This window comes from Stenotrophomonas sp. ESTM1D_MKCIP4_1, from assembly GCF_003086895.1.
GTDB lineage: Bacteria > Pseudomonadota > Gammaproteobacteria > Xanthomonadales > Xanthomonadaceae > Stenotrophomonas.
In genome coordinates this window covers 1-115,343 of record NZ_CP026004.1, presented here as the reverse complement: position 1 = coordinate 115,343, position 115,343 = coordinate 1, and the positions used below count along the sequence as shown (strand labels likewise).

At 67.2% G+C, this 115,343-nt stretch carries 89 protein-coding genes (1 of these 89 running past the window's edge); 26 read left to right on the top strand and 63 right to left on the bottom strand.

What is annotated here, in order from left to right:
- On the top strand, nt 1-3,276 hold the 3' portion of the coding sequence (gltB, locus tag C1924_RS00450) for a glutamate synthase large subunit (protein ID WP_108763583.1). Its footprint begins 1,179 nt before the window's first position; the window shows 3,276 of its 4,455 coding nt (coding positions 1,180-4,455); its start codon lies off the left edge, out of view; it ends in the stop codon at nt 3,274-3,276.
- Nucleotides 3,277-3,362: 86 nt separating this feature from the next.
- Entirely contained in the window at nt 3,363-4,808 is a 1,446-nt protein-coding gene (locus tag C1924_RS00445) for an FAD-dependent oxidoreductase (RefSeq protein WP_108763582.1), read from the top strand.
- Here the strand turns inward: C1924_RS00445 and C1924_RS00440 are convergent.
- On the bottom strand, nt 4,794-6,878 hold the full coding sequence (locus C1924_RS00440) for an ATP-binding protein (RefSeq protein WP_254051185.1): 2,085 nt from the start codon (nt 6,876-6,878) through the stop codon (nt 4,794-4,796). The genes C1924_RS00445 and C1924_RS00440 overlap by 15 nt on opposite strands.
- 164 nt (nt 6,879-7,042) lie before the next feature.
- Between C1924_RS00440 and C1924_RS00435 the strand changes: the two genes are divergently transcribed.
- On the top strand, nt 7,043-7,915 hold the full coding sequence (locus C1924_RS00435) for a methylglyoxal synthase (RefSeq protein ID WP_108763581.1): 873 nt from the start codon (nt 7,043-7,045) through the stop codon (nt 7,913-7,915).
- Nucleotides 7,916-8,017: 102 nt separating this feature from the next.
- Here the strand turns inward: C1924_RS00435 and C1924_RS00430 are convergent, their stop codons facing one another.
- From C1924_RS00430 to ttcA, 3 genes are read right to left on the bottom strand one after another with little or no spacing between them, the layout of a single operon-like run.
- A complete protein-coding gene (locus C1924_RS00430) occupies nt 8,018-8,797 on the bottom strand; it encodes a SprT family zinc-dependent metalloprotease (protein ID WP_108763580.1) in 780 nt (259 codons plus the stop codon).
- 59 nt (nt 8,798-8,856) lie between these two features.
- Entirely contained in the window at nt 8,857-9,762 is a 906-nt protein-coding gene (locus C1924_RS00425) for a recombination-associated protein RdgC (protein ID WP_005411825.1), read from the bottom strand.
- A 36-nt stretch (nt 9,763-9,798) separates the two neighbouring features.
- Nucleotides 9,799-10,719, bottom strand: coding sequence for a tRNA 2-thiocytidine(32) synthetase TtcA (gene ttcA / locus C1924_RS00420; protein ID WP_108763579.1), 921 nt, complete (start codon nt 10,717-10,719; stop codon nt 9,799-9,801).
- Nucleotides 10,720-10,813: 94 nt separating this feature from the next.
- Between ttcA and C1924_RS00415 the strand changes: the two genes are divergently transcribed.
- On the top strand, nt 10,814-11,017 hold the full coding sequence (locus C1924_RS00415; RefSeq protein ID WP_108763578.1) for a YdcH family protein: 204 nt from the start codon (nt 10,814-10,816) through the stop codon (nt 11,015-11,017).
- A gap of 242 nt (nt 11,018-11,259) precedes the next feature.
- Here the strand turns inward: C1924_RS00415 and plsB are convergent, their stop codons facing one another.
- The 5 genes from plsB to C1924_RS00390 all read right to left on the bottom strand — a co-directional run bounded on the left by plsB (nt 11,260) and on the right by C1924_RS00390 (nt 17,829).
- Complete coding sequence (gene plsB, locus C1924_RS00410; protein WP_108763577.1) at nt 11,260-13,896, bottom strand: glycerol-3-phosphate 1-O-acyltransferase PlsB; 2,637 nt, start codon at nt 13,894-13,896, stop codon at nt 11,260-11,262.
- Complete coding sequence (locus tag C1924_RS00405) at nt 13,896-14,849, bottom strand: hypothetical protein (RefSeq protein WP_108763576.1); 954 nt, start codon at nt 14,847-14,849, stop codon at nt 13,896-13,898. Before C1924_RS00405 ends, plsB begins: the two co-directional genes overlap by 1 nt.
- A gap of 293 nt (nt 14,850-15,142) precedes the next feature.
- Complete coding sequence (locus C1924_RS00400; RefSeq protein WP_108763575.1) at nt 15,143-15,964, bottom strand: serine protease; 822 nt, start codon at nt 15,962-15,964, stop codon at nt 15,143-15,145.
- 219 nt (nt 15,965-16,183) lie between these two features.
- On the bottom strand, nt 16,184-16,909 hold the full coding sequence (gene pyrF, locus C1924_RS00395) for an orotidine-5'-phosphate decarboxylase (RefSeq protein ID WP_071228639.1): 726 nt from the start codon (nt 16,907-16,909) through the stop codon (nt 16,184-16,186).
- Nucleotides 16,906-17,829: a 5'-nucleotidase, lipoprotein e(P4) family gene (locus C1924_RS00390; RefSeq protein WP_108763574.1), complete on the bottom strand. Its 924-nt coding sequence runs from the start codon at nt 17,827-17,829 to the stop codon at nt 16,906-16,908. Before C1924_RS00390 ends, pyrF begins: the two co-directional genes overlap by 4 nt.
- A gap of 102 nt (nt 17,830-17,931) precedes the next feature.
- On the opposite strand from C1924_RS00390, the gene C1924_RS00385 reads away from it, so the two are divergent.
- Nucleotides 17,932-18,585, top strand: coding sequence for a DUF480 domain-containing protein (locus tag C1924_RS00385; RefSeq protein WP_108763573.1), 654 nt, complete (start codon nt 17,932-17,934; stop codon nt 18,583-18,585).
- Between the two features lie 46 nt (nt 18,586-18,631).
- Here C1924_RS00385 and C1924_RS00380 read toward each other — a convergent pair whose 3' ends face one another.
- The 5 genes from C1924_RS00380 to C1924_RS00360 all read right to left on the bottom strand — a co-directional run bounded on the left by C1924_RS00380 (nt 18,632) and on the right by C1924_RS00360 (nt 23,645).
- Entirely contained in the window at nt 18,632-19,639 is a 1,008-nt protein-coding gene (locus tag C1924_RS00380; RefSeq protein ID WP_108763572.1) for a DUF4272 domain-containing protein, read from the bottom strand.
- A gap of 46 nt (nt 19,640-19,685) precedes the next feature.
- A complete protein-coding gene (locus C1924_RS00375) occupies nt 19,686-20,222 on the bottom strand; it encodes a GNAT family N-acetyltransferase (protein WP_108763571.1) in 537 nt (178 codons plus the stop codon).
- 91 nt (nt 20,223-20,313) lie between these two features.
- Complete coding sequence (locus tag C1924_RS00370) at nt 20,314-20,799, bottom strand: DUF3592 domain-containing protein (protein ID WP_108763570.1); 486 nt, start codon at nt 20,797-20,799, stop codon at nt 20,314-20,316.
- A 21-nt stretch (nt 20,800-20,820) separates the two neighbouring features.
- Nucleotides 20,821-21,585, bottom strand: coding sequence for a DUF3592 domain-containing protein (locus C1924_RS00365; RefSeq protein ID WP_159094726.1), 765 nt, complete (start codon nt 21,583-21,585; stop codon nt 20,821-20,823).
- Nucleotides 21,586-21,668: 83 nt separating this feature from the next.
- Nucleotides 21,669-23,645, bottom strand: coding sequence for a UvrD-helicase domain-containing protein (locus C1924_RS00360; protein ID WP_108763568.1), 1,977 nt, complete (start codon nt 23,643-23,645; stop codon nt 21,669-21,671).
- 101 nt (nt 23,646-23,746) lie between these two features.
- Here C1924_RS00360 and C1924_RS00355 point away from each other — a divergent pair, with 101 nt between their 5' ends.
- Nucleotides 23,747-24,367, top strand: a complete 621-nt coding sequence (locus C1924_RS00355) for a thymidine kinase (protein WP_108763567.1) — start codon at nt 23,747-23,749, stop codon at nt 24,365-24,367.
- Between the two features lie 158 nt (nt 24,368-24,525).
- On the opposite strand, the gene C1924_RS00350 is transcribed toward C1924_RS00355, so the two are convergent.
- From C1924_RS00350 to C1924_RS00320, 7 genes are all read right to left on the bottom strand, one after another.
- A protein-coding gene (locus C1924_RS00350) for an IS3 family transposase (RefSeq protein WP_108763566.1) occupies nt 24,526-25,877 on the bottom strand; the annotation gives its coding sequence in 2 pieces (ribosomal slippage) (nt 24,526-25,430 and nt 25,430-25,877; 1,353 coding nt in all).
- Nucleotides 25,878-26,047: 170 nt separating this feature from the next.
- Nucleotides 26,048-27,652, bottom strand: a complete 1,605-nt coding sequence (locus C1924_RS00345) for a glucan biosynthesis protein D (protein ID WP_108763565.1) — start codon at nt 27,650-27,652, stop codon at nt 26,048-26,050.
- Between the two features lie 48 nt (nt 27,653-27,700).
- On the bottom strand, nt 27,701-30,166 hold the full coding sequence (locus tag C1924_RS00340; protein WP_108763564.1) for a serine/threonine-protein kinase: 2,466 nt from the start codon (nt 30,164-30,166) through the stop codon (nt 27,701-27,703).
- A 16-nt stretch (nt 30,167-30,182) separates the two neighbouring features.
- Nucleotides 30,183-30,749 carry an ECF-type sigma factor gene (locus C1924_RS00335; RefSeq protein WP_108763563.1) on the bottom strand — a complete coding sequence of 189 codons (567 nt, stop codon included), beginning with the start codon at nt 30,747-30,749 and terminating at the stop codon, nt 30,183-30,185.
- Nucleotides 30,750-30,817: 68 nt separating this feature from the next.
- The gene (mutM, locus tag C1924_RS00330) at nt 30,818-31,630 is read right to left on the bottom strand and encodes a bifunctional DNA-formamidopyrimidine glycosylase/DNA-(apurinic or apyrimidinic site) lyase (protein WP_108763562.1); all 813 of its coding nucleotides are present in this window, start codon (nt 31,628-31,630) and stop codon (nt 30,818-30,820) included.
- A 59-nt stretch (nt 31,631-31,689) separates the two neighbouring features.
- Entirely contained in the window at nt 31,690-32,019 is a 330-nt protein-coding gene (locus C1924_RS00325) for a hypothetical protein (protein WP_108763561.1), read from the bottom strand.
- Nucleotides 32,016-33,218, bottom strand: coding sequence for a fatty acid desaturase (locus C1924_RS00320; protein ID WP_108763560.1), 1,203 nt, complete (start codon nt 33,216-33,218; stop codon nt 32,016-32,018). Before C1924_RS00320 ends, C1924_RS00325 begins: the two co-directional genes overlap by 4 nt.
- A gap of 189 nt (nt 33,219-33,407) precedes the next feature.
- Here C1924_RS00320 and C1924_RS00315 point away from each other — a divergent pair, with 189 nt between their 5' ends.
- The gene (locus C1924_RS00315; RefSeq protein WP_108766919.1) at nt 33,408-34,193 is read left to right on the top strand and encodes an ATP-binding cassette domain-containing protein; all 786 of its coding nucleotides are present in this window, start codon (nt 33,408-33,410) and stop codon (nt 34,191-34,193) included.
- Between the two features lie 164 nt (nt 34,194-34,357).
- Here C1924_RS00315 and C1924_RS00310 read toward each other — a convergent pair whose 3' ends face one another.
- Entirely contained in the window at nt 34,358-35,569 is a 1,212-nt protein-coding gene (locus C1924_RS00310; RefSeq protein ID WP_108766918.1) for a DUF4785 domain-containing protein, read from the bottom strand.
- Between the two features lie 11 nt (nt 35,570-35,580).
- Nucleotides 35,581-36,459 carry a hypothetical protein gene (locus tag C1924_RS00305; protein ID WP_108763559.1) on the bottom strand — a complete coding sequence of 293 codons (879 nt, stop codon included), beginning with the start codon at nt 36,457-36,459 and terminating at the stop codon, nt 35,581-35,583.
- A gap of 244 nt (nt 36,460-36,703) precedes the next feature.
- Between C1924_RS00305 and C1924_RS00300 the strand changes: the two genes are divergently transcribed.
- A complete protein-coding gene (locus tag C1924_RS00300) occupies nt 36,704-37,543 on the top strand; it encodes a phosphatase PAP2 family protein (RefSeq protein WP_108763558.1) in 840 nt (279 codons plus the stop codon).
- A 112-nt stretch (nt 37,544-37,655) separates the two neighbouring features.
- Here C1924_RS00300 and C1924_RS00295 read toward each other — a convergent pair whose 3' ends face one another.
- Nucleotides 37,656-39,923: a TonB-dependent receptor gene (locus C1924_RS00295; protein ID WP_108763557.1), complete on the bottom strand. Its 2,268-nt coding sequence runs from the start codon at nt 39,921-39,923 to the stop codon at nt 37,656-37,658.
- A 389-nt stretch (nt 39,924-40,312) separates the two neighbouring features.
- Here C1924_RS00295 and C1924_RS00290 point away from each other — a divergent pair, with 389 nt between their 5' ends.
- Nucleotides 40,313-41,308 (top strand): patatin-like phospholipase family protein, encoded by a 996-nt coding sequence (locus tag C1924_RS00290; RefSeq protein ID WP_108763556.1) that lies wholly within the window; start codon nt 40,313-40,315, stop codon nt 41,306-41,308.
- 35 nt (nt 41,309-41,343) lie between these two features.
- Here C1924_RS00290 and C1924_RS00285 read toward each other — a convergent pair whose 3' ends face one another.
- A complete protein-coding gene (locus C1924_RS00285; protein ID WP_108763555.1) occupies nt 41,344-43,341 on the bottom strand; it encodes a hypothetical protein in 1,998 nt (665 codons plus the stop codon).
- A gap of 87 nt (nt 43,342-43,428) precedes the next feature.
- Entirely contained in the window at nt 43,429-43,911 is a 483-nt protein-coding gene (locus C1924_RS00280) for an Lrp/AsnC family transcriptional regulator (RefSeq protein ID WP_108763554.1), read from the bottom strand.
- A gap of 125 nt (nt 43,912-44,036) precedes the next feature.
- On the opposite strand from C1924_RS00280, the gene phhA reads away from it, so the two are divergent.
- Nucleotides 44,037-44,930: a phenylalanine 4-monooxygenase gene (phhA, locus tag C1924_RS00275; RefSeq protein WP_108763553.1), complete on the top strand. Its 894-nt coding sequence runs from the start codon at nt 44,037-44,039 to the stop codon at nt 44,928-44,930.
- Nucleotides 44,931-44,998: 68 nt separating this feature from the next.
- Here phhA and C1924_RS00270 read toward each other — a convergent pair whose 3' ends face one another.
- The gene (locus C1924_RS00270; RefSeq protein WP_159094725.1) at nt 44,999-46,174 is read right to left on the bottom strand and encodes a Fic/DOC family N-terminal domain-containing protein; all 1,176 of its coding nucleotides are present in this window, start codon (nt 46,172-46,174) and stop codon (nt 44,999-45,001) included.
- A gap of 160 nt (nt 46,175-46,334) precedes the next feature.
- On the opposite strand from C1924_RS00270, the gene C1924_RS00265 reads away from it, so the two are divergent.
- The gene (locus tag C1924_RS00265) at nt 46,335-46,994 is read left to right on the top strand and encodes a DUF4375 domain-containing protein (protein ID WP_108763551.1); all 660 of its coding nucleotides are present in this window, start codon (nt 46,335-46,337) and stop codon (nt 46,992-46,994) included.
- 73 nt (nt 46,995-47,067) lie between these two features.
- Here C1924_RS00265 and C1924_RS00260 read toward each other — a convergent pair whose 3' ends face one another.
- From C1924_RS00260 to C1924_RS00215, 10 genes are all read right to left on the bottom strand, one after another.
- Complete coding sequence (locus C1924_RS00260; RefSeq protein ID WP_108763550.1) at nt 47,068-48,165, bottom strand: GDSL-type esterase/lipase family protein; 1,098 nt, start codon at nt 48,163-48,165, stop codon at nt 47,068-47,070.
- Nucleotides 48,166-48,267: 102 nt separating this feature from the next.
- A complete protein-coding gene (kduD, locus tag C1924_RS00255; protein WP_108763549.1) occupies nt 48,268-49,023 on the bottom strand; it encodes a 2-dehydro-3-deoxy-D-gluconate 5-dehydrogenase KduD in 756 nt (251 codons plus the stop codon).
- A gap of 80 nt (nt 49,024-49,103) precedes the next feature.
- On the bottom strand, nt 49,104-49,952 hold the full coding sequence (gene kduI / locus C1924_RS00250; protein WP_108760816.1) for a 5-dehydro-4-deoxy-D-glucuronate isomerase: 849 nt from the start codon (nt 49,950-49,952) through the stop codon (nt 49,104-49,106).
- A 173-nt stretch (nt 49,953-50,125) separates the two neighbouring features.
- On the bottom strand, nt 50,126-51,184 hold the full coding sequence (locus C1924_RS00245) for a LacI family DNA-binding transcriptional regulator (RefSeq protein WP_108763548.1): 1,059 nt from the start codon (nt 51,182-51,184) through the stop codon (nt 50,126-50,128).
- Nucleotides 51,185-51,222: 38 nt separating this feature from the next.
- Nucleotides 51,223-52,815 carry a family 43 glycosylhydrolase gene (locus C1924_RS00240; RefSeq protein ID WP_108763547.1) on the bottom strand — a complete coding sequence of 531 codons (1,593 nt, stop codon included), beginning with the start codon at nt 52,813-52,815 and terminating at the stop codon, nt 51,223-51,225.
- Nucleotides 52,816-52,843: 28 nt separating this feature from the next.
- Nucleotides 52,844-53,995, bottom strand: a complete 1,152-nt coding sequence (gene pelA, locus C1924_RS00235; RefSeq protein ID WP_254051184.1) for a pectate lyase — start codon at nt 53,993-53,995, stop codon at nt 52,844-52,846.
- Complete coding sequence (locus tag C1924_RS00230) at nt 53,995-55,278, bottom strand: TRAP transporter large permease (RefSeq protein WP_108763545.1); 1,284 nt, start codon at nt 55,276-55,278, stop codon at nt 53,995-53,997. The genes pelA and C1924_RS00230 overlap by 1 nt, the downstream gene beginning before the upstream one ends.
- Before the next feature lie 3 nt (nt 55,279-55,281).
- A complete protein-coding gene (locus C1924_RS00225; RefSeq protein ID WP_108763544.1) occupies nt 55,282-55,812 on the bottom strand; it encodes a TRAP transporter small permease in 531 nt (176 codons plus the stop codon).
- Between the two features lie 10 nt (nt 55,813-55,822).
- Entirely contained in the window at nt 55,823-56,824 is a 1,002-nt protein-coding gene (locus C1924_RS00220) for a TRAP transporter substrate-binding protein (protein WP_108763543.1), read from the bottom strand.
- A gap of 40 nt (nt 56,825-56,864) precedes the next feature.
- Complete coding sequence (locus tag C1924_RS00215) at nt 56,865-57,692, bottom strand: 2-keto-4-pentenoate hydratase (protein WP_108763542.1); 828 nt, start codon at nt 57,690-57,692, stop codon at nt 56,865-56,867.
- Nucleotides 57,693-57,848: 156 nt separating this feature from the next.
- On the opposite strand from C1924_RS00215, the gene C1924_RS00210 reads away from it, so the two are divergent.
- The 4 genes from C1924_RS00210 (at nt 57,849) to C1924_RS00195 (ending at nt 62,077) form a co-directional block, all read left to right on the top strand.
- Nucleotides 57,849-58,889: an alpha/beta hydrolase gene (locus C1924_RS00210; RefSeq protein ID WP_108763541.1), complete on the top strand. Its 1,041-nt coding sequence runs from the start codon at nt 57,849-57,851 to the stop codon at nt 58,887-58,889.
- Nucleotides 58,886-60,511 carry a carboxylesterase family protein gene (locus C1924_RS00205; protein WP_108763540.1) on the top strand — a complete coding sequence of 542 codons (1,626 nt, stop codon included), beginning with the start codon at nt 58,886-58,888 and terminating at the stop codon, nt 60,509-60,511. The genes C1924_RS00210 and C1924_RS00205 overlap by 4 nt, the downstream gene beginning before the upstream one ends.
- 1 nt (nt 60,512) lies before the next feature.
- Nucleotides 60,513-61,370, top strand: coding sequence for a rhamnogalacturonan acetylesterase (locus C1924_RS00200; protein ID WP_108763539.1), 858 nt, complete (start codon nt 60,513-60,515; stop codon nt 61,368-61,370).
- Nucleotides 61,371-61,489: 119 nt separating this feature from the next.
- Entirely contained in the window at nt 61,490-62,077 is a 588-nt protein-coding gene (locus C1924_RS00195; protein WP_108763538.1) for a cysteine dioxygenase family protein, read from the top strand.
- Between the two features lie 180 nt (nt 62,078-62,257).
- Here the strand turns inward: C1924_RS00195 and C1924_RS00190 are convergent, their stop codons facing one another.
- From C1924_RS00190 to C1924_RS00180, 3 genes are all read right to left on the bottom strand, one after another.
- A complete protein-coding gene (locus tag C1924_RS00190; protein ID WP_108763537.1) occupies nt 62,258-66,076 on the bottom strand; it encodes a LamG-like jellyroll fold domain-containing protein in 3,819 nt (1,272 codons plus the stop codon).
- A gap of 75 nt (nt 66,077-66,151) precedes the next feature.
- Nucleotides 66,152-69,334: a TonB-dependent receptor gene (locus C1924_RS00185; RefSeq protein ID WP_108763536.1), complete on the bottom strand. Its 3,183-nt coding sequence runs from the start codon at nt 69,332-69,334 to the stop codon at nt 66,152-66,154.
- A 225-nt stretch (nt 69,335-69,559) separates the two neighbouring features.
- Nucleotides 69,560-72,322: a TonB-dependent receptor gene (locus C1924_RS00180; protein ID WP_108763535.1), complete on the bottom strand. Its 2,763-nt coding sequence runs from the start codon at nt 72,320-72,322 to the stop codon at nt 69,560-69,562.
- A 285-nt stretch (nt 72,323-72,607) separates the two neighbouring features.
- Here C1924_RS00180 and C1924_RS00175 point away from each other — a divergent pair, with 285 nt between their 5' ends.
- Both C1924_RS00175 and eda read left to right on the top strand, forming a co-directional pair.
- Nucleotides 72,608-73,627, top strand: a complete 1,020-nt coding sequence (locus tag C1924_RS00175; protein ID WP_108763534.1) for a sugar kinase — start codon at nt 72,608-72,610, stop codon at nt 73,625-73,627.
- Nucleotides 73,614-74,252, top strand: coding sequence for a bifunctional 4-hydroxy-2-oxoglutarate aldolase/2-dehydro-3-deoxy-phosphogluconate aldolase (eda, locus tag C1924_RS00170; RefSeq protein ID WP_108763533.1), 639 nt, complete (start codon nt 73,614-73,616; stop codon nt 74,250-74,252). Before C1924_RS00175 ends, eda begins: the two co-directional genes overlap by 14 nt.
- Nucleotides 74,253-74,473: 221 nt before the next feature.
- Here eda and C1924_RS00165 read toward each other — a convergent pair whose 3' ends face one another.
- A complete protein-coding gene (locus tag C1924_RS00165; protein ID WP_254051183.1) occupies nt 74,474-76,360 on the bottom strand; it encodes a sigma-54-dependent Fis family transcriptional regulator in 1,887 nt (628 codons plus the stop codon).
- A 238-nt stretch (nt 76,361-76,598) separates the two neighbouring features.
- Here C1924_RS00165 and adh point away from each other — a divergent pair, with 238 nt between their 5' ends.
- From adh to C1924_RS00140, 5 genes are all read left to right on the top strand, one after another.
- Nucleotides 76,599-78,137, top strand: coding sequence for an aldehyde dehydrogenase (gene adh, locus C1924_RS00160; RefSeq protein WP_108763531.1), 1,539 nt, complete (start codon nt 76,599-76,601; stop codon nt 78,135-78,137).
- A 75-nt stretch (nt 78,138-78,212) separates the two neighbouring features.
- Nucleotides 78,213-79,241 carry an alcohol dehydrogenase AdhP gene (gene adhP, locus C1924_RS00155; RefSeq protein ID WP_108763530.1) on the top strand — a complete coding sequence of 343 codons (1,029 nt, stop codon included), beginning with the start codon at nt 78,213-78,215 and terminating at the stop codon, nt 79,239-79,241.
- 115 nt (nt 79,242-79,356) lie between these two features.
- Nucleotides 79,357-79,734 carry a DUF779 domain-containing protein gene (locus C1924_RS00150; RefSeq protein ID WP_108763529.1) on the top strand — a complete coding sequence of 126 codons (378 nt, stop codon included), beginning with the start codon at nt 79,357-79,359 and terminating at the stop codon, nt 79,732-79,734.
- A 96-nt stretch (nt 79,735-79,830) separates the two neighbouring features.
- Nucleotides 79,831-80,226, top strand: a complete 396-nt coding sequence (locus C1924_RS00145) for a hypothetical protein (protein ID WP_108763528.1) — start codon at nt 79,831-79,833, stop codon at nt 80,224-80,226.
- A gap of 118 nt (nt 80,227-80,344) precedes the next feature.
- Entirely contained in the window at nt 80,345-83,146 is a 2,802-nt protein-coding gene (locus C1924_RS00140; protein WP_108763527.1) for a TonB-dependent receptor, read from the top strand.
- A 104-nt stretch (nt 83,147-83,250) separates the two neighbouring features.
- On the opposite strand, the gene ligD is transcribed toward C1924_RS00140, so the two are convergent.
- The 3 genes from ligD to C1924_RS00125 form a co-directional block, all read right to left on the bottom strand.
- On the bottom strand, nt 83,251-85,713 hold the full coding sequence (ligD, locus tag C1924_RS00135; protein WP_108763526.1) for a DNA ligase D: 2,463 nt from the start codon (nt 85,711-85,713) through the stop codon (nt 83,251-83,253).
- A 3-nt stretch (nt 85,714-85,716) separates the two neighbouring features.
- Entirely contained in the window at nt 85,717-86,646 is a 930-nt protein-coding gene (locus C1924_RS00130; RefSeq protein WP_108763525.1) for a Ku protein, read from the bottom strand.
- A gap of 99 nt (nt 86,647-86,745) precedes the next feature.
- Nucleotides 86,746-87,144 (bottom strand): hypothetical protein, encoded by a 399-nt coding sequence (locus C1924_RS00125; protein ID WP_108763524.1) that lies wholly within the window; start codon nt 87,142-87,144, stop codon nt 86,746-86,748.
- Between the two features lie 148 nt (nt 87,145-87,292).
- On the opposite strand from C1924_RS00125, the gene C1924_RS00120 reads away from it, so the two are divergent.
- Nucleotides 87,293-87,616 carry a hypothetical protein gene (locus C1924_RS00120; protein WP_108763523.1) on the top strand — a complete coding sequence of 108 codons (324 nt, stop codon included), beginning with the start codon at nt 87,293-87,295 and terminating at the stop codon, nt 87,614-87,616.
- An 82-nt stretch (nt 87,617-87,698) separates the two neighbouring features.
- Here C1924_RS00120 and C1924_RS00115 read toward each other — a convergent pair whose 3' ends face one another.
- The 4 genes from C1924_RS00115 to C1924_RS00100 form a co-directional block, all read right to left on the bottom strand.
- A complete protein-coding gene (locus C1924_RS00115) occupies nt 87,699-89,093 on the bottom strand; it encodes an ATP-binding protein (protein ID WP_108763522.1) in 1,395 nt (464 codons plus the stop codon).
- Nucleotides 89,086-89,817, bottom strand: coding sequence for a response regulator transcription factor (locus C1924_RS00110; protein ID WP_108763521.1), 732 nt, complete (start codon nt 89,815-89,817; stop codon nt 89,086-89,088). The genes C1924_RS00115 and C1924_RS00110 overlap by 8 nt, the downstream gene beginning before the upstream one ends.
- Nucleotides 89,818-89,881: 64 nt before the next feature.
- Nucleotides 89,882-92,170 carry a TonB-dependent siderophore receptor gene (locus tag C1924_RS00105; RefSeq protein ID WP_254051182.1) on the bottom strand — a complete coding sequence of 763 codons (2,289 nt, stop codon included), beginning with the start codon at nt 92,168-92,170 and terminating at the stop codon, nt 89,882-89,884.
- Between the two features lie 122 nt (nt 92,171-92,292).
- Complete coding sequence (locus C1924_RS00100; protein ID WP_108763520.1) at nt 92,293-94,413, bottom strand: TonB-dependent receptor; 2,121 nt, start codon at nt 94,411-94,413, stop codon at nt 92,293-92,295.
- A gap of 168 nt (nt 94,414-94,581) precedes the next feature.
- Here C1924_RS00100 and C1924_RS00095 point away from each other — a divergent pair, with 168 nt between their 5' ends.
- The 3 genes from C1924_RS00095 to C1924_RS00085 all read left to right on the top strand — a co-directional run bounded on the left by C1924_RS00095 (nt 94,582) and on the right by C1924_RS00085 (nt 97,956).
- Nucleotides 94,582-95,784: an amino acid aminotransferase gene (locus C1924_RS00095; protein WP_108763519.1), complete on the top strand. Its 1,203-nt coding sequence runs from the start codon at nt 94,582-94,584 to the stop codon at nt 95,782-95,784.
- 339 nt (nt 95,785-96,123) lie between these two features.
- Nucleotides 96,124-97,140, top strand: coding sequence for a class 1 fructose-bisphosphatase (locus tag C1924_RS00090; RefSeq protein WP_108763518.1), 1,017 nt, complete (start codon nt 96,124-96,126; stop codon nt 97,138-97,140).
- Nucleotides 97,141-97,248: 108 nt separating this feature from the next.
- Complete coding sequence (locus C1924_RS00085; RefSeq protein ID WP_108763517.1) at nt 97,249-97,956, top strand: 2OG-Fe(II) oxygenase; 708 nt, start codon at nt 97,249-97,251, stop codon at nt 97,954-97,956.
- 374 nt (nt 97,957-98,330) lie between these two features.
- Here C1924_RS00085 and C1924_RS00075 read toward each other — a convergent pair whose 3' ends face one another.
- The 15 genes from C1924_RS00075 to dnaA form a co-directional block, all read right to left on the bottom strand.
- Entirely contained in the window at nt 98,331-99,443 is a 1,113-nt protein-coding gene (locus tag C1924_RS00075; protein ID WP_108763516.1) for a PA0069 family radical SAM protein, read from the bottom strand.
- Nucleotides 99,444-99,686: 243 nt separating this feature from the next.
- A complete protein-coding gene (locus tag C1924_RS00070; RefSeq protein ID WP_108763515.1) occupies nt 99,687-100,430 on the bottom strand; it encodes a pyridoxine 5'-phosphate synthase in 744 nt (247 codons plus the stop codon).
- Between the two features lie 9 nt (nt 100,431-100,439).
- Complete coding sequence (locus C1924_RS00065; protein WP_108763514.1) at nt 100,440-100,700, bottom strand: hypothetical protein; 261 nt, start codon at nt 100,698-100,700, stop codon at nt 100,440-100,442.
- A gap of 41 nt (nt 100,701-100,741) precedes the next feature.
- Complete coding sequence (cls, locus tag C1924_RS00060; protein WP_108763513.1) at nt 100,742-102,202, bottom strand: cardiolipin synthase; 1,461 nt, start codon at nt 102,200-102,202, stop codon at nt 100,742-100,744.
- A 198-nt stretch (nt 102,203-102,400) separates the two neighbouring features.
- Complete coding sequence (locus tag C1924_RS00055; protein WP_108763512.1) at nt 102,401-102,814, bottom strand: biopolymer transporter ExbD; 414 nt, start codon at nt 102,812-102,814, stop codon at nt 102,401-102,403.
- A gap of 3 nt (nt 102,815-102,817) precedes the next feature.
- Entirely contained in the window at nt 102,818-103,243 is a 426-nt protein-coding gene (locus C1924_RS00050; RefSeq protein WP_108763511.1) for a biopolymer transporter ExbD, read from the bottom strand.
- Between the two features lie 60 nt (nt 103,244-103,303).
- On the bottom strand, nt 103,304-104,065 hold the full coding sequence (exbB, locus tag C1924_RS00045; protein ID WP_108763510.1) for a TonB-system energizer ExbB: 762 nt from the start codon (nt 104,063-104,065) through the stop codon (nt 103,304-103,306).
- A gap of 92 nt (nt 104,066-104,157) precedes the next feature.
- A complete protein-coding gene (locus tag C1924_RS00040) occupies nt 104,158-104,715 on the bottom strand; it encodes an energy transducer TonB (protein WP_174208978.1) in 558 nt (185 codons plus the stop codon).
- 254 nt (nt 104,716-104,969) lie between these two features.
- Entirely contained in the window at nt 104,970-106,160 is a 1,191-nt protein-coding gene (locus C1924_RS00035; RefSeq protein WP_108763508.1) for a tetratricopeptide repeat protein, read from the bottom strand.
- Nucleotides 106,161-106,291: 131 nt separating this feature from the next.
- Nucleotides 106,292-107,098, bottom strand: a complete 807-nt coding sequence (locus tag C1924_RS00030) for a M48 family metallopeptidase (RefSeq protein WP_108763507.1) — start codon at nt 107,096-107,098, stop codon at nt 106,292-106,294.
- Between the two features lie 69 nt (nt 107,099-107,167).
- On the bottom strand, nt 107,168-108,013 hold the full coding sequence (locus C1924_RS00025; RefSeq protein WP_108763506.1) for a CPBP family intramembrane glutamic endopeptidase: 846 nt from the start codon (nt 108,011-108,013) through the stop codon (nt 107,168-107,170).
- A gap of 67 nt (nt 108,014-108,080) precedes the next feature.
- Complete coding sequence (gene gyrB / locus C1924_RS00020) at nt 108,081-110,540, bottom strand: DNA topoisomerase (ATP-hydrolyzing) subunit B (protein WP_108763505.1); 2,460 nt, start codon at nt 110,538-110,540, stop codon at nt 108,081-108,083.
- Between the two features lie 111 nt (nt 110,541-110,651).
- The gene (gene recF, locus C1924_RS00015) at nt 110,652-111,746 is read right to left on the bottom strand and encodes a DNA replication/repair protein RecF (RefSeq protein ID WP_108763504.1); all 1,095 of its coding nucleotides are present in this window, start codon (nt 111,744-111,746) and stop codon (nt 110,652-110,654) included.
- 889 nt (nt 111,747-112,635) lie between these two features.
- Nucleotides 112,636-113,736, bottom strand: coding sequence for a DNA polymerase III subunit beta (dnaN, locus tag C1924_RS00010; RefSeq protein ID WP_005411731.1), 1,101 nt, complete (start codon nt 113,734-113,736; stop codon nt 112,636-112,638).
- Nucleotides 113,737-114,011: 275 nt separating this feature from the next.
- Nucleotides 114,012-115,343, bottom strand: coding sequence for a chromosomal replication initiator protein DnaA (gene dnaA / locus C1924_RS00005; protein ID WP_108763503.1), 1,332 nt, complete (start codon nt 115,341-115,343; stop codon nt 114,012-114,014).

Here is a 115,343-nt window from a genome sequence, read left to right as displayed (position 1 = left end):
AAGGGCAAGCTCGGCCCGGGCGAGATGATCGCCATCGACCTCAAGCGCGGTGACCTGCTCGATTCGGAGGCCATCGACCGCATCAACCGTGGCCGCGCGCCTTACAAGCAGTGGCTGCAGCAGGGGGTCACCTACCTGCAGACCGAACTGATCGACCCCTCGCTGGTGGAAGAACCCTTCGACGAAGGCACCCTGCGCAGTTACCACAAGCTGTACCAGCTCAGCAGCGAGGAAGTGGAGCAGGTGCTGCGGCCGCTGGCCGAGACCGAGCAGGAAGCCACCGGCTCGATGGGCGATGACACGCCGATGGCCGTGCTCAGCCAGCGCAGCCGCCCGCTGTACGACTATTTCCGCCAGGCGTTCGCGCAGGTCACAAACCCGCCCATCGACCCGCTGCGCGAAGACTGCGCGATGTCCCTGTCCACCCAGCTCGGCAAGGAGACCAACATCTTCCATGCCGGCCCGGAGACGGTGAACCACGTCATCCTCAATTCGCCGGTGCTGAGCCAGCGCAAGCTGCGCCAGCTGCTGAAGATGGACCAGTACGTGCAGGCCAACCGCCTGCTCGACCTGTCCTACAGCGAGGACGAAGGCCTGCGTGCCGGCATCGAGCGTATCTGCAGCGAAGCCGAACAGGCCGCCCGCGACGGCATGGTCATGCTGCTGCTGTCCGACCGTTACCCGGTGGCCGGACGGCCGATGGTGCACGCCCTGCTGGCCACCAGCGCCATCCACCACCATCTCTCGCGCCTGGGCCTGCGCTGCGACGTCAATCTCATCGTCGAAACCGGCACCGCGCGCGACCCGCACCACATGGCCTGCCTGCTTGGCTTCGGTGCCACCGCCGTTTACCCGTACCTGGCCTACCAGACCCTGTTCGACCTGGGCCGTCGCGGCATCCTCAAGCTCAGCAAGGGCGGCGAACAGTCGCAGATCGGCCGCCGCTACCGCAAGGGCGTCTACAAGGGCCTGTCGAAGATCATCTCGAAGATGGGCATCTGTACCGTGGCCAGCTACCGCGGCGCGCAGCTGTTCGAGATCATCGGCCTGGAACCGGAGGTGGTCGATCTGTGCTTCCCCGATACCGCCTCGCGCATCGGGGGCGCCGGTTTCGCCCGCCTGGATGCCGATGCACGCGAACTGTGCGCACAGGCCTGGGATGCCCAGCAGGGCGTCGATGTCGGTGGCCTGCTGAAGTATGTGCATGGCGGCGAGTACCACATGTACAACCCGGACGTGGTGACCACGCTGCAGCGCGCCGCGCGCAGTGGTGACCCGCGTGCGTGGCAGCAGTATTGCGATGCCGTGCATGCGCGGCCGCCGTCGGCGCTGCGCGACCTGCTGGAACTGGTGCCTGCGGCCTCGCCGGTACCGCTGGATGAGGTCGCCCCGGCCAGCGAACTGTTCCCGCGTTTCGACACCGCCGCCATCAGCCTCGGCGCGCTGTCGCCGGAAGCGCATGAAGCGCTGGCCATCGCCATGAACCGCCTCGGCGGCCGCAGCAACTCCGGCGAAGGTGGCGAAGACCCGGCGCGCTACGGCACGCAGCGCCGCAGCAAGATCAAGCAGGTGGCCTCCGGCCGCTTCGGCGTCACCGCCGAATACCTGGTCAATGCCGAGGTGCTGCAGATCAAGGTCGCCCAGGGCGCCAAGCCCGGCGAAGGCGGCCAGCTGCCCGGCCACAAGGTCAATGAACTGATCGCCCGCCTGCGTTACGCCAAGCCCGGCATCGGCCTGATCTCGCCGCCGCCGCACCACGACATCTATTCCATCGAAGACCTGGCCCAGCTGATCTACGACCTCAAGCAGGTCAACCCGACCGCGCTGGTGTCGGTGAAGCTGGTCAGCCATGCCGGCGTGGGCACGATTGCCGCGGGCGTGGTCAAGGCCGGTGCGGACCTGATCACCATTTCCGGCCATGACGGCGGTACCGGCGCTTCGCCGGTCAGCTCCATCCGCTATGCCGGCGTGCCGTGGGAACTGGGCGTGGCCGAAGCGCACCAGGCGCTGCTGGCCAACGACCTGCGCGGGCGCACCCTGCTGCAGACCGACGGCGGCCTGAAGACCGGCCTGGACGTGGTCAAGGCCGCGCTGCTGGGCGCGGACAGCTTCGGCTTCGGCACCGCGCCGATGATCGTGCTGGGCTGCAAGTACCTGCGCATCTGCCACCTCAACAACTGCGCCACCGGCGTGGCCACCCAGGATGACCGCCTGCGCGAGAACCACTTCACCGGCCAGCCCGAGCGCGTGGAGAATTTCTTCCGCCTGCTGGCCGAGGAAGTGCGTGGCTGGCTGTCCTACCTGGGTGCGCGTTCGCTGGAAGAGATCGTCGGCCGCACCGACCTGCTGCGGCAGATCGAGGCCGCGCCGCGTGACGGCGTGCGCGTGGACCTGTCGCGCCTGCTGGCCGACGCCCGTTACGAAGGCAGCCACTGCGCCGCGCAGCGCCTGTACGAATCGCCGGACAGCCTGGCCACGCAGATGGACGGCCTGCTGGCACCGGCCATCGAGCACAAGCGCGGCGGCGAACACCGCTTCCTGATCCACAACACCGACCGCAGCATCGGCACCCGCCTGGCCGGCGCGGTGGCCCGCGCGCACGGCAACCAGGGCATGGCCGAGGCACCGCTGGAACTGCGCTTCCGTGGCAGTGCCGGGCAGAGCTTCGGCGCCTTCAACGTCGGTGGCCTGCACCTGGAAGTGGAAGGCGAAGCCAACGATTACGTGGGCAAGGGCATGGCCGGCGGCCGCCTGGTGGTGCGCCCGCCGCGTGGCGCCCGCTTTGAAGCCCGCAGCACGGCCATCATCGGCAACACCTGCCTGTACGGCGCCACCGGGGGCGAGCTGTTTGCCGCCGGGCGTGCCGGCGAGCGCTTCGCGGTGCGCAATTCCGGCGCGCTGGCGGTGGTGGAAGGTGCCGGTGACCACTGCTGCGAATACATGACCGACGGCGTGGTGCTGGTGCTGGGCAAGGTCGGCCTGAACTTCGGTGCTGGTTTCACCGGTGGCCTGGCCTACGTGCTGGATGTGGACCGCGATTTCGTCGACCGCTACAACCACGAACTGATCGACATCCACCGGGTGTCGGCCGAGGGCTTCGAGAACTACCGCCAGCACCTGCACCGCCTGATCGGCCGCCACCGCGAGCTGACCGGCAGTATCTGGGCGCAGCAGATCCTCGATGAGTTCCGCGATTACATCGGCAAGTTCTGGCTGGTCAAACCCAAGGCCGCCAGCATCGAGTCGCTGACCGAAACCCTGCGACGCGCCGCGTAACGGTAGTGCCGGCCGCTGGCCGGCACCCCAGGATCACGTAGTGCCGGCCGCTGGCCGGCAACCGCAAAAAAACCATAGAGCCAGCCATGAGCCGCAAGCACGCATTCCAGTTCCTCGATCTGCCCCGGACCATGCCGCAACGCATCCCGGTCGAACTGCGCACCTCCGGCGACTGGGGTGAGCTGTACGGCAAGTTCGGCAAGGAAGATGCCCAGTACCAGGCTGGCCGCTGCCTGGACTGCGGCAACCCGTACTGCAGCTGGAAGTGTCCGGTGCACAACGCCATTCCGCAGTGGCTGCAGCTGGTGCAGGAAAACCGCATCCACGAAGCGGCCACGCTGTGCCACAGCACCAACCCGTTGCCGGAAGTGTGCGGCCGCGTGTGCCCGCAGGACCGCCTGTGCGAAGGCAGCTGCACGCTGGAGGAATTCGGCGCGGTGACCATCGGTGCGGTGGAGAAATACATCGTCGATACCGCGCTGGCCACGGGCTGGCGCCCGGATCTGGACGCGGTGCAGCCCACCGGCCAGAGCGTGGCGGTGATCGGTGCCGGCCCGGCCGGCCTGGCCTGCGCCGACCGGCTGGCGCGTGCCGGCATCACCGCCGTGGTCTATGACCGCTACGAACAGATTGGTGGCCTGCTGCAGTTCGGCATTCCCAGCTTCAAGCTCGACAAGGATGTGATCCACCGCCGTCGCGAAGTGCTGGAGGGCATGGGCGTGCAGTTCCGCCTGGGCGTGGAGATCGGCCGCGATGTCAGCGTGCAGCAGCTGCTGGACAGCCACGACGCCGTGTTCGTCGGTACCGGCGCCTACCGTTACACCGATGGCGGCCTGGACGGCCAGGATCTGAAGGGCGTGCTGCCGGCGCTGCCGTTCCTGGTGCAGAACAGCCGCATCGTCAGCGGTGATGATCCGAAGGGCCGGCCGATCGCCGGCTGGGAAGACACCATCGCCCTGCCCGACCTCAACGGCAAGCGCGTGGTCGTGCTGGGCGGCGGTGACACCGGCATGGACTGTGTGCGCAGCGCCGTGCGCCTGGGCGCAGCCAAGGTCACCTGCGCCTACCGCCGCGACGAGGCCAACATGCCCGGCAGCGCGCGCGAGGTGGCCAATGCACGCGAAGAAGGCGTGCGTTTCCTGTTCAACCGCCAGCCGCTGTCCATCGAGGCCGGTGCCGATGACGAAGTGATCGGCGTGACCGTGGTCGAGACCCGCCTGGGCGAACCCGATGCCAATGGCCGCCAGAACGCGGTGCCGATCGAAGGCAGCGAATCGCTGCTGGAAGCAGACGTGGTGATCATCGCGTTCGGCTTCTCGCCGACCCTGCCGGCGTGGCTGTCCGAGCACGGCGTGGAAGGCCAGTCCAACGGCCGCATCGTCGCTGGCGGCAAGGACCGCCTGCCCTACCAGACCGCCCACCCGCGCCTGTTTGCCGGTGGCGATGCGGTGCGCGGCGCGGATCTGGTGGTGACTGCGGTGGCCGAAGGCCGCGACGCCGCGGCCAGCATTGTGCGCCTATTGGCCCACTGAACCGGCCTCCACCGGCGGCGATACCGCCTGCGCCGCCGACGCGGGAGGGGCGTCGCACGCTGGCAGGTACAGCGCCAGGCTGACGGTGGTGCCTTTGCCGGGAATGCTGTGCAGCTGCAGGTCGCCGCCCAGTGCGGCGGCCAGTTCGCGGCAGATGGCCAGGCCCAGGCCGCTGCCACCGAAACGGCGGGTGATGGAGGCTTCGGCCTGGGTATAGGGCGCGAACACCGCCCGCTGCCGCGCCGGGCTGATACCCACCCCCGTGTCGGCCACCTGCAGCCGCACGTGCTGGCCGGCGGCGTCCTGGCGCTGCACCTGCAGGCGCAGTTCCACCCCGCCGTGCGAGGTGAACTTGAGCGCATTGCCGGCCAGGTTGAACAGGATCTGCCGCAGGCGCAGGCCGTCGACCAGCGTACCCGCCTGCAGCGCGGGGTCCAGCACACACTGCAGATGCAGGCCCTTGCTGGCCGCCAGCGGCGCCAGCAGGCGCTGCACGCCGCGCAGCAGGGCAGGCAGGTCGGTCGGCGCCGCCTGGCAGGGCGGCTCACCCGCCTGCTGCCGTTCGCTGTCCAGCACGTCGTCGAGGATCTGCCGCAGCATGATGGCCGCCTCCTCGAGGGTGGCCAGCAGCTGCCGCTGGCGCGGGTCCAGCGCGGTTCCGGCCAGGTCATTCAGCATGCCCACCACGGTGTTCATCGGTGCACCGATCTGTTCACTCATGCTGGCCAGGAAATGCGCCTTGGCCACGACTGCCTGTTCGGCCTCGCGCCGCGAAGCGTTCAAGGCGCTCGCGCGCATCTGCGCCTCGGTCACGTCCATCCAGTAGCCGCTCCACTCGACGCCACTGCCATCGCCATCACTGCAGGCCACCGGCCGCCCGTGCGAGCGCACCCAGCGCCAGCCCATCCGCCCGCGACTGCGGAAGGTGACATCGATCGGTCCGCGCACCAGTGCCGCCGCATCGACATGGGCCATCACCGGCCCGCGGTCGTCCGGATGCACCGCGGCCAGCAACCGGCGATGGTCGACGCGTGCGGCGTCCACGCTCATGCCGAACAGCGCATGCACATCGCCGGCGATATACGGCACGCTGTATTCGCCACGGCAGCTGCGCCGTGCCCGATAGACCACCGCCGGCAGGCCAGCGCTGACCTCCTGCAGGCGCTGCTGCAGGCCGCGGCGGCGCTGTGTCTCGCGGTGCAGCCGCCAGTACCCGAGGGCATGCACCAGGCCCAGCCCGAGCAGGGCCAGCACCGCGGCAGCCAACCAGCGCAGCCACGGCGGAGCGGGTACGGCCGCCTGCACTGGCGCCGCGTCTTCCCGCGCAGCCAGCGCTGTGGCGCGCACGCTGGGTGCAGCGGCCAGATGCGAGTTGATGATGGCCAGCCAGCGCGAGCAGGCCGGCGTCGTGGCCAGCACCAGGGTGTCGTCGAAACCGGCCGGCGCGGCCACCTGCAGCGACGGCTCATGGCCCTGGCGCAGCAGATGGTCGACGTCGACCAGGTTGGCCACCACGGCATCCACCTGCGCGGCCACCAGCAGGCGCAAGGCCGTCTCCAGCGGCGTCGGTGGCAGCAGCAGCGCGCCGGGCGCCTGGCGTGCGAGCAGCGGCGCCAGCGTCGCCGGATCGGGACTGGCCACGCTCTGCCCGCGCAGCCCGCCCAGATCGAGGATCGGAGGGTCGTCGCGGCGCCGCACGATCACCTGCGGTATATCCAGGTAGGTGGTACTGATCGGCCACTGCGGCGGCAGCTGCTGGCGTGACCAGCCCAGCACGGCCTCGGTGCCCGGCGGAAGATGTCCCTCGGCCAGCCGGTCGGCGGGTACCGCCTGCACCTGCAGCGGTACCTCCTGGGCATGCAGCGCGGCCAGCACGGCGGCAACGCCCGCGTGCACCGGCCCCGGCGGGCCGCGGGTTGCCGGTGAGGGGTCGGCGGCATGCACCAGCCGCAGCGGACCGCCGCAGTCATCGGCGCGCACGGGCAGTGCCGCCAGCAAGGCCAGCAGGACGCCGCCGGAACGCCAGTGGCGGCGCGCAGCGGCGGCATCAGGACAACCAGCGACACTCACAAAGCACTCCTCAGGCCGCAGGCCGGACACACGGCTGCACGGATCAGCGGCCACCTGCCACGCTAGCGACGCGGCCGGTGACGACAATGAGGAAAATTGCAAAATGCTCCGGTGATGCCGATAGCGACATACACTGCCGCTTCTGACAGTTCAGGGAGCCTGTGATGCGTATCGGCCTGGCCGCCAACCGCCTGCACCACCATGATGCGCGTGCTGCGTTGTTCCGCTGGCTGCGCGCCAGCGAGCCGGGCCTGCGCGAGCTGGGCGTGTCGCTGCATGCGGTCGGGCGTACCCACGACGCGATCGAGCGGCACGGCTTCCTGGCCAGCTACGCGGGCCTGCAGCGCTATCCTTACGGACGCCAGGGCGGCCTGATGAAGCTGGTGGCCGAAGTCGTCGGCATGGGTCCGGATCGCACCCTGGATGGCGCGATCTACCTGATCGATCCGGTCGACCCCTCGTCGGTGTTTCCGGAGGCAACGGCGCTCAAGCGGCAGTGCGTGATCCACGGCAAGCCGTTCATTTCGACGGTGGCCACCGCCCGAGACTGGATCGAGATCGAACGTGTGCACGCCGGGCTGGCGGCCGATGCCGGCGCCGACGATCTGCATGCCTTCGAGAGCCAGACCCTGGCCTTGATCGCCCACGATGCGATGAAGCCGGCGATGCTGGCCTTCGCCGACGAACACTTCGATGTGCTGGCCCGGTTCGGCGAGCGCGTGGCCACCGGTACTACCGGCCAGCGCTTGAACGAGCTGGCATGGAGCCGTGGCTGGCCCAGCGATACCCCCTGGGTGACGCGCTACCAGAGCGGCCCGATGGGCGGCGATGCGCAGATTGCCGACCGCGTGCTGGAGGGGCAGTGCCAGCGCGCGATCTTCTTCGAGGATCCGCACGTGGCACGCCAGCATGAGGCGGACATCCAGCTGCTGGAGCGTGCCGTAACGACGGTGACCGACCAGGCCGTGTGCATTACCGCACCGCGGGTAGCCGCACGCTGGGCGACGGCGGCGGCGCTGCGCGCACGCTCTCGGTAGAGCCGAGCCCATGCTCGGCTGCGGGGCGCGCGCTCTTCCGTAGCGTCGAGCTTGCTCGACTGCTGTTCGTCGTGATGAATGAAAAATCCGCGATGCGCGCGGTTACAGCAGCTGGCGCAGCATGGCCTTCAGGCGCCGCCCTTCGAGCTGGAAATAATCGCGCTGCTCGCGCCACGCCGGGAAGCGTTGTTCCACTTCGTACCAGAACGCGGGTGAGTGGTTCGGCTGGATCAGGTGGCAGAGTTCGTGCACCAGCACGTACTCGAATGCTTCAGGGCGGCCCAGCACCAGAGCCAGGTCCAGTGCCATGCTGCCGTCAGGAGCCAGCGAGCCCCATTGCGAGGACATCACCTTCAAGCGCACCCGGCTGGGCGCGCGTGGCAGTCCGGGCAGGTACTTCGGCAGCCAGCGACCGACATCGGCGCGGGTCTGTGCTTCATAGAACTCGCGCAGCAGGCGGCGCAGGGTCGCATCGCCGGCACGGCTGGGCCACTGCACGCAGGCACCGTTGTCGTCGATCTCCAGGCGTGCAAAGCGGCCTTCCTGCCAACGCACCGGCAGCAGTTCGCCGCGCAGGGGCAGACTGCCGTCTTCGCCCGGCTGCAGCGGCGGTGGCAGCCCGGTTCCCTGGTAGGCACGCAGCTGCAGCGCCAGCCAGTCACGGTGCTGCTCGAGGAAGCGCTCGCCCATCACCAGGCTCGCGCGCGGCGGCAGGGTCAGGCGCGCCCCCCGCTCATCCACGCTCAGCTTGATGCGTCGCGCGCGCGGGTCGCGCACGCGCAGCACCTCGATCTCGGCATCGTCCAGGCGCAGGCGGACGGTGTCGCGCTGCACGGTGGCGGGCGGGGTCGGGCTGATCAGGCGACGCAGCAGACGGCTCATGTGCCCAGCATAGCGCTGCCCGAGGCCGCTGGATGACCGGCGGCCCGGGCAGTGCCTGTTCAGTCAGCCTTGCTGAGCTTGAAGGCTTCTTCCAGCAGCAGGAACAGCCGACGGATCTCGGCGCTCTGCAGGGCGAAGCGGGCGTCGAACTCGGCGCGGCGGCCGTCTTCGTCGGCATGTTCCAGCTGGTCCAGCGCGCCGTCGAGGAACTTCAGCTTGCGCACGATCAGGTCATCACCGATGACGAAGGACAGATTGTCCTCGAAGATCAGCGCCAGCTTGGTCACCTGCTTGCCGGCATCCAGGTGCTTGTCGATCTCATCGCAGCGCAGTTCCTGGTGCTGGCACTTGACCACCGCGCCCCCTTCCACCGGGTCCTTCATCTCGCACTCTTCGCCCAGGCTCAGGCCGGTCGGCAGCGGTTCACCGGCGATCCAGCCGGTCAGGATCGAGCGCGGCGCGACTTCCGCGTTCAGCGGCATCGCCGGGAAGCTGCCGAGCAGGCCACGGATGTCGGACATGAAGTACTCGCCCGTCTTGCGGCTGGAGGTGTCCACCGCGACGTAGCCGTGCTGCAGGTCAATGAAAGCGTCGTTGCGCGAAGACTTCACGAAGGCGCGCGGCAGCAGTTCATGCAGCAGGTCGTCCTTCATGCGCTTGCGCTCGCGGCCACCGGGGCGGCGGCCTTCCTTTTCCTCGATCTCTTCCAGCTTGCGCTCAAGCAGGTCGTTGACCACGGCCGCCGGCAGGATCTTGTCCTCGCCGCCCACGGTCAGCCAGAGGTGTTCGGCGATGCGGTGCGACAGCAGTTCCTTCTCCTCGCGGCCGAAGGGCGAGATGAAGCCGCGCGAATTCATTTCCAGAGCGCCGACCGGCTTGAGCAGGGCGTGCGGCAGCAGGGTGTCCACTTCGGAGAAATCGGTGGTGGTCGGGAAACGGAAGAACGTCAGGTTGCGAAAGAACATGGAATTCCGGATGGCGAAGAGGAAGGGCGTCCCACCTTAGGGGGCGGGCGTCTCGGGAGCCGCGTCGGCGTCGGCCGGAAAACCGGCCTGCCAGGCATCGGCGTCGGGCGGTGCCGCATCATCGCGACGGCCCAGCGCCATGAAATCGAACAGGCTGGGGTCAGCCAGCTGCGAGGGGTGGACCTGGCCCATGGCCCGGGCGATCTGGTCGATGCGGCCGGGATGGTCCTGGTCCCATTGCTGAAGCATCCGTCCCACCTGGCGGCGCTGCAGGTTTTCCTGGCTGCCACACAGGTTGCACGGGATGATCGGGAACGCACGTGCCTGGGCGTACGCGACGATGTCGCGCTCGCGCACGTAGGCCAGGGGACGGATGACCACGTGGCGGCCGTCGTCGCTGCGCAGTTTCGGCGGCATGCCCGACAGCTTGGCGTGGTGGAACAGATTCATGAAGAAGGTCGCCACCATGTCGTCGCGGTGATGGCCGAGCGCGATCTTGGTGAAGCCGTGCTTTTCGGCATGGTTGTACAGCGCGCCACGGCGCAGGCGCGAGCACAGTGAACACATCGTGCGGCCTTCGGGGATGACCCGGCTGACCACCGAATAGGTGTCCTGTTCGATGATCTGGTACGCCACGCCAAGGCTGGCCAGGTACTGCGGCAGCACATGTCCGGGGAAGCCGGGCTGCTTCTGGTCCAGGTTCACCGCCACCAGCTCGAACGGCACCGGCGCCTTCTTCTGCAGCTGCAGCAGCACGTCCAGCAGGGTGTAGCTGTCCTTGCCACCGGACAGGCAGACCATCACCTTGTCGCCGGCCTCGATCATGCCGAAGTCGGCAATGGCCTGGCCGACCTGGCGGCGCAGCTGCTTGCCCAGCCGCTGCACTGCGCGCAGGCCCGGACGCGGTGCGACAGGCGCACGCGGCACGGGATCAGGCAGGGCAATGACGGCGCTCATGGCCGACCATTCTACCGGCTCGGGACCGGCGCCGGCCCAGGCCCTGGGACCGCCCTCTCCCAGTGGTCATCGGTGCTGTGTATGCTCGGAGGCTGTGGATACCTACAGCCCCGCCGAGATCGTCGAACGCCTCGTCGCCCTGCGCGCCGAACACCGCGTGCTGGATGAACAGATCACCCGCATGGCTGCCAATGGCGAGGACGAGCTGGAAGCGAAACGGCTGAAGCGGCGCAAGCTGCAGCTGAAGGACTGCATCGCCAAGCTGGAGAGCCTGCAGATTCCGGACGAGCCTGCGTAGCCGGGGCCCCATCCACGCATGGCGTGGATCTACCGCCGGGCATGGCCCGGCGTTACCTTGGGGTGGCCCATCCACGCATGGCGTGGATCTACTGCCGGGCATGGCCCGGCGTTACCTTGGGGTGGCCCGTCCACGCATGGCGTGGATCTAGTGCCGGGCCCGGCGTTACCTTGGGATGGCCTGTCCACGCATGGCGTGGATCTACCGGCAGGCCATTCGCCGGGCGGGGCCCGGCGCGGCCGTCATGCCTGCGGCGTCGGCTCTTCCGGGCGTGCCGCTTCCGGGCTGACGCGCTCGATGGTGTGGCGCAGCTCGCGACCGAGGATGAACTTTGCGTCCTTGGCCCAACTGTCCAGGCGGTCGTCGAACAGCAGCTTGCTGTTTTCGTCCGGCCACACCAGGCGCAGCTCGCGCAGCTTCTGGATGAAACCGCGGAACAGCGACTTGTCGAAGAACTCCGGCGCGGCCGGTGCGTACAGCAGGCTGAGGCGCTGCGCGGCCTGCTGGCACAGGCTTTCCAGCTCGGCAGCGCCGAGCGTGCCGGGGCCGTTCTTCACCAGTACCGAGATGGCGATGTAGTAGCGCTCGAAGGCCTGCTGCAGCGAATGGCCGATGGCCCGCAGGCGGAACACTTCGTCGGTCTGCCCGGTGTTGCGGGTCAGCATGCCGCCGTCATCGTCGTTGACCTGCTGCAGCAGGCCCTCGCGGATGAACACGTCGATGGTCTGTTCGATGCGCTGGGCGAACTCGTCCTCGCTCCACGGCAGGAACAGCTCGGCCTGCAGGAACGGGTACACGGTGCGACCCAGGCGGACCAGGCCGGTGCGGCTCATGCGGCGGTTGTTCTGGAAGCAGCAGGCCACCCACGACGAGGCGGTGAACAGGTGCACCACGTTGTTGCGGAAGTAGCTGAGCAGCACCGCGGTATCGCCACTGACGCTGAGCACGTCGCCCAGCGGGTGCTTGATGCGGGTGAGGACGTTGATTTCCTCGGCGTGGGCGATGATGCGCTCCGGCGAATGCGGGGTCACCGTCACCCGGCCCGAATACGGCATCTCTTCCAGCAGGGTCTTGCACAGCTCGATCTGCGCGATCAGGTCGGCTTCGCCCATCGCGTGCTTGGGCGTGGACAGCAGCGCCAGCGCCAGCAGGTTGATCGGGTTGACGTCGGCGGCGCCGTTGATGCGCACCTGGATGCGGTCGGCCAGGGTGTCCACGGTGGTCGACAGCCATGCCGGCTTTTCGTCTTCCGGCACCGCCTCGCCCTTCCACTCCGGCGCCTTCTCGGCCAGCACGTCGTTCAGCGCGATCGGTTCGCCGAAGTTCACCACCACCTGGCCGTAGTTCTGCTTGAGCACCTTGGGAATGCCCCACAGCAGCGACCAGATCGATTCCTTCTCCTTGGGCCGCCCGGACAGTTCGTCCAGGTAGCTGCCGCCTTCCATCAGCTTTTCATAGCCAATGTAGATGGGCTGGAACAGCACCGGCTTGCGCGGCTGGCGCAGGAATGCGCGCAGGGTCATCGAGATCATGCCGCCCTTGGGCTGCAGCAGGCGCCCGGTGCGCGAACGGCCACCTTCGACGAAATACTCGATGGAATAGCCACCGGCCACCAGCTGCGCGACGTATTCGCTGAGCACGGCCGAGTACAGCGCGTTGCCGCGGATCGAGCGGCGGATGAAGAACGCACCGCCCTTGCGCAGCAGGGTGCCGACCACCGGCAGGTTCAGGTTGATGCCGGCCACGATGTGCGGCGGCACGATGCCACGGTCGTACAGCAGGTAGGACAGCAGCAGGTAATCCATGTGGCTGCGGTGGCTGGGCACGTACACCACTTCGTGGCCCGGCGCGGCGGCCTTGAACTTGTCCAGGTGGTGCACCAGCACGCCGGCGTAGATGCGGTTCCACACGTGGCTGAGCATGAAGCTGGCCGAACGCACCACCGGGCTGGAATAGTCGGCGGCGATTTCCCAGGCGTAGGCGTGCGCCTTCTTCCAGGCATCGGCCGGCTTGGAGTTGTCGCGCTTGGCCTGGGCGGCGATCGCCTCGCGCACCGGTTCGGCGGCCAGCACCTGGTCCACCAGCAGGCGGCGGGTGGACAGGTCGGGGCCGATGACCGATTCACGGATGCGGCGGAAATGGGTACGCAGCACGCGCTGCAGCTTGCGCACGGTGCGCTCGGGCTCCAGGCCCTCGTCCACGGTGCTGCGCAGCGAGATCGGGGGGGCGAAGCGCACGATGGTGCTGCGGCCGTTCAGCAGCAGGCCCAGCAGGCGGCGGAAGCGGCCGACCAGCGCCCAGTTTTCCGAGAACAGCACGGCGAACCAGCCGCTCTGCTTGTCCGGCGCGCGGCCGACGAAGATCGACACCGGCACCAGGTGCACGTCCAGGTCGTCGCGCACACGGTGCGCCTGCAGGACCTTGGCCAGCGAATCGGAGTGGGTCTTGGCGCCGCGCTGCTCGGGGATGAGCGAGTTGCTGGAACTGCGCCGCGACAGGGCCAGGTAGGCGCGCTTGCGGCCGGTCGGGTCGCCGGCCAGCGGCACCAGCGGCGAGGGCAGGCCGGCCTGGCGGCAGGCCTTGTCCAGGATCAGCGCGTTGGACAGGCCGTAGTCTTCCAGCACGTAGACCACCGGGCGGCCATCGTTGTACTGGCCCGGGTCTTCCGGCTCGATCTTCAGGGCCAGCCACGGCTCGACCAGGCGGCCAAGCAGGCGCGCCCAAAGGGGGCGGCGGCCAGCGGGACGGGCGTGCGCGGGCGGCGGCACCGGGTTGGGGCCGGTGCCGGTCGAGGGAGACGCCGCGGCCGGATCGGCGGGCGTCTGCTGGGGTTCTTCGCCGGGGAACGGCAGCGGGTTCTGTTTCGACATCGGCGCCATTATGGCTTAGGCGGCGTGGTTGCCGCTTCCCCGCCGGCGGCGGGGGGCTGCGCAGGCGCCGGCGCGGCCGCCGCGCGGGCCGCATCGGCCTTGCGCAGCAGGGCATCGGTGTCGGCCAGAGTGCGGGTCAGGTACCAGTGGCCTTCACGCCGGCTCAGCGGCAGCTGCAGCTGCAGGGTGCGCCCGGCCAGCTCGTACTCCATGCGCACCAAGGCGTTGTCGCCTTCCACCGAAAGCAGTTCCCCGCGCAGGCTGCGCAGGGCGTCGTCCACGCCCAGCCCGTAGCTGGCCAGGACCGCCTTGACCGTGTGCAGGAACGGCGCCAGCTGCTGCAGGCTGCCTTCCATGCCGGCCGCACGCAGGCCGTCTTCATCGTCGAAGCCCACCTTGGCGGCGGCCTCGACCAGAGCGGCGATGCTGCTGCGGGCGCGGGCCCGATCGCTGATCGGCGCGCCCTGCGCCCAGCCGGCCAGGGTTTCCACCAGGGCGATATAGTGCGTCTGCTGGCTGGGGGTGTAGCCCTTCTGGTGGCGCAGGTACTGCACGCCGAAGTTGCCCATCGACTGGGCCGCCTGGCGCACCGCGCTGGCCTGGCCGGCCAGCTGGCGGTCGAAGCTGCGCTGCAGTTGGGTGGCGGCCTGCGGCTCGCGCAGGGCGGCCAGCATCGGCAGCATCTGGTCGCCCAGAGGCAGCTCGCCCAGCGGCCACTGGCTGTGGCCGTCGGTCCAGGCCTGCTGCAGGCGCTGGTACTGGCCCGGCGGCACCGACAGGCGCGCGTACCCGACCAGATCATCCTCGACCAGGCGCTGGGCCATGGCCTGCACCGCCGCCACCGGCTCGGCCGCCGGCTTGGCCGGGTCGCTGCCGGATTGGCGGCACGCGGCCATCGCCAGCAGCACCATGGCTGCCAGCCCCCATCCACGCGCAGACCTTCGTCGCACTGCCACGCTCATGCCATCGGACTCCCCGTACCGGTCCGCATCTTGCGGCCTGCACGGTGACAGCGGCAACCCTTGCCGCCCGTGAGGGGGTCAGATCCCTTCTGCCTGTAGCAGAAGGGATCTGACCCCGTGCACAAAAAAAGAGCCCGGATCACGGGGATCACAGGCTCTTCAAACCGGCACGGGGCCGGTGGACAGTTGTGGCACATCTCCGGCCCAGGGACCGGATGGCGGCGATCCTACGCCGCTGCCGAAGTTAAGGCAATACGTGATGTAACATCACTTAAATAATTGATTTTATTGAATCAATCACGCTGCCAGACCGCTTCAATGAAATCTACGGCATGTTTTTCGGCGATTCGGGCATAAACACCGGGATAGCCGGCCAGCGCACAGCCTTCGCCCCAGCTGACAATGCCGAACTGGGTCCAGCCTTCGCGCAGGCGCAGCAGCAGCGGCCCGCCGGAGTCGCCCTGGCAGCTGTCCACACCTTCACGGCCGGCGCAGATCACCTTGCCGCGGGACAGCTCGCCGCCGTACGCCTGCTTGCAGTCTGCGAAGGGCACGAACGGCACCTGCACGGACTGCAGCTGGGTGGGGAAGAACCGGTCCCCGCTGACATCGGTATCGCCCCAGCCGATCACGGTGAAGTCGCGCCCCGCCTTGAGATAGCTGGCGTCCGGCCGCAGGCGCAGGGCGACCGGCTGCGCCTCTGCCAGGGGCGCGTCGAGCTGGATCAGGGCCATATCATGTTCCAGCGAATTGCCGCTGTTGAAGGCCGGGTGCACGTGGATGGCCTTGACGTTGGAGGCCCGCGGCGAGGCGGCGGTGGACAGCGCGGTGAGATTGCCGATGATGGCCAGGCCGGCAGGCGAATTGCCCTGCACGCAGTGCGCGGCGGTCAGTACCCACGACGGTGAGATGAGCGTGCCGCCGCAGAAGTGGCGGTCATGATCGGAGTCGCCGAAGGCCAGCCCCTGCAGGCTGACCATGAACGGGTACTGCCCCGGCTGGGCGTCCTCGCCGCCGATGATGCGCGGCGTTTCGCGGGGTGGCGGTGCGGCGAAGGCGGGTGCTGCTAACGCCAGCAACAGGCCGGCAACAACTGCAGAGGTGCTGCGATACATATCCTTGTACTCCCTCTTGGATGATTGGAACCGGCGCAGCCGTGAGCGGCGCCGGTGCATCGATTGGGAGGGAGGGACATCCGGATCCAGTGCGACCGCGCGCACGGTTCTTCGCTCCGGGGTCGACTGCGACAGCGCGGGACCCACAAATGCGAACGCCATCCCGCACGGGGCGGGATGGCGTTCGGTATTGCGGTGTGACCGGCAGCGCCGGCAGGCTCAGCGTGCAGCCAGAGCCGACGCGATTTCCTGCTGGATGGCCCGCGCGGCCGCCTGCGGATCGGCGGCCAGGCGGATCGGACGGCCGACCACGATGGCATCGGCGCCATCGGCGAAGGCCTGGGCCACGCCGACGGTGCGCTTCTGGTCATCGCCGACCGGGCCACCCGGACGGATGCCCGGGCAGACGATCGAGAACCCGGCGCCGGTGGCGGCACGGATCGGGCCGGCTTCCTGGCCGGAGGCGATCACGCCATCGATGCCAGCGGCCTGGGCGGCCAGCGCGCGCTCGACCACCACGTCCACCGGCTCGCGGTCGATGCCCATCTGGGCCAGGTCCGGGCGCCCCATCGAGGTCAGCACGGTCACCGCCAGCAGGCGCATGTCGCTGCTGTTGGCGGCCGCGCAGGCCTCCATCATCGCCGGGTGCCAGCCATGGATGGTGGCGTAGCTGACCGGCCACTGCGACAGGCGCTTGATCACCGCCGCAGCGGTGGCCGGGATGTCGAAGAACTTCAGGTCGACAAACACGCGCTTGTCGCGGCGGGCCAGCTCGTCCAGCACCTGGAAATACTCGCCAGAGGCGAGCAGTTCCATGCCGATCTTGTAGAACGCCACGCTGTCGCCCAGGCGATCGACCCACTCCAACGCCTGCACGCGGTCAGGCACGTCCAGGGCGAAGATCAGCCGTTCGTCATCGCGCAGCGGCAGCGGTGCGCGGCTCACGGTGCGTAATCCAGCGCAGCGCGCTTGGCGTCATGGCGAACCTGGCGCGATTGGGTGTAGTCGTTGTTGAACTGGGCCGGCTCGAAACCGCCGTAGGTCGGGTTCGGCAGCATCCACCAGCGCTCGCCGAACCAGTCGTGGTACTGCTGCAGCAGCGCATCGCGGCCTTCATTGGTGTTGGCGGTCACTTCCACGAAGTCACCCATCTGGTCGCCGAACTGCATCAGCACGCGGTACTGCTGGCCGGCCAGGCGGCGGCGGCAGTTCTTCTCGCTGCCAGCCTGCTCGCAGCCTTCGACCACAGTGCCCAGGCCGAGGAACACGCTGTCGTCGGCCACCGGCAGGCCCTGCTCGCGCAGGTTGGCCAGGGTTGCGTCCTTCAGGTGCACGGCGCGGTTGGAGATGTACAGCAGGGTCACGCCCTTGGCGTTGGCCGCCTTGGCGAAATCAACCACGCCGGGGATGGCCTTGGCCTTCTTCTCGGCCACCCACTGGTCCCAGGTCAGCTCGTCGTATTCCTTGCCGTCGCGCACCAGGCGCGCCTGGTAGGGCGAGTTGTCCAGCACGGTCTCATCCACGTCCAGCACCACGGCCGGCTTCAGGCCCTTGGCCGCGTTACCGCGTTCTTCCGGCACCAGCGCGTCCCAGTGGGCTTCCTTCAGCGCGGCGTCCAGGTGGTCGGCGGCGGCGCGGTAGGTCTGTTCGGTGATCGCCTTGTACTCCTGCGCGCGCTGCATCCACAGCACGGCATTGAGGTTGTCGTTGGCGGTCGCATCACGCGCACCGTCGGCCTTGGCGGCAGCGGCCGGGGCCTCGGGGGCGGGAGCCTCGGCGGCAGGCGCGTCCACGCGCTTGCAGGCGGACAGGCCGATCGCCGCAGTGGCGAGCAGGGTCAGGGACAGGGAAACGGGACGACGCATCAGGATTCACCGGCAATCAGATATACCCCGTCATTTTACCGGCAAAGATGACCGTGGCACGGCTATGCTTCGGGGTTGACCCGTTGCCTTGCGGAGGCCGCCATGACCGATCCCGTCCAGACCCCGGACGTCCCCCTGCTCGATGCCGTCCAGGCCCGCCTGCTGGGCTGCCTGGTGGAAAAGGAGGCGACCACCCCGGACACCTACCCGCTGACGGTCAATGCCGCGCAGTCGGCGGCCAACCAGAAGACCGCCCGCGAGCCGGTGATGAACGTCGATGCCGGCAGCGTGCAGCACGCCCTGCGCCAGCTGGAGACGCTGGGCCTGGCGCGCCAGCACTTCTCCTCGCGTGCCGACCGCTACGAGCACCGCCTGCAGGGCGCGCTGGACCTGACCCGGCAGCAGACCGTGCTGCTGGCGATGCTGCTGCTGCGCGGGCCGCAGACCCTGGGCGAGCTGGTCACCCGCAGCGAGCGCCTGTACCGCTTCGCCGATGTGGACGAAGCCCGCCACGCCATCGAGCGCCTGCAGCAGCGCGCCCTGCTGGTGGTGCTGCCGCGTGCCAGCGGCCAGCGCGAGGACCGCTACATGCACCTGCTGTGCGGTGAGGTGGACGGTGCGGCGCTGGCCGCGAAGTACGCCAGCAGCGGCGGTGGCAGCAGCGAAGCGGCCGACCCCGGCCTGGCCGAGCGCGTGGCCCAGCTGGAAGCCGCGGTGGCCGAGCTGCAGGCCCAGCTGGCGGAACTGCACGGCTGAGGCTTCCGGTAGTGCCGGCCGCTGGCCGGCACGATGCCATGTGAACTCAGGTCGGCGTATCGACGTCGTCCCAGTCGGCCTGTTCAAAGCAGAACAACCAGTTCAGCGCGTAATGGCGCTCGTAGATCACGCCGCCCACCAGCGCACCCGGCAGCGGCGCACCCTGGCGCTGCGCCTCACGGGCTACCCAGTGCAGGCGGTAGTGCAGATCCAGCGCATCCAGCAGCTCGGCGGTATCGCGCAGGGTCGCGGGGACGCTGCCACTGTCAGCCGCCTGCAGCAGAGCGCCGACCACATCCGGCACCGCACAGGTCGCCTGCGGCCACGGCAGCACCTCGGACAGCCCCAGCACCCACAGCAGCACGGCCAGGCTCTCGTAGCGCCAGCCGAATGGCAGGGCAGCCTCGGCGTCGCCGTGCTCGATGAAAGCGGCCTCGGCGGGGCTCAGCGCCTCCGGCAGCGCCGGCAGACGCTCGGCCAGTTCGGCCAGGCTCAACGGTGGTTCACCGGACTGCAGGGCCTCGGCGCGCAGCGCGCAGGCCAGCAGCGCCTGAGCCCTGGCCCAGACCTGGGCAGGCTCGCGCAGCTGTGCCTCGGCCGCACCCAGCACAGGTGGCAATGACGGCGGGACACGCAGCTCGTGGGCCTGCAGCTGCTGTTGGCTGCGCGCACGGCGCTGCCCGGCATCGGCGGGATACGGCACTTGCGCCTGCGGATCGGGCGCTTCACCCAACAGCACCCTGCCGGCCGGATCGCGGACGCTGCCATCTTCCAGGAAGCACACCGCATTGGCCTGCAGCAGCCAGGGCTTCAGCGCCTCAAGATCAGCCTCGGCCAGCTCGAACAGATAGTGCTGGCGCACACGCTGCACGTGCCGCATCAGGTGATAGCGTGCGGCGGTCATCTGCCCGTCGCCATGGCCCAGCACGTAGTTGACGAAGCCGCCCAGGTGCGGGGCCAGTGCGGGGTCATCAAGACCACGGACGGAGGCACTCCCGGCCTGTGGTGGCGGTGCCAGCACCGGGCCGAGGGTGGAATACGCGTTGATCAGCATCGAAGCATCCGTGCAGGAAAACAGGCCTGCACCATACCCCACCGGCTCATGCTGGCGGTTGAACCGCCGCCGCCCCCGGCGTGGCGTACAACCGGCTCGCGCTGTCGACGTTCGGCAGCTGGATCACGCCGCGCTCGCGCATGCCCAGGCCCAGCAGGATCCGCCCGGAGGCCACGTTGTCCAGGTCGGTGATGCCGTACAGATCCTCGATGTCCAGCTGCGAGCGCGCATGCGTGAACACCGCCCGCGCCGCCTCGCTGGCATAGCCCTGCCCCGCGAATTCGGACAGCACCGCATAGCCGATGTCCGGCCCCGGCAGGCCATCGCGCCGCACCAGGCCGGCGTTGCCCAGCCACGCGCCATCGGCCAGGCGCTCGATCGCGTACATGCCGAAGCCGTTGAGCGCATAGCTGTGCAGCACCCGCAGCGCGATGTACTCGCGCGCCTGCTCCTCGCTGCGCACGTTGCGGTCACCGATGAAGCGCATGAAGCCGGGATCATTGAGCAGCGCCAGCATCGGCAGCGCATCCCGATCCGGCTCGATGCGGCGCAACCGCAGGCGTTCGCTTTCGATGGGATGCATGGGTGGGCTCCGGAAGGAATACCTCGATTTTGCAACGCCAGCGCCCGCCGTGCAGCACGCTCAGGCCAAGTGGGCCACTACGATGCTCAGCCTAGCCACATGCCCCGTCACGCGGGCCGAACAGGATCGGCCAGTAGCGCACGCACAGGCGATGGACGCATGCGGCGATAAGGCAGAACCCCATGCCCATCAGCGCCAACGGCAGCGGTGCGCCCCAGCGCAATCCCGGGTGCTGGATACGAGCCTTGGAAGGCATGCCGCCGGGATATAGCACCTGTACCTGTTCGCCGACCACGTACAGTGGTGCCCCGGTAGCAAAGGACGCGGTGAACTGAATCATCTGCCCCTGTGCGGTCTGGAACCTCACCACCGGGCGATGCAGGGTGATGTCACGTGCGGGCATCCCCTCCATTTCCGACCGGGCATCCTCTGCCTGGACGGCCACCACCGTTCCGGTTACGGAAACGGCCTTGCGCGCGAAACGCTGGACGTCCACGAACAGCCAGGCGGCGGCCAGAAGGATCAGCAGGCCCACGGCAAAGAAAAACAGCAAAAAACATCTGAGGAGGGTGGGCATGGTGCTGGCCGGGTTGATCGATCAGCGTGCAGGTGCCGGCGCTGATCGAATGAAGGAGGTATCGACATGGTAGTAGCGCGGATTGCCCGGCATGACATGGACATCCAGTTCACGCCCACTCACCTGTGCACGGGGATCGGCCCAGAGATACGCACTGTGGAAGACATGCCATCGAGTGGTTTCAGGATCGCGCCAGGCGCAGACGATGACGAACGGATGCCTTCCCCCCGAAAATACTCCGCGATCGCGCTTGATCGCCCGGACCTTGGCTTGCACCCGTGTCCCGTGGCGAAGGAGCTGCCTGCGCCGCCATGCCCTCGCCGCCTGCGGCAGGCGCAGAAGTCCTGCCGCCAGCAGGAATGGGCCGCTGTTCAATCCCAGTATGACGCTCAGGCCCCAGGGTGATGAGAGCGAACGCACCAGGGCCTTGTCCGGGCGGTCCGGCAGGTACAGCACATCTACATGATCGCCCGTCATGTAGGCACGATGGCGGGTACGACCTGCGATGAACCGCATCACTTGCCCGCTGCTGGTAGTGAAGTCCACCGAGTACACGAACTTCACCACTGAAGTGCGCGAACCACCGCGATCAACACGGATGGCACCCACATGAGTGATCCTGCCATCGGCAATGACCGCCCCATCGAGGAAGCGCCTGGCACCAACGTAGGCCAGAAGCGCTGAAACAAGCAGGACCAGGCCCAGCCCGAGGAAGGTATGAGTGAGAACAGCAGGGATGTCGTTGGACACTATGAAGGACACGGCGCGCACTTCGGGTGCGCTCACACTAGGCCTTGACCCGATGCAGGCTCAAGGCCAGAAGCGTCAATCGGACGGATTGGAATACCACTTTAGTGGCTTTTCGATCCTCAATCGAACAGCGCCTCGATCGCCGCCAACCCCGCCGTTGCGCGCTCCTTCTTCCGCGCCGCATCGGCCACCGGGTCCGCACCATCGCGCTGGATCTCCTCGGCCGGAATTTCCTCGAAGAACCGGCTCGGCTTCAGCCGTACATGTTCGCCGAACTTGCGCGTCAGCTTGCTGTAGCTCATCCACAGCTGGATCTTCGCGCGGGTGATGCCAACGTACAGCAGGCGCCGCTCTTCCTGCAGGTTGCCTTCGTCCAGGCTGACCTGGTGCGGCAGTACGCCGTCCTCGCAGCCGACGATGAACACGTACGGGAATTCCAGGCCCTTGGAGGCATGCATGGTCATCATCCGTACCTGGTTGCCGCCTTCGTCCTTGTCGCTGCGCGACAGCAGCGCCAGCTGGCCTGCCAGGTCGGCAGCGGTCGCGCCACGCGGGCCACCTTCGAACCACTGCGCCAGTTCTTCGATGTTGTTGGCACGGCGCTGGTAGCTGGCCTCTTCCTTGGCCTGCTGCCGCAGCTCGCTCAACAGCCCCGATTCCTTGGCCACCTTGCGGATCATGTCGCCGGAAGTGATCTGGCGGGTCTGCGCACGCAGGTCGCGCAGGATGTCGGTGAAGCGCGCCAGGCTGTTGGCCGCGCGCGGGGGCAGCTGCTGCAGCGCGCCGATGGCCTCGGCCGCCTGCGCCATCGGCATGTCCTTTTCCTGCGCCAGCTCGGCCAGCTTGGCCAGGGTACCGGCGCCGACATCACGCTTGGGCGACTGCACCGCACGCATGAAGGCGGTGTCGTCGTCGGGGTTCACCAGCAGCCGCAGCCAGGCCAGCGTGTCCTTCACTTCCTGGCGCTCCAGGAACATGGTGCCGCCGGTCAGGTGGTAGGGAATGCGCAGCAGCTGCATCGCCTTTTCCAGCGGCCGCGACTGGAAATTGCCGCGGAACAGGATGCAGAAATCACTCCACGGCACATTGCGCGACTGCGCCACGTACGCAATCTCGGCGGCGACTTTTTCCGCTTCATGTTCGCTGTTGCGGCATTCCCAAACGCGGATGCGCTCGCCATCGGCCTGGTCGCTCCACAGCTTCTTCAGGTGTTCGTGCGGGTTGTTGGCGATGAGCGCATTGGCCGCACGCAGCACGCGGTTGGAGCAGCGGTAGTTCTGCTCCAGCTTGATGATTTCCAGCGCGGGATAATCGCGCCCCATCTGCTGCAGGTTTTCCGGGTTGGCACCGCGCCAGGCATAGATCGACTGGTCGTCGTCACCCACGCAGGTGAAGTTGCCTTTCTCGCCGGCCAGCTGCTTGAGCAGCCGGTACTGCGCGTCGTTGGTGTCCTGGCATTCGTCCACCAGCAGGTAGCCGATGCGCTCGCGCCAGGCCACGGCGATATCCGGATTTTCTTCCAGCACCTGCACCGGCAGGCGGATCAGGTCGTCGAAGTCGACCGCGTTGAACGCAGTCAGGCGCAGCTGGTAGCGCTCATAGACGCTGGCCGCTTCCTTCTCGCGGTTGCTGCGCGCGGCGGCCATCGCCTGTTCGGGTGACAGGCCGGCGTTCTTCGCACGCGACACCAGGTTCTTCATGTCCTCGATGTCGTCGGGCTTGGCACCGGACATCAGGTCCTTGATCTGCGCAGCGGCATCATCGGCATCGAAGATGGAGAAGCCGCGCTTCAGCCCCACCGCCGCGTGCTCGATCTGCAGGAACTTCAGGCCCAGGGCGTGGAAGGTGCAGATGGTCACCTCGTCGGCGTCCTGCTCGCGCAGGCGCTTGGCCACGCGCTCGCGCATTTCCTTGGCCGACTTGTTGGTGAAGGTGATCGCGGCGATGCGACGTGCGGGGTAGCGCCCGCAGCCGATCAGGTGGGCGATCTTCTCGACGATCACGCGCGTCTTGCCGCTGCCCGCACCGGCCAGTACCAGCAGGGGGCCTTCGATGTGCAGGACGGCGGCGGCTTGGGGGGGATTGAGACCGTGCATTGGAGAGGGATTGTAGCGGGGCGGCGTGGCCGCCACAGCCGCAGGCCGGTGGGGATGCTGAACGGCTTCGGCGGGCCGGGGCAGCGGCGTACAATCGGCCGATGGCCAAGCTCTATTTCTACTATTCGGCGATGAACGCCGGCAAGACCACCACCCTGCTGCAGAGCGCGCACAACTACCGCGAGCGCGGCATGCGGGTGGCGATCCTGACCCCGCGCCTGGATGACCGCGCCGGTGCCGGCGTGGTTGCCTCGCGCATCGGCCTGCGTGCCGAGGGCATGGCCTTTGACCGCGACAGCGACCTGCAGCGCTGGGTGGCCCAGGACCTGGCGGAGCACGGCCCGATGGGCTGCGTTCTGGTGGACGAGGCGCAGTTCCTGACCCGCGCGCAGGTCTGGCAGCTGAGCGAAGTGGTCGACCAGCTGCGCATCCCGGTGCTGTGTTACGGGCTGCGCACCGATTTCCGCGGCGAGCTGTTCGAGGGCAGCCAGTACCTGCTGGCGTGGGCCGACGAGATGCAGGAGATCAAGACGATCTGCCACAGCGGCAAGAAGGCCACGATGACGGTGCGCGTGGACGAGCACGGGCACGCGGTGAAGGATGGCCCGCAGGTGGAGATCGGCGGCAACGAGCGCTACGTGTCGGTGAGCCGGGCGGAGTTCAAGAAGATCACCCGCGGTGAAGGCCGGATCGACCCGGCGCAGGCCCCCCTGCCTCTTTAAAGGGTCTTTCTGCAGGGCTTGCAGCCCTGCACCTGCTGCAAACCAGAGCCGAAGCCACAGCAACAGCGGGCATTCCGTGGGTTGGCGGGGCACTGTGGGTTTGCGGGGACGCCGTGAACCCATCCTGAAGTGACCCCCAAAAGCTGGACATTGGGGGATCAGGCGGCCAGTTGGGCCTGTTCCCGGTACTTTACCGGGCTCAGGCCCTTCAACTTCAGTTTGACCCGGTCTTCGTTGTAGTACCGGATGTACTCAGCCAGCCCAGCCTCCAGGCTGTCGATGCTGTCAAAGCTGTTCAGGTAGAAGAATTCCGACTTCAGCGTCCCGAAGAAGCTCTCCATCGCCGCATTGCCCAGGCAGTTTCCGCGCCGGGACATGCTCTGCTTCAGTGCGCGCGCCTGGAGCTTGTGCCGGTACTTTTCATGCTGGTACTGCCAGCCCTGGTCGGAGTGGATCATCGGTCGATCCTCGGGCGAGAGTTTCTGGATGGCTTGGTCCAGCATCTGCCCCACCAGATCGAACACCGGCCGGCGCTTCATCTGGTAGGCCACGATCTCACCGTTGTACAGGTCCATGATCGGCGACAGATAGAGCTTCATGCCCTTCACCTTGAACTCGGTTACGTCGGTCACCCATTTCTGGTTGGGCAGCTCGGCATGAAATTGGCGGTCCATTTCGTTGGGCACCACCACATTGGCCGCTCCCTTGAAGGCGCGGTAGCGCTTGACGCGCACTCGCGACTGCAGCCCCATTTCAGCCATCAGGCGCTGTACGCGCTTGTGGTTGATCGTCTCGCCTTGGTTGACCAGCTCCAGCGTTACGCTGCGGTAGCCGTAGCGTCCTTGGCTATGCTCGTAAATCGCACGCACACGCTCACGCAGATCGGCCTCGCCCTTATCGGGATTGGCCAGAACATGCATCTGGTAGTAGAACGTGCTGCGCGACAACTCGGCCGCTTCGAGCAAAAGCGGCAGTGCGTAGGTCAGCCTCAATCCTTGGACGGCTTGCGCTTTTCTTGCCGCGCCGCCTGCTCTTCCCGGATCAAGGCATCGAGTTTTTTTAGGTAGGCGGTCTCCGCACGCAGATAGGCCACTTCTTTCAGGAGCTCATCGCGGCTCATGTCCTCGGCGGGCTTGGACGAGCGGGTCTTTTTCATCGATTTTGGTGGCGGTGGTGGAGGTGGCCCCAGCGCTTGAGCGCCGGCGTGAGCATACAACCGTTGCCATCGCCCCACCGCACCGGCATCTCCGATCTGGAAGTATGTCGTGGCCTCTCGTGCCGACATGCCCTCCTGGCCCATCTTCTCCAGGACATTCAGCTTGAACTGGAGGTCATAGGATCGAGGTTTGCGCTGAAACCCTTGCCGGCCATGCAGCCGGTAGGTCGCAGCCCATCGCCTGACCGTGGAGAACTCAAGGCCATGGCGGCGGGCAACCGCCTTGACCGATGTGGAGCTTTTGCAGGCCTCTTTGGCGACCTGCAATTTGAAACGAACCTCATATCTATTCATATAACCCTCGGAGTTGGATCAGGTGTCCAACTCCGGGGGTCACTTCATGGATGGGTTCACGGCGTCCCCCTCAACCGGACCCACCCCGCCATCCCACGGAATGCGCGCACTTGACGTTGCCGTTGATCAGCAGCGGGTGCAGGGCTGCAAGCCCTGCAATCCCAAACCACTCAGTACAGCGTGCGCTCGGGCGCACCGGCCGGTGGCGGGGTGTACTGGTACAGCCAGGTCTCGGTGAGGGGCTTGCCGCCACTGCGCAGGTACAGGCGGATGTCGATCTGCTCGGTGCTGCCTTCCGGCGGCACCAGGTCGAACATCGCACGGTAACCGTCGATCTCGCGCAGCGGTCGCGCCGACACGATCTCGACCCGGCCGCGGCTGGCTTCCACCACCGCCTCCACTTCACCCTTGTCGATCAGCGCAGCCAGCTCGCCCCCCTTGAAGTCCACCGCAAAGCGCCAGCTGAAATACTCGCGCTTCTTGCCCACCACGCCACCCAGGCCGGTGTGGGTGGCCACGCAGTGCGCCAGCGGCGTGCGTGCCGGCGGCTCGGCGCCCCAGAACAGACGGTAGCCGACCAGCAGCTCCTGGCCCGGCTGCGGCTTCTGCTTCGGGTTCCAGAAGGCCACGATGTTGTCGAAGGTCTCGTCCACGGTGGGAATTTCCACCAGCTGCACCGAGCCATCACCCCACTCGCCCTTCGGTTCGACCCACAGGCACGGGCGCTTCTCGTAGAACACGCCGTCATCCTGGTAATGGTCGAAATTGCGGTCGCGCTGCAGCAGGCCGAAGCCGCGCGGGTTGTGGTCGACGAACATGTTGAAGCGCAGGTTGCGCGGGTTCACCAACGGCCGCCAGATCCATTCGCCGGCACCGGTCCACATCGAAAGGCCATCGGTGTCGTGGATTTCCGGCCGCCAGTCCCAGCCCATGCGGCGGTCGTTCTCGCCCACCTGGTACATGCTGGTGCACGGGGCGATGCCCAGGCGCTCGATGGCCTTGCGCGGGTACAGCGCGCTGTCGATGTCCATCAACAGCACGTCGCCGTTGGTGATGGCAAATCGGTAGGCGCCGGCCACGCTGGGCGAATCGAGCAGGCCATAGACCACGATCGTGTCCGAGTCGGCCGCCGGCTGTTCCAGGTAATAGGCGATGAAATCGGGGAATTCCTCTGGCTTGCCCATGCCGGTATCGATGGCCAGCGCGCGCGCCGACTGCCCGTACTGGCCTTCCTTGCCGACGGCGCGGAAGTAGCTGGCGCCGAGGAAGGCGGCGAAGTCGCGGTCGGTGTCCTTGCGGGTGTTCAGGCGGAAGCCGGCGAACCCCAGGTCGGCCGGCAGCTCGCCGTTCTTCAGGCCACTCCTGCCGTAGTTGAACGCCGCGCCGTCATAGGCCAGTTCCTGCGCCTTGCCGTCCACCACATCGAACATGCGCACCGGGGAATGGAAGTACAGGCCCAGATGGAAGAACTTGGCCTGGAATTTGCCGGGCTGGTCGGCCCACAACGCGTGGTCCTGGCGGTACCCGATGGACTGGTACTGGTCCCAGTCCAGCGCTTCCAGGCGGCCGGGCAGCACCCGCTTGTGGCTCTGGTAGGGCGCCTGCGCCAGCGCGCGGGCCTGGCCCTTCAGGGTGGCGAAATCGAACGGCTGCGGCTGGCCGAGCCGGCGCAGGCCGAGCTGGCCGCTCTTCCCGGCCGCGCAGGCCGGCAGGGTCGGCAGGCCAAAGGCGGCCAGGGCCAGGGAGGCATTGCGGAGGAAGTCGCGTCGTTGCATGCAGGCGCGGAAGCAAGGGAAAGGTCGGCCATCATAGGCAGACAAACGTTAACGGGCAGCGGAGGGCTGTACGGCCGGTTCAGCCGGCGCCAGCGTGGCCAACCGTGCGTCCAGCTCACGCAGCGCCGGCGCCATCGCCCCGCGCTGGGCCAGCAGCAGTTGCCGCGCTTCGGCAAGCGCCGCGCGCGCGGCGGCGGGCTGCCCGGCCTGCTGCAGCGCCTGCGCCTGTGCCAGCAGGGCCTGTGGCAGCAGCGCGGTGTGGTCGGGTTGGCGCCAGATCGCCACCGCCCGGGCAAAGTGCCGGGCGGCCAGGACGGGGTCGCCGCGGTCGCTGGCCCATTGCCCCAGTGCGAATTCACCCTGGCCAACCTCGCGGTGGTCCGGGCCCAATGCGCCCAGCAGCAGCGCCTGCACCTGCTGCAGATCCTGCCCCGCCCGCTCACCCTGCCCCCGCTGCAGCGCCAGCATCGCGCGGGCGCGGCGCACCACCAGCGCCTCGGGATGGCGCGGGCCCCAGGCATCCTGCGCGGCCTGCCAGGCCAGATCCAGCTCGGTGGCGGCGGCCTCGGTCCTGCCCTGTCGTGCCAGCACCTCGCCCAGCTGCCGGTGCAGGCCGATCACCTGCGGGCTGCGGTTGTCGGCGGGCTGGTCCAGCAGGGACAGCGCCTGCTGGTAGCCGGCCAGCGCGGCGGACAGGTGCCCGGCACTCGCATCCAGCCCGGCCAGGTCAGCCAGTGATTCGGCGCGGCCAAAGCGCTGGCCGATGCCCTGGTGGCGCAGAGCGAGGGCGCGCTCGAACGAGGCACGTGCCGCCTCCGCGTCGCCCAGCTGCGCCTGGCAGCGCCCCAACTGGCTATGGAATTCGGCCACCGTCGCCGGCAATGCGTCGGCCTGGCGGGCAGCCAGGGCCTGCAGCGGCTGCAGGTGCGCCAGGCAATCGCGGTCGCGCCCCAGCATGCGCAGCGCACGCCCGCGCTGGGTCACCGCGTCCAGCTGCAGGGCCGGCGGTACCTCATCGACCTGCTGCAGCAGACGGCGCTGCTGGTCCAGCGTCTGCAGGGCCAGCTGGTAGTCGCCCAGGCCGATGCGCAGGCGGCCGATCACGCCTTCCAGCTCGGCCAGCGCCAGCGGCTGGTCGGCCAGCTCGGCCTCGCCACGCTGCTGCCCGGTAGCCAGCAGCTGCGGCACGTCGAAATGGCCATGGCGCTCACTGGCCGCCTTGTCGAACAGCCCGACCGTGAAATCCTGCATCGCCTGCGCGCGGGCCATTTCCACCTGCGCCTGGCGCGCCTGCCACAGTGCGATGGAGGTGGTACCGAGCAGGGCCAGCACCGCCAGCGATGCCAGCGCGACGCCCCAGCGGTGCCGGCCGATGTACTTGTTGACGCGGTAGCCCATGCCCGGCGGTCGGGCCTGGATCGGGCGGCCCTGCAGGTAGCGCTGCAGGTCGCCTGCCAGGGCTTCGGCCGACGCATAGCGTTGGCCAGGATCCTTCTGCAGCGCTTTTTCCAGCAGTACGTCCAGGTCACCGCGCAGCTGCCGGGCCTGCCGTTGCAGTGCACGCCGCGCCGCGCCGGGCTGATCCGCCAGCCGCTGCAGCAGGACCGACGCGCGTGGCGCCTGCACGTCCAGGATCGAACGCTCCCATTCGGCATCGCTGTGCCGGCGCAGGCGGTAGGGCTTGTGCCCGGTTACGACCTCGAACAGCACCACGCCCAGCGAATAGACATCGGTGAGGGTTGTCACCGCCTCGCCACGTACCTGTTCCGGGGCGGCGTAGTGCAGGGTGAATGCACGCACCTCGGTGGGCGGGTGGGTCGCATCGGCATCGTCGTGGTCGAGCAGCGCGGCGATGCCGAAATCGAGCAGCTTCACCGTGCCATCGGCGCGGACCAGGATGTTGGAGGGCTTCAGGTCACGGTGAACCACCAGGTTGGCGTGGGCGTGGCTGACCACCGCACACACCTGCAGCATCAGCTGCAGGCGGGTCTCCAGCGGAGGCTGCAGGCGCCGGCAGTAATCGCTGATCGGTTCGCCTTCCACGTAGTCCAGCGCCAGATAGGGCTGGCCGTGCTGGTCCACGCCGGCATCCAGCAGCTGGGCCAGGTGCGGGTGCTGCAGCCGGGCCAGGATCTGCCGTTCGCGGCCGAAGCGCTGGCGCAGGCCGGGGTCGGCCACGCCACTGCGCAACAGCTTCAGGGCCACCTGCCGCTCGTACAGGCCGTCGCAGCGTTCGGCCAGCCACACCTCGCCCATGCCGCCCTCGCCCAGCGGGCCCAGCAGGCGGTACGGGCCCACCTGGCTGCCGGCGCGCCCCGAGGGCGAAGCCGTCCACAGCGGCTGGGCCATGAACTCCCGGCTGTCGGCCTCCTGCTGCAGCAGGCGTTCCAGGTCACGGCCCAGGGTAGGGTCATGCGCGGCCAGCCGCTGCAGGCGCAGCTGCCGTGCCTCGGGGGCCAGCTCCAGCAGCTGGTCCAGCCAGGACGACAGTTGCTGCCAGCGCGCGGCATCCATGGTCGCTCCGCGCGCCTCAGTCGCCGCGCATCGCCGCCAGCAGGAACAGCCGTGCCTTCTGCCAGTCACGGCGGATGCTGCGCTCCGAGCGCTGGCTGAGTTCGGCGATCTCCAGTTCGGACAGGCCCGCGAAGTAGCGCAGTTCGACCACACGTGCCAGATGCGCATCGACGGCCTGCAGGCGCTCCAGGGCCACGTCCAGGGCCAGCAGGTCCTCGTCCAGGCGGACGCCGCTGCTGCTGTTCTCGGGAATCTCGGCCACCCGCTTCAGGTCGCCGCCGCGCTTGCGCGCCAGCCGGTTGCGCGCGTAATCGACCACCACGCTGCGCATGGCCGAGGCGGCATAGGCAAAGAAATGGGCACGATCCTCGAAGCGCGCCGCGCCGCGGCTGCCCAGCAGCTTCAGGTAGGACTCGTGCACCAGCGAGGTGGCATCCAGCGTGCGCCCCTGCTGGCCGGCCAACTGGCGCCGGGCCATGCCATGCAGCTCCTGGTACAGCGTGGTCAGCACGCGGTCCAGTGCGGTGCGGTCACCGCCACGCGCGGCATCAAGCCAGACGGTGATATCCGGTCCTTCGTCCATCGCAACCTCCCCCCGCAGCGGATGCTGTGCGGACTATAACGCTGCCGGTGTGCGCTGCATGAAGATATTCAGCGCTGGCAGCGGCTGCACCACACGCTGGCGCGCTGGCCGATCATCGCGTGCTTGAGCGGCCTGCCGCACTGCGGGCACGGCAGGCCGTCGCGGCCATAGACCAGCAGTTCCTGCTCGAAGTAGCCCGGAGCGCCGTCGGGGCTGATGAAATCCCGCAGGGTGGTGCCACCGCGGGTGATGGCATAGCCGAGGGTGTCCTTCACCTCGCGGGCCAGCCGCCGGTAGCGCTCGCGCGACACCTTGCCGGCTTCGCGCAGCGGGCTGATGCCGGCCTTGAACAGGCTTTCAGCGGCGTAGATGTTGCCGACGCCCACCACCACCGCCTGGTCCATCAGGAAGGTCTTCACCGGTGCGCTGCGGCCGCGGCTGCGCTCGAACAGGTAATCGCCGTCGAAGGCCTCGTCCAGCGGCTCCGGGCCCAGGCCCTGCAGCAGCGGGTGCACCTCGCCGGCTGGCTGCCAGAGCAGGCTGCCGAAGCGACGCGGGTCGTTGAAACGCAGCAGGCGGCCGTTGTCCAGGCTGATATCCACATGGTCGTGCGTGCGCAGCGGGGTGTCACCCGGCAGCACGCGCAGGCTGCCGGACATGCCCAGATGCAGTACGGCGCTGCCCACAGCGGTATCCAGCAGCAGGTACTTGGCCCGGCGGCGCACCGCGTCGATGCGCTGGCCCGGCAGCTGCTCGGCCACCTCCGGTGGTATCGGCCAGCGCAGGTCGGCGCGGCGCAGGATCACCCCGTGGACGCGGCGGCCTTCCAGATGCGGCGCCAGGCCGCGGCGGGTGGTTTCTACTTCGGGCAGTTCAGGCATGGGGGGATTCTACGCCGGGCCGTGCGAAGCGGCCGGCACGGCACGGCGACGGTGCAGTGTCAGCGCGGCGGTGCCGAAAGTTCGCGTGCATCCAGGTAGCCATCCCCGTTGGCATCCTGCTTGTGGAAGCGCTGCACGATGACCTGCCGCTGCTGTTCGCGGGTGATCGGCCTGCCCTTGCCGCCGGGCAGTTCATCGGCGGTCAGCACGCCATCGCGGTTGCGATCCATGTGATCGAAGGCGTACAGCATCCACTGCACGTACTCCGATTCGCTCACCCTGCCATCGCCATCGCTGTCCATGCGCTGCAGGTAGGTGGCCGTGTCACTGACCTGCGCGGAGGCGGCCAGCGGCAGCAGGCACAGCATTGGAACCAGCAGCTGCCTCATGCGCCCACCAGGGTGTAGCCCTTCAGCCGCGCGGCATAGGCCTGCAGGGCGGCGATGCCGCTTTCCTCGGCCTCGTGGCACCACGCCTGCAGCTGGCGCAGGCGCTCGGCGGCATCATGGCCACGGGCTTCCAGCAGCGCAGCCAGGCGCGCGCGGTATTCCACCAGGGTGCGGATGCGCGGGCGCTGTGCCACCCATTCGCTGAGCTGGGCGCGGCTGTCCGGCTGCAACCACCGCCCGTCGTTGACCAGGCCCCGGCGCAGGCGGCGCGGCAGCAGGCGCCGCAGCTTCGCTCCGGCCTGGGTGGCCTCTTCGCGCAGGGCCGGCATGAACACGTTGCGCTGGTAGTCGGTCATTGCCTGGAAGCGGTGCGACAGCAGCGCCTTCAGGGTTTCGGCATCGGGCACGGCGATGTTCGGGCGCACGTCCATGGCTGGCGCCACCCGCAGCACCTTGGCCAGGCGCAGCGCCTGCAGCAGGCGGATCGCACTCCAGCCGATGTCGAACTCCCAGCGCCGCATCGCAAAGCGCGCCGAACTGGGGAAAGCATGGTGGTTGTTGTGCAGTTCCTCGCCACCGATCCAGAACGCCCACGGCGTCAGGTTGGTGGAGGTGTCGGCCGATTCGTAGTTGCGGTAGCCCCACCAGTGGCCCAGGCCGTTGACCACGCCGGCTGCCCAGAACGGAATCCAGGCCATCTGGATCGCCCACAGGGCCACGCCGGGCAGGCCGAACAGCACGCTGTTGATGGCCAGCAGCAGGATCGGACCGAGGGTGGCACGCGGGGTGTACAGGTGGCGCTCGATGGCATCATCGGGGGTGCCACGGCCGTACTGCTCGATATCGGCGCGCATGCCGCGCGCCTCGCGGTACAGCTCCACGCCGTGCCAGAACACCTTGCCGATGCCGCGGGTGACCGGGCTGTGCGGGTCGTCCTCGGTTTCCACCTTGGCGTGGTGCTTGCGGTGGATGGCCACCCATTCGCGGGTGATCATCGAGGTGGTCAGCCACAGCCAGAAGCGGAACGCGTGCGCCACCACGGGATGGAAATCGACCCCGCGATGGGCCTGGCTGCGGTGCAGATAAAGGGTGACCGAGAAGATGGTGAGCTGGGTGAACACCAGCAGCACCCCCAGCATGGCCCAGCCGCCCAGGCCGAGCACGCCACCGGTGAGCAGGGAGATCAGGGCATCGGACATGGCGGCACTCCGGATCAACGCAGGGATGGCAGACATGATGGGCGCTTGGGTTGCAAACTGCACCCTCGCGGCGGTATTCCTGCACCGTCATAAAGTGGCACTGTTCACAGTTGGGGACCTGAGTTGTCGAGCCTTGATCCGCGCGCCCGCGCCGTTACCACTGCCCCGTCCACCGCGGAGCTGCCCCCCCTGATCGAGCTGGACCATGCCAGCGTCATCCGCGGCCAGGTGAAGGTCCTGCACGGGCTCAGCCTGCGCATCGCCCAGGGCCAGCACACCGCGCTGCTGGGCCCGAACGGGTGCGGCAAATCGACCTTCATCAAGCTGATCACCCGCGAGCTGTACCCGCTGGCCCAGGCCGACGGCCGGGTGGCAGTGAAAGTGCTGGGGCAGAACCGCTGGCAGGTCGATCGCCTGCGTTCGCAGCTGGGCATCGTCACCGGCGACCTCAGCAGTAACCTGTCCGACATGCCCGGGCTGACCGTGGAACAGGCGGTGTTGTCCGGCTTCTTCGCCAGCTATGTAGTGCCGGCCTTCCGCGAAGTGACGGCGGACATGCTGGCGCGGGTGGGTGAGACACTGGCCATGACCGGCGCGCTGGCCCTGCGCGAACGCGCCTACGCCGAACTGTCAGCCGGCGAGACGCGCCGCGTGCTGATTGCCCGCGCCCTGGTCAACCGGCCGCAGGCGCTGCTGCTGGATGAACCCTCCACCGGCCTGGACCTGGTGGCGCGGCAGCAGCTGGTGGCCACCATGCGCGTGCTCGCCCAGCAGGGCATCACCCTGGTGCTGGTGACCCACCATATCGAGGAAGTGATTCCCGAGATCGAGCGCGTGGTACTGCTGCGCGACGGCCGCGTACTGGCCGATGGCACCCGCGATGAACTGCTGCGTGACGAACCGCTGTCGGCGGTGTTCGGCGGGGCCATCAGCGTGGTCGAGCACGACGGGCGGCTGACCGCGTACGCGGGGTAGAAGCCATCGGCAGGCACGGCGGCATGGCGGCATGGCGGCATGGCGGTAGAGTCGACTGTCAGTCGACTATCGCGCACAGCGCGGGATGTTCGCGGTCTGAACGAAGAGCAGTCGACTGACAGTCGACTCTACCCCGCCGTGGTTTCCCCCCGCGCCGCCGTTGCTCAGAACCGCAGCGCCAGCGCGCGCGATTCGATCGGCGCCATCCGGCTCTGGTCCTGCAACTGCAGATCGCGCAGTTCATAGGGCGCGCCAAAGCCGGCCGGCAGTGCAGCCCGGTCAAAGGGCAGCACCAGCGCGCCACGGCCGGCACTCTCGAACCACGCTGCCGCGTGCGCCTGGGCCACCGGCTTCAGCTGACCGTCGGCCCCGGTGGCGTACAGCGTGCCGCGTGCTTCGTAGCGCCCGGCCGCCGCCACCTGCAGCGGCAGGCTGACCTGGCGGCTGGCAGTGTCGGGCGTGGCCTGGCCACTGAAACGTGCGGTGGGTTGCGCCACGGCGAAGGCCACCTTGCCATCACGCAGCACACCATCGGCCTGGGAAAACACCTGCAGTTCCCACAGGCCCTGCACACTGCTGGCCTCGGCCGGGATGCGCACCTGTGCCTGCAGGCGTCCATCAGCAGTGCGCCGCAACCGCTGCGGCCAGCTGCGGCCATCCGGGGCCACCAGCAGGGCTTCACCGCCGAAGCTGCCGCGGCGCGCGGTCAACGTCGCGGCGCTCGCGCCATCCTCCAGCAGGCGTGCCTGCAGCTGCACGCTGCCACCGGCCAGCACGTGCGCCTGCTGCGCCTGTACTTCCAGCCGCACGGGGCTGTTGGGTTCCAGCACCTGCACCACGTAGCGCCCCTGCGCCTGCGCGCTCTGCAGCCGGTAGACGCCCACCGCGCTGCTGGCACCGGTACGCAGCATGCTGCTGCCATCGCTCACCGCCATGCCGGCGGCCTGCAGCTGGCGCGCATCCACGCTGCGTGCAACCGTGGTGCGGCCGGCAGCATCACGCACCTGCAGCGCTTCGGCAGGCAGCGCGCGCGCGCCCGCACCGGGGCTGAGCTGGATCACCGCATCCGGTGCGGTCAGCGGCAGGTCCAGGCCGCGCTGCAGTTCGGCTGCGTCGACCTGCTGCCAATAGCTGCGGCTGACCGCCGCGTAGGTGCCCGGCGCCTGCAACGGCTGGGTCGGGTCCAGCGCCCACGCGAAGGCCAGCGGCACACGTTCGCTATCATCGGCTGGCAGCGGCGCTGCCACCAGTGTCAGCGGAACCTGGTCACCGGTAACGGCGGCACGCAGCGCCTGCGCGGCCTGTGCGGGTGCTGCAGCAAGCGTGGCAGCGGCGCCCATTGCGGCCGCAGCCAGCAGGGTGGAATGCATCTTCATGGTCATCTCCCTCACTGGGTCAGGTCGTTGCGCAGGATCGTGCCCAGGCCGAAACACTCGCGCCGGCTCTGGTTGTGGCTCAGCGGCTCGGCGCCCTGGGTGCGCGCCTTGTCGGTGAACAGGACGCTGCCGGCGGCCCTCTGGCTGCTGCATTCCAGGAAGCCGTCCGAACAGGACGACAGCCAGTTCTGGGTGAATTCCAGGCCGACGTTGGCCGCGTAGCCGCCGCAGTAGCTGTTGCTGTCCCAGACCGCCGATTCGACATCGCTGCCGACCACCGCGCGGAACGGCTTGGGCAACGCGGGACGGCCCGCCGTGCCATACAGGTTCTGCGCGTTGTAGGTGGCCATGTGGCCGACCTGCTGCATGCGCACGGCGTCGTTCTGGTAGCCCAGCAGCCAGCCCAGCGAGCTCTCGAAGGTGTTGCCGTTGATCACCGCATCCGCCAGCGGCGTGCCGGCCGAGGACGGTGCCAGCGCGGTGACCTTGCGCAGCGTGCTGATGATCTTCGGGTAGCGGCTGTCGTAGGTGGGGTTGGACAGGATCCAGCGCACCACGTTGCCGCCGTTGGAATGGGTGATGACCACCAGCTGGGTGATGCCGCGGCTGTCGATGAAGCCGGTCAGCTGCCCGGCCAGGCAGCCGGCTGCCTCCGGCTTCCACATGTACTGGGTGAAATCGCAGTTGATCACCACGTAGTTGCTGCTGTTCGGCAGCCCCTGGCGCACGGTGTCGATGATGGCCGGCTGCCAGTAGTCCTGGGTGGCGTTGGTCTGCGCGCCGGTGCCGTGCACGAAAGCCACGCCGTAGACATCGGCGGCGATCACCGGGGGGCTGGCCAGGCCCAGCAGCAGGGCCAAAGCGGTACTTCCTGTTGCGGTGCTGCGCATCGCATCTCTCCCTCATCAGCGGATCCCCCCGGCCCGGCTGTGAGCCGATGCTCGTCGTCCGCCTATGTGAAAGTCCGTGCGCTGCGCCCAAATTCGGGCCATTGGCGACATCTAATGTCGTTTATTGCACGTTCGTGACCCTCCACACGCACCATGCCGGGTCTGGCTGTATGACCGATGGACGCTGCAGGCAGCGGGAGGGGCTGCGATCATGGCCGCTGTGTTTCCTGTCTCGAGCCTGCCCATGTCTTTGCCTGCCCTCCCCGCCCGTCCCCTGCTCGGCCTGGCCATTGCCCTGTCGCTGGCCGGTTGCGCGACCACCGCCACCCCGCCGACAGCCGTGGAAGCCACCATCACCACCAAGGCGTTGGGCTATCTGGACAAGGCGGCCGTGCCGGCCAGCATCGCCCTGGTACCGGCACCGCCGGCCGCCGGTTCGGCCGGTTTCGCACTGGATGAGCAGGTGAGCCGCGAGGCCCGTGCCCTGCGCGGCACGCCGCGCTTTGCCCAGGCCACCGGCGATGCCGAACTCGGTTTCCCGGAAGGCGCCAACCAGTTCTCCTGCGCCGCCGATATCGACGTGGACGCCGTGAAGACGCCGGCCCTGTACCGCCTGCTGGAACGCAGCCGCATCGATGCCAGCGCCGCCACCAAGGCAGCGAAGAACCAGTACCAGCGGCCGCGCCCGTTCATGGTCAACGGCGAGCCGACCTGCACGCCCGACGATGAAGCCGGGCTGCGAAAGAACGGCTCGTACCCGTCAGGCCACACCTCCATCGGCTGGGCCTGGGCGCTGATCCTGTCGGAGATCGCCCCGGACCGCGCCGACGCCATCCAGGCGCGCGGCCGCAACTACGGCGAGAGCCGCCTGGTGTGCAACGTGCACTGGCAGAGCGACATCCTCGAAGGGCGTTTCATGGGCGCGGCTGCGGTGGCCCGCCTGCATGACAACGCGGCGTTCAACAAGGATCTGCTGGCGGCGCGCAAGGAAATCGCTGCTGCGCGCAAGGCCGGCCTGCATTCCAGCCGCGACTGCGCCGCCGAGGAAGCGGTACTGAAGGTACGCCCGGAAAGCGCGCTGTAAGCGCATACCGGATTGGTCGCTGCCGGCCAGCGGCCGGTACTACCGGGTCGTTGAAAGCAGAAGGGCCGGCATTGCGCCGGCCCTTCTTCATTGCATTACGCCATCAACCGCATCAGAACTTCGCGGTGAACTCGACGCCGAACGTGCGCGGCTCGTTGAGGAAGCCGGTCAGGTTGTTGAAGTCGATCGCACCGACCACGCGGGTCTGGTTGGTCAGGTTGCGGCCGAACACGGCCACGTCGTACTGGCCGTAATCCCAGTTGTAGCCCACGCGCAGGCCGCCTTCCAGCGAGCTGCGGCTGCGGAACTCCGGCGACTCGTACAGGAAGAAGTTCACCGGGCTCTTGTACGCCCAGTCGGTGTAGACGTAGATCTCGCTGGCGTCGTTCACCGGGAAGCCGGCACGCAGGGTCAGGTTGTGGATCCACTTCGGCGCCTGCGGCAGCGGGTTGCCGTTGACCAGCGCGTAGGTGCCGCCGTTGATGACGGTGGTCGGGTCGGTGATGGTGCAGCCGCCGCCACAGATCGCCACGGCCAGATTCTTGTCCTTGATCTCGGTGTCGTTGTAGCTGCTGCCCAGGGTCATCAGCACGTGATCGGTCAGGTAGGCCTCGAAGTCCAGCTCGAAGCCCTGGCCGAGGGTCTTGTCGGCGTTGAGCAGGGTGGCGGTGTTGTTGCTGCCACCCACGGCGATCAGCTGCTGGCCATCAACGTTGTAGCGGAACACGTTGAAGCCCAGGCGGGCGCGACGGTCGAACAGGTCGGCCTTGATGCCGGCTTCATACGAAATCACCTTTTCCGAATCGGCCTGGGTCACGCCGCCGAATGCCAGGCGACCCTGGATCGACGGTGCACGGAAGCCCTTGGCCACACGCGCGTAGGCGTTGATGTTGTCGGTGATCTGGTAGACGCCGCTCAGGTCCCAGCTGACATCGTCGACATCGCTGTTGGCCAGGTACGGGCCGCTGACCGGCGTGCCGCCCGGCACGGCCTGCAGCACGCTGGCGGTGAAGTCCTTCTTGTCCTGGGTGTAGCGCACGCCGGCACGCAGCTTGAAGCGGTCGGTCACGTCCAGGTCGCCCGAGGCGAACGCCGCCCAGGCCTTGTTGCGCTGGCTCTGCACGGCGTGGCCGGTCTGCGGGTTGCCCGGGGTCAGCGAGTCGTAGTTGAAGCTGTCGATGGTGACGTCTTCATCGAAGTAGAACACGCCGGCCTGCCAGTCGAAGCGGCCCCATTCGTTGGATTCGACGCGGAATTCCTGCGTCCACTGGCGGTGGTGCGGCAGGCCGTCGGCCGATTCGGACGGGAACGGAATGAAGCCCGGGCCGTAGTTGCCCGCGCCCAGGAACGAGGCGCCGTAGCCGCCATCGACGTCGCCGTGGTTGAGCGATTCGGCGGTTTCGTAGCCGGTGATCGAGTGCAGGGTGACCCGGCCCAGGTCCCACTTGATGCGCGCGCTGCCGCCCCAGGTTTCCAGGTTGGAGAAGTTCAGGCCATCGGTGGAGACCTTGTCGCGGTCGAAGTTCTCGACCAGCGCATTGCTGCCGGGCTGGATGATGTTGGCGCGGAACAGGCGCGCGGTGCCGTTGAGCTTGCGCTTGTGCAGGTTGAACAGCGCTTCCACATCATCGCCTTCGTACAGGAACTGCACGCGGCCTGCGGCTTCGTCATAGCCTTCAAAGCCCGAGCTCGGCGCGCTGGCGACGGTGTTGTCCACGTAGTTGTCGCGGCGCTGGTACAGCGCCGACACGCGGGCCGACCAGCGGCTGGTCAGCGGGCCGCCGTAGGCGCCCTGCACGTTCCAGGTGTCATAGCTGCCGTAGGACACCTTCACGTAGCCATCGGCATCCTGCGACGGGCGCGCCGAATCGAACTTCACCACGCCGGCCGGGGTGTTGCGGCCGAACAGCGTGCCCTGCGGGCCACGCAGCACTTCCACGCCGGCCAGGTCGAACAGCGGGAAGCCCTTCAGCAACGGGCTTTCCTGCACCACATCGTCATACACCAGCGATACCGGCTGCGATGCATTGAGATCGAAATCGGTGTTGCCCAGGCCGCGGATGTAGAAGCGCGGGAAGGCACGACCGTAGGACGATTCGATGTTCAGGCTGGGCACGCGCGCGGACAGGAAGCGGATGTCATCGCCGGCCGAGCCGAGCACATCCAGCTTCTCGCCCTGGATGGCGGTGATTGCGACCGGCACGTCCTTGGCGTTCTCGACGCGGCGCTGCGCGGTTACCTGGAGGGCATCGAGGGCAACCGGATCCTTGGCAGCGGGGGTTTCCTGGGCGGCTGCTACCAGCGGCAGCAGGGCGGAAAGAGCGGCAACGAGGGGGCGCGCGACCGGAAGGCGGCCACGGGAAGTGCGGGTCGGAGACATGGCGGTAGGCTGTGTTTGGAGGGGTGGTAAAACGGCGCTACCAGATAATTGTTGCAATACAGCACCCGCGCCGCAAATGCCGATCGTTCATGGCCTGCGTTCCGCAGTGCCGCCGACGGGCCGCTGCACGTGCTTTTTTCCCCTGCAGCAGCGCGCTTGCGATGTCCCTGGGGTCCTTGCGTGCCAGTAGCCAGACCGGGCACATCCGGCCCGCCCATCGGGCTGCCGGAGCGCCATCGTGCGCAGCAGAGTGCGCGGGGCCTGGCCTGCCGGGCCTGCACCAAGCCGGAGCCTTCGATGAATCGGTCCGGCCCCCACCCTGCCCGGCCCGCAGCAGCTTCGGTATGCTGGCGCCCTTTCCTGAATCCGGCGCCCCGAGCGCATTGCCGATGAGCCTGTTCCGCCCCCGCGTGCTGCTGTCCGTCGCCCTGCTCGGCCTGTTGGCCGGCTGCGGTGGTGAAGAGGTCCGCCCCACGCCGCCGCCGCAACCCACCGTGGTGCCGCAGGCCAAGCCGGTGAAGATCGGCATCGCCCTCGGCGGTGGCGCGGCCAAGGGGTTTGCCCACATCGGCGTGATCAAGATGCTGGAAGCCAATGGCTTCGAGCCGGTCGTGGTGTCGGGCACCAGCGCCGGCAGCGTGGTCGGCGCGCTGTATGCCAGTGGCATGGACGCGTTCCAGATGCAGAGCAGGGCGGTGGCGCTGGATGAAGCCAGCATCCGCGACGTGCGCCTGTTCTCCGGCGGCCTGGTGCAGGGCCAGAAACTGCAGGACTACGTCAACGAGCAGGTGGCCAACCGCCCGGCCGAAAAGCTGAAGAAGCCGTTCGCCGCCGTTGCCACCCAGCTGGAAACCGGCGAGCGCGCGATCTTCGTGCGCGGCAACGTCGGCCAGGCGGTGCGCGCGTCCAGCAGCATCCCCGGCGTGTTCGAGCCGGTGAAGATCGGTGGCCGCAACTACATCGACGGCGGCGTGGTCAGCCCGGTGCCGGTGGACGCCGCGCGCCAGCTGGGTGCCGAGTTCGTCATCGCCGTGGACATCTCCAGCAAGGCCAGTGGCAAGGCGCCGACCGGCATGCTGGGCATCGTCAACCAGTCGATCGCGATCATGGGCCAGCGCCTGGGCGAACAGGAGCTGGCGCGCGCCGACATCGTGATCCGGCCGAAGGTGCTGGATATCGGTGCCGCCGATTTCAGCCAGCGTGGCACCGCCATCCTCGAAGGCGAAAAGGCCGCGATGGCAGCCATGCCGCAGATCCGCGCGAAGATCCTGCAGCTGCAGAAGGCGCGCGCCGCCGCGCTGGCTCCGCCTGCCCCGGTAGTGGCGCCGAAGTGCGATGAGCCTTCGCGGCTGGGCAAGCTGATGGGCCGCAAGGAAAAGTGCTGAACGCCCCGAGCCGTCGGCGCTGAGCAGCGCCGCGCCTAGCGCGTGCGCGCGGGCCGGTAGCCACTGGCCTGTTGCCGCTCACGCCTGCGTGCCTGCCGTGCCTGTTCCTGCAGCGCCGCCGTGTGCTTCAGCTGCTCCATGCCGTCGGCGGGCAGATGCAGCTGGCGGCACGCGCGGGTGAGCGCCAGATAGACCGCGCGCACCGGGTTGTGCCAGATGCGTTCGCCCTGCCCCGCACTGAAGCAGCCGGGCGCCAGCGAGACCACGTCGAACTGCAGGTTCTTCGCATGTTCGGCCAGGCACAGGGCCACCCGCGCATCGGCGGGCGTGTCCTGCTCATCGAGCACCTGCAGCAGTGACTGCACCCGGTCAGCCGATGCGAACAGTTCGGCCCACCCGCCCTGCCCTTCCTCGGCCTGCACGCGCTGCCATTCCGAGGTTGCTTCGTTGTCACGCCGCCGGCGCCATGCGTCCAGCGGACGCTGCAGCGCGCTGCGCAGCGCGCGCAGCGATGCCGGGTGCAGGTAAGGCCGCAGCCCCCTCGCCTGCAGCTGCGCGGCATCCAGGGCCAGATCGCTGGCGTTGCCATGGATGCGCAGGCCCTTGGCCGGTGCCTGCGACCAGTGCCGGTAATACAGCACACCAGTAGCGCGATCGGCGGCGCCGACGAACGGACCGCTGTCCTGACCCAGGCCATCCAGTGCCAACGCCTGGTTCACCAGACCGTCGACCTGGTTGCCCTGGCGCACCGACTGGTGCATTTCCAGCACCTTCGATGCCGCCCAGCGCGGCACCGTGCCGGTCAGGCACTGGTGCGGATCGCCGAGGCTGACCACGCCGGGTGCATGGCCGGCCAGCAGCTGCTTCCACGACGGGCTCAGATCGTGCGCTTCGTCCACCAGCAGCATGCCCATGTCCGGCGGCGGGGTGACCCCGCGCAGCGCCAGCCACTTGCCGATATGTGCCGGGCTCAGGCTCAGCAGGGCGCCGCGCTGCAGCTCGTCATCGAACATGCTGCGCCAGACGTGCTCGGCGGCGGCCAGGTACGGCGATACATCCAGCATCGCGGCGGGCACCGACCGGTCGAAATGCTGGAAAGCCATGCGCGGCGCGGACGATGCGCACCAGCGGTTGATCGCCTCGAAGGCGGTCAGCAGCACCTGCTCGGGGCTGCGCCCACCGATGCCCTGCAGGCCGATGCGGCCGGCGATTTCGCGTGGGGTGCGGGTGCTGCGCCGGTAGCTGGCGACAAAGCCGCCGGTCTGGCCGCTGCGCGCGGCGTGCTGGGCCACGCGGTTGGCGAATTCGATCTGGGTCAGCAGGCGTACCGCAGTGCTGGCCGGGACGCGGGCGCGGAACGCCTCCACCTGGCCACGCGACGGTGCCACGTAGGTATAGCGGCCCGGCCGTGCGTCCATCAGCGCCAGCACCAGATGGCCCTTGCCGGTACCGGCATAGCCATCGAGGTCGATCAGCTCATCGGGGTTGGCCGCGATGGCACGCAGCACGCGGGCCTGCTCGGAGGTGTACAGGCCATGGTGCTGCACGGCCCGCGCGTCGCTGCCGGCAGCCTCGTCCGCGTGGTCATCTTCATCGTCGCTGGCGAAGGCGGCCGGGAAATGGATCTCCTCCTCGGCCAGGGTCTGCTGGCAGGCCTGCTGCAGGGCCAGGCCGGGATACTCGCGCGGCGACTGCGCGATGACCTCCTGCAGGATCTCCGGGGGGGCCAGCAGCACGCCATGGGCGGCCAGCGCCGCCAGCCAGGCATCCAGTTCCGGCTGGCCACCACCGCCCGTTCCGGTCAGCTGCGTGGCGGCGGCTTCGTTGCTGGCGAACAGCGCACAGGCGTCGTGCAGCAGCCGCTCGATCACGGCCGGCGCATGCAGGCGCGTGCGGCACAGCTGCGCAGCCATCAGCCCGGCCTGTTCCAGCGCGGTCTGCGGTGGCGTTCCATGGGCGATGTAACGCGCCAGCGACTTGCGCTGCAGCGGCAGGAAGGTGGGGGTGAGCACCGTGTGCTGGAGTTCGGACATGCCTGGAACCGGAAGGAGACGCTGCGCCGCGCGCAGGGCGGTGATGCTCGACTACCCGCCCGACGCCGTCAAATCAGGGCCGCAGGCTCATTCCAGCTGTGACAGCGGCAGCGCCTGGAAGCCCTTCACCGTGCGCAGCACGAAGCTGGAATTGGCGTCGGCCACACCCCCGGCATTGAGCAGCTTGTCCAGCAGGAAGCGCGAAAAATGCTCCAGATCGCGCACGTAGACGTGCAGCAGGTAGTCCATGTCGCCGGTCAGGGCATGGCAGGCCACCACTTCATCCCAGCCCAGCACGCTGTCCACGAAGTGGCCGATGGCGGCCTGGTCGTGTTTTTCCAGCTGCACGCGGACAAAGGCCTGCAGGCCCAGGCGCAGCTGGCGCGGTTCCAGGCGGGCGCCGTAACCGACAATCACCCCTTCGCTTTCCAGCCGCTGCAGGCGGCGCAGGCAGGCCGACGGCGACAGGTTCACCCGCGTCGCCAACTCGGCGTTGGTGGCGCGACCATCGCGCTGGATTTCGGCCAACAGGCGTATATCCGTGCGATCGAACTGGACTTCTCCGGCCATTGCTGCCCCGCAACACGGTGAGTACGCAACGATATTGCGCCACGAGGCCCATTACGCGCAACTTTTGCAACCCTGTTGCGCGCGCCCTGCCCTAGCATCACCGGTATCCCTTCAAGGAGTGCCCCATGGACCTCGCCCAGCCCCGCCGCGTCGAACACCAGCAGACCGACAAGGGCTACGTGCCGGTGTACACCACCGCGCTCGTCGAGCAACCGTGGGAGACCTACACCGCCGACGACCACGCCACCTGGAGCACGCTTTACCAGCGCCAGCGCGAGCTGCTGGTCGGCCGCGCCTGCCAGGAGTTCCTCGACGCCCAGGACGAGATGGGCATGAACGCGCACATGATTCCGCGCTTCGACCAGCTCAACGAAGTGCTGGGCGCGGCCACCGGCTGGACCCTGGTGGGCGTGGAAGGCCTGCTGCCGGAACTGGATTTCTTCGACCACCTGGCCAACCGCCGTTTCCCCGTGACCTGGTGGATCCGCCGACCGGACCAGATCGACTACATCGCCGAACCGGACCTGTTCCACGATCTGTTCGGCCACGTGCCGCTGCTGATGAACCCCGTGTTCGCCGACTACATGGAGGCCTACGGCCGCGGTGGTGTCAAAGCGCATGCCATCGGCCCGGATGCGCTGCAGAACCTCACGCGCCTGTACTGGTACACGGTGGAGTTCGGCCTGATCGACACCCCCGAGGGCCTGCGCATCTACGGCGCCGGCATCGTCTCGTCCAAGGGCGAATCGCTGTACTCGCTGGAATCAGCCGCGCCCAACCGCATCGGCTTCGACCTGCAGCGGATCATGCGCACGAAGTACCGCATCGACACCTTCCAGAAGACCTACTTCGTCATCGACAGCTTCGAGCAGCTGATGCAGGCCACCTCGCCGGACTTCACCCCGATCTACACCGCGCTGGCCGACCAGGCGCACCTGCCGGCCGGTGAAGTGCAGGCCGATGACCGCCTGTTGCAGGCCGGTACGGGCGAGGGCTGGGCGGACGGTGGCGACGTCTGAGGCCACTACCTGGCCATTGGGGTCAGATCCCTTTCGCACGAAAGGGCTCTGACCCCGAAGACCGCCGGTCAGCGCGGTCGATCGTGAAGCGGCGTGGGCAGTTGATTGAGCCGCTGCAGGACGGCGTGCGCGTGATAGGTACGTCCCCAGCGACGATCGTTACCGGGGACAAGGATTCCCTCCGACTCAAGCGCGTAGATGCCCGTCAGGGCAGAGCGGTCAGACACCTCAAGCAACGCAGCCACCTGGCCCGCGGTCACCACCGGGTGCCCGATCAGCAGTGGCGGAAGCCTGCGTGCCACCGAATCACGGCGATACCCTTGCAGTTGAGTCTCCCACGCTGCCGTCAGCCGGGACATGTCATCGGCGATGGAAATCGCGTCATGGGCAGACTCCACCACGGCCTGGCACAGCATGTCCATCCACGGTCCCCACTCACCGCGAAGCTGCACGTGGTTGAGTGCGTCGTAGTAGGCGCTCCTGTTGCGCAGCAAGGCGCCAGAAAGATAGAGCGGTGGGTGGTGTTCGGCGGCGAGGATCAACGGCAGCAGCAGCCTTCCCATGCGCCCATTGCCATCCTTGTAGGGATGGATGGTTTCAAACTGGGCGTGGGCGATTGCGAGCTGCGCAATGATGTTGAGCTCGAACTGCTCTTCCTCGGCGGGCTCGTATTTCAGCATGGCGTGCTCGAGTTCCCGCATGGCTTGGTCAATGCGATCGGGCGGCGACGGCACGAAGCGGGCATCCTCCGGTCGTCCGCCCAGCGCGCCGATGATGGCCTGCTCCTGGCGATAGCATCCCTTTGGAAAGTCGTCGGCGGCGTCCTGCATCAGTACCGCGTGCAGTTGGTTCACCAGGGTGAGATCGAGTGCCTTGCGTCCGTTGGCGCGCACGGCATCGAGGCCCAGTTGCAAGGCCTGTACGTAGCGCTCGGTCACCACGACATCGGCTGGCAGGCCATCCAGGCCGAGGGTGGCTTCAAACACCAGCAGTTCATCCAGGTTGGTCTGGGTCCCCTCGATCTGGGAGCTTTGCACAGCTTCGCGCCGTGCAAGTGTTCGAGTGACCAGGTCGGGCGCAGGCCAGTGCCGCATCGCTTGATCCAGCCGGACCAGCGAGGCATTCGCCTCGATAAGGCGCTGGCGCGAGCCCGTATGCCCTTCCGGCAACCGGCGGGGTGTCGGCGGGGGTGTCATGGCCAGCAGGTTGGGCCGCCCTTCCACCGGGACCAGATAGGCCTGCAAGGGGCCTGCAATGTCTGCCCGGCGCATCGAACATCTCCGCAGAGGTTGGCTATCCTTCAAAAGCCTCCCAAGCTTTTGAAGTTTAAGCAAGTAAACTTCAAATCCAGAAGGCGCATTTGAAGCTTAGGAGCGAATCGCCCCTCCCGCTATCCTGCACGGCATGACTGATGTGTTTGCCTCCCTGCGCGTTACCGACGTCGCCTTCGACGACGACTTCATCCTGCTGACCCTGGCCGATGGCCGCCGCACCCGGCAGCCGCTGCGTTGGGCGCCTGCGCTGTTCGAGGCCACGCCGGAACAGCGCGCGCAGTGGGTGGCCACCCCCGATGGCCTGGGCGTGAACTGGCCGGCCCTGCTGCCTGCGCGCGAGGAGGGCGTGGTCGATATCCCCAACCAGGTCTGGGATGACCGCTACGAGGCGGCGCTGGCGCGCTTGCAGGCGGCCGCATGGTCGCTGGATGCGTTGTCCGACCAAGACCAGCAGCTGGTGGCACTGTGGCGCATGGAAGCGGACATCAACAACGGCGGTTTCATGCAGTTCCTGTGCAACTGGGGCGATGCGACCTGCCAGCTGGCGCTGCGGGCACTGCAGGCCATGGGCGCGGTGCAGACGCACGCGATCCTGGCCGGCATGCGCGGGCTGCTGGACCGGTTGGAGGACGACCCGGAGATCAAGCAGCTGCATGACCTGTACGGCGCGATGACCGAGGACGAGCAGGCCGCCCTGCATGCGTTCGATGAGGCCTATTTCGAGCGACCGGAGGACCTGGCCAGGTTGGGGTTGAGGCACTTCGGCCCGGAGCCTGTTGAACAACGCTGACCCTTGCACCGCGGTAGCGTCGAGCTTGCTCGACTGACGTTGAAGAGCAGTCGAGCAAGCTCGACTCTACGGTTCAGCGCGGGTACGCCAACACCACCACCAGGTCCTCTTCCCCCACCTGCTGCAGCGCATGCGTGCTGCCGGTGCGGGTCAACAGCGCATGGCCCGCCCGCACGTCATGCTGCTTGCCATCCAGCACGTAACTGCCCTGCCCGCTGACGATGTAGTAGATCTCGTCCTTGTGCTGCGGATGCAGGCCGATGCCGGCGCCTTTGTGCAGCACGCGCTTGCGCAGCACGAACGGCAGATCTGCCGCATCGGCGAAGAACGGATAGGCAGTGGTCGGCCCGGCACCGCCATGCGGCCCCGGCTGTGCGCGCGCGACGGCATCCTCATGCACCACTTGTGAGGGCCGCGCGGCATCGGCACCCTGCCCTGCACCCATCACATCGCAGTCGATGTCGCGCACCAGCGCCGGTTGCAGCGCCGGCAGCAGCGGTACCGCCTCGCGCAGCACCAGACAGGCCACGGCGTTGGCACCGGCCACACTGAAATGGGTGCCGTCGGCCTTGTTCTGTTCCGGCACGAACAGGAAGTACGGGCGCGCGCCCTGCTCGCCCAGCGCGCGGATCCAACGCGTGCTGCGGTCGTTGAGTTCGATCAGCGCGACGTGCTCGCGCGCGGCCAGCTGCTGCATCGCCAGCGTGTAGCGCGCATGCGTGTCCAGCAGTGACCCGAAGTCGTACAGCAGGCGCGCCACCGGTGTGATCAATACCGGCGTGGCGCCCTTGTCACGTGCGGCCTGCACGTAGTTCATCAGCAGGCGCGGGTAGTCCGCGTCCGGGTCGGTATAGCGGTTGGGATCTTCAAACTTCGCATCGTTGTGGCCGAACTGGATCAGCAGAACATCACCGCGGCGCAGTTCCGCGGCGATCGCCTCCAGGCGCCCTTCTTCGATGAAGCTGCGCGTGCTGCGCCCGCCTTTGGCATGGTTGTGCACTTCGTAGCGCGCCGGGTCCAGGTAGCTCTGCAGCGCCTGGCCCCAGCCCGCCTGCGGTGCACGGTCGGGCCCATACGTGGCAGCCGTGGAATCGCCGGCGATGAACACCCGCACCGGCGCCGCCTGCGCAGCGGTGCATGACAGCAGCAACAGCAGCAGCAGGTTGCGCATGGCCGGTCCCCGGTAGTGCCGGCCGCTGGCCGGCAACCTCATGAATATTTGCAGCATGCAGGGCAATGCCGGCCAACGGCCGGCACTACCGAAGGCCATCGCTTACCGCGCCAACCAACCACCATCCACCGGCAGCACTGCGCCGTTGATGTAATCCGATGCCGACGAGGCCAGGAACACGGCCGCGCCGGCCAGGTCTTCCGGAGTACCCCAGCGGCCGGCCGGAATGCGCTCGAGAATCGCCTTGTTGCGGTCCTGGTCGGCACGCAGCTGGGCGGTGTTGTCGGTGGCCATGTAGCCCGGCGCAATGGCGTTGATGTTCACGCCCTTGCCAGCCCATTCGTTGGCCAGCAGGCGAGTGATGCCGGCGATGCCGCTCTTGCTGGCGGTGTACGACGGCACGCGGATACCGCCCTGGAACGACAGCATCGACGCAATGTTGATGATCTTGCCGTGGCCCTGTTCGATGAAGTGGCGGCCAGCGGCCTGCGAAATGAAGAATGCGGACTTGATGTTGACGTTCATCACGTCGTCCCAGTCCTGCTCACTGAAATCCACCGCATCGGCACGTCGGATCAGGCCAGCGTTGTTGACCAGGATGTCCAGGCCGCCCAGGCCTTCGATGGTTTCGCGCACCACGCGCGCCACCGGCTCGATGCTGATCAGGTTGGCTTCGATGGCCAGGCAGCGGCGGCCCAGCGCGGTGATCTTTTCGATGGTTTCGGTGGGCGGGGCGATACCGGCCACGGCGACATCGGCGCCAGCGGCGGCCAGTGCCACGGCGATGCCCTGGCCCAGCCCGGTATTGCCACCGGTTACCAGAGCGACCTTGCCTTCCAGGCTGAAGGGATTAGCCATTGCGTATGCGTTCCTTGGTAGAGGCGAGCGGGGTGAACAGCGACGGCCGCCGCGCACGGTGCACGGCGGCCGGTCAGGGCTTACTTGAGCTGGCAGATGTCCAGCACGTGCATGTCGGTGTAGTCCAGGTTCTCGCCGCCCATCGCCCAGATGAAGGCGTAGTTGCTGGTACCGGCGCCCATGTGGATCGACCACGGCGGCGACACAACGGCTTCGTTGTTCTGCATGACGATGTGGCGCTGTGCGTCCGGCTCGCCCATGAAGTGGTAGACGCGGTCGTTCTGGCCCAGGTCGAAGTAGAAATAGACCTCGCTGCGACGGTCGTGCAGGTGCGGCGGCATGGTATTCCAGACGCTGCCCGGCTTGAGCACGGTCAGGCCCAGCAGCAGCTGCGAGGACTGGCAGGTGGCCGGCACGATGTACTGGTAGATGGTGCGCTCGTTGCTGGTTTCCAGCGCACCGCGGTCCAGCGCCACCGCATCCTTGATCGACAGCTGCTTGGTCTCGAAGCGGGCGTGGGCCGGGGTGGAAGCCAGGTAGAACTGGGCCGGATTGGCCGCGTCCTGCGAGGCGAACACGACATCCTTGCTGCCCATCGCGACATACAGGCCGTCCTTCGGACCGAGCGTGTAGACGGTGCCATCGACGGTGACCGTGCCGGTACCGCTGCCGACGTTGATCACACCCAGCTCGCGGCGCTCCAGGAAGGGATGGCCGGCGGCCGAGGCCGGTTCGGTCTGTGCCGGCAGGGCCAGCGGGGCATCGACCGGGGCCGCGCCGCCGAGCACGAAACGCTCGTAGTGGGTGTACTTCAGGGTCACCTGGCCGGCGTTGAACAGGCCGTCGAGCAGGTACAGCTCACGCAGCTGGTCGTTGCTGGCGCCCTTGATGGCGTCGGGATGGGTGGCGTAGTGGGTCTTGCAGTACATGGCTTCTCCAGAGCGGGGGGCGGGCCGAAGGGTTCGGCCCCGGCGCGGTTCACGGTCGATTCTAGCGGCGTTGGTAACCGGTGTCATTTTGCGCCGCACGATAGGGTGGCAGGGCTGGAGAGTCACGACCAACGGTCGTGACCCACCGACCTGCAGGATTGAGGCCTTCGGCCTCAATCCTCTGGCGGCTGGCAGGAGTCGCGGACGATCAGGTGCGGGCGCACGCTGGCGATCTGCAGTGCGGCCTGGCTGTCGGGCTGGATCAGCATCGCCGCGGCGGTGCGGCCGGTGTCGCGGGTATGGCGGCGCACCGAGGTCAGCGACGGCCACAGGCGCGAGGCCAGCGGGCTGTCGTCGTAGCCGACGATGGACAGCTGGCGGGGGATGTTGATGCCCGCACGCAGCGCCACCTTGTAGATGCCGGCAGCCATTTCATCGTTGCCGGTGAAGATGGCGGTCGGCCGGCGCTTGCCCAGCAGCAGCTTCTCGGCGGCGGCAACGCCCGATTCAAAGGTGTAGCCGGCTTCGATGATGCGGTCCTTGGGCAGTTCGATGCCGCGCTGGGACAGCGCGTCGATGAAGCCGGCGGTGCGCTCGTGCGCGGAGCGGTAGGCGCTGGGGCCGGTCACCAGGGCGATCTCGCGATGGCCCAGCGACAGCAGGTAATCGGCGGCTTCGGCCGCACCATCGCGGTCGTGGGTCACCACCATCTGCGAGCTTTCATCCAGCGGCAGCGCGGCCACGCGGGTGAAGCGGCAACCGATCTCGTCCAGCATGTCGGCCAGCGCCTGGTCTTCCGAGGCACGCGGCACCAGGATCACCCCGTGCAGCTTCTGCTGCTGCACGAAGCGGCGCACACCGTCGATGTAGCCCGGGCTGCGGCTGTCGCAGGGGTGCACCACCAGCTCGAAGCTGGACCCGCGCAGCGCATCCAGCGCGCCGTACTGCATGTCCACGATGTACTGCGCGGTGGGGTTGTCGTAGACCATGCCGATCAGGAAGGAGCGGCGGAAGGCCAGGCCACGCGCCAGCGGATCAGGCGTGTAGCCGACCTCGCGCATCAGCGCCTCGACCTTGTCACGCGTGTCCTTGCGCACCAGGGGCGAGTTGTTGATGATCCGTGAAACCGTTTTCTTCGATACTCCCGACAGTCGCGCGATGTCGTTGATCGTGGCGGCCTTGCCCTTCGCCAATGCCGGCGTGGCGGCATCGTTCTTGTTGCGCACTGACATGTAGTGAACCCGGTAAGTCTGGGGATTCCAGCGCGCGCTCAATCCAGCGCGCGATAGCGGAAGCTGCGGAAGGTTACCGCACCGTCGCCGGCCGCATACAGCGCCGGCTTCAGTGCCAGGAACTTGCCCGCCACATTGTGATGGTAACCGGACACTTCCATCTGAACCGGGTACTTTTCCCAGCGCTGGCCATCGGTGCTGGAATGGAAGGTGACGATGTGCCGGTTGTTGGTCACCCGCAGCCACAGCTTGCCGCCCTTTGCGCTGGGCGCCAAGCGGGTGGGGCGTTCCTCGCCATAGCGGTGCATGATGAACTTCTCGCCGTTGCTGCCCACGCCCACGTACAGGCGGTCGCTGTAGAACAGCAGGGCGCCGCCGACCGCGCCCGGTGCGACATCCATCTCCACCTCGAACTGGTAGGCCTTGTCGCCGGCGATGGCGGTCAGCGGCGAGCTGTCGCGCGGGGTCTGGCCCTTGCCCTGCAGCACCAGCCCCTGGCCGCTGAAGCCCAGCCGCCGGTATTCATCCTGGGCCGGGTTGAAGAACGACCACTGCGGGCCGAGCGCCTTGCCGCGGAAATCATCGGACAGGGCCATGCCGTGGGTGCCCACCGATTCCCCGGACGGCTTGCGCAGCGGCTGGCCGAGGTCGCCGCCCTTGGCCACGAACCAGCCATCGTCGGTCCACTCGATCGGCTCCAGCAGCGCCTGCCGGCCCAGCGTCCAGTACCCGTTCTCGTAGCCGTGGTACATCATCCACCAGCGCCCGTCGGTGCCTTCGATCACCGTGGCATGGCCGCGCGACCACCACGGCTCGGCGGCCGACTGCGTGCGCATGATCGGGTTGTTGGGTGCGTTCACCCATGGCCCGTGGATCGAGCGCGAGCGTGCGGTGATCACCATGTGCCCGGTCGGCGGTCCGGCGGTGCCGCCTACGGCGGTGGTCATGTAGTACCAGCCATCGCGGAAGTGGATCTTCGGGCCTTCCTGCGCATAGGCCTCCACATCCCAGCTTTGCGGGTACTTCCAGCCGTCGTAGACGTGCTTCGGGGTGCCGACCACGCTCAGGCCATCGTCGGCCAGCTGCACGTAGTCGCCACCGCTGAGGAACAGGTAGCGCTTGCCGTCCTCGCCCACGGCGTGGCCGGGGTCGATGTAGCCGCCCAGGCCGATGTCGATCGGCTCGCTCCAGGGGCCCTTGATGCTGTCGGCCCAGACCACGAAGTTGCTGCGGTGTTCGCCGGTGCGGGCCGGGAAGTAGATGTAGTAACGGCCCTGGTGCTTGACGATGTCCGGCGCCCAGATCGCGCCCACGTTCCGGGTGATCGCATGGCCCAGCGGCTGCCAGTTCACCAGGTCGCGTGAATGCCAGATCGGCAGGCCGGGGTAGGCATCGAACGAGGACAGGGTGAGGTAGTAGTCCTGGCCGTCCTTCAGGACCGACGGGTCGGGCCGGTCACCGGCGAACACCGGGTTCAGGAAGGTGCCATCGCCCAGGTCGGCCTGGCGCTGGTTCTCGATGCCGCGCTTCCACGCCGTGGAAGGCGCCTGTACCTGCGCGCAGGCAAGGGCGGGCACGGCCAGCAGCAGGGTGGCGGCCAACAGGGATTTCAGGGCGGTGCTGGACAGCATCGGAGTCCTCCGTGGTGCGGATGCGGATTCAGGGGGCGAGATGCCCGGTACGCGCGCGCCAGGCCGGCGCGTCGCGGTCGAGCAGGGCCTGGGGCCAGGTGCCGTACCAGTGGTAGCCGGTGCGGCGCTCGCGGCCGACCTGGTCGTAGCTCTGCAGGCGTTCGCCCTGGCGGTTGGCCAGCACCACGCTGTTGTCGGCCAGGTCGTGGAAGCGGCCCCACAACAGCGGTGCGGAAGGGTCTGCCAGCAGGCGGCGGTCCACCGTGCTGCGGTGGTGGGCGAACTGCTCGGCCGGAGCGCCAAAGGTCTGCAGGCGCAGGCCATGCAGGGCATTGGCCTGGAACCACGCCAGTGCGCCTTCGATGGCCTGCACGGTCTGGGGCGAGGGATCGGGAATGGACATCAGGTAACGCACCACGTCCACGCTTTCGTCGGTCACCAGCGCGGCCAGTTCAAACCTGCGTCCGGGTGCCGGCTGCAGGGTGGTGGCATCGTACTGGCCGGCCCAGATCGTCGGTTGCCCCTGCTGGCGCACCTGCAGTCGCAGCAGGCAGGCATCGCCGCGCTGCACCGCCGTGGCCACGCGCGCGCGGCGCGCCGCATCGACAAAGGCGAAGCGCGGTGCGACCTGCACCTGGCGCAGGGTAGCCAGTACGCCGCTGGTCACGTCATCGGCGAAGGTGATGCGGTCGTGGTAGTCGGTGCGCGCCGGTACCGAATGCGGCCAACCGCCACAGGGTGCGATCTGCTGGTCGAGGATGAAATCCAGCCCCCGCAGGGCAGCATCGCGGTAGCGCATATCCCTGCTGCGGGTGAAGGCTTCCGCCAGGTAATCCACCTGGGTGTAGGTGGTGCGGTTGTCGAAGCTGCCGCCGGGCTCGTCCTGGGCCTTGCGTGCGGCCTCGCGGGCGGCGGCATCCAGTATCCGCAGCGGATCCTGGTTCACCGGCCAGCCACCGGAGTGGCGCTGCAGCAACAGCAGGTTGTCGGCGATCTGCCGGTACTGCCGGGGCTGCAGCCGCGCGTAGCCGTCCGCATGGCCGCTGCGCCAGTGGTTCACACCGTCATTGAAGCTGCCCACCGGAATGGCCGGGATGGCAGGATCCAGCGGCGGCGCGGCATCGGCCGCCGTGGCGGCCGTGCACAGTCCCAGCAGCAGCGGCAGCGCGCGACGCCGCATCACGCGCGCAGCGCAGCCGGCAGCCACAGCGACAGCTGCGGGAAGAAGGTGACGATCAGCAGCACCGCCAGCGCGGCGAACCAGAACGGCCAGATGGTGCGCATGCTCTGGCCCACGGTGATCTTGCCGATGGAGGTACCGATGAACAGCACCGAGCCTACCGGCGGCGTCACCAGGCCGAGGCCGCCGGTCAGCACCAGCACCAGGCCGAAGTGGATCGGATCGATGCCGTAGGCCTTCGCCACGGGCAGGAAGATCGGCGTGCAGATCAGGATCATCGGCGCCAGATCCATGAACGTGCCCAGCAGCAGCAGCATCACCACGATCATCAGCAGCACCATGAACTGGCTGTGCGCGAAGGACTGCAGGAAGTCCACTGCAGCCGTGGGCACCTGCAGGTAGGCCAGCAGCCAGCCGAACACCGCCGCGGTGGCGATGACGAACAGGATCACGCCAGTGCTGCGCGCGGCATGGATGACCGTGTCGAAGAACTCGCGCCAGCGCAGCTGCCGGTACAGCACCGTGGTCACCAGCAGGGCGTAGACCACGGCAATGGCCGCACTTTCCACTGCAGTGAAGATGCCGGCACGGATGCCGACGAAGATCAGCGCCACCAGGCCCAGGCCGGGCAGGGCGGAGACGATGCGCAGCAGCACCGCGCGCCAGCCGGGGAACACTTCCACGCCGTAGCCGCGGCGGCGCGCCACGGCATAGCCGGTCAGCATCAGAGCGACGGTCATCAGCAGTGCCGGCACGATGCCTGCGGCGAACAGATCGGCGATGGACAGGCCGCCGCCGGCCGCGGCCGAGAACAGGATCAGGTTGTGCGAGGGCGGCACCAGCAGCGCCACCAGCGCGGCGGTGATGCTGACGTTGACGGCGAAATCGCGGTCATAACCGCGCTTGACCATCTGCGGGATCATCGTGCCGCCGACCGCCGAGACGTCGGCGATGGCCGAGCCGGACACACCGCCGAAGAACAGCGAGGACAGGATCGAGACCTGGCCGAGACCGCCGCGAAGGCGGCCGACCAGCGACGAGGCCAAAGCGATCAGGCGTTCGGAGATGCCGCCGCGCATCATGATCTCGCCGGCAAAGATGAACAGTGGAATGGCGATCAGCGAGGCTGAGCCGGTACCGGCCGAGATCTGCTGCACCAGTACGATGGTAGGAATGTCCAGATAGAGCAGGGTGGCCAGCGCGGCGGCGGCCAGCGCGTAGGCGACCGGCACGCCGAGCAGCAGCAGCACGCCGAATACAGCGAACAGAATGGTGATGCCCATGGGTCAACGATCTCCTTCAGCGTCTTCGCTGCCAGCGTCGCTGGCCTGCAGCGCTTTCCACGCACGGTTCAATGCGAACAGCACCATCAGCGCACCGCCCACAGCCAGCGGCAGGTAGTTGATGCTCTGCGGCAGCAGCGCACCGGCAGCCTTGATGTCCAGCCCGTCCAGCAGCAGGTCGGCCGACCAGAAGGCGATGAAACCGCCCAGCACGGCCACGACCAGCTGGATGAGGACGTCCACGGCGCGGCGCAGGCCGGCCCTCATGTACGCATGCAGCAGGAAGAAGCCGAAGTGTCGGTTGGTGTGCACGCCGCAGGCCGCACCCAGGCTCATCGCCGTGGCCAGCAGCAGCAGGGTGACCGGCTCGGTCCAGCTGGGCGAATCGTTGATGACATAGCGGGCGAACACCTGCCAGCCCTGCACCACCACCAGCCCCAGCAGGGCGGCGACGGCACAGTAGATGGCGATGTCGGCAATGCGGTCCAGCAGGCGCTGTCCAGGCCCGGCGGCGGGCGTCGTCGTCTCGGTCATGGCAGGGTCCTCAGGCAGCGCGGATGCGATCAACCAGCGCGGCGATATCCGGCTGTTGCAGGTACTGCTTCAGCAGCGGCTGGGCCGCGGCGCGGAAGGCGGGCATGTCCACTTCGTTTGCTTTCACCCCGAGATCGAGCACGGCACGGCGCGCGGCGCTTTCCGAGGCGTCCCAGTGCTCGCGCATCACCTTCACCGAAGCACGGGCGGTGTGCAGCAGCAGCTGGCGGTCATCGGGCCTGAGCCGTTCAAAGCTGGCGCGCGACATCAGCAGCACGTCGGGCGCATAGGAGTGATCGCTCTGCGACCAGTAATGCGCAGCCTCGAAATGACGGCTGGAGTGGAAGCTGCGCATGTTGTTCTCGGCACCGTCGATCATGTGCGTTTCCATGCCCGAGAACGTATCGCCCAGCGACATCGGCGTCGGGTTGGCGCCAAGCAGGCGCATCAGCTGGATGAAGATGTCCGACGAGGCCACGCGCAGCTTCAGACCGTGCAGGTCTTTTGGCGCAACGATGGGATGCTTGGTGTTGTAGAAGCAGCGCGCGCCGGAATCGTAGATCGCCAGGCCGACCAGATCGCGGCTCTCGAAGCCCCGCAGGACCGACTCGGCCACGCCCTCATCCAGTGCGGCGCGCTGGTGCGCCACCGATTTGAATACGTAGGGCAGGCACAGCGCCTGGGTCAGCGGGAAAGCGTTGTTCAGCGCACCGGCATAGACGCGGGTGATGTCGATGGCACCGAAGCGGGCCATGTCGATCGCTTCCGATTCGCGGCCCAGCTGGCCCGAGTGGTACTGGCGCAGGCGCAGGCGGCCATTGGTCTCGCGCTCCAGCGTTTCGCCGATCCACTTCACCGCGGTCACGGTGGGGTAGTCGGCCACGTGCACGTCGGTGGCGGTCAGCAGCGTGCCGCCGTCCACGCCAGCGGCCGGCCCACGGCCACAGGCCGCGAGCATGGGCGTGGCCAGGGCAGCAGCGCCACCGGCCAGGAAGTTACGTCGTGTGATCATCTGCGCCCTCCCGCGCGTGTTCACCAGGGCAGGCCCGCGGTCATCCCGCTGGCACGGCCCGGCAGGCAATGTCGCCGAAGCCGGCGAAACGCACCAGCGCGGTCTGCCCGGCGGTGATGTCATGGATACCGGTGGCGTTGCCGGTCGCGATCAGGTCGCCCTTGCGCAACGGCCGGCCACGCAGGGCCGAACGGGACAGCGCGAAGGCGTACGCAGCGCGCAGGCCGCCGGGCAGGCGGGTGGCGCCGCCGGTGCCGACCACTTCGCCTTCGATCAGCGTCTCGGCGCGCAGCGAGGTTTCATCGCGTGCGGTCCAGTCGACGATCTCCGGCCCCAGCACCAGGCCGTTGTTGTTGCCGAAGTCGGACACCACCACGCGTGGACCGAGTTCGTTGATGGTGGCCAGCGGGCTGCTGGCCACTTCCACGCCGATGTACAGGCGTGCGGGCAGGGCCTCGGCCTGTTCCGGCGACCAGTGCAGTTGTCCGGCGGGAGCGTCCTCCAACAGCTCCAGCACGTACTCCGCTTCGACCGCGGCAAAGCCGCCGACGAACACCGGAATGTCGGTTGTTCCACCGGTAGCATTTTTCAGCTGACGGGAAAAAACCGGGCCCAGCAGGCGGTCATCCGCGGACACGTCACGGCGCTCGGCGGCGATGTACCCCACCTTCCAGCCGACCACCTGGTCATCCCAGGCAGCGATCGCCAGGTCCTGCACCTGGTAGGCGGCGACCAGGGTGTCCGGGATGTCGCCCGGGAATGCGGCCAGTGACTGCCCGGCGCGGCGGGCGGTGGTGAAGGCCTGGGCGATCGCGGCCGCATCGTCCGGCGGCGGCGTCTGCCCATGTGTGCCGTGTTCGTTGCTCAAGAACGGTCTCCCTGTGTTTGTTGCACTGCCCATCGACAGCGTCTGCAGGAGGTGTATATGGTAAACCGGTGTCATCGTGCAAGCCGCAGCGCATCACGTGCTGCCACCGGATGCACCGGGCACCCTGTCCCCGTCCTGTCGGAGCCGTTGCCTGCCATGCGTCTGCGTCCTGTCGTGCTGTTGTTGTCCGGGCTGTTGCTGGCCCTGCCGCTGATCTCCCCCGCCGCGCCGCTGCGCGACAACGAACGCCCCGGGCAGGAGTTGGCCGGCGAGCAGATCGCCCTGTGGCCCGCCGGCCAGGTCCCCGGCGAGCAGGGCCCGGCACGGCCGGCACGGGTGGTCGAGCGCAGCCGTGACCCGGCCCACCCTGACCGCTATGTCGACCAGATCGATGCGCCCTATCTGCTGGTGCATGTACCGGCGCAGCCGAACGGGCGCGCCCTGCTGGTGATTCCCGGTGGTGGCTACCAGCGCGTGGTGATCGACAAGGAAGACAGTGCACTGTTGCCGGAATGGGTGGACCGTGCCGGCTACACCCTGTTCGTGCTGCGCTACCGCCTGCCGCAGCCCGGCCGCGACCGCCAGGCGGCGCTGGCCGATGCCCAGCGCGCGCTGCGGGTCGTGCGCGACCAGGCTGCACGGCGCGGCCTGGATGCCGACAGCGTATCGGTGATGGGCTTTTCCGCGGGCGGCCATGTGGCCGCGCGGTTGGCCACCGGCTTCGATGCGCAGGTGTACCCGGCGCGCGACAGCATCGACCGCCTGAGTGCACGCCCGGCGCGCGCGGTGCTGGTCTATCCGGTCATCGACATGGGCGCGCATGCGCACAGCGGCTCACGCGGGCGGCTGCTCGGCGACCATCCGGACCCGGCGCTGGCAGCACAGTATTCGATGCAGCAGCAGGTACGCGCGGACATGCCGCCGACGCTGCTGGTGCACGCCAACGATGACCGCGTGGTGAGCGTGCACAACAGCGAACGGATGGCAGCGGCCCTGGCCGACGCCGGGGTCGAGCACGAACTGCATCTGTTCGCCCACGGCGGGCATGGCTTCGGCATGCGCGTGCCGGCGGGTTCTACGCTGGCGCTGTGGCCGCTGCTGGCGGAGGCGTGGCTGGCGGCTAAGGAGAAGGGGGCGGAGATGGGGTCAGAGCCCCTCTCCGGTGGAGAGGGGATCCGACCCCAGGGTAGCCGATGAACGCTGCGCCGGACGATCTGCAGCGCCGCCGCTTCCTGCGCGACAGCGCGCGCTGGGCACTGGCCACGGCCACCGTGGCGGCTCTGCCCTCGGCGCTGGCGGCCCCCGGGCCGCGCGATGACACCCAGGTGCTGGCGCGGGTCCGCGGTGGTCGCGTGCGCGGCCAGCGCGAACAGGGCGTGCTGGTGTTCCGTGGACTGCGCTATGGCGCGGATACAGCCGGCTACCGTTTCCAGCCACCGCGGCGCGAGGCCCCTTGGCACGGGATCGCCGACGCGCTGGACCATGGCGCCGCCGCACCGCAGGGCGGGGCGGAGGGGCCCGGCAGCGAGGACTGCCTGTTCCTCAACGTATGGACGCCGGCACTGGATGCGCGTGCGCGCCGGCCGGTGCTGGTCTACATCCACGGCGGCGGCTTCAACAACGGCTCCGGCAGCGATCCGCTCTACGACGGCGGCGCGCTGTGCCGGCGCGGCGATGTGGTGGTGGTCACCCTCAACCACCGTTTGAACACCTTCGGCTATCTGTACCTGGGCGCGCTGGGTGACCCGCGCTATGCGATGTCCGGCAATGTCGGCCAGCTGGACCTGGTGCAGGCGCTGCAATGGGTGCGCGAACATGCCGCAACGTTCGGCGGCGATCCCGGCAACATCACCGTGTTCGGCCAGTCCGGCGGCGGCGCCAAGATCGCCACGCTGATGGCGATGCCGGCGGCACGCGGCCTGTTCCAGCGCGCATGGACGATGAGCGGTCAGCAGGTCACCGCCGCCGGCCCGCGCGCGGCGGCACAGCGTGCGGCGGTGGCGATGGACGCCGTTCGTGCACCGGACCTGGCCACGCTGCTGCGCCTGCCCATGGCCGACCTGCTGGCGGCCACCCGCGCCCGCGATCCCTCGCGGGTGGAGGACACCGCGCTGTACTTCGGGCCGGTGCTGGACGAAGTCGTACTGCCGGTACATCCGTTCTGGCCACAGGCCCCTGCACAGTCAGCAGCCATCCCGATGGTGATCGGCAACACCCACGATGAAACCCGGGCGTTCCTCGGCAACGACCCCGCCAACTTCGCGCTGGACTGGACCACCCTGCCGGCACAACTGGAAAAACAGCAGTTCGTTGACCTGCTGCCGTCGGTGGTGATCGAGCACTACCGTCGGCTGTATCCGCACTACACGCCATCGGAGGTATTTTTCGCGGCCACCACGGCCGGGCGATCCTGGCGCGGTGCAGTGGAAGAGCTGGAAGCGCGCGCGCGGCAGCCCGCCACGGCAGCACCCACCTGGGCCTACCAGCTCGACTGGCCTTCGCCGGTGGACGATGGGCGCCTGCGCGCCTTCCATACCCTGGATATTCCGCTGGTGTTCGACAACGCCGGCCTGCCCACGGCGCGCACCGGGGGCGGCGAGGCGGCACGCGCCGTGGCGGCCGTCATGAGCGATGCGTTGATCGCCTTCGCCCGCCACGGCGATCCCAACCACGGCGGGCTGGCGGAGTGGGCGCCATACACCCTGCCGCAGCGCCGCACGATGCTGTTCGACGTGCGCAGCCGCGCCGCCGACGACCCGCGCGGCGGTGAGCGTGAGCTCTACCAGCGCGTTCCCTTCCTGCAACGAGGTACCGCCTGAGATGCGCCTGCTGCCTGTCCTGCTTGCACTGACCGTGGCCGGCGCCGCGCACGCCACGGTTGATCCTTCCATCAGCGATCGTCCTGCACCCACGCCGATCCGCGCCAGCAAGATCGTGCTGGTAGGCGATTCCACCACCGCCGTGCAGGGCGGCTGGGGGCCGCGCTTCTGCGCCGACCACGTGACCTCGTTCGCCGCCTGCCTGAACCTGGCGCGCGGTGGGCGCAGCACGTACAACTACCGCGCCGAGGGCTCGTGGGCGCTGGTCGAGGCGGAGATGCGCACACCGGGCTATGCCGCCACCTGGGTGCTGATCCAGTTCGGCCACAACGACCAGCCGGGCAAGCCGGGGCGCTCGACCGACCTGCAGCATGAGTTCCCCGACAACCTGCGCCGCTACGTGCAGCAGGTGCGTGCGGCCGGTGCGAAGCCGGTGCTGCTGACGCCACTGACCCGCCGCCAGTTCGTTGATGGCGCCCTGGTGGATGACCTCGCACCGTGGGCCGACAGCGTGCGCACGGTAGCGCGCGAACTACGGGTACCGCTGGTCGATCTGCACGCGCGCAGCCGCGCGCTGGTACAGGCGCTGGGGCCGGTGCCGGCGATGCAGCTGGCGCAGGCGCTGGCCACCCAGGCGCAGGTGGCCAGCGCATTGGACGGCACCACGGTTGGCGCCAGCCCGGTACAGGCCGGCGCCACGGCAGCGGCACAGAACGCAGCGCTGGAACCGATGGGACAGGCCAAGCGGGCCTTTGATTACACCCACCTGGGTGACGCAGGTGCACAGGTGTTCGCCACTCTGGTGGCGACCGAACTGGCCCGCGAGGTGCCGGAACTGCGTGCAGTGCTGCTGCCATGACGTCGCAATCGTCGCGCAAATGCTGCGATTTACGTCGAATTTTGTCGCAATCAGCTCGATTTTGACCGCAAGAGGGTCTGCAAACATTCTGTTAACCCCGCTCGCCTAGACTGGCCCTCATGGGAGCGACATTCACATCACTGCCGTTCACGGGCCGGGAACGCCTGCTGGCGGCCATCGACGGCGCGGTCTGCCTGGCCGATCCGCCACTGATCACCCAGGCCCTGCAGAAGGTGCTGCGCGAAGCCATCATCGATCCACTCATCGAGCTGCCGCCGTGCGTGCGTCGCCCGGTGGACGGTCATTACGCCCGCCGCGAACTGCACCGCAGCCCGACGCTGGGCTACAGCGTCATTGCCATGTGCTGGGGGCCGGGGCAGGGCACGCCGCTGCATGACCACGATGCGATGTGGTGCGTGGAAGGCGTCTGGCAGGGGGAACTGATCGTCACCCCGTACGCGCTGCTGGAGCGTCGTGGTGAACGCCACCGCTTCGCCGCGCAGGAAGCGCTGTACGGCTACCGCGGCAGTGCCGGCAGCCTGATCCCGCCGCACGAGTACCACACGCTGCGCAACGCCAGCGAGGTGGACGTGGCGGTGTCGGTGCACGTGTACCAGGGCGTGATGGAACGCAGTGCGGTGTTCGACCCGCAGGGCGATGGTTGGTACCAGCGCCGGGTGAAGCTGATGGAGACCGACGCGGCGTGACCGCGTCCCGCCGGGTGTGGCCCGGCGCTACGCGGTGATGCGGGCGCCCATCAACGCGGCATGTGTGCGCTGAGCTCCTGGTAGCGTCGAGCTTGCTCGACTGCTGTTTGCGCTATGCAACGAGCAGTCGAGCAAGCTCGACGCTACGGAAGCCAGGGCGATGGCGCGCACGCAGCGCCCTCAACGCGGCACGTCGGCCACGTTGTTCAACCGGGTCACTTCCTCACCGCCGTCGGCCAGCGCCACGCGCACGCGCAGTCCGCTGCGGTCACCGGCCGGCAGTGGCAGCGACACCCCCACCGTCTTCGGCTGCAGATCGCTCGGTGCGGCCATGGCCGGCACTTCGGTGCGGGCAAGCTCGCGGCCACGCGCGTCTTCCAGCACGGCCACGCCCACGCCACTGCCGGCGTGGCCCAGGCTGTGCACGGTCACATGCACCTGGCGCCCGTCCACACGCACATCGCCGCGGCCGATGCCCAGGTCCGCACGGGTCTCCACCGGGCTACCGGCCGCGATGCGCTCGAACTCGAACACCTCGGTACGCCCCGGGCGGAACTGCATCGGCACCGACACGCTGGTTTCCAGCTGCACGGTGCGTTCGGCCGGTGTGCCGTCGATCCGGCCATCACCATCGGCATCCACGCCGCTGCGCACGCGCCAGGTGCCGCTGGCCACATTCCAGCCGGTCATGTCGGCACCGATCGCGCGGGCACCCAGGTTGTAGCTGGTGACGGTGAAGCGTTCGCGCGAGGGCGCGTGCACCAGCAGGGCCACCTGTTCGGCGGCGCCATCGCGGTCGAAACGCCAGCTGACGGTATGACCGGGCCAGCTCTGGTTGCGCTTCAGCGCGATGCCGCCCAGGCGGGCACGCTGCAGGAACTCGCTGGGCGCTTCCACGCGGTCGGACCACCAGTGGCCTTCGGTGTTCATGTAGGCGCGCTGCACCTTGGCCTGCCGGCCATCGGCGTGCAGCGCATCGATGTACTTCGTATCGCCGCTGGCCTGCCAGGCCATCAGGCTGGCGAAGCCGGTCTTTCCGGCATCGGCCTCGGCGGTCAGGGTCGGGTACCAGTCCTGCTGCCTGCCAAGCACTTCGACATAGTTCTCGCCCAGGTTGGCCAGCGCGCCTGGCCCGCCACGCGCCACACGATAGTCCAGCGCCTGCAGGTACTTCGCATCGCCGGTCCAGCGCCACGCGGCCCAGAACGTATGCATGATGTCGCCGCTGCCCGAACCGTTGTTCAACTCGCCGCCGCGGGTGGCGCCGGTGGCCCAGTTGATTTCGTTGGGCAGAGTGAAGCGGCCCTTCTCATCGGTGCCCGCATGGGCCAGGTAGCCGTCGGCCAGGCCGATCACCAGCTTGCGGCCGGTCGGATCGGCGTTGTACTGGCCCAGCAGGAACGCCGGGTGCAGCACCGGGAAGGAGTAAGGCTTCTGCCACTGCCAGTTCGGCTCGCGGTAGACCTTGTTGCCGCCGAACCAGTTGCTGGAAAACAGCAGGTTGCCCTGCGGGTTGCGCAGGATGATGCGCTCGTCGAAGGCCTTCACCGTTTCCATCAGGCGCTCCAGCGTCAGCGGGTCGCCCCAGTTGAGGTAGAGCATGGCGCTGTTGGTGTTGATGCCTTCCTCGTAGGAATGCAGCTCGTCGGTCTCGATGGTGCTCAGGCCGTTGCTGAACATGCCATTGCGGTACACCGCATCGGACAAGGCGGTCAGCGAAGCCTTCAGCCGATCCGGCTGCACACCCATCAGCGCCAGGCCCGGCCACTGCTGGGTCAGGTCGGAATCATCGGAGATGCCGCCACCGAAATCGCCATAGGCCACCTGGCGCTCGTCGATCCACCAGTCGACGAACTGCCGCACCTGGGCCAGGTCCTGCACCTGGTTGAACGCCCACGCCGGCACGCCCTTGGGCACGGCAGGTGCGGTATAGGGCGGGCGGCCCTGGCTGTTGTAGCTGATGTAGTTCCAGTACAGGCGGCCCAGCTCGTGGTCCGGGTCCACCCGCAGCAGGTCGCTGAGGTCGGCATACACGCGCGCATACAGGCGCTGGCGCTTGGAGGTGGTGTGCTCTTCCACCAGGAAACCCCAGTTGTCGCGCACCTGGTTGAAGCGGTCGGCGACGTGTTCCTTCAGCGCGTCGGCGCGTGGCTTGAACACCAGGCGGATCTGCGCGCCGTCCAGCGCGGCGGCGTCGAAGCCCGGCGCGGCCGAGGCGATGCTCAGCCACAGGCTGTCCGGGGTAAGGATGCGGTCGCGCAGATCCAGCCACAGCGTGCGCTTCTGCCCCGGCTGCACCGACACCGAGACATCGATCATGTCGCGTGCCGGCCAGATAGGATCCTTGATGCGGATGTTCAGCGGGATCAGGCCATCGTGCGTGGCCGGCAGGTCCAGCGCGGGAAGGTCGATGGCCACACCATCCAGGCCGTCATGCATGTTCTCCCAGCTGTAGGCCCAGCTGCGGATCAACGGCTGGTTGGCCGGTGCGTCGCCCACGCCTGAAGGAATCAGCACGTGCACGATCGGCCGCGGCTGCGCGGGCAGGCTGTCGGCGCCACGGCGGCGCGAGCCTGCGCCCTTGGGCAGGGCCATCACCGTGCTGCGCTCGGCGGCCGGGAAGCGGCCCTCTATGTACTGCCGCAGTGCATCGAGGTTGGTGTAGTCGGGCAGCGCCTGGCTGTCGATCACGTAGGTCTGCTTCACCGTGCCCTCCGGCTCGGCGCCTTCGCTCACGTTGTAGGCCCAGATCTCCTGGATCGGCGTTTCCTGTTCGACATTGCTGAAACGCAGCACGCCGCCCTGCTGCGCTGGAATGTCCTGCACGCTGCGTACCACCCCGCGCGGGCGGGTGGCCAGCACCTGGGTGGCGTGCGCGGCATCGGGCCCGTGCGCCAGGGTGCCGAAGGCCGCACCACGGATCTCCATGCGGTTCACCGTCTCGCCGGCCGGCAGGCTCAGGTCCAGGTGCTGGCCGCTTTCCACATAGGTGTTCCAGTCGGGCAGCTGGAAGTAATCGTTGCGTCCGGGCAGGCGCGAGCGGTTGTAGACGCCGGGCCAGGTGGTTTCGGCGATACCATCGGTGGCCTTCCACATCCACGCCTTCAGGTCGCGGGTGTCGGCGAACTCGATCTTGCGGATGCGCGTGCCAGCCGATGCCAGGGCCGGCGGTGCCGCGCCTTCCCAGCCGAAACGATGACGCCAGGCGCGCTCGTCGGTGGCCGGGGCCACTGCACTGGCCGGAGCCCTGCCGCCTGCCAGTGCCTGTACCGCAGGCCCATCCAGCATGCGGTCGTACACGCGGATGTGCTGGAAATCGCTGCCGCGCAGGAAGTTGTAGCGGCTCTGCACCTGGTAGGGCGCCATCACCCGCCCGGCCAGGCCGAGCTGGTCCAGCGCCGCATCGTAATCACCGGTGGCCTGCGCGCGCGCCACTTCGCGGCCATCGACGGACAGGCGCACGCCCTGGTCCTCGTCCCAGGCAAAGGCCAGGTGCAGCCACTGGTCCGGCCGCGGCGGCGTGTCCATGCGGAACGACACACGGGTACGTGCCAGGTTGGCATCGGTGACGAAGGCATCGAAACCGTGGCCGTTCCAGTCGATGCGCAGCCACGCCATGTCCCAGCTGCTGTGGTCGGCATAGCCGACGCGGAAGATCACGAACGGCGCTTCGCCCACCGCATAGCGCGGCCGCCAGTCGAAGGCCAGGGTGCCGCGCTGGGCCAGGATGTTGCCCGGTGCATCCCAGGCCAGCACACCATCGTCTTCCCACTGGATGGCCTTGCCGCGTGCACCGTCATCAACCACCGCCGCCTTGTCGCGGAAGTTCGGCACCGCTTCGCCCTGCGCCGTGATGGCGGTCAGTCCCTGGTTGGCGTCAACGTGGAACAGCAGCGTCGGCGAGGGTGCAGCCAGCGCGGGCAGCGCGGCGGCCATCGACAGCGCGGCCACCAGCAGGCGGCGACGCGGGCGGGGCAGGACAGAAGCGGTACGTTGCATGGAACCTTCCTTTCAGCAGCATTCGACGGTGCAGCGGCATGGCGGCGGTGCGGTACAGCAGGGCAGGGCGTGCGCTCAGAACTTGTAGCGCAGCCCCAGGTAGTACTGGCGACCGGTGTGGGTATAGCGGTCGGGCAGGGACAGCGCGGAATCGACGTAGCGTTCGTCGGCGCTGTCCAGCAGGTTGATCGCCTCGAAGCTGACGGTCAGCTGCTTGTTGAACTTCCAGGACATGTTGAAATCCACGTTTTCCACGCTGTACTTTCCGGTCACGTCGGCGGTGGCGTACTGGTTGCCGTCCAGGTCCCAGACGCTTTCCTGGGTCAGGATCTGGTTGATGTAGGCATCGCGGTAGCTGGTCGACACGCGTGCGCTGAAGCGGCCGTCGTCGTAGTACAGGGTGGCGTTGTACGAGTTCGGCGACAGGTTCAGCAGGTCGTTCTCGGTGTAGGTGGTGACGATGGTGTCGCCACTGCCGGAGCTGAAGAGGTATTTGATCTTCGAGTCGACGTGGGTGTAGTTCAGCTGGATGCCGAAGTTCTTCCAGAACCCGGGCAGGAAGCTGAAGGGCTGCTGGTAGGTCAGCTCATAGCCCTTCAACGGGCCACCGGGCGTGTTGAAGTAGCTCTGCACGTTGAACAGCGTGTTGGGGCTGAAGCCGGCCGGCAGCAGGTCCAGCGAATAGCCCATGTCGCCCCAGGTGGTCAGCAGGCGGGTACGCTGCACGTAGGTTTCGATGTCCTTGTAGAACACCGCCGCCGACAACAGCGCACCTTCCTGGAAGTACCACTCCGCGCTCAGGTCGTAGTTGGTGGAACGGAACGGATCCAGCTTCGGGTTGCCCAGGTTGATCGAGTAGTAGCGGTCCTCGTCAAGGAAGCTGGTCGGGCCGCCACTGACGCTGGGCGACAGGTTGGACAGGGTCGGGCGGGCCATGGTCTTGGCCGCGCCGAAGCGCAGCACCACGCTGTCGGTGAGGTCCCAGGCCAGGTTCAGCGACGGCAGCCAGTCGTCGTAGCGATGGCCGACGGTGGTGGCCACCAGCAGGCGTTCGCCGGCATCGGCGGTGGCGCTGGCCACGCCCAGGAACGGTTCGCAGGCCGCCGAAAGATCGCTGCTGTTGGCGGCCTGGCACGGCGCATAGCCGCTGGCGTCGATCTCGGTGCGCACGTAGCGCAGGCCGAGGTTGCCGCGGAACGGGCGATCCCACAGTTCGGTGTTGAAATCCAGCTGCAGATAGCTGGCGTAGCTCTTTTCGGTCACATCGAAGTTGTTGTTCGATGCACCGAAGTGGCCGACCCCGGCCAGGCGGTAGTCACCGCCCAGCGTGCCGGTGTTGCAGTTGCAGTAGATGTCCAGCAGTTCGGCAATGCGGTTGAAATCGGGGATCAGCCAGCTGCCTGGCGTGCTGCCGTCCAGCCCCTTGCCGAAGCCATCGAGGGTGGTGGACAGATCACCCACGCCGACGCCGTCGGGCAGCGCCTGCGACATGCGGCCGTAGCTGATGTTGCGGTACTCCTGCGTGCGCATGCCGTAGTCCTTGTAGGCCAGGCCGCCGCGCAGGGTGAAGGTGGGCGAGAGGTTGAAGGTCAGGTCGACCTTGGCGGTGTCGAACTGGTTGTCGACGTACTGCGGGTTCAGACGCACTTCGCTGATGTTGCCGCCACGGGCAGTGCCGTTGGCATTCACAGGTGCGGTGCCGTAGCCCAGCCATTGCCAGGAAGCCGCATCCCCCAGCGCGAAGGGGAAGGTCATCGACGGCATGCTGGCGCCGTTGCGCATGTCCAGCACGAAGCCATCCAGATTGCTGTTGTCGAAGCTGACCATCGAGAACACCGGCCGCTCGAAGCTGGACGCCGAATGGCCTACCAGCGCATCCAGGCGCACCGCATCGTTGAAGCGGTGCTCGAAGTTCAGGCTGACCTGCTTGAACTCGGTGCTTTCTTCGATGGCGGTCGATTCGGTGCGGAAGTCCACGTTGTCGAACACGCCGTAGACCAGCCGGTTCTGCGCGTCGACCTGTGCTTCGCGCACCACGATCTGGGTCTTGCCGCCGTACTGCGCGGTGCGGTGCAGGTTGGCGCCAAGGGAGTCCTCGCGCTGGTCCTTGTCCAGCTTCGAGTACATCAGGTCCAGGTTGAGCAGGCTGTCGGGGCTGAAGCGGAACTGCAGCGCACCGGTGACGCCCAGTCGTTCGATCTCATGCTCGGTGCGGACGTAGCGCGGGTAGCGGGGGATCCACGCATTGGTGGCGGTTTCGTACGCGGCGATGTTTTCGGCCGTCGCTTCGGGGCGGTCGATGCCGGTACCGCAATGGGTCGCGTCGATGCCGTAGCTGCCCCAGCCGTTGCTGCGCGCCTGGTTGGCGGCGCTGCCCACGCCCTGCGCGGTTTCATTGGCAGCCGGGTTGCGCGGCGTCTGCGGGTCATAGCCGGCCGGGCTGCAGAAACCATAGGTACCGTTGTTGGCGGCGTTGGCCTGGTTGGAGTTGCGGTAGTTGCCGTGTTCCCAACGGACCGGGTTGTAGCCTTCCTCGAAGATCGTGCGCTTGCTCCACGCCACCGACATCAGCGCGCCGAAGCGGCCATCGGCCCAGGTATTGCTCAGCAGCGCCGAGACGCGCGGGTCCTTCGAGCGCGACAGTTCGTTGTAGCCATACTGGCCATTGAGCGAGGCCTGGAAGCCGTCGAAATCGAACGGCCGCGACGCGCGCAGGTCGACCGTGGCGCCGAGCGAACCTTCATCCATCTGCGCCGACTGGGTCTTGTTGACCTTGACCCGGCTGAACAGTTCGGAGGCGAAGGTGTTGAAGTCGAAGCCACGGCTGCGGTTGACGCCGGTGGTACCGCTGCCGGCCGTGGACAGGGCTTCCAGGCCGTTGATGCGCACGCGGGTGAAATCCGAGCCGAGGCCGCGCACGGAAATCTGCTGGCCTTCGCCGCCTTCGCGGTCGATGGAGACACCGGCGATGCGCTGCATCGACTCGGCCAGGTTCAGATCGGGAAACTTGCCGATGTCCTCGGCGTAGATCGCATCGACCTGCTCGACGCTGTAGCGCTTTTCGTCCAGCGACTGCTGCAGGCTTTCGCGATAGGTGGCCTTGACCTCCACCTTGTCCAGGTCGACCGCATCGGAGCCGGCGGCAGCCGCTTCCGGGGTCTGCTGCCCATGGGCAGCGTGGCTCAGCACCAGTCCGATCGACAGGGCGAGCACGGTGAGCGGCGCGCGGCCGCAGTGAAGCGCGAGCGACGAATCCATCTGTAAACCCCTCCCAGGGTGTCCTCAAGCGTTGCGAAGGCGTTGTAGCGTGCGTACCGGCCTCCTCCGGCACGACGCAGGTGCAACGACTTGCTGACACCGCGGGTCACGCGTGAACGTAACAAAGCGCATGGCGCGCGGCATCTTGCGCCGCAGCAGCTGCGGCGGCGTGGCTTCGTTGCACTGGAGGTGCGGCGGCGTGCTGCCACGCCGCCGCGGTGACGGTCAGAACTTGTAGCGCACGCCCAGCAGGAACTGGCGGCCGGTTTCGGTGTACTGCAGCGGCAGGCGACCGGTCAGCGGCGAGTACACCCACTCGTCGGACGCTTCGTTGGTCAGGTTGATGCCTTCCAGGCTCAGCTCCAGCTGCTTGCTGATCGTGTAGCGGATGGAGGCATCGATGACCGTCGTGCCGGTCATGCCGTGGTAGCCATCCAGGTTGAAGCCGGTTTCCTGGCCCGGTGCCTGGGTCAGGTAGTCGTCGCGGTTGGTGGCCGAGACGCGCGCGGCGAAGGTTTCGCCTTCGTAGAACAGCGTCGCGTTCCAGGACGACTTGGACAGCCCGGTCAGGTCGGTCTTCATCACCGGCTGGCCTGCGGAGTTCAGGTACTGGATCTTCGATTCCACCCAGGTGTAGTTCAACTGCACGCCCAGGTTCGACCACTTGCCGGGCAGGAAGCTGAAGGGCTGGGTGTAGTTCGCTTCCACGCCGTGCAGTTCGCCACCGGGCGTGTTGACCGGGCGGGTGTAGGTGAAGTCATCGCTGGCCGAGGCGCCGGTACCGGCCAGCAGCGATTCGGGCAGGCCGCTGTCGCTGAAGGGGCGCACTTCGCGGGTGGTCTGCACGAAGCTCTCGATGTCCTTGTAGAACAGGCCGATGCCGGCCATCGCGCCTTCGGCGAAGTACCACTCGAAGCCGAGGTCGACGTTGGTGGCGCGGATCGGGTCCAGGGTCGGGTTGCCGCTGGAGATGGTGCGTGCACCACCGGCCACGGCCACGGTCGCGCCCGGGGTCAGGCTGCCCAGGCCCGGACGGCTCATCACCTTGGCGGCGCCGAGGCGGATCAGGAAGTCCGGGGTGACTTCAGCCACCAGGTTGAACGAGGGCAGGGTGTCGTCGTAGGTGCGGCTGACCGTGGTCTGGGCCGTGCCGGAGGACAGCGTCGACAGGCCGGTGGATGACTGCTTGGTGCGCACGTAACGCACACCGAAGTTGCCCGACAGCGGCAGCGAGCCCAGGTCGGTGGAGAACTCGCCCATCAACCAGGCGCCGCGGTCCTTCTCTTCCACGCTGCGCACGTTGTTGGCGCGCGGAGCGACCGCGAAGGTGCCGCTGTTGCTGTAGATGTCGAACTGCTCGGCAATCGCATCCAGATCCGGCACCACCCAGTTGGACGGGCTGCCCTGGATGCCCTTCAGACCGGCCTGGGTTGTCAGATCCACCGGCACGACCTTCGTTCCATCGGCGAAGTTCGGCACGGCGAGTTCGCTGGCGCGGCGCAGTTCGGTGGTCTTGAAGCTGTAGTCCTTGGCCAGCACGCCGCCCTTCAGGCGGAAGCCGGGGCTGATGTTCCAGTTGAAGTCGAGCTGCCCCGTGTCGAAATCGTTGTCCACATACTGCGGACGCAGGCGGATTTCGGCCAGTTCCCAGCCGCTGGGATCGGTCGGGTTGATGCCGTAGTTGATGACCGGGAAGCGGCTGTTGCCACGGTAGTCGTAGCTGTACCCATCAACATCGTACTTGTCCATGATGATGGTGGTCTGCACCGGATTCTCGTGCTTGGAGCGCGAGATACCGACCTTTCCGGACAGGGTGAAATCATCGCCGAAGCGGTGCTGGCCGTTCAGGCTGAGCTGCTTGAACTCGGTGCTCCACTCGTCGTGGCGGTTCTCGGTACGGATGTCGACGTTGTCGAACTCGCCATACAGCAGCGCGTTGTCGCGGATCTCGCCGTTCTTGACGATGGTGTTCGGCTTGCCCACCAGGCGCGGCGTGGTGCTGGTGCCGCGGCTGAAGGAAATGGCCTCGATGTACTGCTCATCGCGGGTGGCATCGATCTTCGAGTACAGCGCATCCAGCGAGATCTCGGTGGCGTCGCTGGGCTTCCACTGCAGCGAACCGGTCACGCCCAGGCGCTTCTGTTCGTGTTCCATCTGCACGTAGCGCGGGAAGCGCGGGTGGAAGACATCGGCGGCACGCGCGGCAGTGAACGGCGAGGACGCGGAGAAATTGCCGTTGCTCGGGCCGTTGGCCCAACGACCAGTGTTGGAGCCTTCTTCCAGCGCCTGGCGCTCGGAATAGGCCACCGACAGCAGCGCACCGAACGTGCCATCGGCGAAGGTGTTGGAGATCAGCGCGGACAGGCGCGGGTCCGCCTTTTCAGCCATGCCGTTGTAGCTGGCCTGGCCGCTGGCGGCGAAAGTGAAGCCGTCGTAGTCGAACGGGCGTGCGGTACGCAGGTCGACCGTGGCGCCCAGCGAGCCTTCTTCCACGTCGGCCGAGGCGGTCTTGCGCACGATCAGCTGCGAGAACAGATCCGAAGCAAACACATTGAAGTCGAAGCCGCGGCCACGGTTGGTGCCGCCGCTCTGGTCACCGGCGCCCACCGTGGTCAGCGCTTCCATGCCGTTGATGCGCACGCGGGTGAAGTCCGGGCCGAGGCCGCGCACCGAAATGTTGCGGCCTTCGCCGGCTTCACGGGTGATGACCACGCCCGGGATGCGCTGCAGCGACTCGGCCAGGTTCAGGTCGGGGAACTTGCCGATGTCCTCGGCCACGATGGCGTCGACCACGCCGGATTCGCTGCGCTTGATGTCCAGCGCCTTTTCCACGCTGGCGCGGTAGCCGGTGACATTCACCGTATCCAGGTTGGTGGCGCTGGGCGCCTCGCTCTGCTGCTGGGCCGCAGCGCCGGCCGACAGGGCCAGGCTGACCGCCATGGCGAGCAAGGTAACCGGTGTCTTTTTTGCGTGGTTCCGAGAATGCATGCCTTTCCCCTCTCCCAAAGGTCTGGTCTCGCGAGTGTTTCAGCGGAATGACACCGCTGGTCAGAGCCGACGGTAGCAGCACGCTCCCTCGGCGGCATCTTGCACCGCAACAGACTTGTAATGTCTCCAAGACGCTTGCGGGACAATGCTTCCGACAGTTTGCTAGGCTGTGTCCAAGGCCGGTCGGTTTTCATATGACACCGATGGTCAACCGCCGCGCGGATGCGTGGCGCGATTCCACGCCGCCCAGCAGCACCTGCTGGCGGCCAGCGTAAGGGAGCGGAAATGGGTCGTGTCGTATGTTTCGGGGAATTGCTGCTGCGCCTGGGCGCACCGGGTCGCGAACTGCTGATGCAGTCGCCGCAGCTGCAGGTGCACGTGGGCGGGGCGGAGGCGAACGTGGGTGTCTCGCTGTCCTGCCTTGGACACGAGGTGGCCATGGTCAGCACTGTGGCCGGCAACGCGCTGGGTGCCCACGTGCTGGGTGAACTGCGCCGGCACGGGGTCGATACGCGCAGCGTGCGGCAGGATCCCGAGGGCCGCATGGGCCTGTATTTCCTGACCACCGGCGCGGTGCAGCGCGCCAGCGAAGTGGTCTATGACCGCGCCGATTCCGCGTTCGCGCGCAGCACCGCCGCCGACTACGACTGGCCAGTGCTGCTGCAGGGCGCACAGTGGCTGCACCTGTCCGGGGTCAGCCCGGCACTGGGCCCCGACGTCGCCCAGGCCACGCTGGAGGCGGCGCGCGCGGCACGTGCACTGGGCGTGCGCGTGTCCTTCGATGGCAACTTCCGGCCGAAGCTGTGGCAGCGCTGGGGCGGCGATGCGCAGGCCATCCTGCGCGAACTGTTCGCCCAGGCCGACATCGTCTTCGCCGACTACCGCGACATCGAAGTCATCCTCGGCCAGCGCTTCGCGCAGACCGACGTGGTAGACAAGGTCGAGGCAGCGGCCGCAGCGGCATTCGCCGCGTTCCCGCAGCTGCAGTGGATGGCCTGCACCCAGCGCCAGACCCTCAGCGTGGACCACCATGCGCTGGGCGCGCTGCTGCTGGGCCGCGACGGCACCCGTGCGCAGGCGCCGGTGCGCCAGCTGCAGGGCATCGTCGACCGCATCGGCGGGGGTGATGCATTCGCGGCGGGCATCCTGCATGGCATCCTGTCCGGCTTCGATGCCGACGCCACCGTGCGGTTCGGCCTGGCCGCCGGGGGGCTGAAGCACTCGATCCCCGGCGATTTCAACCCTGTCAGCGAAGCTGACGTACTGGCCCTGGTGGGCGAGGAGCGATTCGATGTCCGGCGCTGATCCGCGCGTACGTGCGGTACTGAAACTTGCACCGGTGATTCCGGTGTTCACCCCCGATGACGTCGACGACGCCGTGCAGGTGGCCCAGGCGCTGTTCCGCGGCGGCCTGCCGGTGATCGAAGTCACTCTGCGTACGCCGCGTGCGCTGGAAGCGATCAAGGCCATGGTCGAGGCCGTGCCGGATGCGGTGGTGGGTGCGGGCACGGTCCTGACCCCGGCGCAGATGCAGGCCGCCAAGGCCGCCGGTGCGCGTTTCGCGGTGTCGCCGGGTGCGACGCCGACGCTGTACGCCGCCGCGCGCGATGCCGACCTGCCTTACCTGCCCGGCGTGGCGACCGGCTCCGAGCTGATCCTCGGCCTGGAACACGGTCTGGACACGTTCAAGTTCTTCCCGGCGGTGCAGTCCGGCGGCGCGCCGCTGCTGTCGGCCTGGCACGGCCCGTTCGCCGATGTGCGCTTCTGCCCGACCGGTGGCATCAGCGCGCAGACCGCACCGCAGTTCCTGCACCTGCCCAACGTGCTGTGCGTGGGCGGTTCGTGGCTGACCACCGCGGCCCTGATGCAGTCGCGCGACTGGGACAGCATCGAACGCCTGGCACGCGAAGCGGCGGTGCTGGCCGGCTGACCTGCTCCTCGTAGAGTCGAGCTTGCTCGACTGCTGTTCGCGAGGAGCCAATCGAGCAAGCTCGACTCTACGAGACAGCGACAGTCGAGCAAGCTCGACTCTACGCAAAGCAGACATCCAGCCCATGCGCCCCAGCGCAGGCGCCACATCCGCATACGCGCCGCAGGCATCAAGCCCGCGCACCCCATCGCGGACGTCGAACATGCAGGCCCGTCGCGCGCTCAGCGCGTGGCGGGTTGGCCCAGCCGCCGGTACAGCGTGCTGCGGCTGATACCCAGCCGCCTGGCCGCAGCAGAGACATTGCCGTCGGCAACCTGCAGGGCCTGGCGCATCACGTCCTCGGCGATGTCACGCAGCCCACCCTGCACGGGATTCATGGCGGTCACCGGGGCCGCCGGCGCCTTCAACAGTTCGGCAGGCAGATGGGCGGCGGTGATCTGCTCACCCGGCTCACTCAACGCCACCAGCGTGCGCAGGCAGGCCTGCAGCTGCCGCAGGTTGCCCGGCCAACGCTGCCGCTGCAGCACCTCCAGCACCTCGCCCTGCAACACACGGCCCTGTGCGATCGGTGTCCACAGCGCCTGCAGCAGCGCGCCACGCTCGTCCAGCTCGCGCAGGGCCGGCAGGTGCACCACGTGGTCGGCGATGCGGTAGTACAGATCGGCGCGAAAGCGCCCCTCGGCCACGGCCTGCTGCAGATCGCAGTGGCTGGCACACACCAGGGCGAAATCCAGTTTCACCGGGCGGCCCCCGCCCAGGGGTGACAGCTCGCGTTCCTGCAGTACGCGCAGCAGGCGCGGCTGCAGGGCCAGCGGCATGTCGCCGATCTCGTCGAGGAACAGTACCCCGCCCTGCGCCTGCCGCAGCAGGCCGGTACTGCCCTGCCGGCGCGCACCCGTAAACGCGCCTTCTTCGTAACCGAACAGCTCTGCTTCGATCAGGCCCTCCGGCAGGGCCGCGCAGTTCACTGCCACCAATGGCTGGCCGGCGCGCGCGCAACGGCGATGCAGTTCGCGTGCGAACACTTCCTTGCCGGTGCCGGTTTCACCCTGCACCAGCACCGGCAAGCCGGCATCGAGCACCCGCACGGCCTGGCGCAGCTGCTGCTGTACCGGCGTGGCCAGCACGGTGCCGGGGGCGGCCAGCACGACCGTGGCGGCGGCCGCAGGTGTCAGGCGGGGTGCACGGGCGACCACCGCTCTGTCGCTGCGCATCCGGCGGCGGCCGTCCGCATGGCCATGCAGCGCACGCCCCTGGCGGTCCAGCAACATGCCGTCGTCATGCAGGCGCGACAGCGGCTGGTCGAACAGCGCCTCATAGGACGCCCGTCCAATGTCGTGGCGGTCCAGCCCGAACAGGCCCAGCCCGACCCGGTTGGCCGCCACCAGACGGCCATTGCGGAAACCGAGCAGGGCCTCGCGCGGGCTGCCCAGCAGCAGTGGCTGGGCGTGCAGGTGCAGCAGCTCGCAGTCGTCCAGTCCATCGGCGAAGTAACGGTGCTCGATCTGGTCCACCGCCTGCCGGCCCAGCGCCAGCGCATGCAGGTGGGCATGGCGCGCATCGCCGGAGATGTCGAGCACACCGACGCGCTGGCCGAACGGATCGAAGATCGGCGTGGCCGAACAGGTGAGGATGCCGTGCGGCGCGAAGAAGTGTTCGCCGCCGCGCACCTGCAGGGCACGGCCTTCGACGATGGCGGTGCCGATGGCATTGGTGCCCACCGTGCCTTCATCCCAGCGCACGCCGGGCATCAAGGCGACCTGTCCGGCCCGGTCCAGGAAGCTGTTGCTGCCCTCGGCATCCAGTACCCAGCCTTCTTCGTCGGTGAGCAGCACGATGCCGTCGCTGCTGGACAACGAGCCTGCCAGCCCTTCCAGCTCTGGCCGGGCCAACCGCCACAGGCGTTCGCGGCGCTGGCGCAGTTCACGCAGCGACAGTTCCGGCACAGGGGCCACATCGGGCCGCGCGTCCGCCGATAGGCCCTGGCGCTGGCAGCGTCGCCAGGATTGCAGGATGGCGTCAGGCACGGCGCCTGCCGGCGATGCGCCGCGCTCGAAGAAGGCGCGGCGCGCGCCACCGACGCGCTCGGGAAGACTCGGCTGGGACACCCTGTCACTCCTGTGTCGCATTCTGCGACAGTTGTTGCGGGCACTGTTCCGATTAAAAGCACATCCCGGCTTCAGTTGCGATGACGACCGGTGGTGCACCGCCGCATCCTGCGCTGGAGGCTTCAACAGCCGCGCCGCCGCGCATCGTGACGCGGCGCAGCACAGGCAGGGTTGGCACGCTCGTTGCGGTATGGGGCGAAGGCCACGGGTTGTCCGGGCCATCCAAGGAGTGCCCACCATGAATGCCGTTGCCTCGCCCTCGCCCCTCCCGGCCGACCCGGCCGACCCGCGCTCACTGTTCAAGCCCCGCTACGACAACTACATCGGCGGACAGTGGGTGGCACCGCGCAGCGGCCAGTACTTCGAAAACACCACGCCCATCACCGGCAAGGTGCTCACCTCGGTAGCGCGTTCCAATGCCGAGGACATCGAAGCGGCACTGGACGCTGCCCACGCCGCGAAGGCCGACTGGGGCCAGCGCTCCACCACCGAACGCGCCAACATCCTCAACCGCATTGCCGACCGCATCGAGCAGAACCTGGAACTGATCGCCCGTGCCGAGACCTGGGACAACGGCAAGCCGATCCGCGAAACGCTCAACGCCGACATTCCGCTGATGGTCGATCACTTCCGCTACTTCGCCGGTGCGGTGCGCGCGCAGGAAGGCAGCCTGTCGGAGATCGACAAGGACACCGTGGCCTACCACTTCCACGAACCGCTGGGGGTGGTGGGGCAGATCATCCCGTGGAATTTCCCGCTGCTGATGGCCGCGTGGAAGCTGGCCCCGGCACTGGCCGCCGGCAACTGCGTGGTGCTCAAGCCGGCCGAGCAGACACCGGCCTCGATCCTGGTGCTGATGGAGATCATCGGCGACCTGCTGCCGCCAGGCGTGCTCAACATCGTCAACGGCTTCGGCCTGGAAGCGGGCAAGCCGCTGGCCAGCAACCCGCGCATCTCCAAGATCGCCTTCACCGGGGAAACCACCACCGGCCGCCTGATCATGCAGTACGCCAGCCAGAACCTGATTCCGGTGACGCTGGAACTGGGTGGCAAATCGCCCAACATATTCTTCGCCGACGTGATGGCCGAGGATGATGATTTCCTCGACAAGGCGGTGGAGGGCTTCGTGCTGTTCGCGCTCAACCAGGGCGAAGTGTGTACGTGCCCGTCGCGTGCGCTGGTGCAGGAATCCATCTACGAACGCTTCATGGAACGCGTGCTCAAGCGCGTGGCGGCGATCAAGCAGGGTGACCCGCTGGACCCGGACACCATGATCGGTGCGCAGGCCTCCTCCGAGCAGCTGGAAAAGATCCTGTCCTACATCGATATCGGCAAGCAGGAAGGGGCCGAAGTACTGATCGGTGGTGAGCAGAACAGGCTGGGCGGCGATCTGGCCGGCGGCTATTACGTGAAGCCCACGGTGTTCAAGGGCCACAACCGCATGCGCATCTTCCAGGAGGAGATCTTCGGGCCGGTGGTGGCGGTGACCACCTTCAAGACCGAAGAAGAAGCGCTGCAGATCGCCAACGACACGCTGTACGGCCTCGGTGCCGGCGTGTGGAGCCGCGATGCCTCGCGCCTGTACCGCATGGGCCGGGCAATCCAGGCCGGGCGCGTGTGGACCAACTGCTACCACGCGTATCCCGCGCACGCGGCGTTCGGCGGCTACAAGCAGTCGGGCATCGGTCGTGAGAACCACAAGATGATGCTCGACCACTACCAGCAGACCAAGAACCTGCTGGTCAGCTACTCGCCGAAGAAGCTGGGCTTCTTCTGAAGAATTGATCGGGATCAAGGCGCGGGCATGAGGCCGGCGCCATCCTGTCTGCAAGCGCACTACGGAGAAAACCGCATGAATAGAACCATGAAGGCCGCCGTTGTCCGTGAGTTCGGCAAGCCGCTGGTCATCGAGGAAGTCGTGGTACCGCGCCCGGGGGCGGGCGAGGTACTGGTCAGAATCGAGGCCTGCGGCGTCTGCCACACCGACCTGCACGCCGCCGAGGGCGACTGGCCGGTGAAACCGAACCCGCCGTTCATCCCCGGCCACGAGGGCGTGGGGCACGTCGTGGCCGTGGGAGGCGGGATAGGGCACGTCAAGGAAGGCGACAGGGTCGGCATCCCCTGGTTGTACTCGGCGTGTGGCCATTGCGAACATTGCCTGGGTGGCTGGGAAACGCTGTGCGAAACGCAGCGCAACACCGGCTACTCGGTCAACGGCGGCTTCGCCGAGTACGCACTGGCCGATGCCAACTATGTCGGCCTGCTTCCGAAGGAAGTGGGCTTCGTGGAGATCGCGCCGGTGCTCTGCGCCGGGGTGACCGTCTACAAGGGCCTGAAGGTCACCGATACCAAGCCCGGTGATTGGGTCGCCATTTCCGGCATCGGCGGCCTGGGCCACATGGCAGTGCAGTACGCACGGGCGATGGGCCTGAACGTGGCGGCCATCGACGTCGATGATGGCAAGCTGGCATTGGCCCGTCGGCTGGGTGCGCAGGTCACCGTCAACGCCCGCACCACCGACCCGGCCGCGTTCCTGAAGAAGGAGATCGGCGGTGCGCACGGCGCGCTGGTCACCGCGGTATCACCCAAGGCGTTCGAGCAGGCGCTGGGCATGGTCCGCCGGGGTGGCACGGTGTCGTTGAACGGCCTTCCGCCGGGCAACTTCCCGTTGGACATCTTCGGTATGGTGCTCAACGGCGTCACCGTACGCGGCTCGATCGTCGGCACGCGACTGGACCTGCAGGAATCGCTGCAGTTCGCTGCCGAAGGCAAGGTCGCCGCAACGGTCAGCACCGACCGCCTTGAAAACATCAACGACGTGTTTGCGCGCATGCATGCCGGCACCATCGAAGGGCGCGTGGTCCTGGACTTCGCTGCCTGACCCTCCCGCGCATGGCTGCCGCGCCCGTCCCCCTCTCCCACGGGCGCGGCGGCCGTGCAAGGGGTCGGATCCCTCTGCCACCGGCAGAGGGATCCGACCCCCGAACGAGGCCACCATGAATGAACTTCCGCACCAGGTCATCGCCACGCTCGCGGCGCTGCAGCTGATCGAAAAGCTGCGTGCGCGGCATGGGCCGTTGTTGTTCCACCAGTCCGGTGGCTGCTGCGATGGTTCCTCGCCGATGTGCTTTGCGCAGGGCGATTTCATCGTCGGCGACCGCGACGTCTGCCTGGGCGAGATCGGCGGCGCACCATTCCACATCAGTCCCTCGCAGTTCGAGTACTGGAAGCACACGCAGCTGATCATCGACGTGGTACCCGGACGTGGTGGCATGTTCTCGCTTGAGAACGGCGAGGGCGTGCGCTTCCTGGTGCGCTCACGGCTGTTCAGCGATGAGGAATTCGCCGCGCTGCAGGCCGCCGGCAAGGCCTGAGCCCCTGTAGAGCCGAGCCCATGCTCGGCGGCTTTCCACATTCGCCAGCCGAGCATGGGCTCGGCTCTACCGTCGCGCGCGCCGTACAATGCGCGCATGCCCGAGATGCTTAAGACTGCTTTCCTGTCCGTCGTCGCCCTGGTCGGCGCGCTGCTCGCGCTCGCCCTGGTCAGCAGTGCCGGCGGCTGGCTGCCGTCGCTGTTCGGCCTGCATCCCGGCAGCGAAGCACAACTGGGCTGGGACCTGGTCTTCACCGTACTCGGCGGCATCGCCGGCATCGCCTTCGCGACCTATTACGCGCCATGCTGGCCGCGTGCGCACGGCACCTCGATCTGGGCGCTGCTGGTCGTCGGCAGCGGCTATGGACTGTGGGTGATGGGCGGCGACTTCCCGCGCTGGTTCGCCATCGTCCTGCTGCTTTCCCTGCCGGTGCAACTGATCGGCGGCTGGTGGTTCGGCCGTCGTCCTTCCCGCAGCGCAACACAGGCTTAACAATTCCCCCCTAGGCTCGGTGCCCGCCGAACGTCGGCAACGCGGCGCAGGGGCCTGCACCCACGGATAAAGGGGCAGGCGCGGCGTAAGACACCACAGGGAACCGGGAAACCATCCGATGCGTCACCAGATCCGGGAGGCCGTTGCTGCGGCCCCCCATGCGAAGCTTTTGTCCCGCGCCGTGCATGCGGTGCTGATCGGCGGCCTGGCCGTACTGCCCATCGATGCAATGGCGGAAGAAGCCGCCGATGGCGATACCCGTGAGCAGCTGCAGCAGCTGGACACCGTCACCGTTTCCGGCAGCTATGCCAGGAGCCTGGAGCGCGCGGTCGACCTCAAGCGCGCCAACATCGGTTTCTCGGATTCGATCGTCGCCACCGACGTCGCCGATTTTCCCGAACAGAACCTGGCCGAAGCGCTGCAGCGCATGCCGGGTGTGACCATCGAGCGCAACAAGGGCCTGGGCAGCAAGGTCAGCGTGCGGGGCCTGCCCAGCGAGTTCACCCTGGTATCCATCAACAACCTCGCCACCGCCTCGGGCAGTGGTGGGCGCGACGTGCAGTTCGACATCTTCGCTGCCGACGTGGTGCAGACGGTGACCGTGCAGAAGTCGCCGACCGCCGCCGACGAAGAGGGCGGCATTGCCGGTTCGGTCTACATCGAAACGGCCAAGCCGTTCGACTTCCCCGAACCGAAGTTCAGTGCCTCTGCCGAAGCCTCGCACAACTCGATCAACGGCAAGATCGACCCGAAGATCTCCTTCCTCGCCAGCGATACCTGGGGCGACTGGGGTGGCCTGGTGTCCTTCTCCAAGGCCAAGCGCAGCAACCGCACCGATTCCAACTCGGGCATCAACTTCCGGCCGATGGGCCGCTTCCTGGAAGCATCGGGTACGCGCAGCTCGCAGGCTGCCGCCGTGCTGGCGCGGCATGCCGGCATCGTCGTGCAGGACCGCATGGACAAGGACGAGACCAGTCGCATCATCTTCCAGGACAAGGTCGGCGACCGCGTCTACCTCAACGAGCAGGACCAGTGGGGCGCCACCGCGTCGCTGCAGTTCAAGCCCAGCGATACCTTCTCGCTCAGCTTCGATGCGATGTTCGGCGGCTATGACACGCACGAGGACGAGTACGATGCCGCCGCCTACTCGGCATCCAGCCGCAGCACGCTGGACCGCATCTACGACTACGACAACACCACCCTGGGCGCCTACGGCATCACCGTGCTGAAGGACGTGGCCTACACCGCCACCCAGCACGAGATCCTCAGCAAGGAGCGCAACGCCAACACCGACTACCGCCAGTTCAGCACCAAGCTGGACTGGAAGGTGGGCGGCTGGGATATCGATGCGCTGGTGGGCTACTCCGGTGCGCGCAAGGATTCGGACTACGCCAACCTCAAGCACGTGGCCTACGCACCGTCGCGCACGCGCTGGACCGGCAATGGCGGCGAGACCGTGCCGAGCACCACCGGCGGTTTCGACATGTACAACGCGGCGGACAAGTATCTGTTCGAGGCATACGAAACCGAAGTGGAACAGGTGAAGGATGACAAGTACGCCGCGCAGCTCGACCTGCGCCGGCAGATGAACCTGGCCTTCTTCCCGGCGTTGAATGCACTGCAGTTCGGCGCGCGCTACACCGACAAGACCAAGGAACGCGCATTCGGCAGCGGCAAGATCCAGGGCCCGACGGCCGGCAGTACGGCATGGGTGAACACCCGCACCTTGGCCGACAGCAACCCGATGTGGATCAGCCAGCTGGCGCCGGGCGGCGCCTACCGGCCCAGCGATCTGGACTGGCAGCAGGTCTCCAATGCCTATGCACGCGCCACCTTCCGCTACCCGGGCTATGAAACCCCGATCGACCCAGGCCAGTACTACGAAGTGAAGGAGAAGACCCTGGCGCTGTATGCCATGGCCGATTTCTACTTCGACATCGGCAGCGTGCCGGTGTACGCCAACCTGGGTGTGCGCTCGATCGACACCGACGTCGATTCGGCCGGCTTCCACCCGGTGCAGAATGCCGATGGCAGCAGCGGCTACACGCCGACGCCGATCTCCAGCAGCGGCGATTACAGCAAGATCCTGCCCAGCTTCAACATGACCGCCGAGATCGCCGACGGCCTGGTGCTGCGTGGCGCCGCCTCTGAAACCCTGATGCGTCCGTCGCTGACCGACATCGCCTACCGGCGCACCGTGAGCTGGAGCAGCTTCCGCTTCATGGACGGCAACCCGGCACTGAAGCCGACCACCGCCAAGCAGTGGGAAGTGGGCCTGGAAAAGTACCTGCAGAATGGTGGCCTGCTGGCGGCGTCCTACTTCTCCAAGAAGATCGACGGCGTGGTGCGGCAGTCGCTGACCGGCATCGTGCCGAACGTGGAAAAGCTCAACGCCAACGGCTCTCTGGACGGCTACTACGACTTCGAGGTCTACCAGCCGGTCAACGCCGAGGGTTCCTACAAGGTGACCGGCGTCGAACTGGTGGCGCAGCTGCCGTTGTCGATGCTGCACCCGGCGCTGGAAGGCTGGGGCATCAACGCCAACTACACCCAGCTGGACAACTCGCTGACCGGTGCCTCGGACCTGGATATCCCCACGCCGCCGGAAGGCCTGGCCGAGAAGGCGTACAACTTCACCCTGTACTACGAGAACGACCGCTTCAGCGCGCGCGCCTCGTACAACTACAAGGACAAGTACGTCGAGTACATCCACCTGAACATGTATCCGGTCTACCGCGATGCCTATGGCCAGCTGGATGCGTCGATCGGCTTCCGCCTCAATGACACCTGGAAGCTGAACCTGGAGGCGATCAACCTGCTGGACGAGAAAACCAGCGGCTATACGATCGACAAGGCCTTCCCGACCCAGTACGAGTTCTCCGGGCGCCGCGTCACCTTCGGCATCCGCGCGGATTTCTGATAGACGCAGGAGGCGGCGTGTTCGCGCGCCGCCTTCCCTGTAGAGCCGAGCCCATGCTCGGCTGCTTCTGATCGTGGACACGGAAGCCGAGCATAGGCTCGGCTCTACAAATCGGTGGCCGGCAACACCTGCTTCAGGCGTTCGATCCCTTGCCAAGGATCACCTTTCAGGCGCTTGGCCCTCGCCAGCGCCTTGGCCAGCGGAAACGCATCGGCGGCGCCCACCCTGGCCAGTTCCTCCCAACGCAATGGCACCGCCACGCCGGCACTTTCGCGTGCCCGCAGCGACCACGAACACACGCTGGTGGCGCCGCGCGTGTTGCGCAGCCAGTCGATGAAGATGACACCGCTGCGCTTGGCCTTGCTCATCGTCGCCACGTAACGGTCGGGCTGCTCCAGTGCCATCGCCTGAGCGAAGGCTTCGCAGAATGCCTTGGCCTGTTCCCAGTCCGCCTTGGGCTGCAGCGGCACCACCACGTGCACACCCTTGCCGCCGGACAGCCGCACGAAACTCTGCAGGCCCACCTGCAGCAAACGGTCACGCACATCGCGCGCGCCCGATTTCACCTGTGCCCAGCTCACGCCTTCGCCGGGATCCAGATCGAACACCAGGCGGTCCGGATGCTCCGGGTCGGCCACCGTCGCGCCCCACGGGTGCAGCTCCAATGTATTCATCTGTACCAGCTGCAGCAGGCCGCGCGCATCGTCGATATGGACGTAGTCCTCGCGCCCGCTTTTCTGCTGCAGCGGCACCGCGTGCACGGCATCGCCCAGGCCCGAGCCGTGGTGCTTCTGGAAGAAGCAGGCCTTGCCGACCCCATCGGGGCAGCGCAGCAGCGACAGCGGGCGGCCGGCAATCTCCGGCAGGATCCAGCGCGCCATCTGCCGGTAGTACGCAGCCACATCGCCCTTGCTGAATTTCTGCCTGGGGTACACCACCCGTTCGGGATGGCTGATGGCCACTGCCGTTTCATCGTTGCCCCGCGCCTGTGCCATGCCCAGGTCCTCCTGCTGCTTGTCGCTGCGCAGGCGCTTGAAGCTGGCCTGGCGCAGCAGCCCTTCCTTGCCCCAGCCACGGAAGGCGACCTCGGCCACCACCACGGGCCTGACCCAGCGCACGCTGGCGGCGCGGAACGGGACATGGGCCGGCAGTTCCAGTACCGGTGTTTTCACGGCCAGGGGCGCCAAGACGGTAGTCAGCGCCTTCAACCCTTCATCGTCGAAGCCGGTGCCGACCCGGCCCACATAGCGCAGGCCACCGGCATCGGGCGTGGCCAGCAGCAGCGACCCGAAGCCGACGCGGCTGCCCTTGGGCGCGGTGTGGCCGACGATGACGAATTCGTCGGTGTCTTCGTGCTTGACCTTCACCCAGCTGCGCGCGCGGGCGTTCACGTAGGGCGCATCGACCTGCTTGCTGACGATGCCCTCGTAGCCAGCCTCACCACTGGCGGCAAACACTGCCGGGCCGTGGTCGACCACGTGTTCGCTGAAGGCCAGTGTGCCTGGCTCCGGCCCGATCAGGTCCTTCAGCAGGGCCTTGCGTTCACGCAACGGCGCGCAGCTGATGTCCACGCCAGCGACACCCGGCAGATCGAAAGCGATGTAGCGCAGCGGCTGTTTCGAGCTGCCATCGATGACGCGTTGCAGGGCGGCGAAATCACTGCGTCCCTGTGCATCGAGCACCACCAGTTCACCATCCAGGCGGGCGTCACGTACCGGCAGCGCACGAACGGCCTGCACGACTTCGGGAAAGTCAGCTGTCCAGTCCAGGCCATTGCGCGAGCGCAGCTTCACCTCGCCCTCGTGCAGATCGGCCAGCAGGCGGTAGCCATCCCATTTGATCTCGTGCAGCCAACGGTCGCCGTCGGGCGCGGTATCGCGGTGGTCGGTCAGCTGGGGTCTGAAATCGCGCGGGTAAGCATGGTCGCGCGCACCGGCCAGTTTCAGCGCGCGCGCATGCCAGCGCGCGTCCGCCTTGCGTGCCGTGGAGGGCGCACGTTTCTTCGCCGGCTTTCCTGCTGCCTTGGGGGATCGCATCGCGCGCTCCAGAAGATCATCGGCCTCGGCATCGCGCGCCTCGGCATCGTCGCGCTTGATCAGCAGCCACTGCACCTGTCGCCCTTTCATGGCGGTGCGCACCAGTTTCCAACCACCGTGCAGGCGCTGTCCGTGCAGTACGAAATCAATCTTGCCGTCGGCCAGCGCCTGCAGCGGGTCACCTTCGCAGGCCCAGCTGCCATGGTCGAAGACCTGCACGTGGCCGGCGCCATAGTGGCCTTCGGGAATGTCGCCCTCGAAGCCGGCGTAGGACAACGGATGGTCCTCCACTTCCACCGCCAGGCGCTTTTCGCCCACGCGCAGCGAGGGACCCCTGGGTACCGCCCAGCTCTTCAGCACCCCGTCCATCTCCAGACGGAAGTCGTAGTGTCGCGAGCTGGCGTGGTGGAGCTGGATGACGAACTGCGGGCGCCGCATCGGATTGCCTGCGGCTGGACCATCATCCGGTTCCGGTGTCTGCCCGCTGCCACCGCCCAGGCGGCGCTTGCGGCGGTACTGGTGCAGCGACATGGCTCAACCTGCCTTGCGTCGCGGCGCAGCCTTCTTCGTCGCCTTGCCCGCCTTGCTGGCAGTCTTCTTCGCGGCCTTCTTTGCTGCCTTCTTCGCCGGTGCCTTGCGTGCGGCGGTCTTCTTCGCCGGCGTACGCGTGTTGGCGTCCAGGCTCTTCTGCAGCAGGGCCATGAAGTCCACCACATTGGTGGTGGCATCCTCGTGCGGCACCGGTTCCTCTTCCACCTGGGTGGTACCGCCCTTGGACTTGATGCGCTTGTTCAACACCTGCTGCAGGCGCTCGCGGAATTCGTCGTGGTATTGCGATGGGTCCCAGTCGGCCGCCATCGATTCGATCAGCTGCCCGGCCATCGCCGATTCCTTCGCCGTGATGCGGTAGTCGGCCAGGCTGCCGGTGGGCAGCTTGTAGTCCTCCGGATCGACCAGTTCCTGCGGGTAGCGCAGGATCATCAGCACCAGTGCATGCCCCTGCGGCATCACCGCGCATAGGTACTCACGGGTGCGCACCACCACCCGCGCGATGCCGGCCTTGCCGGTGCCGCGCAGGGTCTCGCGCAGCAGCACGTAGCCCTTCTCGGCCTTCTTGCCGGGCAGCAGGAGATACGGCTTCTCGTAGAAGCGCGGATCTATCTGGGTGGCATCAACGAAGGTTTCCACCTCCACCGTTTCATGGCTTTCCGGTGCGGCCGAGCGGATATCGCCCTCTTCCAGCACGACGTAGCTGCCTTTGTCGTACTCGTAGGCTTTGACGATGTCCTTCCATGGCACTTCCTCGCCAGTATCCGCATTGACCCGCTCGAAGCGGATCGGCTTGCGGTCGCGCGAATCAAGCATGCGGAACTGCAGGTCGACCTTGCGTTCGCCGGACATCAGCGACACCGGCACATTCAGCAGACCGAAGGAGAGAGTGCCGGTCCAGATCGGGCGGGCCATGGCGCGCACCTGAGTTGCAACGGGGCCGCCAGCTTCTGACGACCACCGTGAAACGGCTGTGTCGACCCCGTGCAGGCCGGGTGGCGCGCGGCGACGGTGTTACTGCAGCAGCGGCCGCACCGCCGCCATCGGAATGTGGTCCAGCGCGCGCCAGGCGTCTTCCACGACCGGACGCGCCTGCGACCAACCCATCCGCGACTGCCCGCGCATCTGCTCCCAGTGCGCGGCCAGCTCCTCGCAGGTGTCGGCATCACCGCCACGCGGCCAGTCGGCAGCGTGAGTGGTGAGCGCAAAGGCGTAGACCGGGCACAGATCGCGCCAGTTGCGGTGGCCGTGGGCGCGGCGCCGCTCGTAGTCGCTGAGCATGTACTGCAGGTAATCCTGGGCCACCGCCTGCGGGTCTTCGTGCCGGCGCGCGCGACGCGGGGGCGTGCGCGGTCCCAGCGGGTCGAGCAGGGCGTTGAACACGGACGGGGCGGGGCGTTCAAGACGGGCCATGGCCGGCTCCTGCAGCAGGGCGGGTGGGCAGGAATACCGGCGGTGCCGTTATCCAGCCGTGACAGAGATGTTCATGACGCCGGGTTCGCGGCGGCTTTACCTGCACCGCGCTTTAGTGGGGTGCCACGCCACACGCCAGGTAATCGCCATGTCCCACCGTGACCCGCTGCGCCAGACCCATGCCCCCGTACCCGGGGAATCCCGTGCCAAGCACGACCTGGCCGATGCCGAGGACCGGGGTTCCGGCATGCAGGCGCCGCACGAAGACGCGCTGCCGGCCGTCCATCACCCTGAACAGGCCGCGCAGGACCGCAAGGACTGCGGGGATCGCCATCGCGGCGGGCAGGAAAGCCCGCTCAAGCGTCGTGAACGCAAGCAGCACGCCAGCGACAATCAGGATCAGGCGTTGGAGGAGACCTTCCCGGCCAGCGACCCGACCTCACCGTTCGTCCCGGCCAAGGCGCCGGATTGAACATCCCTTGACGGTAGCGCCGGCCGCTGGCCGGCAAACGCGCAATGCGGGCGGATGATGTGTTGCCGGCCAGCGGCCGGCACTACCGGCTGCGCGGCAGGGTGATGCGCACGCGCAGGCCGACGCCGTCGGCGCCATCTTCCAGCGCCAGCTGTCCCCCATGGGCCTGCACCACCGCCACGGCGATGCTCAGGCCCAGGCCGGTGCCGCCATGGCGGGCACTGCGTGAAGCTTCCAGCCGCTGGAAGGGCTGCAGCATCCGCTCCCGCTGGTCGGCCGGTATGCCCGGCCCCTGGTCGGCGATCGTGATGTGGATGGCCTGCGCATCCCCCCACGCCTCGACCTGTGCGCCGCCGCCATAGCGCCCAGCGTTGTCCAGCAGGTTGGCCAGCGCGCGTTTCAGGCTGCGAGGGAAGCCGGCGTAGGGCACATCCATCCGGCCCACCTGGACCTGCACGGCGTGGCCTGCCTCGCGCGCGTCCTCGGCCACGGTGCGCAGCAGGGCGCCGATGTCGATCGGCTCGCGGTCGCCACGCAACTGGGTGGCGCTGCTGTAATCAAGGATGGAGTCGACCAGCTCCTGCATGTCGTCCAGATCTGCCCGCCAACGCGTGCGTGCGGCTTCATCGGCCAGCAGCTCGGTACGCAGGCGCAGCCGGGTCAACGGCGATCGCAGGTCATGCGAGACCGCCGCCAGCAGCTCCTCGCGCCCCCGAGCGGCCTGCTGCAGCTGCTGCTGCATCTGGTTGAACGCCTGCGCGGCCTGACGCACCTCGCGCGGGCCTTCCAGCGGCAGGGGCGGCGCGTGCAGGTTGCGACCCAGCGCCTGTGCAGCGGCCCCCAGCCGGGTCAGCGGCCGGGTCAGCCAGCGCACCACCAGCAGGGCCAACAGGACGATCAGCAGGGTGCGCAGGCCATAGATACGCAGCAGATAGTCACTCAGTGCGTGCGCCGGCTCCAGCTTCAGCCCGGCCTGGCCTTCGCGCACGTCGAACTGCAGCCAGTACCCCTGCGCGCTGCGCACGCGCAGCTGGAACTGGCCGGCGACATGGCGCGCCGAGAGCACGTTGTCATCTTCGCGCCCCTCCGGATCGTACAGACGCAGGTGCTGCAGGTGCAGTTCGCGGGGGCTGCCCAGTTCGCCTTCCAGCGACGTCCGCAGCAGTTGCTCCACCGCGCGGTCGCGCGCGCTCAGCGGGACGTGGCCACCATTGTCCACTGCCTGCACGCGAAGGTCTGCGGTCGACAGCAGTGCAGGGTCGGCACCGGCCAGGGGTGAGGCGGGTACCTCGAGCAGGCGCAGGGTCTGCGCCACATGCGCGGCAGCCAGCCGCGCGGGAATCTCGGCCACCCGCTCGTAACGGGCGTCATGCCAGACCGTGCCGGTCAACAGCTGCGCCAGCAGCATGCCCGCCACCAGCACCAGTACCAGCCGCCCATACAACGTGCGCGGCCACCCCAGGCGGGTTTCAGTCATCCGCCTGCACCGGGCCGGCCAGGCAGTAGCCCCGGTTGCGCACGGTACGGATCAGCAGCGGCGCCCGGCTGTCCTGCTCGAGCATCTGCCGCAACCGGCTGATGCACATGTCGATGCTGCGGTCGCTCGGCATGCGGTCTCGGCCGTACACCTGCTCCACCAGGAAATCGCGCTCGAGCACTTCGTCGGGATGCCGCAGGAACAGCTGCAGCGCATTGAAATCCGTCTCGCCCAGCACGTGCTGGCGGCCATCGTCGGCCTGCAGCAGGTGGGTGCGCGGGTCCAGGGTCCAGCCGGAGAAGCGCAGCCGCGATACGTCCGCGGCCGCTGGTGGCGGTACGGGCGCCTGCCGCCGCAGTACCGCGCGCAGCCGGAGCAGCAGTTCACGCGGGTCGAACGGCTTGGCCATGTAGTCATCGGCGCCGCGTTCCAGACCGAGGATGCGGTCGGCCGGGCGGCCACGTGCGGTCAGCATGATCACCGGCAGGGCGGTCTGTGCGCGCAGCTGCTGGCACAGCGCCAGCCCATCCTCACCGGGCAGCATCAGGTCCAGCACCACCGCATCGAAGGTCTGTGCCGCCAGGGCGGCGCGCATGCCGTCGCCGTCGCCGGCAACGACGGTCTGCAGGCCGTGCTGCCCCAGGTACTGGGCCAGCAGGGTGCCGATCTCCGGATCATCATCGACCACCAGGATGCGTGCGTCGGGGGTACGTGGTTCTGCCATGGCGGCATCTTCCCAGATGCGGCACCGGCCTGCAGGAGCGCAGGCCGGTGCCACGCAGCGACGGTCAGAAGCGTGCGCGGATGCTGAAGGTCGTGGTGCGCGGCTCGCCGAAGATCAGCCCGTCGTAGAAGCCGTACTGGTTGTAGTACAGCTTGTCGGTCAGGTTGTTCACGTTCACCGCCAGCTGCACGGTGTCGGTCAGGGCGTAGCGCGCCATCAGGTTGACCAGGGTGTAACCACCCATCGGCAGGTTGCTGGCGTCGTACCTGCCGCCGCCCAGCGGCCGCCCCGGGTTGGTCGACATCACCGTGCCGCTCTGCATCGACAGGCCACCACCCACGGTCAGCTTCGACAGCGCACCGGGCAGCGTCCACGCGGTGTTCAAGCGCAGCAGGTGCCGCGGATCCTGCTGGTAGGACAGGCCGTCCACCTGCAGCCAGGTGTAGCCGGCATACACGTTCCAGCCTTCGGCCAGGCGCCCGGACAGCTCCAGGTCGGCGCCCTTCGACTTCACACCGTCCACCGCCCGGTAGATGGTGAAGCCGGTATCCGGGTGCACTTCACCGGTGCTCTCGGCCACGTTGTTCTGTTCGTTGCGGAACACGGCCAACGCCGCATTCAGTGCGCCACCGGCCCATTCGCCCTTGATGCCGGCCTCGTAGCTCTTGCCGGTCACCGGGTCGAGCAGGGTGTCGTTGGCATCACGCACATTGCCCTGCGGGCTGAACACATCGGTGTAGCTCACATAGGCCGAGTAGTTGCTGGCGAAATCCCACACCAGGCCGGCATACGGCGTCACCACCTGCTGTTCGCCGCTGGCCGCGCCACGGGTACGCACATTGGCCTGGGTGTAGGTCTGGGTATAGGTCTTGTAGTTGCTCACGCGGGTGCCCAGCACCAGCGACAACGGCTCGGCCAGACTGAAACGACCGGCCAGGTAACCGCCCAGGTTCTGGGTGATGGTCTTGCTGCGGGCCGGGGTACGGAACGTCTCGAACGGCGCGTAGCTGCCGTCCCAGGTCCGCCAGTCATCGATCGGCAGGCCGACCGCGCGGTACTGGCAGCCGCTCCACGGGGCCACGCCGGCGATGGTGCAGTTGCCCAGCGCGGCGCTGAACGTGTAGTCGGTGATCTCGCTGCGGTAGCCATTGAAGCCGGCCATCAGCTGGTGCTCGCGGCCGAACAGCTGCAGCGGTCCACTCACGCTGATGTCCAGGTTGTCGCGGCGGGTTTCCGATTCGCTGTGGATGGCGTTGAGGAAGGCACCGCTGCCATCGGGGTTCCAGAAGCCGGCAAAGCCCTGGCCACGGGCGGCGTTGTTGACCTTGGCCACACCGTAGTTGGTGTAACTCTCGCCACTGTCGTGGGCGAACGCCACGCGAAGCGTCCAGTCCGCGCCCAGGCCCTGTTCCACACTGCCGAACACCGTGGTGTTGTCACGCTTGGCCACGCTCCAGTCGGCAGCCGGATTGGTGCTGCGCGACAGGTTCGTGCGGGTGCCGTCGGCCCACCAGATCGGCACGTTGCTGCCCCACGAGCCGCCCCCGTTGCGGGTGCGTTCGTACTGCACGCCCAGGTTGACCACGGTCGCGTCACCCAGATCGGCCTCGAAGCTGGCCAGGCCGCCCAGGCGCTGCAGGTCCTCGCGCTGGCGGAAGGTATCGGAGTCCTCGGCACTGACCACGAAGCGGCTGCGCACGCGGCCATCGGCGGTCAGCGGAACATTCACGTCGCCCATCAGGCGGCGCTTGTCATGGCTGCCAAGGGTGAGCGCGGCGGCGCCACCGAACTCACGGGTCGGCCGCTTGCGTTCGAGGTACACCGTGGCCGAGGGGTCGCCGGTGCCGCCGAGCAGGCCATTGGCACCGCGTACCACCTGCACATGGTCGTACAGGTCCATGTTCAGCGCGGCACCGCCACCGCTGAAGCTGCTGGCACCGTTGACCAGCATGCCGTCGACCTTGAAGTTGCCGATGTCGAAACCGCGCGCACGGAAGGTGGTGCGGCCGGCGTTGTCCAGCGAATAGGTGGTGATGCCGGTGGTGCTGGTCAGCACGTCGTCGATCGATTCGATCTGCAGATCGTCCATCTGCTGGCGGGTCACCGTGGTCACCGACTGCGGGGTCTGCCGCAGGCTGAGGTCCAGGCCGATGGCGGCCTTGCTGACCGGCAGGGTGTAGCTGTCAGCCTGCGACTGGCGACGCGCGGTCACTTCCAGTCCATCCAGTGTGGTGGGGTTGGCATCGGCCTGGGCGGCCAGCGGCAGGGCCAGGGCAATGGCGAGCGCGATGGCACGCGGACACGGCAGGGCAGCGCGCGGCAGGCCCGCGCGGGTGAGGGCATCGGCAGTCACAGGGGGAGTCCTTATCGGAGATTCAAATGGGATCGATTCCCATTTGCGTCATGATAGCGACGCCCGCTGCGTTACCGGTTCGTGAAGATGTAAGCGTATGTAACGCCGCGCGTCGTAACCGGTCAGCGCCAGGACCACTGCACGCCCACGCTGGCGCGGCGGTCAGGGCCTGGTTCGTAGAAGCGACCGTTGCCATCGTTGACGATCACCGAACCGATGTAGGCCTGGTCCAGCAGGTTGTCCAGCCGCGCGAACGCGCGCAGGTCGCCACCGGGCAGGGTCCAGCGGCGGCCGGCTTCCAGATTGAGGACGGCGTAGCCCGGGGCACGTTCGGTGGCCAGATCGTTCACCACCGTGTCGCTGCTGGCATTGGCCTCCAGCGCCCACTGCCAGTCGCCTGGCGACCACTGCAGGCGGGCGAAGGCCTGCTGCCGTGGCACGCCCGGCAGGCGGCTGCCGGCGGCCACCACGGTGTCAGGCACGCGGCAACCGCTGCCGCCGCAGGTCAGGTAGGGCGAACGCACCTGCGCCTGCAGCCAGGTCCAGGCCAGCTGCAGTTCCCACTGCTCGGCCAGCGGCTGGTGGTACTGCAGTTCCACGCCCTGTCGGCGGGTGCGGCCGATGTTGCGGTAGGTGCTGCGGCCATTGGTATTGCTGGCAACGGCCAGCTCATCTTCGGTAACGGCGCGGAACACGCTCACATCGAGCTGGGTTCCGTTCTGCGCGTGCCACTTGCTTCCGACCTCGATGTTGCGGCTGCGGGCCGCCGAAAGATCCAGCGCCAGGCCGGCCTGGCCGTCATTGCGGTAGCCCAGCTCGTTGAACGTAGGCGTCTCGAACCCCCGCCCGACCGCCGCATGCAGGCGCCACTGCGGCGTGGCCTCGAAGCTGACCCCGGCGACCGGCGTGGTCGCCTCGTAGCGGCGGCGGCCACTGTCGTCGGGGTTGCTGCCGGTGATGTAGCGGTCGTCCGAGGTGAAGCGCACGCTGCTGTGGCGGACGCCGGCCAGCAGCGACCAGCGCGGGCTCCACTGCCACCAGGCCTGGGTGAACTGGTCGACGTTCTGCACGGTGTCGATCTGGTCGCGGCGCAGGCGTCCGCGCACGCCCAGCGTACTGCCGACGAAGTTCTCGTAGCCGGTGCGGTGCTGGCGCTGGCGGTCGGCGCTGATGCCGGCCACCACATCCAGCGGGCGGCCGGCCAGATCGCCCTTCCAGCCCCAACGTGCATCCAGGCCGCCGTAGCCGCCGTCGAGGTCGATCACCCCGCCGGCATGCAGCGGGTTGGCCTGCGCCGTCGGCGGAATCGGCAGGAACTGGGTCACCGCGCGCTGCCCGGTGTAGCCCATCAGCTGCCAGCGCTGGGCACCGCTTTCGCGCGTCCAGCGCAGTCCCGCCTGCTGCTGCCGGACCGACTTGCGCGTGTTGTACTGCGTGGCCACTGCCGTCGCCTGGCGCGGATCGGCCGCCACCTGTGCACGGGTCAGGCCCAGCGGGTCCTGCGCGTCAGGCGCATCAAGGGCATTGAGCAGCAGCTCCAGGCGGCCGCCACCGACTTCAGCGCCGAGCCGTGCATTGAGCGATTCACGCCGTGCCTCGCTGTGGTCGCGCCAGCCATCGGTATGGAAGTGGTTGGCGGCGATGTTGTAGTCGATCACCGGGCCGGCCCCGCGCAGCTGCGCGCCGACGCTGAGGGTGTTGTCGGCCCCGGCATTGACCCGCAGCCGCCACGGATCGCCGGCCTGGCCCTGCGCGCTCCACACCTGCAGCACGCCACCGGAGGAGTTGCCGTACAGGGCGGAGAACGGGCCGCGCAGCACCTCGATGCGCTCGGCGCCAAGCAGGCTGGCGTGCGACAGCTGCCCCTGGCCATCGGGCATGGTGGCGGGCACGCCATCAATCAGCACCCGTACGCCGCGCACACCGAAGGTGGAGCGCGCGCCGAAGCCGCGGATCGACAGCTGGGTGTCCTGCGCGTAGTTCTGTCGGTCACGTGCCAGCACCCCGGGGACCCCGGCCAGCGCCTCGGACACCTGCACGCCGGGTCCGCTGCGGTCGTCGCCCACCCACACCGTGTCCTGGCTGGCCGGCAGCGCAAACGGGTCGATGCCCTGCACCCGCGCGGCCTGCACCTCCACGGTCGGCAACTGCTGCGGGGCGGGGGCGGCGGTCTGCGCCAGTGCCGGCAGCGGCAGCAGGGCGATCAGCAGGGGCAGGCGGTGGGGCGCCAGGGGCTCGTTCATCGTTCAGCTACACGCACGGCGGGGAAACAACACGCCATGGTACGGGCTGCAGCGTGACGATGGCCGCCGCGCCGGTGGCACGCTTTGTTACGATGGGACGGTTGCGGCCGCCGGCCGCAGCTTCGCGACCCGCGCTTCTTCTCCCCCTCAAATAGAACGAGTACCGCCGTGTCCTTCTTTGCAAACGTGGAACTGGTCCCGGGCGACCCGATCCTGGGCCTGACCGAGGCGTACAACGCCGACAGCCGCCCGACCAAGGTCAACCTGGGTGTGGGCATCTACTACGACGAGAGCGGCCGCATTCCGCTGCTTCGCGCCGTCAAGCAGATCGAGCAGCAGCTCGCCACCGAAGCCAAACCGCGTGGCTACCTGCCGATCGACGGCCTGCCTGCCTATACGCAGGCGACCCGCGAACTGGTGTTCGGCAAGGACTCGCCGCTGCTGGCTGCCGGCCGCGTCACCACCGCACAGACCGTCGGTGGCAGCGGTGCGCTGCGTGTCGGCGCCGACGTGCTGAAGAAGCTGCTGCCGCACGCCACCATCGCGATCAGCAACCCGAGCTGGGAAAACCATCGCGCGGTGTTCGGCGCCGCCGGCTTTGACGTGGTCGAATACACCTACTTCGACGCCGCCACCCATGGCGTGGATTTCGACGGCATGCTGGCCGACCTGCAGAAGCTGCAGGCCGGCACCGTGGTGCTGCTGCACGCCTGCTGCCACAACCCCACGGGCGCCGACCTCACCGTCAGCCAGTGGAAGCAGGTGGCACAGGTCCTGAAGGACAAGCAGCTGTTCCCCTTCATCGACATGGCCTACCAGGGCTTCGACAAGGGCATCGAGCAGGATGGCGCCGCCGTGCGCATCATCGCCGAAGCCGGCATCGACAGCTTCATCGTCGCCAACTCGTACTCCAAGTCGTTCTCGCTGTACGGCGAACGCGTGGGCGCGCTGTCGATGGTCGCCCCGACCGCTGCTGACGCGAAGGCCGTGCAGTCGCAGGTCAAGCGTGTGATCCGCACGATCTACTCCAGCCCGTCCACCCACGGTGCCGCGCTGGTGGCCGGCGTGCTGACCAACCCGGACCTGCGTGCGATGTGGGAGCAGGAACTGACCGAAATGCGCGAGCGCATCCACGCCCTGCGCCAGGGCCTGGTCGAGAAGCTCGCTGCTGCCGGTGCGCCGCAGTTCGGTTTCATCAACGAACAGGCCGGCATGTTCTCCTACTCCGGCCTGAGCCGCGAGCAGGTGGAACGCCTGCGGGACGAGTTCGGCATCTATGCCGTCGGCACCGGCCGCATCTGCGTGGCCGCGCTGAACCAGAACAACCTGGAATACGTCGCCAAGGCCGTGGCCACCGTCGCCAAGGGCTGAAGCAACGCAGCAATGTGTTGAGACAAAGGCGCCGAAAGGCGCCTTTGTTTTTGCACCTGCCTCCGCCTTTGTCACCCCCACCGCGCTCGCGGCGAACCCTGAAGCGCGCGGGAGGGGGAGGCGATGCAGGACCGTTGGCGCCATGGATGGCGCCATCGAGCTTACAGGGACGTACTTGCAGCGTGTCCTGCATCGCCTCCCCCTCCCGCGCGCCTCGAAAACAGGAAGGCGCCGCACAGCGCAACGCCGCTGTAAACGATTTCGCCTCAAACCAATCACGCGCGCGCCGCGCACAGCAGCGACAATAAGCGTTTTCCCGCTGCCGAGACCTGCCCGCTCATGTCCCGTACTTCGTTGACCCGCTTCCTGATCCAGGAACAGCACGCCGGCCGCATCAATGCCGACCTGCGCCAACTGATCGCCGTCGTCGCCCGCGCCTGCACCAGCATCTCCATCGCCGTCAGCAAGGGCGCCCTCGGCGGTGTGCTGGGCGAAGCCGGCACCGGCAACGTGCAGGGCGAAGCACAGAAGAAGCTGGACGTCATCAGCAACGAGATCCTGCTGGAAGCCAACGCCTGGGGCGGCCACCTCGCCGCCTGTGCATCGGAAGAGATGGACCACAGCCAGCCGGTGCCGGACATCTACCCGCGCGGTGATTTCCTGCTGCTGTTCGATCCCCTTGATGGCAGCTCCAACATCGACGTCAACGTCTCCGTCGGCACCATCTTCTCGGTGCTGCGCTGCCCGACCAACGTCGAACTGCCAGGCGATGAAGCGTTCCTGCAGCCGGGCAGCAAGCAGATTGCCGCCGGCTACTGCATCTACGGGCCCAGCACCCAATTGGTGCTGAGCGTCGGCCACGGCACCCACGCCTTCACCCTGGACCGCGAAACCGGCGAGTTCGTGCTGACCACCGAGAATATGCAGATTCCGGCGGCCACGCAGGAATTCGCCATCAACATGTCCAACCAGCGCCATTGGGAAGCGCCGATGCAGGGCTACGTCCAGGACCTGCTGGCCGGCAAGGAAGGCGCGCGCGGCAAGAACTTCAACATGCGCTGGATCGCCAGCATGGTCGCCGACGTGCACCGCATCCTTACCCGCGGCGGCATCTTCATCTATCCGTGGGACAAGAAGGACCCGGACAAGGCCGGCAAGCTGCGCCTGATGTACGAAGCCAACCCGATGGGCCTGCTGGTCGAACAGGCCGGCGGCGCCGCGTCGACCGGCCGCGAACGCATCCTCGACATGCAGCCCAACCACCTGCACCAGCGCGTGCCGGTGTTCCTCGGCTCGCGCGAGGAAGTGGCCGAAGCGGTGCGTTATCACCAGGAGCATGACGCGAAGACCGCTTGAGGGCGGCCATTCCTACAGCGGTCATGGCAATGCGATGACATGACCGCGGGGTGACAGCAGCGGCGGCAAACGGCACCATCAAGCCCTTGCCGCCGAAGGATTGCACGCATGCACGAGCCGGGTCCGGTCGATTTCATCGAAGTCATCCACAACGCCGTCCCCAGTGACGTGTGCGCCGCCATCGTTGCCCGCATGCGCGGCAGCGACGGCCTGAAACCCGGTGCGGTAGGCAGCGGTGTGTTCCCCGAACTCAAGCACAGCAAGGATCTGCGCATCAGCGGGCTGGATGCGTGGCGCGATGTGGACAACGCGCTGCAACAGGCTGTGTTCGCCGGGCTGCAGACTTATCTACGCCGTTATCCACAGGCATTGATCGCACCGTTGATGTTGCAGATCCAGGACAGCAACGGCCAGCCGCGCCGACTGTCAGCCGAGGATTTCCCCGACATGGCGCCGGAACAGCTGGCCGACCTGGCCCGTACCTGCCTGCGCCCGGGTGCCATCAACCTGCAATGGTATGCGGCGGGCGAGGGCGGTTACCCCTACTGGCACTGCGAGCTGTACCCGAAGGATGTGCAGGCCGAGACCCTGCATCGCCACCTGCTGTGGACGCTGTACCTCAACGACGGGTTCGAGGAAGGCGAGACCGAGTTCCTGTTCCAGGGCCGCAAAATCGCACCGCGCACCGGCAGCCTGCTGATCGCGCCGACCGCGTTCACCCACACCCATCGCGGCAACCGGCCACAGGGTGGCGACAAGTTCATCGCCACCAGCTGGATCCTGTTCCAGAGCGCGCAGAAGCTCTTTGGCGGATGAGTAGAGTCGAGCTTGCTCGACTGCTCCTGGCTCTACGTAGAGTCGAGATCCTATGTTCGCAGTCAAGCCTGCTGGAAGCGGGCTTGGCCCACCTTCAACAGGGCTGGATCGAAATCCTTGCCGCTCTTGAATACACCCCACGCAATCCTGGCCAGCTTTCTGGCCAGAATGTTGAATACGGCTCCGTACGATCCTTTATCGACGTTCGTGTGCGGGATGGGGATCGCTCGACTCGTCTGTCGGCTCGATTCCGCAGATGCTTGCTTGACGGTCCCTCCACCCTGGCTCCTACATACCTCGTAGGAGCCGGGAGGAACATACAAGCTTGCTCGACTGCTCTTCTCTCCCAGTCGAGCAAGCTCGACTCTACGGAATCAGAACAACGAGCCCTGCGGTGATTCCTTCTGCGGCGGCAACGGCTTCTGGAACCGGCTGCAATCCAGCTTCGGCCAATGGCTGTTCTGCGCGTTGAACCCGAGACGCTTGCGCGCCAGCTTGAAGCGGTTGTTCAACAGGTCCGCATACACGCCCTGGCCACGCATGCGCGTGCCGAACTGGCTGTCGTAATCCTTGCCACCACGCAGCTGCTGGATGGTGCTCATCACATGTGCAGCGCGGTCGGGATGATGCGTGTCCAGCCAGTCGCGGAACAGCGGCGCGACTTCCAACGGCAGGCGCAGCAGCACGTAACCAGCGGTGCCGGCTCCGGCGTCATGCGCGGCTTCCAGCACAGCCTCCAGCTCGCTGTCATTGATCCACGGAATCACCGGCGCCACCATCACGCCCACCGGAATGCCCGCCGCATGCAGCCGCTTCATGGCACGCAGCCGGGCGTGCGGCGCTGACGCACGCGGCTCCAGCTTCGCCGATAGATGCGGGTCCAGCGAGGTCACCGAGAAGTGCACGCTGACCAGGTTCTCGGCCGCCAGCGGTGCCAGCAAGTCGATGTCGCGCTCCACCAGCGCGTTCTTGGTGATGAGCGAGAACGGGTGCCTGGTTTCCAGCATCACTTCGATCAGCTGGCGGGTGAGTTTCAGTTTGCGTTCGATCGGCTGGTACGCGTCGGTGTTGATGCCCAGTGCGATCGGCTGCGGCAGATAGCCCGGCTTCGACAGTTCCTTGCGCAGCAGTTGCGGCGCATTGGTCTTGGCGAACAGCTTGGTCTCGAAATCCAGGCCCGGCGAGAGATTCAGGTAGGCGTGCGACGGCCGCGCGAAGCAGTATGAGCAGCCATGCTCACAGCCACGGTAGGGATTCACCGACTGGCTGAAACCCACATCCGGGGAGTTGTTGCGGCTGATGATGCTGCGCGCAGTCTCGGCGCGCACTTCGGTGCGCAGGCGCGGGGCGAGGAATTCCTCGCTTTCGTCGATGGCCCAGCCGTCATCGACAGCCTCACTGACGGTGCTTTCAAAACGCCCTGCAAGATGCGACGTGGAACCGCGGCCCTTGATGGCGGCCTGGGCGTTGCGAGGGGGGTGTTGCATGGCGCCCTCCGGCCATTTCAGAGGTATTAGTATTATTGCTAACCAGAGGCGGCGCAAGCGGCCAGGATTCACGTAGCTGTAGGCGTTGGGGCGGATTCAAGCCCTCGTTGGCCCCAGGCTTATCCACAGGTTCCACGGGATCGACCACGCGCCCACGCCGCAGCAGGCCGGAAGCATGGGCCACGGACGTCTCAGCAGCTGCGATGGGTCCTGATGGCGCCGGGCAAGGCCCGGCGTCAGCCGTTACAGCAGGGCCAGGTAACCCCGGACGGTAGTGTCGAGGCCGTCATAGAGGGCCTCACCGATCAACGCATGGCCGATCGACACCTCCAGCACCTCCGGCACGGCGGCCAGGAAGTCGCGCAGGTTGTCCTGCGAAAGATCATGCCCGGCATTCACGCCCAGCCCGGCCGCCTGCGCGCGACGTGCGGCGGTGGCGAACAGCGCCAGCATCGCAGCGGCATCGCCGGCAGCGTGGGCTTCGGCATAGGGACCGGTGTAGAGCTCGATGCGGTCGGCGCCAACGGCGGCCGCCTGTTCCAGCAACGGGTTGCCGGCATCCACGAACAGGCTGACCCGGCAGCCCATCGCCTTCAGTTCGGCCACCAGCGGGCGCAGGCGTTCACCATCGCGCTCGAAGTCGAAACCGTGGTCGGAGGTAATCTGGCCGTCGCCATCGGGCACCAGGGTAGCCTGCGCCGGGCGGGTCTGCGCGCACATCGGCAGCAGGCCCGGATAGCCCTCGCGCGGCGGCGCGAAGGGATTGCCTTCAATGTTGAACTCGACACCGCGGGCGCGGGTCAGGGTCGACAGCGCCAGCACGTCCTCGGCGGTGATGTGGCGACGGTCCGGCCGCGGGTGCACGGTGATGCCGTGGGCGCCCGCATCCAGGCAGGCCTGGGCGGCACGCACGACATCGGGTTCGGCACCGCCACGCGAGTTGCGAAGGACGGCGATCTTGTTGACGTTGACGCTGAGCTGGGTCATGGAACGGGACTACGGGGCGGAAGAGGGTGGGACGGTGCCGTCATGGGCCTGGGACCGGGCCTGCTCACGCAGGCGGCGCACTTCGTCGGCGTCGACGAGGGTGGTCGGGTCGCGCTGCAGGTCGCCGAAGCGGGCCACGTAGCGGCCACGCACCCACGCCAGCAGGAAGCCCAGGGCCACCAGCAGCGCCAGCGACATCAGGCCCATGTTCGGGGTTTTCAGCGCGAAGGCGAAGCAGCCCAGCGCCAGCAGCAGGTACAGCCAGTACATATCCAGTCCTCCCCAGGCATCGGCCGCAGTGTAGCGCTGCCTTACAGCAGCGGCGAGGCCAGCCGCGCAAAGGCTTCCGGCAGGCGGTGCAACCACAGCGAGCGCCCGGCCTGATCCTGCACGCGCGTGGCACTGTCGAACTCGGCCTGCAGCAGCGTGGCCAGTTCCGCCACACGATCCCGGTCGCTGATCATCATCGACAGCTCGAAGTTCAACCGGAAGCTGCGATGGTCGAAGTTGGCGCTGCCGACGATGCAGACGTCGTCGTCGGCAATGAAGGCCTTGGTGTGCAGCATGCGCGGCCCGTACTCGTAGATCTTCACCCCGGCGTGCAGCAGTTCGTCGAAGTAGGAGCGCGCGGCCTGGGTGACGAACCAGGAATCACTCATCTTGGGCACCAGCAGGCGCACATCCAAGCCGCCCAGTGCCGCCGAGGTCAGGGCCATGCGCGCGGCCTCGCCGGGCACGAAGTAGGGCGTGACCAGCCAGACCCGCTCGTTGGCTTCCTGGATGGCCGCCACATGCAGGCGATGGATGGTTTCCCAGCCCGAATCAGGTCCGGACACCAGCACCTGGGCGTCAATGCTGCCGTCGCCGCGCAACGGCATGTCTGCCGGCCACAGCCGCGCGACCTCGAAGCGCGACGGTTCCTGGCCGCTGGCATACAGCCAGTCTTCGGCAAACACCAACTGCAGGCTGCGCACGACATGGCCACGGATGCGCATGTGCAGGTCACGGTAGGCGTTGGGGTTGCGGCTTTCATCTTCCTCGTCGGTGATGTTGATGCCGCCGGTGAAGGCCAGCTGGCCGTCGATGATGACCAGCTTGCGGTGCGTGCGCAGGTTCAACCACGGCCGCTTGAAGGGCTTCAGCAGCTGCCGCGGATGGAACCAGATGGCCTCGCCACCGGCATCCAGCAGCGGCTGCAGGAAGCGCTTCGACACGGATGACGAGCCCACCGCATCCAGCAGCAGGCGTACCTGCACCCCCGCCCGGGCGCGCTCGACCAGTGCATCGCGCAGGGCGGTACCGGCGTGGTCGGGGTTGAAGATGTAGTACTCCAGGTGCACGTGGTCGCGCGCCTGGGCGATGGCCTCGAGGAGTGCGGCATAGGTGGCCGCGCCATCCACCAGCCATGTCACTTCGGTGGCGCTGCTGGGCGCCAGGCCGGTGGTGGCCTGCGCCACTTTGGCCAGCTCGGTGCAGCCTGCATCGGGCGGGCAGACATCGCTGTAGTGCTCCATGCCCGAACGTGCGCGACCGCGACGCAGGCGCTGCCGTTTCACCTTCTGCGGGCCGAGCAGGTAGTAGATGAAAAGGCCGAGGTAGGGCAGCAGCGCCAGCGACAGGATCCAGCTGAGCGTGGCCACCGGCTCGCGCTTCTGCAGCATGATCCAGCCGGTCAGTGCCAGCAGATAGAGCAGATAGGCCACGGCGAGGATCGTTCCCAGGTGGGCGATGCCATCGAGCCAGAGGCGCAGCGAATCGAAGAGGGCGAGCATGCGCTGATCATAGCGGGCGCGGGCGTGGTGATGGGGTCAGAGCCCTTTCCTGCAGAAAGGGATCCGACCCCTGGGATCTGACCCGGGGTCGGATCCCTTCCCGCAGGGAAGGGCTCTGACCCCGCGCAAAAAAAAGACGCCCCTGTCTCCAAGGGCGTCTGCAGTCGCGTCATGACTGTTGTGCTGCGGTATTGCGTATTACTGCTGCACGAAGCCGATCTTCTTCATCTGAGCATTCTTCGCGGCAGCCAGAACCTTGGCCATCACGTCGTACTCGGAATCCGGGCTTGCATCGATGCGCAGTTCGGGCTGGTTGGTCGGGTCACGCTGGACCTCCTGCTCCATCCGCTGCTGCAGCTCGTGCGTGCCGATCGGGCTGTTGTTCCACGTGACCTGGTTGCTGGCGTCGATCTTGAGTTCGATCGGCGGCGGCGGTTCGACCAGCTGCGGCGGTGGGTTGAGCACGCGCTGCGGCAGGTCCACGGCGATCGGGTACGTCATGATCGGCGCGGTCACGATGAAGATGATCAGCAGAACCAGCATCACGTCCACGAGGGGCGTGACGTTGATGTCTGCCATGGGGCCCTTGCCACCACCACTACTGAATGCCATGGCTTATTGCCCCTTCTCTTTGGTCGCGACGAAGCCGACGTCCAGCATGCCCTGCTCCTGCGCAACCTTGGTCAGGTCGTTGATGACGCGCATCTTGGTCGTGCGGTCACCACGCAGGTTGAGCGGCGGCTGCGGGGTCTGCTGGGCGGCGGTCGCCAAGCGCGACTCGAGCGTCTGCTTGTCGATTTCCTCGTCGTTCCAGTAGATCGAGCCGTCTTCCTTGACTGCCAGGGTGATCGGACCGGAACGCTTTTCAGCGTCCTCCGGCTTCTGGACCAGGTTGGCCTCCGGCAGATCCACCTTGACCTTGTGGGACATCAGGGGCGCCGTGATGATGAAGATGATCAGCAGCACCAGCATCACGTCCACGAGGGGCGTAACGTTGATGTCGGCCATGGGGCCGCCGCTGTTACCACTACTGAAAGCCATAACGGGCTCCGTCTAGATCTTGGTGACTACTGCTTCGTCCAGGGGTGACGCGCGCCGCAATCAGCGGACGCGCGAGCCGGTGGCGAAGAAGTCGTGCAGGTCGTGCGCGAAGGTATCGAACTTGCTGATGGTCGCGCTGTTGACCTTGCTGAAGAAGTTGAAGGCGAACACGGCCGGGATCGCGACGAACAGACCGATGGCGGTCATGATCAGCGCTTCACCCACCGGGCCGGCAACGGCGTCGATCGAAGCGGAGCCGGTGGCACCGATCTTGATCAGCGCGCCGTAGATGCCCCACACGGTACCCAGCAGACCGACGAACGGAGCAGTTGCACCGACGGTGGCCAGCAGGGTCATGCCCGACTGCAGCTTGTTGCTTTCGCGGGTCACGGCCTGGCGCAGGGCGCGGTCGACGAACTCCGAACGGCTCAGGTTCTCACCCAGACCGCCGGTGGCGCCGCCTTCAGCGCGCTGGTGGTGGGCAGCAGCCTGGGCAGCGTCCAGGGCGATCTTCGAGAACGGCTCGGAAGCCGGCTGTTCTTCCATCGCACGGATGGCGTCCTGCGCGTTCGGGGTGTCCCAGAACAGGCTGACGACGCGATCGGCAGCGCTCTTCAGGCGGACCGAACGGAAGATGTTGATGACGGTCCAGTACCAGGACATGGCCGACATGACGATCAGGGTCAGCAGCACGACCCAGGAAACGGCGAAATCACCCGGCTTGGAGGTCATTTCGTGGATCAGGTGCTCGAAGCCCATCTGCGACAGGGCGTTGGACGGATTGCCCCCGGCAGCAGCGGCGATGAAAAGTTCCTGCAGCATGACGCTTACCTTTGTTGTGTGTGGTGATAAAGGGTGTAGCTAAGCTAAACAATCGAACCGGAGGAGGGGTGGCCGGCGGCCACCCGCTCGCATCAGTTCAGTGCAAAGTTGACCGGGACGCGGACGCGGCCAGCAGCCTTCTTACCGCCAGATTCAGCGGCGTTGAAACGCCACTTGCGGGCAGCTTCCATCGCAGCACGGTCCAGATCGCGGTTACGGCTGGACTTTTCCACCGTGACATTGGTGACGTTGCCGTTGGCATCGACATCAATGATCAGGATCACTTCGCCCTGGATACCAGCGCGGAAAGCGGCCGGCGGGTAGCGCGGCGGATTCATGGCCTTCGACGAGATGTCGACGCTGGCCTCGATCGTCGTCGGCGGTGCCGGCGGCGCCGGAGGCGACGGCGGGGTGACGATGTCGTTCGGGCGCGGTTCCGGCACGTCGACGACCGGCGCCTGCGGCGGCGGCGGGACGGGCGACGGCTTCGGCGGCGACAGGTTCTTCACCGGCGGCGGCGGGGTGTCCTGCGGCGGCGGCGGCGGCGGCGGCGGTGGCGGCGGCGGCGGCGCGTCGACGATGGTCACCATGACGTTGCGCTCCTTCTCAGCCACGGCCTTGGGGGCCACGGCGGGGATCAGGAGCATCATGAAGGCGGCCAGATGCAGGGCGATTACAAACGCGATGCCGACGATGCGAGGCCAGCTCAGCCCCTTGTCATCGGGTTGTTCGTACCGGTGAACGACTAGTTGTTCCGTCATGCGCCAAGAGCTCAATAGTGGGGCCGGAATCCCGGGGGCGGGATCCCTGATCAGCGGTGCATGACACCGCAGGAACCTCCAAGCTTATACCAATCCTGAGCGCCTGCGCATCAACTGTGCAGGCGTTCAGGCGTTATTCCTACTTACTTCAGGTTGATGATTTTTTTCGCATCCGCCTGGTTCTTCACACCCTTCGCCAGCGCCTGCTGGGCGGCCTGCTTGGCCTCCGGGATGCGACCTTCGGCATGCAGGACGCGTGCCAGGTTCAGGTAGGTCTCACCGTCCTTGGACAGCGGGGCAGCCTTCTGCCACGCCTCGATCGCCTGCGGCACCTGGTCGGAGTAGTAGTAGGACTGGGCCAGCGCCAGGTAAACCTGGTAGTCCGGCTTCAGGATGCCCTTCTGCAACCCTTCGTTGATGACCGCGATGACGTCCTTTTCCTTGTTCTCGGTGTTGGCATAGATCGAGTACAGCTGCTTGTACTCGCGCTCTTCGGTGAGCTGACCGCTGCTGCGCAGCTTGTCCATCACCGCGGCGGCCTTGGGCATCTGGTCGGCCTGCATGTACATGTTGGCCAGGTTCAGCTGCGCCTTCTTGTCGTTCGGGTTCTTGGCCGCCAGCGCTTCGGCGGTCTTGACCGCTTCACCGGTCTGGCCGGCTTCGGACAGCGCGGCCATCAGCAGCTGGTTCCAGTTGTCCTTCGGCTCCGGCGAGGCGGCGATGGCCTGCTGCAGCACCGGAATCGCTTCCTGGTAGCGCTGCAGCTGGTACAGGGCCTGGCCCTTGGCAATCAGCTCTTCCGGCTTGTTCGACTTGCTCTCGGCGAAGTACTTGTCCAGCGTGGCCAGGCCTTCGGCGGTCTGGTCTTCCTGCAGCTGCAGCTGGCCCAGCATCAGCATCGACTGGAAGTGGCCGTTGTTGTCCAGGCCATTGAGCTGCAGCGCCTGCTTCAGGTAACCGATGGCACCGGCAGTGTCATCGCCCTGGTAGGCGGCCTGCGCCGCCAGCTGCGCGGCAAGCGACTTGTCGTAGTTGTTGGCTGCGCTGTTGCCGAGGATTTCGCCTGCAATCTGCAGGGTCTCCGGGAACTTCTGATCGTTGTAGTTGTCAATCAGCTTCTGCAGCTGCTTGCCCATCTTCGAGGACGCCTTTTCCTTCGGCTCCTCACGGGTGGCATTCGGGAACAGGACTTCGGCCTTGGCCTGCTGCTTGCCACCGCGGTTGCCGCGATCGGACGAACGCGAGGACTGCGCGAAGGCATCGGTGACCACGGCGCCGGTCAGGGCGGTCGCGATGAGGACGGAAAGCACAGCTTTGTGGTTGCGGAAAATCATCGTTCACCTCGATCGAACCGCCGTCAGCGGCAAAGTCGGACTGTCAGAAAAATCTGAGCCGCCAAACGTATCAGAAACAGATGGCGTGAGAAATCGTTTTATGTGCTGCAGTACAGCATGAATCTGCGGACTCACCCACACTTTGGCCGCCGGCCGGCCGCCTGGGCCTGCTGGTAGACGGGCACCAGAGAGGGGGCATCACGCTGCAGTTCGCGGATCCGGTTGGCCGGGTCAGGGTGGGTGGACAGCCATTGCGGGCTGCGGCTGCCACTGGCGGCCATCATGTTCTGCCACAGGCCGACGGCCTGTTCGGGGTTGAAACCGGCATCGGCCATCAGGCGCTGGCCTATCTGGTCGGCCTCGGTTTCCTGGGTGCGCGAGCCCGGCAGCAGGATGATGGCCTGTGCACCCGCGCCACCGTACTGGTTGACCATGCTGGCGCCAGCGTCCCCGCCATATACGCCAGCAATCACACTGGCAATGGCCAGGCCCGTCTGCGCACCCATCTGCTTGGTGATGCGCTCTTCGTGGTGGCGGGCGATCACGTGACCGATTTCATGGCCGATGACGGCGGCAAGCTGGTCCTGGTTCTTGGCCACGGTGAAGATGCCGGTGTTCACGCCCACCTTGCCGCCGGGCAGGGCGAAAGCGTTGGGTTCCTTGTCGACGAACACTGCCGTCTCCCACCGTACGCCACGGTACTGGGGTGGCAACTGCGCGACCAGTGCATTGACCACGCACTGCACATAGCCGTTCTGGCGGCCGTCGGTGCTGATCTTCTGCTTCTGCTTGGTTTCCGCGAACGCCTGCGCGCCCAGCTGGTCGAGCTGCGCTTGGGACACGCCCCCGATGACCTGACGACGGCCGGTCGGTGAGGTGGTGGTCGCGCACGCACTCAGCAGTGCGGTGATGAGCAGGGCGAGCAGCAGTGATTTCATGGAATCCCCCGTGTTCATGCGGGCAGTGTGGACCGGCCTCGCTTAATTTTTCGTCAAGCGGCCACAGCCTTACATTGACCCGAAGAACACCAGCGCGGCCAGGGCCACCGCATTGTTCAGCCCGTGGGCGATGATCGCCGCCCACAGCGTGCCGGTGCGCCGGTACAGCCAGCAGAAGGCTGCGCCCATGCCACCGTAGACCAGCCACAGCTGGGCGATTTCGGCCGGGCCGTTGGCGCTGGTACCCGGAATTTCATGGATGAGGGCGAAGGCCAGGCTGCTCAGGACCATGCCCAGCCAAGGACGGCCGGCCTGCCACAGGCGCCCGAACAGGACGCGGCGGAACAGCAGTTCTTCGTAGGCGGGGGCAAGCACCACCGCAAACAGCACGAGGAAGAGAGGGAAACGCTCGATGGCGTGCTGCATCAGCGCCAGGTTGGTGGGCACCGGTTCAATGCCGGCCTGCTTGGCCAGGAAGGCAATGCCGTTGCTGCCGATCACGATCAGCGTGGCCACCAGCAGGGTCCAGCCCCAGGTGGACGGACGCCGCAGCGCCTGCGCGGAGGCCTGCCGTTCGGCCGCATTGGCCGGCCGCCGCCAGAAGTACAACAGCAGTGCCGCACCGCCGGTGGAAACCAGCGCCATCAGCACCTGTGCCAGGGCACCCGGTGTGCCCAGTGCTTCGGTCACGCTGGCTGGGTCGAGGGCACCCGCATTGCTTTTCGCGCTGGCGTAGCCCACCTGGATGCCGCGATACAGCCCCCATGCCAAGCCGCTGACCAGGCTGAGGACGAACAGCGCGACCGCGCCGATACCCAGATCGATGAAGAAACCCGCCACGGGTGAACCGCGGCGCGGCGCAGCGGAGGCTGGCGGAACGGGCGGCGGAGCGGAGACCGGGACGGAAGCGGACATCGATTACCTGCAGTCAAAGGGCGAAGGCCGGCACGCATTCCTGCGTACCGGCCGCGGTCGAAGCGCGTCAGATATCGAGATTGGCGACCTTCAGCGCGTTGTCTTCGATGAAGTCACGGCGCGGTTCGACGACATCACCCATCAGGGTGCTGAAGATCTGGTCGGCGGCAACGGCGTCCTCGATGCGAACCTGCAGCAGGCGGCGGGTATCGGGATTGACCGTGGTATCCCACAGCTGTTCCGGGTTCATTTCACCCAGGCCCTTGAAGCGCTGGATCTGGCGGCCGCGCTTTGCTTCTTCCAGCAGCCAGTTCTGTGCCTTGGCGAAGCTGTCCACTTCCACCGACTTGGCGCCGCGGCCGATGGTGGCCCCGTCGCGCACCAGGCCATGCAACAGGGTCGCCGCCTGGTAGATGGCGCGCAGTTCGCCGCCTTCAAAGGCCGCCAGCGGCAGCACCTGCACATGTTCCTCGCCCATGTGCCGGCGGGTCACCAGCACGGCAGCCGGACGCTCGTCGTTCGGCTCCTGCAGTTCCAGGCTGAAACGTGCACTGCCCAGGCTGCCCTGGTTGAGGCGCTTGGCCAGTGCGTCCAGACCCTGGCCTTCGGCGGCGTTACGCAGATTGGCCAGGTCCATCGGCACGAAGTCGACCAGCGCTTCGAGCAGGTTGCGGTCGTAGCGGTGGGCGTTGCGTTCGATCGCATCGCGCGCGCCGGCAAACGCAAGCAGCAGTTTCTCCAGCGCGGCGCCTTCGATGCCCGGCTCGCCTGCGGCCGGTACCAGCGTGGCGTTCTCCACCGCGTTGCTGGCCAGGTAGCTGTCCAGCGCCGGGTCATCCTTCAGGTACAGCTCCTGCTTGCCCTGCTTGATCTTGTACAGCGGCGGCAGGCCGATATAGACGTAGCCGCGCTCGATCAGCTCCGGCATCTGACGGTAGAAGAACGTCAGCAGAAGGGTGCGGATGTGGGCGCCGTCGACGTCGGCGTCGGTCATGATGATGATCTTGTGGTAACGCAGCTTGTCCGGGTTGTACTCGTCGCGGCCGATGCCGGTACCCAGCGCGGTGATCAGCGTGCCCACCTGATCGGAGGCCAGCATGCGGTCGAAGCGGGCGCGTTCCACGTTGAGGATCTTGCCGCGCAGCGGCAGCACCGCCTGGTTCTTGCGGTTGCGGCCCTGCTTGGCCGAGCCACCTGCCGAGTCACCCTCGACGATGAACAGTTCGGACAGCGCCGGATCTTTTTCCTGGCAGTCGGCCAGCTTGCCCGGCAGGCCCGCGATATCCAGTGCGCCCTTGCGGCGGGTCAGGTCGCGGGCCTTGCGCGCCGCTTCACGTGCGCGCGCGGCGTCCACGATCTTGCCGGCGATGGCCTTGGCTTCGTTCGGGTTTTCCTGCAGGAACTCTTCCAGGCGCGCGCCGAAGGCATTTTCCACCGCCGGACGCACGTCGGAGCTGACCAGCTTTTCCTTGGTCTGGCTGGAGAAGCTCGGATCCGGCACCTTCACCGACAGCACCGCGATCATGCCTTCGCGCATGTCATCGCCGGTCAGGTTGATCTTGGCCTGTTTGGCGATGCCGTTCTGCTCGATGTAGTTGTTGAGCACGCGGGTCAGCGCACCGCGGAAGCCGGCCAGGTGGGTACCGCCGTCCTTCTGCGGGATGTTGTTGGTGAAGCAGTACATCGTTTCCTGGTAGGAATCGGTCCACTGCAGCGCCACGTCCACCACGATGCCGTTGTGCTCGCCGGTAACCGAGATGACGTTCGGGTGCAGCGGCGTCTTCAGCTGAGCCAGGTGCTCCACGAAGCTGCGGATGCCGCCTTCGTAGTGGAAGTCGTCGCGGCGGCCGTCGCCACGCTCATCGGCCAGCACGATCTTGACGCCGGAATTGAGGAACGACAGTTCACGCAGGCGGCGGGCCAGGATGTCGTAGTGGAATTCCACGTTGTCGTGGAAGGCCACGGTCGACGGCCAGAAGCGCACGGTGGTACCGCGTTTGGTGGTGGCTTCCAGCTTGGCCAGCGCGGTTACCGCCGCACCATTGCTGAATTCCTGCTGGTAGTGGGAGCCGTTCTGGAACACATCCACCAGCAGCTTCTGCGACAGCGCATTGACCACGCTGACACCGACGCCGTGCAGGCCGCCGGACACCTTGTAGCTGTTGTCGTCGAACTTGCCGCCCGCGTGCAGCACGGTCATCACGACCTCGGCCGCCGAAACCTCGCGGCCCAGCTTGGCGCTCATCTGCTCGTGCTTGCCGGTCGGGATACCGCGGCCGTTATCGGACACCGAAACCGAGCCGTCAGCGTGGATCGTCACCGCGACGTGGTCGGCGTGGCCGGCGAGGGCCTCGTCGATCGAGTTGTCGACGACCTCGAACACCATGTGGTGCAGACCGGTACCGTCGTGGACGTCACCGATGTACATGCCAGGACGCTTGCGGACAGCCTCGAGCCCTTCCAGGGCGGTGATGCTGTTGGCGTCGTAGTTGCCGTTGTTTGCCGGGGTGTTCTGTTCGTCGGTCATTGCGCTTGCCGTAGGCTCCGCAGGTCGGTCACCGCACGAAGCGATGCGCCGGGTAAGTAGGGGTGCAACCTGAATTATACCAGCCGGGCCCTGTCGACCCTGATGTGGCCACTATGGCACAGCCACGATCCGGGCATGTTCCACGTGGAACCGGGCAATATCGGCCAGGTCCAACAGCGCGGCCGGGGTTTCGGTGGCGGTAACGAAGATCTGCGCCGGTCCGGCCAATAGTCGCTCGAGCACGCGGGCCTGGTGGGTGCGATCCAGTTCCGACGCAAGGTCGTCCAGTGCAATGACCGGCCATTGCCCGCGCTGCTCGGCATAGTCTTCAGCCTGGGCAAGCAGGCAGGCCAGAGCGGTCAGTTTGGCCTGTCCACGCGAAAGGGCATCGCGGCCCGGAATACTGTGGAAATCCACGCTCCAGTCCGCCCGGTGCGGGCCCACCGAGGTGTAGCCAGCTTGACGGTCGCGCTCGCGCGCCAACAGCAGGGCATCGGCCAAAGGCAGTTCGTGCCGGCGCCAGCCGGGACTGAGGTCCAGGCCCTGAATACCCAGTTGCGGCGCCAGCGCCGAAGCCAGGGCGATCGCTCGCTCCTGCAGCCGTTCCAGGTAGTGCTGGCGCCGGCTGGTGAGCGGTTCGCCGGCCTCAGCCAGCTCGTGGTCCCAAGTATCGAGCATCCGCGACGGTCCACCCTGCTTCAACAGGGCATTGCGCTGCTTGAGCGCACGCGAGTACCGGCGCCAGAGCGAAAGGAAGTCTGGTTCCACGTGGAACAGCCCCCAATCGAGGAAGCGACGGCGTGGTTCCCCACCGCCACTGACCAGCGCATGGCTGCCAGGCTCGAACGTCACAACGGCCAATGCCGCGCAGAGGTTGCCAAGCTGGGCTACATCCTCACCGTCAAGACGCCCCTTCCACTCCTGACCGCTATGGCGAAGGCCGGCCTTTCGACGGTGCGGCGGATGATCGGCCCGCTCCTCGTCCCATTCCACGAAGATTTCAAGCGCGTCCTGACCCTGCCGGACCAGACCGTCGCGCACCCGGCCTCGAAAACTGCGGCCATAGGCCATCAGGTGCAGCGCCTCAAGCACACTGGTCTTGCCCGCGCCGTTGTCGCCGGTCAGCAGGTTCAAACCCGGCTGCGGCGACAGTTCCACGCTGCTGAAGCGGCGCAGTTGGTTCAAGGCGAGGCGGCGGATCAGCATGGGACGCGGGAGACCATCCGCACGGGGCGGTAGCAGGGCGGGGAATCCATCAGCTTACTGCATCGGTCAAGCGTGCCGTCGCGGTCGTCGCCCGGCCACCGGGGCGAGTGGCCGCGGACCAGCACTCGCGCAGCAAGGCGTTCCACGTGGCGTCCGGCACAGCCTGATCGAAGCAACAGGCGCGCGGATGACACGTGAATTCCTTCAAATCTGCGGCATCAGGCAGTGCCCAGGGGTCCAGAATTCGCCCAATTCTCGGCACATGCGGGTGACCGTTTGCCGTCGGACAGCCGGGCGCCGGCGAAGCGTCCCACAGATTTCTTGAAATCTGTGGGGCATGGCACCGGAGCGTTCCACAGATTTCAAAGAATTCACGCCATGCGTTCCACGCTGTCCACAGCGACCCTGTATGACTTATGCACAAGCCATGGGCAATCTGTGGATAAAAAAGCCACTTTCAGCACCGACGAAAACTATCCACAGCTTCCCCCCCAGCCCCGAGGGCTCATATACAGGGGGTTTCAGGTGTATAAATCGCTTTTAAATCAATCAGATAACCCTGTTCTCCACGAAATCTGGCCCTACCATCACCACCATGCTTTAGATTTATACCCAGATTTAAAAGCTAGGGCAGGGCCGAACGGCCGGAAATCCAGGCTGTGGACAGTGGCGTCAGCAGAGGGCAGATCGACTTCCTGAAAACTTTCTGGAATCGATTGATCGGCAGACCTCCATCGAGTCAGAAACCAATCGGCATCCAGGAAGCAGGTAATCAGATCGGCAGCGCAGAACTCCGATTCCACAATCCCCATCAATGCTCCACGTGGAACCAAAAAAAAACGCCCGGATCTCCCGGGCGTTTTCTGTTTCACGTGGAACAGCGCAAATGTCAGAGACGCAGCGGCATCACCACATGACGCGACTTCTCGCTGCTGGACTCACGGACCAGAGCCGACGAGTTGGAATCGCGCAGCTGGATGATGACTTCCTCGTCGCGCAGGGCGGACAGGGCATCCAGCAGGTAGTTCACGTTGAAGCCAATGGCCAGATCGCTGACGGTGGTGTCGGCCTCGATCTCTTCCTGGGCTTCTTCCTGCTCCGGGTTGTGCGCACTGATCTTCAGGTTGCCCGGCGAGACTTCCACGCGGATGCCGCGGTACTTCTCGTTGGACAGAATCGCGGCACGCTGCAGCGAAGCACGCAACGCTTCGCGATCCACCTTCACTTCGCGGTCGGCACCAATCGGAATGACGGCCTCGTAATCCGGGAAGCGACCGTCGATCAGCTTCGAGGTGAACGTGACATCGTCGCGCTTGACGCGGACATGGCTGCGACCGACTTCCAGCTCGATCTCGCGATCGCCGCTTTCGAGCAGGCGCTGCAGTTCGGTCACGCCCTTGCGCGGCACGATGATCTGGCGCTTGGAACCGCTGGGCTTGGCCAGGTCGGTTTCACACAGCGCAAGACGGTGGCCGTCGGTGGCGACGGTACGCAGGGCATCACCGCGCAGGTCAAACAACAGACCGTTGAGGTAATAGCGCACGTCCTGCTGGGCCATCGCGAACGCGGTGCGCTCGATCAGTTCCTTCAGGGTCGCTTCGCCGATCGCCACGCGCTCGGTGGCTTCCACCTCGTCAACCGACGGGAAGTCATTGGAGGGCAGGGTGGCCAGGGTGAAGCGGCTACGGCCGGCCTGCACGGTGATCTTGTCGCCGGTCTGCGAGACGGTGATCCGGCTGCCGTCAGGCAGTGCGCGGATGATCTCGAACAGCTTGCGGGCAGGAATGGTGGTTTCGCCGTCCTGGGCATCTTCAACCGCGATCCGCGACACCATCTCCACTTCCAGGTCGGTACCGGTCAGCGACAGCTGGCCGTTCTGCACCTGGACCAGGAAATTGGCCAGAACCGGAAGGGTCTGGCGGCGTTCGACCACGTTGACGACCTGTGCCAACGGCTTGAGAAAGGCTTCGCGCTGCAGTGTGAAACGCATGTGGTTCCGTGCCCCTATGCTTTAAAAAATGTGGAAAAAATCAAAAGCTTGGTGGTGCTGGTAGAGACAGAATCGCTGGAAAACTACGCTAAGTCTTTGTAATAGAAAGAGTTTCCAGCCTCGAAACCCTCTGTATTACCGCCCCCCAGGGGGTGGGGAAAGCTGTGGATAAATTCGACGCGATTCCAGACGCCATTTTTATCCACAACTCATCCCGCGCTTGCTACCGGATTCTGCACCGTTTTGTGCGATGACGCCTTATCGGCGTCCGTGCATCATTCGCTCAGCTTCCGGATCAGCTTGTCCCAGTCCTCGCGGAGCTTGCCGTCGGTTTCCATCAGGGTGCGGATCTGGCGGCAGGCATGCAGCACCGTGGTGTGATCGCGACCGGCAAAGGCATCACCGATCTCGGGCAGGCTGTGCTCGGTCAGTTCCTTGGTCAGGGCCATGGCGACCTGGCGGGGGCGGGCCAGCGAACGGGTCCGGCGCTTGGACAGCAGATCCTTGATCTGCAGCCCGTAGTAGTCGGCCACGGTTTTCTGGATGTTGGGAATGCTGATCGCCTGCTGCTGGGCGCGCAGCAGATCGCGCAGGGTTTCCTGGGCGAATTCAGTGGTGATCGCACGGCCGGTGAAATTGGCGCGGGCGGTCAGGGTATTGAGCGCGCCTTCGAGGTCGCGCACGTTGGAGCGCATCTTCTTGGCGATCAGGAACGCAACATCATCGGGAATCTCGGCTCCGCGTTCTCGTGCTTTGGCCAGCACGATCGCGGCGCGGGTCTCGAAGTCCGGCGGTTCGATCGCGACTGACAGGCCCCAGGCAAGCCGCGACTTCAGGCGCGCTTCCAGGCCCTCGACTTCGCGCGGGTACCGGTCGCAGGTCAGGATGATCTGCTGCTTGCCGTCGAACAGCGCGTTGAAGGTGTGGAAAAACTCTTCCTGGGTGCGGTCCTTGCCCGCGAAGAACTGGATGTCATCGATCAGCAGCGCGTCCACCTGCTGGAACTGACGCTTGAACTGATCCATGGTCTTTTCCTGCAGGGCCCGGATCATCGCGCTGAAGAACTGCTCCGAGCGCAGGTACAGCACTTTCGCACCCGGGTTGGCCTGGCGCATGGCATTGCCGGCGGCGAACATCAGGTGGGTCTTGCCCAGGCCGGTGCCCCCGTACAGCAGCAGCGGATTGTGCGCGCGGTCGCCTGGCTTCTGCGCCGCCTGGAAGGCAGCGGCCAGACCCAGCTGGTTGCTGCGGCCTTCGACGAAGTTGGCGAAGGTGTAGTGGTTGTCCAGATTGCCGGCGAACGGCACCTGGGGTTCGGCCACCGCTGCCGTCGACGCGCTCGAAACCGGCGCGTTCTGCGCCTCCGAGGGCCGCGGGCGCGAGCCGATTTCAAGGAAAACGTCGCTGAAACCCGCGAAGTGCGTCAGCAGCTCGCGGATCCGGGCCAGGTACAGCTCGCGCACCTGGTCGACGATGAAGGCGTTCGGGGCATACAGCACCAGGCTGTCCGCGCGCAGATCGGCCTGCAGCGGCTTCAACCAGGTGTGAACGTCTTCCGGCGGGAACTCCGCTTCGAGGCGTTCGAGACTTCGGGACCAGGCATCCAT

Bases quoted from the DNA above. Each gene is read 5' to 3' on its own strand.
- C1924_RS00445 (WP_108763582.1), top strand. From the start codon at position 3,363: ATGAGCCGCAAGCACGCATTCCAGTTCCTCGATCTGCCCCGGACCATG.
- C1924_RS00435 (WP_108763581.1), top strand. From the start codon at position 7,043: ATGCGTATCGGCCTGGCCGCCAACCGCCTGCACCACCATGATGCGCGT.
- C1924_RS00430 (WP_108763580.1), bottom strand. From the start codon at position 8,797: ATGAGCCGTCTGCTGCGTCGCCTGATCAGCCCGACCCCGCCCGCCACC.
- C1924_RS00425 (WP_005411825.1), bottom strand. From the start codon at position 9,762: ATGTTCTTTCGCAACCTGACGTTCTTCCGTTTCCCGACCACCACCGAT.
- ttcA (WP_108763579.1), bottom strand. From the start codon at position 10,719: ATGAGCGCCGTCATTGCCCTGCCTGATCCCGTGCCGCGTGCGCCTGTC.
- plsB (WP_108763577.1), bottom strand. From the start codon at position 13,896: ATGGCGCCGATGTCGAAACAGAACCCGCTGCCGTTCCCCGGCGAAGAA.
- C1924_RS00405 (WP_108763576.1), bottom strand. From the start codon at position 14,849: ATGAGCGTGGCAGTGCGACGAAGGTCTGCGCGTGGATGGGGGCTGGCA.
- C1924_RS00400 (WP_108763575.1), bottom strand. From the start codon at position 15,964: ATGTATCGCAGCACCTCTGCAGTTGTTGCCGGCCTGTTGCTGGCGTTA.
- C1924_RS00390 (WP_108763574.1), bottom strand. From the start codon at position 17,829: ATGCGTCGTCCCGTTTCCCTGTCCCTGACCCTGCTCGCCACTGCGGCG.
- C1924_RS00385 (WP_108763573.1), top strand. From the start codon at position 17,932: ATGACCGATCCCGTCCAGACCCCGGACGTCCCCCTGCTCGATGCCGTC.
- C1924_RS00380 (WP_108763572.1), bottom strand. From the start codon at position 19,639: ATGCTGATCAACGCGTATTCCACCCTCGGCCCGGTGCTGGCACCGCCA.
- C1924_RS00375 (WP_108763571.1), bottom strand. From the start codon at position 20,222: ATGCATCCCATCGAAAGCGAACGCCTGCGGTTGCGCCGCATCGAGCCG.
- C1924_RS00370 (WP_108763570.1), bottom strand. From the start codon at position 20,799: ATGCCCACCCTCCTCAGATGTTTTTTGCTGTTTTTCTTTGCCGTGGGC.
- C1924_RS00360 (WP_108763568.1), bottom strand. From the start codon at position 23,645: ATGCACGGTCTCAATCCCCCCCAAGCCGCCGCCGTCCTGCACATCGAA.
- C1924_RS00355 (WP_108763567.1), top strand. From the start codon at position 23,747: ATGGCCAAGCTCTATTTCTACTATTCGGCGATGAACGCCGGCAAGACC.
- C1924_RS00345 (WP_108763565.1), bottom strand. From the start codon at position 27,652: ATGCAACGACGCGACTTCCTCCGCAATGCCTCCCTGGCCCTGGCCGCC.
- C1924_RS00340 (WP_108763564.1), bottom strand. From the start codon at position 30,166: ATGGATGCCGCGCGCTGGCAGCAACTGTCGTCCTGGCTGGACCAGCTG.
- C1924_RS00335 (WP_108763563.1), bottom strand. From the start codon at position 30,749: ATGGACGAAGGACCGGATATCACCGTCTGGCTTGATGCCGCGCGTGGC.
- mutM (WP_108763562.1), bottom strand. From the start codon at position 31,630: ATGCCTGAACTGCCCGAAGTAGAAACCACCCGCCGCGGCCTGGCGCCG.
- C1924_RS00325 (WP_108763561.1), bottom strand. From the start codon at position 32,019: ATGAGGCAGCTGCTGGTTCCAATGCTGTGCCTGCTGCCGCTGGCCGCC.
- C1924_RS00320 (WP_108763560.1), bottom strand. From the start codon at position 33,218: ATGTCCGATGCCCTGATCTCCCTGCTCACCGGTGGCGTGCTCGGCCTG.
- C1924_RS00310 (WP_108766918.1), bottom strand. From the start codon at position 35,569: ATGAAGATGCATTCCACCCTGCTGGCTGCGGCCGCAATGGGCGCCGCT.
- C1924_RS00305 (WP_108763559.1), bottom strand. From the start codon at position 36,459: ATGCGCAGCACCGCAACAGGAAGTACCGCTTTGGCCCTGCTGCTGGGC.
- C1924_RS00300 (WP_108763558.1), top strand. From the start codon at position 36,704: ATGTCTTTGCCTGCCCTCCCCGCCCGTCCCCTGCTCGGCCTGGCCATT.
- C1924_RS00295 (WP_108763557.1), bottom strand. From the start codon at position 39,923: ATGTCTCCGACCCGCACTTCCCGTGGCCGCCTTCCGGTCGCGCGCCCC.
- C1924_RS00290 (WP_108763556.1), top strand. From the start codon at position 40,313: ATGAGCCTGTTCCGCCCCCGCGTGCTGCTGTCCGTCGCCCTGCTCGGC.
- C1924_RS00285 (WP_108763555.1), bottom strand. From the start codon at position 43,341: ATGTCCGAACTCCAGCACACGGTGCTCACCCCCACCTTCCTGCCGCTG.
- C1924_RS00280 (WP_108763554.1), bottom strand. From the start codon at position 43,911: ATGGCCGGAGAAGTCCAGTTCGATCGCACGGATATACGCCTGTTGGCC.
- phhA (WP_108763553.1), top strand. From the start codon at position 44,037: ATGGACCTCGCCCAGCCCCGCCGCGTCGAACACCAGCAGACCGACAAG.
- C1924_RS00265 (WP_108763551.1), top strand. From the start codon at position 46,335: ATGACTGATGTGTTTGCCTCCCTGCGCGTTACCGACGTCGCCTTCGAC.
- C1924_RS00260 (WP_108763550.1), bottom strand. From the start codon at position 48,165: ATGCGCAACCTGCTGCTGCTGTTGCTGCTGTCATGCACCGCTGCGCAG.
- kduD (WP_108763549.1), bottom strand. From the start codon at position 49,023: ATGGCTAATCCCTTCAGCCTGGAAGGCAAGGTCGCTCTGGTAACCGGT.
- kduI (WP_108760816.1), bottom strand. From the start codon at position 49,952: ATGTACTGCAAGACCCACTACGCCACCCATCCCGACGCCATCAAGGGC.
- C1924_RS00245 (WP_108763548.1), bottom strand. From the start codon at position 51,184: ATGTCAGTGCGCAACAAGAACGATGCCGCCACGCCGGCATTGGCGAAG.
- C1924_RS00240 (WP_108763547.1), bottom strand. From the start codon at position 52,815: ATGCTGTCCAGCACCGCCCTGAAATCCCTGTTGGCCGCCACCCTGCTG.
- pelA (WP_254051184.1), bottom strand. From the start codon at position 53,995: ATGCGGCGTCGCGCGCTGCCGCTGCTGCTGGGACTGTGCACGGCCGCC.
- C1924_RS00230 (WP_108763545.1), bottom strand. From the start codon at position 55,278: ATGGGCATCACCATTCTGTTCGCTGTATTCGGCGTGCTGCTGCTGCTC.
- C1924_RS00225 (WP_108763544.1), bottom strand. From the start codon at position 55,812: ATGACCGAGACGACGACGCCCGCCGCCGGGCCTGGACAGCGCCTGCTG.
- C1924_RS00220 (WP_108763543.1), bottom strand. From the start codon at position 56,824: ATGATCACACGACGTAACTTCCTGGCCGGTGGCGCTGCTGCCCTGGCC.
- C1924_RS00210 (WP_108763541.1), top strand. From the start codon at position 57,849: ATGCGTCTGCGTCCTGTCGTGCTGTTGTTGTCCGGGCTGTTGCTGGCC.
- C1924_RS00205 (WP_108763540.1), top strand. From the start codon at position 58,886: ATGAACGCTGCGCCGGACGATCTGCAGCGCCGCCGCTTCCTGCGCGAC.
- C1924_RS00200 (WP_108763539.1), top strand. From the start codon at position 60,513: ATGCGCCTGCTGCCTGTCCTGCTTGCACTGACCGTGGCCGGCGCCGCG.
- C1924_RS00195 (WP_108763538.1), top strand. From the start codon at position 61,490: ATGGGAGCGACATTCACATCACTGCCGTTCACGGGCCGGGAACGCCTG.
- C1924_RS00190 (WP_108763537.1), bottom strand. From the start codon at position 66,076: ATGCAACGTACCGCTTCTGTCCTGCCCCGCCCGCGTCGCCGCCTGCTG.
- C1924_RS00185 (WP_108763536.1), bottom strand. From the start codon at position 69,334: ATGGATTCGTCGCTCGCGCTTCACTGCGGCCGCGCGCCGCTCACCGTG.
- C1924_RS00180 (WP_108763535.1), bottom strand. From the start codon at position 72,322: ATGCATTCTCGGAACCACGCAAAAAAGACACCGGTTACCTTGCTCGCC.
- C1924_RS00175 (WP_108763534.1), top strand. From the start codon at position 72,608: ATGGGTCGTGTCGTATGTTTCGGGGAATTGCTGCTGCGCCTGGGCGCA.
- eda (WP_108763533.1), top strand. From the start codon at position 73,614: ATGTCCGGCGCTGATCCGCGCGTACGTGCGGTACTGAAACTTGCACCG.
- adh (WP_108763531.1), top strand. From the start codon at position 76,599: ATGAATGCCGTTGCCTCGCCCTCGCCCCTCCCGGCCGACCCGGCCGAC.
- adhP (WP_108763530.1), top strand. From the start codon at position 78,213: ATGAATAGAACCATGAAGGCCGCCGTTGTCCGTGAGTTCGGCAAGCCG.
- C1924_RS00150 (WP_108763529.1), top strand. From the start codon at position 79,357: ATGAATGAACTTCCGCACCAGGTCATCGCCACGCTCGCGGCGCTGCAG.
- C1924_RS00145 (WP_108763528.1), top strand. From the start codon at position 79,831: ATGCCCGAGATGCTTAAGACTGCTTTCCTGTCCGTCGTCGCCCTGGTC.
- C1924_RS00140 (WP_108763527.1), top strand. From the start codon at position 80,345: ATGCGTCACCAGATCCGGGAGGCCGTTGCTGCGGCCCCCCATGCGAAG.
- ligD (WP_108763526.1), bottom strand. From the start codon at position 85,713: ATGTCGCTGCACCAGTACCGCCGCAAGCGCCGCCTGGGCGGTGGCAGC.
- C1924_RS00130 (WP_108763525.1), bottom strand. From the start codon at position 86,646: ATGGCCCGCCCGATCTGGACCGGCACTCTCTCCTTCGGTCTGCTGAAT.
- C1924_RS00125 (WP_108763524.1), bottom strand. From the start codon at position 87,144: ATGGCCCGTCTTGAACGCCCCGCCCCGTCCGTGTTCAACGCCCTGCTC.
- C1924_RS00120 (WP_108763523.1), top strand. From the start codon at position 87,293: ATGTCCCACCGTGACCCGCTGCGCCAGACCCATGCCCCCGTACCCGGG.
- C1924_RS00115 (WP_108763522.1), bottom strand. From the start codon at position 89,093: ATGACTGAAACCCGCCTGGGGTGGCCGCGCACGTTGTATGGGCGGCTG.
- C1924_RS00110 (WP_108763521.1), bottom strand. From the start codon at position 89,817: ATGGCAGAACCACGTACCCCCGACGCACGCATCCTGGTGGTCGATGAT.
- C1924_RS00100 (WP_108763520.1), bottom strand. From the start codon at position 94,413: ATGAACGAGCCCCTGGCGCCCCACCGCCTGCCCCTGCTGATCGCCCTG.
- C1924_RS00090 (WP_108763518.1), top strand. From the start codon at position 96,124: ATGTCCCGTACTTCGTTGACCCGCTTCCTGATCCAGGAACAGCACGCC.
- C1924_RS00085 (WP_108763517.1), top strand. From the start codon at position 97,249: ATGCACGAGCCGGGTCCGGTCGATTTCATCGAAGTCATCCACAACGCC.
- C1924_RS00075 (WP_108763516.1), bottom strand. From the start codon at position 99,443: ATGCAACACCCCCCTCGCAACGCCCAGGCCGCCATCAAGGGCCGCGGT.
- C1924_RS00070 (WP_108763515.1), bottom strand. From the start codon at position 100,430: ATGACCCAGCTCAGCGTCAACGTCAACAAGATCGCCGTCCTTCGCAAC.
- C1924_RS00065 (WP_108763514.1), bottom strand. From the start codon at position 100,700: ATGTACTGGCTGTACCTGCTGCTGGCGCTGGGCTGCTTCGCCTTCGCG.
- cls (WP_108763513.1), bottom strand. From the start codon at position 102,202: ATGCTCGCCCTCTTCGATTCGCTGCGCCTCTGGCTCGATGGCATCGCC.
- C1924_RS00055 (WP_108763512.1), bottom strand. From the start codon at position 102,814: ATGGCATTCAGTAGTGGTGGTGGCAAGGGCCCCATGGCAGACATCAAC.
- C1924_RS00050 (WP_108763511.1), bottom strand. From the start codon at position 103,243: ATGGCTTTCAGTAGTGGTAACAGCGGCGGCCCCATGGCCGACATCAAC.
- exbB (WP_108763510.1), bottom strand. From the start codon at position 104,065: ATGCTGCAGGAACTTTTCATCGCCGCTGCTGCCGGGGGCAATCCGTCC.
- C1924_RS00040 (WP_174208978.1), bottom strand. From the start codon at position 104,715: ATGATGCTCCTGATCCCCGCCGTGGCCCCCAAGGCCGTGGCTGAGAAG.
- C1924_RS00035 (WP_108763508.1), bottom strand. From the start codon at position 106,160: ATGATTTTCCGCAACCACAAAGCTGTGCTTTCCGTCCTCATCGCGACC.
- C1924_RS00030 (WP_108763507.1), bottom strand. From the start codon at position 107,098: ATGAAATCACTGCTGCTCGCCCTGCTCATCACCGCACTGCTGAGTGCG.
- C1924_RS00025 (WP_108763506.1), bottom strand. From the start codon at position 108,013: ATGTCCGCTTCCGTCCCGGTCTCCGCTCCGCCGCCCGTTCCGCCAGCC.
- gyrB (WP_108763505.1), bottom strand. From the start codon at position 110,540: ATGACCGACGAACAGAACACCCCGGCAAACAACGGCAACTACGACGCC.
- recF (WP_108763504.1), bottom strand. From the start codon at position 111,746: ATGCTGATCCGCCGCCTCGCCTTGAACCAACTGCGCCGCTTCAGCAGC.
- dnaN (WP_005411731.1), bottom strand. From the start codon at position 113,736: ATGCGTTTCACACTGCAGCGCGAAGCCTTTCTCAAGCCGTTGGCACAG.
- dnaA (WP_108763503.1), bottom strand. From the start codon at position 115,343: ATGGATGCCTGGTCCCGAAGTCTCGAACGCCTCGAAGCGGAGTTCCCG.